This is a genomic window from Aeromonas sp. INTO2 (genome assembly GCF_049860605.1).
GTDB classification, from domain to species: Bacteria; Pseudomonadota; Gammaproteobacteria; order Enterobacterales; family Aeromonadaceae; genus Aeromonas; species Aeromonas caviae.
In genome coordinates this window covers 312,501-427,843 of the sequence record NZ_CP187588.1, presented here as the reverse complement: position 1 = coordinate 427,843, position 115,343 = coordinate 312,501, and the positions used below count along the sequence as shown (strand labels likewise).

97 protein-coding genes, 2 rRNA genes and 2 riboswitches (2 of these 101 cut by a window edge) are annotated in these 115,343 nt (G+C 62.2%); of the genes, 42 read left to right on the top strand and 57 right to left on the bottom strand.

Translation table 11 applies throughout. From position 1 onward, the window contains the following. On the top strand, positions 1-655 hold the 3' portion of the coding sequence (locus ACPW74_RS02095) for a putative RNA methyltransferase (RefSeq protein WP_041211190.1). 146 nt of this gene lie to the left of the window's left edge; the window shows 655 of its 801 coding nt (coding positions 147-801); its start codon lies beyond the left edge, outside the window; its stop codon occupies positions 653-655. 140 nt (positions 656-795) lie between these two features. Here ACPW74_RS02095 and ACPW74_RS02090 read toward each other — a convergent pair whose 3' ends face one another. The 4 genes from ACPW74_RS02090 to ACPW74_RS02075 all read right to left on the bottom strand — a co-directional run bounded on the left by ACPW74_RS02090 (position 796) and on the right by ACPW74_RS02075 (position 10,815). Next, positions 796-3,393 (bottom strand): glycosyl hydrolase family 18 protein, encoded by a 2,598-nt coding sequence (locus ACPW74_RS02090; RefSeq protein ID WP_425858531.1) that lies wholly within the window; start codon positions 3,391-3,393, stop codon positions 796-798. A 111-nt stretch (positions 3,394-3,504) separates the two neighbouring features. Further along, positions 3,505-3,591: riboswitch (cyclic di-GMP riboswitch) on the bottom strand. 201 nt (positions 3,592-3,792) lie between these two features. Beyond that, on the bottom strand, positions 3,793-7,254 hold the full coding sequence (locus tag ACPW74_RS02085; RefSeq protein WP_425858530.1) for a hybrid sensor histidine kinase/response regulator: 3,462 nt from the start codon (positions 7,252-7,254) through the stop codon (positions 3,793-3,795). Between the two features lie 63 nt (positions 7,255-7,317). Further along, a complete protein-coding gene (locus tag ACPW74_RS02080) occupies positions 7,318-8,460 on the bottom strand; it encodes a 3-phenylpropionate MFS transporter (RefSeq protein WP_010673233.1) in 1,143 nt (380 codons plus the stop codon). A gap of 261 nt (positions 8,461-8,721) precedes the next feature. Continuing rightward, a complete protein-coding gene (locus tag ACPW74_RS02075; RefSeq protein WP_279981798.1) occupies positions 8,722-10,815 on the bottom strand; it encodes a TonB-dependent hemoglobin/transferrin/lactoferrin family receptor in 2,094 nt (697 codons plus the stop codon). Between the two features lie 195 nt (positions 10,816-11,010). On the opposite strand from ACPW74_RS02075, the gene ACPW74_RS02070 reads away from it, so the two are divergent. Genes ACPW74_RS02070 through ACPW74_RS02060 form a run of 3 tightly spaced genes read left to right on the top strand, consistent with a single transcriptional unit; the run spans position 11,011 to position 12,992 of the window. Next, positions 11,011-11,979, top strand: coding sequence for a ChaN family lipoprotein (locus tag ACPW74_RS02070; RefSeq protein ID WP_279981799.1), 969 nt, complete (start codon positions 11,011-11,013; stop codon positions 11,977-11,979). 14 nt (positions 11,980-11,993) lie between these two features. Then, positions 11,994-12,527, top strand: coding sequence for a cysteine hydrolase family protein (locus ACPW74_RS02065; protein WP_182957147.1), 534 nt, complete (start codon positions 11,994-11,996; stop codon positions 12,525-12,527). Positions 12,528-12,584: 57 nt separating this feature from the next. Beyond that, the gene (locus ACPW74_RS02060) at positions 12,585-12,992 is read left to right on the top strand and encodes a hypothetical protein (RefSeq protein WP_279981801.1); all 408 of its coding nucleotides are present in this window, start codon (positions 12,585-12,587) and stop codon (positions 12,990-12,992) included. A 64-nt stretch (positions 12,993-13,056) separates the two neighbouring features. Here the strand turns inward: ACPW74_RS02060 and hutZ are convergent, their stop codons facing one another. Beyond that, the gene (hutZ, locus tag ACPW74_RS02055) at positions 13,057-13,614 is read right to left on the bottom strand and encodes a heme utilization protein HutZ (RefSeq protein WP_010673228.1); all 558 of its coding nucleotides are present in this window, start codon (positions 13,612-13,614) and stop codon (positions 13,057-13,059) included. Then, positions 13,611-14,123, bottom strand: a complete 513-nt coding sequence (gene hutX / locus ACPW74_RS02050; protein WP_425858529.1) for a heme utilization cystosolic carrier protein HutX — start codon at positions 14,121-14,123, stop codon at positions 13,611-13,613. Before hutX ends, hutZ begins: the two co-directional genes overlap by 4 nt. 167 nt (positions 14,124-14,290) lie before the next feature. On the opposite strand from hutX, the gene ACPW74_RS02045 reads away from it, so the two are divergent. The 3 genes from ACPW74_RS02045 to ACPW74_RS02035 are packed head-to-tail and all read left to right on the top strand — an operon-like array spanning position 14,291 to position 16,971. After that, positions 14,291-15,136, top strand: coding sequence for a heme/hemin ABC transporter substrate-binding protein (locus ACPW74_RS02045; protein WP_119197366.1), 846 nt, complete (start codon positions 14,291-14,293; stop codon positions 15,134-15,136). Further along, positions 15,133-16,164 (top strand): FecCD family ABC transporter permease, encoded by a 1,032-nt coding sequence (locus tag ACPW74_RS02040; protein ID WP_279982299.1) that lies wholly within the window; start codon positions 15,133-15,135, stop codon positions 16,162-16,164. The genes ACPW74_RS02045 and ACPW74_RS02040 overlap by 4 nt, the downstream gene beginning before the upstream one ends. A gap of 15 nt (positions 16,165-16,179) precedes the next feature. Beyond that, positions 16,180-16,971: a heme ABC transporter ATP-binding protein gene (locus ACPW74_RS02035; protein WP_257711308.1), complete on the top strand. Its 792-nt coding sequence runs from the start codon at positions 16,180-16,182 to the stop codon at positions 16,969-16,971. A 96-nt stretch (positions 16,972-17,067) separates the two neighbouring features. Here the strand turns inward: ACPW74_RS02035 and ACPW74_RS02030 are convergent, their stop codons facing one another. Then, positions 17,068-17,676, bottom strand: a complete 609-nt coding sequence (locus ACPW74_RS02030; RefSeq protein WP_039040037.1) for a YitT family protein — start codon at positions 17,674-17,676, stop codon at positions 17,068-17,070. 292 nt (positions 17,677-17,968) lie between these two features. On the opposite strand from ACPW74_RS02030, the gene ACPW74_RS02025 reads away from it, so the two are divergent. Then, positions 17,969-19,318 carry a UDP-glucose dehydrogenase family protein gene (locus tag ACPW74_RS02025; RefSeq protein WP_279981803.1) on the top strand — a complete coding sequence of 450 codons (1,350 nt, stop codon included), beginning with the start codon at positions 17,969-17,971 and terminating at the stop codon, positions 19,316-19,318. Beyond that, entirely contained in the window at positions 19,315-20,313 is a 999-nt protein-coding gene (locus tag ACPW74_RS02020) for an NAD-dependent epimerase (protein ID WP_279981804.1), read from the top strand. Before ACPW74_RS02025 ends, ACPW74_RS02020 begins: the two co-directional genes overlap by 4 nt. 41 nt (positions 20,314-20,354) lie before the next feature. On the opposite strand, the gene ACPW74_RS02015 is transcribed toward ACPW74_RS02020, so the two are convergent. From ACPW74_RS02015 to ACPW74_RS02005, 3 genes are read right to left on the bottom strand one after another with little or no spacing between them, the layout of a single operon-like run. Next, the gene (locus tag ACPW74_RS02015; protein ID WP_279981805.1) at positions 20,355-22,043 is read right to left on the bottom strand and encodes an ArnT family glycosyltransferase; all 1,689 of its coding nucleotides are present in this window, start codon (positions 22,041-22,043) and stop codon (positions 20,355-20,357) included. After that, positions 22,033-22,392, bottom strand: a complete 360-nt coding sequence (locus ACPW74_RS02010; RefSeq protein ID WP_039040033.1) for a lipid-A-disaccharide synthase N-terminal domain-containing protein — start codon at positions 22,390-22,392, stop codon at positions 22,033-22,035. Before ACPW74_RS02010 ends, ACPW74_RS02015 begins: the two co-directional genes overlap by 11 nt. Further along, the gene (locus ACPW74_RS02005) at positions 22,392-23,132 is read right to left on the bottom strand and encodes a glycosyltransferase family 2 protein (RefSeq protein ID WP_279981807.1); all 741 of its coding nucleotides are present in this window, start codon (positions 23,130-23,132) and stop codon (positions 22,392-22,394) included. The genes ACPW74_RS02010 and ACPW74_RS02005 overlap by 1 nt, the downstream gene beginning before the upstream one ends. A gap of 311 nt (positions 23,133-23,443) precedes the next feature. Between ACPW74_RS02005 and ACPW74_RS02000 the strand changes: the two genes are divergently transcribed. The 4 genes from ACPW74_RS02000 (at position 23,444) to ACPW74_RS01985 (ending at position 28,353) form a co-directional block, all read left to right on the top strand. Continuing rightward, the gene (locus tag ACPW74_RS02000) at positions 23,444-24,286 is read left to right on the top strand and encodes a lytic transglycosylase domain-containing protein (RefSeq protein ID WP_010673217.1); all 843 of its coding nucleotides are present in this window, start codon (positions 23,444-23,446) and stop codon (positions 24,284-24,286) included. A 198-nt stretch (positions 24,287-24,484) separates the two neighbouring features. Further along, positions 24,485-26,152: an energy-dependent translational throttle protein EttA gene (gene ettA, locus ACPW74_RS01995; protein WP_279981808.1), complete on the top strand. Its 1,668-nt coding sequence runs from the start codon at positions 24,485-24,487 to the stop codon at positions 26,150-26,152. Positions 26,153-26,412: 260 nt separating this feature from the next. Next, positions 26,413-26,742: a hypothetical protein gene (locus ACPW74_RS01990; RefSeq protein WP_279981810.1), complete on the top strand. Its 330-nt coding sequence runs from the start codon at positions 26,413-26,415 to the stop codon at positions 26,740-26,742. A 255-nt stretch (positions 26,743-26,997) separates the two neighbouring features. Then, positions 26,998-28,353: an NCS2 family permease gene (locus ACPW74_RS01985; protein WP_010673214.1), complete on the top strand. Its 1,356-nt coding sequence runs from the start codon at positions 26,998-27,000 to the stop codon at positions 28,351-28,353. An 84-nt stretch (positions 28,354-28,437) separates the two neighbouring features. Here ACPW74_RS01985 and djlA read toward each other — a convergent pair whose 3' ends face one another. The 3 genes from djlA to ACPW74_RS01970 are packed head-to-tail and all read right to left on the bottom strand — an operon-like array spanning position 28,438 to position 30,957. Next, entirely contained in the window at positions 28,438-29,262 is an 825-nt protein-coding gene (djlA, locus tag ACPW74_RS01980; RefSeq protein WP_125117508.1) for a co-chaperone DjlA, read from the bottom strand. A 19-nt stretch (positions 29,263-29,281) separates the two neighbouring features. Continuing rightward, positions 29,282-29,950 carry an N-acetylmuramate alpha-1-phosphate uridylyltransferase MurU gene (gene murU, locus ACPW74_RS01975; RefSeq protein ID WP_226043813.1) on the bottom strand — a complete coding sequence of 223 codons (669 nt, stop codon included), beginning with the start codon at positions 29,948-29,950 and terminating at the stop codon, positions 29,282-29,284. Beyond that, a complete protein-coding gene (locus tag ACPW74_RS01970) occupies positions 29,947-30,957 on the bottom strand; it encodes an aminoglycoside phosphotransferase family protein (RefSeq protein ID WP_425858528.1) in 1,011 nt (336 codons plus the stop codon). Before ACPW74_RS01970 ends, murU begins: the two co-directional genes overlap by 4 nt. Before the next feature lie 174 nt (positions 30,958-31,131). On the opposite strand from ACPW74_RS01970, the gene lptD reads away from it, so the two are divergent. Genes lptD through ACPW74_RS01940 form a run of 6 tightly spaced genes read left to right on the top strand, consistent with a single transcriptional unit; the run spans position 31,132 to position 37,930 of the window. Beyond that, entirely contained in the window at positions 31,132-33,564 is a 2,433-nt protein-coding gene (gene lptD, locus ACPW74_RS01965; RefSeq protein WP_128341981.1) for an LPS assembly protein LptD, read from the top strand. 30 nt (positions 33,565-33,594) lie between these two features. After that, entirely contained in the window at positions 33,595-34,887 is a 1,293-nt protein-coding gene (gene surA / locus ACPW74_RS01960; RefSeq protein WP_048208296.1) for a peptidylprolyl isomerase SurA, read from the top strand. 50 nt (positions 34,888-34,937) lie between these two features. Further along, positions 34,938-35,933, top strand: a complete 996-nt coding sequence (gene pdxA / locus ACPW74_RS01955; RefSeq protein ID WP_279982301.1) for a 4-hydroxythreonine-4-phosphate dehydrogenase PdxA — start codon at positions 34,938-34,940, stop codon at positions 35,931-35,933. Beyond that, positions 35,923-36,735, top strand: coding sequence for a 16S rRNA (adenine(1518)-N(6)/adenine(1519)-N(6))-dimethyltransferase RsmA (gene rsmA, locus ACPW74_RS01950; RefSeq protein WP_010673207.1), 813 nt, complete (start codon positions 35,923-35,925; stop codon positions 36,733-36,735). The genes pdxA and rsmA overlap by 11 nt, the downstream gene beginning before the upstream one ends. A 4-nt stretch (positions 36,736-36,739) precedes the next feature. Beyond that, positions 36,740-37,102: a Co2+/Mg2+ efflux protein ApaG gene (apaG, locus tag ACPW74_RS01945; RefSeq protein WP_010673206.1), complete on the top strand. Its 363-nt coding sequence runs from the start codon at positions 36,740-36,742 to the stop codon at positions 37,100-37,102. Positions 37,103-37,108: 6 nt separating this feature from the next. Next, a complete protein-coding gene (locus ACPW74_RS01940) occupies positions 37,109-37,930 on the top strand; it encodes a symmetrical bis(5'-nucleosyl)-tetraphosphatase (RefSeq protein ID WP_039040022.1) in 822 nt (273 codons plus the stop codon). A gap of 126 nt (positions 37,931-38,056) precedes the next feature. On the opposite strand, the gene ACPW74_RS01935 is transcribed toward ACPW74_RS01940, so the two are convergent. Together ACPW74_RS01935 and ACPW74_RS01930 are read right to left on the bottom strand one after the other, a co-directional pair. Then, positions 38,057-38,542 (bottom strand): 2TM domain-containing protein, encoded by a 486-nt coding sequence (locus ACPW74_RS01935; RefSeq protein ID WP_041211140.1) that lies wholly within the window; start codon positions 38,540-38,542, stop codon positions 38,057-38,059. Positions 38,543-38,726: 184 nt separating this feature from the next. After that, on the bottom strand, positions 38,727-39,716 hold the full coding sequence (locus ACPW74_RS01930) for a luciferase-like monooxygenase (protein WP_010673203.1): 990 nt from the start codon (positions 39,714-39,716) through the stop codon (positions 38,727-38,729). 217 nt (positions 39,717-39,933) lie between these two features. Between ACPW74_RS01930 and ACPW74_RS01925 the strand changes: the two genes are divergently transcribed. Further along, complete coding sequence (locus ACPW74_RS01925; RefSeq protein ID WP_425858527.1) at positions 39,934-42,819, top strand: HD domain-containing phosphohydrolase; 2,886 nt, start codon at positions 39,934-39,936, stop codon at positions 42,817-42,819. 71 nt (positions 42,820-42,890) lie between these two features. Here ACPW74_RS01925 and ACPW74_RS01920 read toward each other — a convergent pair whose 3' ends face one another. The 4 genes from ACPW74_RS01920 to rplU form a co-directional block, all read right to left on the bottom strand. Further along, on the bottom strand, positions 42,891-44,261 hold the full coding sequence (locus tag ACPW74_RS01920) for a YjiH family protein (RefSeq protein ID WP_264787378.1): 1,371 nt from the start codon (positions 44,259-44,261) through the stop codon (positions 42,891-42,893). A 366-nt stretch (positions 44,262-44,627) separates the two neighbouring features. Next, positions 44,628-45,830 (bottom strand): Obg family GTPase CgtA, encoded by a 1,203-nt coding sequence (cgtA, locus tag ACPW74_RS01915; RefSeq protein WP_279981817.1) that lies wholly within the window; start codon positions 45,828-45,830, stop codon positions 44,628-44,630. A gap of 189 nt (positions 45,831-46,019) precedes the next feature. Beyond that, positions 46,020-46,277, bottom strand: coding sequence for a 50S ribosomal protein L27 (gene rpmA / locus ACPW74_RS01910; RefSeq protein ID WP_010673199.1), 258 nt, complete (start codon positions 46,275-46,277; stop codon positions 46,020-46,022). A gap of 17 nt (positions 46,278-46,294) precedes the next feature. Next, positions 46,295-46,606, bottom strand: a complete 312-nt coding sequence (gene rplU, locus ACPW74_RS01905; protein ID WP_005304210.1) for a 50S ribosomal protein L21 — start codon at positions 46,604-46,606, stop codon at positions 46,295-46,297. 242 nt (positions 46,607-46,848) lie between these two features. On the opposite strand from rplU, the gene ispB reads away from it, so the two are divergent. Beyond that, entirely contained in the window at positions 46,849-47,820 is a 972-nt protein-coding gene (gene ispB / locus ACPW74_RS01900) for an octaprenyl diphosphate synthase (protein WP_279981818.1), read from the top strand. 88 nt (positions 47,821-47,908) lie between these two features. Here ispB and ACPW74_RS01895 read toward each other — a convergent pair whose 3' ends face one another. The 10 genes from ACPW74_RS01895 to ACPW74_RS01850 all read right to left on the bottom strand — a co-directional run bounded on the left by ACPW74_RS01895 (position 47,909) and on the right by ACPW74_RS01850 (position 58,542). After that, positions 47,909-48,097 (bottom strand): DUF2065 domain-containing protein, encoded by a 189-nt coding sequence (locus ACPW74_RS01895; RefSeq protein WP_010673197.1) that lies wholly within the window; start codon positions 48,095-48,097, stop codon positions 47,909-47,911. Between the two features lie 91 nt (positions 48,098-48,188). Next, the gene (hflC, locus tag ACPW74_RS01890; RefSeq protein ID WP_010673196.1) at positions 48,189-49,073 is read right to left on the bottom strand and encodes a protease modulator HflC; all 885 of its coding nucleotides are present in this window, start codon (positions 49,071-49,073) and stop codon (positions 48,189-48,191) included. A gap of 3 nt (positions 49,074-49,076) precedes the next feature. Continuing rightward, entirely contained in the window at positions 49,077-50,228 is a 1,152-nt protein-coding gene (gene hflK / locus ACPW74_RS01885) for an FtsH protease activity modulator HflK (RefSeq protein WP_279981819.1), read from the bottom strand. Between the two features lie 93 nt (positions 50,229-50,321). Then, on the bottom strand, positions 50,322-51,608 hold the full coding sequence (gene hflX / locus ACPW74_RS01880; RefSeq protein WP_010673194.1) for a ribosome rescue GTPase HflX: 1,287 nt from the start codon (positions 51,606-51,608) through the stop codon (positions 50,322-50,324). A gap of 63 nt (positions 51,609-51,671) precedes the next feature. After that, the gene (gene hfq, locus ACPW74_RS01875; RefSeq protein ID WP_011704864.1) at positions 51,672-51,935 is read right to left on the bottom strand and encodes an RNA chaperone Hfq; all 264 of its coding nucleotides are present in this window, start codon (positions 51,933-51,935) and stop codon (positions 51,672-51,674) included. A 72-nt stretch (positions 51,936-52,007) separates the two neighbouring features. After that, positions 52,008-52,925: a tRNA (adenosine(37)-N6)-dimethylallyltransferase MiaA gene (gene miaA, locus ACPW74_RS01870; RefSeq protein WP_080770083.1), complete on the bottom strand. Its 918-nt coding sequence runs from the start codon at positions 52,923-52,925 to the stop codon at positions 52,008-52,010. A gap of 92 nt (positions 52,926-53,017) precedes the next feature. Beyond that, positions 53,018-54,901, bottom strand: a complete 1,884-nt coding sequence (gene mutL / locus ACPW74_RS01865) for a DNA mismatch repair endonuclease MutL (RefSeq protein WP_134997938.1) — start codon at positions 54,899-54,901, stop codon at positions 53,018-53,020. Positions 54,902-55,007: 106 nt separating this feature from the next. Further along, positions 55,008-56,525, bottom strand: coding sequence for an N-acetylmuramoyl-L-alanine amidase (locus ACPW74_RS01860; protein ID WP_425858526.1), 1,518 nt, complete (start codon positions 56,523-56,525; stop codon positions 55,008-55,010). 23 nt (positions 56,526-56,548) lie between these two features. Continuing rightward, positions 56,549-57,022 carry a tRNA (adenosine(37)-N6)-threonylcarbamoyltransferase complex ATPase subunit type 1 TsaE gene (tsaE, locus tag ACPW74_RS01855; RefSeq protein WP_029313846.1) on the bottom strand — a complete coding sequence of 158 codons (474 nt, stop codon included), beginning with the start codon at positions 57,020-57,022 and terminating at the stop codon, positions 56,549-56,551. A gap of 17 nt (positions 57,023-57,039) precedes the next feature. Continuing rightward, positions 57,040-58,542 (bottom strand): NAD(P)H-hydrate dehydratase, encoded by a 1,503-nt coding sequence (locus tag ACPW74_RS01850; RefSeq protein WP_279981822.1) that lies wholly within the window; start codon positions 58,540-58,542, stop codon positions 57,040-57,042. 99 nt (positions 58,543-58,641) lie between these two features. Here ACPW74_RS01850 and queG point away from each other — a divergent pair, with 99 nt between their 5' ends. Further along, positions 58,642-59,796 (top strand): tRNA epoxyqueuosine(34) reductase QueG, encoded by a 1,155-nt coding sequence (gene queG, locus ACPW74_RS01845; protein WP_201996015.1) that lies wholly within the window; start codon positions 58,642-58,644, stop codon positions 59,794-59,796. 83 nt (positions 59,797-59,879) lie between these two features. Continuing rightward, on the top strand, positions 59,880-60,623 hold the full coding sequence (gene ppgK / locus ACPW74_RS01840; RefSeq protein ID WP_202041142.1) for a polyphosphate--glucose phosphotransferase: 744 nt from the start codon (positions 59,880-59,882) through the stop codon (positions 60,621-60,623). A 52-nt stretch (positions 60,624-60,675) separates the two neighbouring features. On the opposite strand, the gene ACPW74_RS01835 is transcribed toward ppgK, so the two are convergent. Continuing rightward, on the bottom strand, positions 60,676-61,131 hold the full coding sequence (locus ACPW74_RS01835; protein ID WP_010673186.1) for a hypothetical protein: 456 nt from the start codon (positions 61,129-61,131) through the stop codon (positions 60,676-60,678). Between the two features lie 471 nt (positions 61,132-61,602). Here ACPW74_RS01835 and metN point away from each other — a divergent pair, with 471 nt between their 5' ends. From metN to rfaH, 4 genes are all read left to right on the top strand, one after another. Next, positions 61,603-62,646 (top strand): methionine ABC transporter ATP-binding protein MetN, encoded by a 1,044-nt coding sequence (gene metN / locus ACPW74_RS01830; RefSeq protein ID WP_039040957.1) that lies wholly within the window; start codon positions 61,603-61,605, stop codon positions 62,644-62,646. Then, positions 62,627-63,280, top strand: a complete 654-nt coding sequence (locus tag ACPW74_RS01825) for a methionine ABC transporter permease (RefSeq protein WP_134997942.1) — start codon at positions 62,627-62,629, stop codon at positions 63,278-63,280. Before metN ends, ACPW74_RS01825 begins: the two co-directional genes overlap by 20 nt. A gap of 26 nt (positions 63,281-63,306) precedes the next feature. Beyond that, positions 63,307-64,107, top strand: coding sequence for a methionine ABC transporter substrate-binding lipoprotein MetQ (gene metQ / locus ACPW74_RS01820; protein WP_010673183.1), 801 nt, complete (start codon positions 63,307-63,309; stop codon positions 64,105-64,107). A gap of 97 nt (positions 64,108-64,204) precedes the next feature. After that, positions 64,205-64,705 carry a transcription/translation regulatory transformer protein RfaH gene (gene rfaH, locus ACPW74_RS01815; protein ID WP_010673182.1) on the top strand — a complete coding sequence of 167 codons (501 nt, stop codon included), beginning with the start codon at positions 64,205-64,207 and terminating at the stop codon, positions 64,703-64,705. 167 nt (positions 64,706-64,872) lie between these two features. On the opposite strand, the gene ACPW74_RS01810 is transcribed toward rfaH, so the two are convergent. From ACPW74_RS01810 to arcB, 6 genes are all read right to left on the bottom strand, one after another. After that, entirely contained in the window at positions 64,873-66,849 is a 1,977-nt protein-coding gene (locus ACPW74_RS01810; protein ID WP_043152548.1) for a methyl-accepting chemotaxis protein, read from the bottom strand. Positions 66,850-66,886: 37 nt separating this feature from the next. Then, positions 66,887-68,098, bottom strand: coding sequence for an EAL domain-containing response regulator (locus ACPW74_RS01805; RefSeq protein ID WP_029313841.1), 1,212 nt, complete (start codon positions 68,096-68,098; stop codon positions 66,887-66,889). Beyond that, positions 68,091-72,365 (bottom strand): transporter substrate-binding domain-containing protein, encoded by a 4,275-nt coding sequence (locus ACPW74_RS01800; RefSeq protein WP_279981825.1) that lies wholly within the window; start codon positions 72,363-72,365, stop codon positions 68,091-68,093. Before ACPW74_RS01800 ends, ACPW74_RS01805 begins: the two co-directional genes overlap by 8 nt. A 144-nt stretch (positions 72,366-72,509) precedes the next feature. After that, the gene (locus tag ACPW74_RS01795) at positions 72,510-72,713 is read right to left on the bottom strand and encodes a hypothetical protein (protein ID WP_080768051.1); all 204 of its coding nucleotides are present in this window, start codon (positions 72,711-72,713) and stop codon (positions 72,510-72,512) included. Between the two features lie 293 nt (positions 72,714-73,006). Further along, entirely contained in the window at positions 73,007-74,383 is a 1,377-nt protein-coding gene (dgt, locus tag ACPW74_RS01790) for a dGTPase (RefSeq protein ID WP_279981826.1), read from the bottom strand. A 29-nt stretch (positions 74,384-74,412) separates the two neighbouring features. Then, the gene (gene arcB / locus ACPW74_RS01785; protein WP_279981827.1) at positions 74,413-76,725 is read right to left on the bottom strand and encodes an aerobic respiration two-component sensor histidine kinase ArcB; all 2,313 of its coding nucleotides are present in this window, start codon (positions 76,723-76,725) and stop codon (positions 74,413-74,415) included. A 202-nt stretch (positions 76,726-76,927) separates the two neighbouring features. Between arcB and ACPW74_RS01780 the strand changes: the two genes are divergently transcribed. Beyond that, positions 76,928-77,926, top strand: coding sequence for a DUF2860 family protein (locus ACPW74_RS01780; RefSeq protein ID WP_279981828.1), 999 nt, complete (start codon positions 76,928-76,930; stop codon positions 77,924-77,926). 61 nt (positions 77,927-77,987) lie between these two features. Here ACPW74_RS01780 and ACPW74_RS01775 read toward each other — a convergent pair whose 3' ends face one another. The 4 genes from ACPW74_RS01775 to ACPW74_RS01760 form a co-directional block, all read right to left on the bottom strand. After that, positions 77,988-78,680 carry a DUF3334 family protein gene (locus ACPW74_RS01775; protein ID WP_029313837.1) on the bottom strand — a complete coding sequence of 231 codons (693 nt, stop codon included), beginning with the start codon at positions 78,678-78,680 and terminating at the stop codon, positions 77,988-77,990. Positions 78,681-78,798: 118 nt separating this feature from the next. Further along, entirely contained in the window at positions 78,799-79,245 is a 447-nt protein-coding gene (locus ACPW74_RS01770) for an HIT domain-containing protein (protein WP_048208798.1), read from the bottom strand. 52 nt (positions 79,246-79,297) lie between these two features. Beyond that, positions 79,298-79,942 carry a DUF2057 domain-containing protein gene (locus tag ACPW74_RS01765; RefSeq protein WP_279981829.1) on the bottom strand — a complete coding sequence of 215 codons (645 nt, stop codon included), beginning with the start codon at positions 79,940-79,942 and terminating at the stop codon, positions 79,298-79,300. 74 nt (positions 79,943-80,016) lie between these two features. After that, positions 80,017-80,919, bottom strand: a complete 903-nt coding sequence (locus ACPW74_RS01760) for a LysR family transcriptional regulator (RefSeq protein WP_042016837.1) — start codon at positions 80,917-80,919, stop codon at positions 80,017-80,019. A gap of 97 nt (positions 80,920-81,016) precedes the next feature. On the opposite strand from ACPW74_RS01760, the gene ACPW74_RS01755 reads away from it, so the two are divergent. Continuing rightward, complete coding sequence (locus tag ACPW74_RS01755; RefSeq protein ID WP_041211120.1) at positions 81,017-81,619, top strand: short chain dehydrogenase; 603 nt, start codon at positions 81,017-81,019, stop codon at positions 81,617-81,619. 123 nt (positions 81,620-81,742) lie between these two features. On the opposite strand, the gene ACPW74_RS01750 is transcribed toward ACPW74_RS01755, so the two are convergent. The 3 genes from ACPW74_RS01750 to dapA all read right to left on the bottom strand — a co-directional run bounded on the left by ACPW74_RS01750 (position 81,743) and on the right by dapA (position 85,014). Further along, entirely contained in the window at positions 81,743-82,846 is a 1,104-nt protein-coding gene (locus ACPW74_RS01750) for a phosphoribosylaminoimidazolesuccinocarboxamide synthase (protein WP_039040947.1), read from the bottom strand. A gap of 169 nt (positions 82,847-83,015) precedes the next feature. Further along, positions 83,016-84,134 carry an outer membrane protein assembly factor BamC gene (gene bamC / locus ACPW74_RS01745; protein ID WP_029313833.1) on the bottom strand — a complete coding sequence of 373 codons (1,119 nt, stop codon included), beginning with the start codon at positions 84,132-84,134 and terminating at the stop codon, positions 83,016-83,018. Next, complete coding sequence (dapA, locus tag ACPW74_RS01740) at positions 84,127-85,014, bottom strand: 4-hydroxy-tetrahydrodipicolinate synthase (protein WP_201995998.1); 888 nt, start codon at positions 85,012-85,014, stop codon at positions 84,127-84,129. Before dapA ends, bamC begins: the two co-directional genes overlap by 8 nt. 188 nt (positions 85,015-85,202) lie before the next feature. On the opposite strand from dapA, the gene ACPW74_RS01735 reads away from it, so the two are divergent. The 3 genes from ACPW74_RS01735 (at position 85,203) to ACPW74_RS01725 (ending at position 86,920) form a co-directional block, all read left to right on the top strand. Continuing rightward, positions 85,203-85,736: a glycine cleavage system protein R gene (locus tag ACPW74_RS01735; protein WP_010673166.1), complete on the top strand. Its 534-nt coding sequence runs from the start codon at positions 85,203-85,205 to the stop codon at positions 85,734-85,736. A gap of 23 nt (positions 85,737-85,759) precedes the next feature. Further along, positions 85,760-86,224 carry a thioredoxin-dependent thiol peroxidase gene (gene bcp, locus ACPW74_RS01730; protein ID WP_201995996.1) on the top strand — a complete coding sequence of 155 codons (465 nt, stop codon included), beginning with the start codon at positions 85,760-85,762 and terminating at the stop codon, positions 86,222-86,224. A 195-nt stretch (positions 86,225-86,419) separates the two neighbouring features. Then, positions 86,420-86,920, top strand: coding sequence for a YfbU family protein (locus ACPW74_RS01725; RefSeq protein ID WP_039040945.1), 501 nt, complete (start codon positions 86,420-86,422; stop codon positions 86,918-86,920). Positions 86,921-86,972: 52 nt separating this feature from the next. On the opposite strand, the gene yfbV is transcribed toward ACPW74_RS01725, so the two are convergent. After that, positions 86,973-87,413, bottom strand: a complete 441-nt coding sequence (gene yfbV / locus ACPW74_RS01720; RefSeq protein WP_029313829.1) for a terminus macrodomain insulation protein YfbV — start codon at positions 87,411-87,413, stop codon at positions 86,973-86,975. A gap of 301 nt (positions 87,414-87,714) precedes the next feature. Between yfbV and ACPW74_RS01715 the strand changes: the two genes are divergently transcribed. Together ACPW74_RS01715 and pta are read left to right on the top strand one after the other, a co-directional pair. Further along, on the top strand, positions 87,715-88,917 hold the full coding sequence (locus ACPW74_RS01715; protein WP_104451799.1) for an acetate kinase: 1,203 nt from the start codon (positions 87,715-87,717) through the stop codon (positions 88,915-88,917). 70 nt (positions 88,918-88,987) lie between these two features. Next, positions 88,988-91,141 (top strand): phosphate acetyltransferase, encoded by a 2,154-nt coding sequence (pta, locus tag ACPW74_RS01710; RefSeq protein WP_041211116.1) that lies wholly within the window; start codon positions 88,988-88,990, stop codon positions 91,139-91,141. Between the two features lie 478 nt (positions 91,142-91,619). Here the strand turns inward: pta and ilvN are convergent, their stop codons facing one another. The 6 genes from ilvN to ACPW74_RS01680 all read right to left on the bottom strand — a co-directional run bounded on the left by ilvN (position 91,620) and on the right by ACPW74_RS01680 (position 96,769). Further along, positions 91,620-92,114 (bottom strand): acetolactate synthase small subunit, encoded by a 495-nt coding sequence (gene ilvN, locus ACPW74_RS01705; protein ID WP_010673160.1) that lies wholly within the window; start codon positions 92,112-92,114, stop codon positions 91,620-91,622. Continuing rightward, on the bottom strand, positions 92,114-93,832 hold the full coding sequence (locus ACPW74_RS01700) for an acetolactate synthase 3 large subunit (protein ID WP_279981831.1): 1,719 nt from the start codon (positions 93,830-93,832) through the stop codon (positions 92,114-92,116). Before ACPW74_RS01700 ends, ilvN begins: the two co-directional genes overlap by 1 nt. Before the next feature lie 390 nt (positions 93,833-94,222). After that, complete coding sequence (locus ACPW74_RS01695; RefSeq protein WP_010673158.1) at positions 94,223-94,375, bottom strand: hypothetical protein; 153 nt, start codon at positions 94,373-94,375, stop codon at positions 94,223-94,225. Positions 94,376-94,410: 35 nt separating this feature from the next. Continuing rightward, complete coding sequence (locus ACPW74_RS01690; protein ID WP_279981832.1) at positions 94,411-95,520, bottom strand: MJ1255/VC2487 family glycosyltransferase; 1,110 nt, start codon at positions 95,518-95,520, stop codon at positions 94,411-94,413. Next, the gene (locus tag ACPW74_RS01685; protein WP_279981833.1) at positions 95,517-96,020 is read right to left on the bottom strand and encodes a phosphatase PAP2 family protein; all 504 of its coding nucleotides are present in this window, start codon (positions 96,018-96,020) and stop codon (positions 95,517-95,519) included. The genes ACPW74_RS01690 and ACPW74_RS01685 overlap by 4 nt, the downstream gene beginning before the upstream one ends. 125 nt (positions 96,021-96,145) lie before the next feature. Then, entirely contained in the window at positions 96,146-96,769 is a 624-nt protein-coding gene (locus ACPW74_RS01680; protein ID WP_010673155.1) for a TetR/AcrR family transcriptional regulator, read from the bottom strand. 405 nt (positions 96,770-97,174) lie between these two features. On the opposite strand from ACPW74_RS01680, the gene leuA reads away from it, so the two are divergent. From leuA to ACPW74_RS01655, 5 genes are all read left to right on the top strand, one after another. After that, positions 97,175-98,737 carry a 2-isopropylmalate synthase gene (gene leuA, locus ACPW74_RS01675; protein WP_010673154.1) on the top strand — a complete coding sequence of 521 codons (1,563 nt, stop codon included), beginning with the start codon at positions 97,175-97,177 and terminating at the stop codon, positions 98,735-98,737. Positions 98,738-98,848: 111 nt separating this feature from the next. Then, positions 98,849-99,934, top strand: a complete 1,086-nt coding sequence (gene leuB, locus ACPW74_RS01670; protein ID WP_041211114.1) for a 3-isopropylmalate dehydrogenase — start codon at positions 98,849-98,851, stop codon at positions 99,932-99,934. Between the two features lie 32 nt (positions 99,935-99,966). Continuing rightward, entirely contained in the window at positions 99,967-101,364 is a 1,398-nt protein-coding gene (leuC, locus tag ACPW74_RS01665) for a 3-isopropylmalate dehydratase large subunit (protein ID WP_041211113.1), read from the top strand. Positions 101,365-101,380: 16 nt separating this feature from the next. Further along, positions 101,381-101,980, top strand: a complete 600-nt coding sequence (leuD, locus tag ACPW74_RS01660; RefSeq protein ID WP_039041180.1) for a 3-isopropylmalate dehydratase small subunit — start codon at positions 101,381-101,383, stop codon at positions 101,978-101,980. A 112-nt stretch (positions 101,981-102,092) separates the two neighbouring features. Continuing rightward, positions 102,093-103,022 carry a transglutaminase domain-containing protein gene (locus tag ACPW74_RS01655; protein WP_279981835.1) on the top strand — a complete coding sequence of 310 codons (930 nt, stop codon included), beginning with the start codon at positions 102,093-102,095 and terminating at the stop codon, positions 103,020-103,022. Positions 103,023-103,073: 51 nt separating this feature from the next. Here the strand turns inward: ACPW74_RS01655 and ACPW74_RS01650 are convergent, their stop codons facing one another. Beyond that, the gene (locus tag ACPW74_RS01650; protein ID WP_039041182.1) at positions 103,074-103,364 is read right to left on the bottom strand and encodes a PilZ domain-containing protein; all 291 of its coding nucleotides are present in this window, start codon (positions 103,362-103,364) and stop codon (positions 103,074-103,076) included. Between the two features lie 91 nt (positions 103,365-103,455). Then, positions 103,456-103,546, top strand: a riboswitch (TPP riboswitch). An 83-nt stretch (positions 103,547-103,629) separates the two neighbouring features. On the opposite strand from ACPW74_RS01650, the gene thiB reads away from it, so the two are divergent. The 3 genes from thiB to thiQ all read left to right on the top strand — a co-directional run bounded on the left by thiB (position 103,630) and on the right by thiQ (position 107,063). After that, positions 103,630-104,610 (top strand): thiamine ABC transporter substrate binding subunit, encoded by a 981-nt coding sequence (gene thiB, locus ACPW74_RS01645; RefSeq protein WP_210537823.1) that lies wholly within the window; start codon positions 103,630-103,632, stop codon positions 104,608-104,610. Further along, the gene (gene thiP, locus ACPW74_RS01640) at positions 104,586-106,214 is read left to right on the top strand and encodes a thiamine/thiamine pyrophosphate ABC transporter permease (protein ID WP_050485252.1); all 1,629 of its coding nucleotides are present in this window, start codon (positions 104,586-104,588) and stop codon (positions 106,212-106,214) included. The genes thiB and thiP overlap by 25 nt, the downstream gene beginning before the upstream one ends. Before the next feature lie 141 nt (positions 106,215-106,355). Next, the gene (gene thiQ / locus ACPW74_RS01635) at positions 106,356-107,063 is read left to right on the top strand and encodes a thiamine ABC transporter ATP-binding protein (protein ID WP_128344837.1); all 708 of its coding nucleotides are present in this window, start codon (positions 106,356-106,358) and stop codon (positions 107,061-107,063) included. A 67-nt stretch (positions 107,064-107,130) separates the two neighbouring features. Here the strand turns inward: thiQ and ACPW74_RS01630 are convergent, their stop codons facing one another. The 6 genes from ACPW74_RS01630 to ACPW74_RS01605 all read right to left on the bottom strand — a co-directional run. Then, positions 107,131-108,501: a PhoH family protein gene (locus ACPW74_RS01630; RefSeq protein WP_279981836.1), complete on the bottom strand. Its 1,371-nt coding sequence runs from the start codon at positions 108,499-108,501 to the stop codon at positions 107,131-107,133. A 206-nt stretch (positions 108,502-108,707) separates the two neighbouring features. Further along, entirely contained in the window at positions 108,708-109,391 is a 684-nt protein-coding gene (locus tag ACPW74_RS01625) for a hypothetical protein (protein ID WP_010673144.1), read from the bottom strand. A 9-nt stretch (positions 109,392-109,400) separates the two neighbouring features. After that, the gene (locus tag ACPW74_RS01620) at positions 109,401-111,548 is read right to left on the bottom strand and encodes an adenosylcobalamin-dependent ribonucleoside-diphosphate reductase (protein ID WP_201984597.1); all 2,148 of its coding nucleotides are present in this window, start codon (positions 111,546-111,548) and stop codon (positions 109,401-109,403) included. Between the two features lie 204 nt (positions 111,549-111,752). Next, on the bottom strand, positions 111,753-112,205 hold the full coding sequence (locus tag ACPW74_RS01615) for a pullulanase (RefSeq protein WP_029313820.1): 453 nt from the start codon (positions 112,203-112,205) through the stop codon (positions 111,753-111,755). Positions 112,206-112,514: 309 nt separating this feature from the next. Next, positions 112,515-112,629, bottom strand: a 5S ribosomal RNA gene (rrf, locus tag ACPW74_RS01610). Between the two features lie 84 nt (positions 112,630-112,713). Further along, positions 112,714-115,343: ribosomal RNA gene (locus ACPW74_RS01605) — 23S ribosomal RNA — on the bottom strand; it runs 259 nt beyond the window's last position.

Sequence of the window (115,343 nt, the reverse complement as noted above, 5' to 3'; positions counted from 1 at the left end):
CGACAGCCGGGCCCTGCTGCGCGCCAAGCGCCGCTTCCTGGAACAAGGCCACCAGCTGCCTCTGGTGGACGCCATGGCGAACCTGCTCGCTCCTCTTGGCGAGCGCGAGCTTGTCCACCTCGGCTGTGGCGAGGGGTACTACTGCCGTGCCCTGGCTGAGCGGCTGCCCGGCTGGCAGGTCGGCGGTTTCGATCTGGCCAAGAATGCCATCTTCGCTGCCAACAAGGCGCAACCGGAAGGCCAGTTCGTCATCGCCGACCCGGCGCGCGCCCCGCTGCTGCCTGGCACGGCCCAGGTGCTGCTGGTCAACGACCTCAAGGTCAAGACGGAACTCCTGGTCAGCTGGCTGGCGCCGGGCGGCTATCTGCTCCACGTGCAGCCAGGCCCTCGCCATCAGTGGCAATTGCGCGTCAGCCTCAATCCGGTGAGCATGGAACATCCCCTGAGTTGGCCCGCCCTCACCGGGCTTGTCAATGTTGCCCAGCAACGCGCCCAGTTCAGTACGGCGCTGGATCAGGGCCTGCGCGAGCACATTCTGGAGACCAGTCGCCTCGGCTGGCGTGCCAGCGGCGAGCAGCGCCACGCCTTCACCCACCAGGGGCCCGACGCCCTCGAGCAGGATCTGCTGCTCAGCCTGTGGCAAAAACCGCTGTGAACCGGTGATATACCATGAAAAAAGGCCCTGACGGGCCTTTTTGACAAAGCAAGTGCGCCTTTTCCCTGACAGGGAAGAGACACCCAACCACGCAGCAAGACAAAAATGGGGCCCTCGGCCCCATTTCTCATCACGGCAGATCAGTTGCAGCTCGCCGCGCCCTGATCGACCCAGACGGCGGCCTTGCCGGGCTCATCGCCCTTGGTCCAGTACTGGGCCTTCCACTTGCGGCCGTTGTGGCTGGTGACATCACCGCCGTTGTAGACCACTCCGGCATCCCAACCCAGTTGTACCTGGCTCACCAGTTTCCACTGATCGGCGGTGCGGCTCGGCTCGTTGCCCTGGGTCCAATACTTGGCCTGCCACACCAGTTGCTTGTGGCTCACCTTGTCATTGGTGTTGTAGACGGTACCTGCACTCCAGGCCGGGTGGTTGGCCGCATCCGGATCGCTGGCCTCGCAGCCACCACCTGTACTGGCCGGCTTGACGGTCAGGCGGGTAACGGCTGTGGCATCCAGCGCCCCATCGGTGACCACCAGGGTCAGATCGTAGGCCGTGTCACTGGTCACGTTCGAGCCCGTTACTACCAGGGTCGCGCTGTCCAGACCGGTGGCGCTGAGCCCGGCCGGCACTGTCCACTGATAGCTCAAGGCATCACCATTGGGGTCGGAAGCGGTGGCCTTGATGCTCACCTGCTTGCCGGCCTCGACGGTCGCACTGGCCGGTACGCTGACCACGGGGGGCAGGTTCGGCTGCGGCGCCTTGTTGGTGACCACCACCTGATCCTTGGCCGAGAGCCCCTGATCGTCGGTCACGGTCAGCTCGAACACCAGATTGATGTCGCTGCTGACGGCATCCAGTACCACACGGGCCTTGGCCTGGGTGGCATCCAGCAGGCTGGCCTGGGGTCCGGAGACCTGTTTCCAGCTGTAGGTCAGCGCCCCGTTTTCCGGATCATGGGAGGCGCTGCCGTTGAGGGTCACCTCGGCCGGGCCGGTGGCACTCAGATCGCTGCCGGCATTGGCAACCGGCGGCTTGTTGACCGGCGGTAGCGTACCCTCGCCGTGGCCCAGCCCCTCGTGCATGGCGTTGAGGATGTCGCCGTTGTCCGCATCAATTTCCCAGGCGAACAGACCGCCGAGCTGGTTCGCCAGCACGTACTGCCCCTTGGCCTTGACCGAGCGGTCGTTGTCGAAGGTGATGAGGTCGCCACTGCTGGCCTTGAAGACATAGGGGGCCTCGGCCGACTCGTCATAGCCCTGCTCCCAGCCTGCGCCCATGCGGTTGTTGACGATGTCGCGGTAATCCACCACGCCATTTTCCCAGGTACCGCTCACCGGTCCGGTAGCGGTGCCGGTGAAGGGGTTGCCGGCCTGGTAGTTCTTCGCTCCGGTCCAGCCACGGCCATACATGGCCGCCCCTACCACAATCTTGCCCGGTGTCACCCCCTGACCCAGCAGCGCCTTGACGCCCTTGTCGGTGGTGTACTTGGTGGCCGGATCCCAGCTGGAGGCAAAGAGGTTGGTCTGGTGGGCCAGATTCGTCAGGTCGAAGGCGCCGCTGAAGTCGTAGCTCATCAGGAAGATGTGGTCCATGTACTGCTGGGCCGCCTGATAATCCACCTTGGCAATCTTGTCACCGCCGGCGCTGATGGCCGAGGTCAGCTCATACTGGCGGCCGGTCTCGGCTTCCAGTTCATCGAGCATGGCTCGCAACTCCTTCATCAGCACCACATAGGTAGCGCCGTCATTCGGGCCGCCCAGGCTGGGGTTGGCCCCCTGTCCGCCCGGGAACTCCCAGTCGATGTCCACGCCGTCGAAGAATTTCCAGGTCTGCAGGAACTCTTTGACCGAGGCGACGAAGGTATCGCGCTTGGTCTTGTCACCCAGGAAATAGAAGGGATCGGAGAGGGTCCATCCACCGACAGACGGCAGGATTTTGAGGTCTGGATGGGCCTGTTTGAGCGCCATCAGGTTGCCGAAGTTACCCTTGTAGGGCTCATCCCAGGCGCTGAGGTTGTCCTGAGACATCTGGATCGCCGCCCAGGGATCATGGATGGAGACCTTGAAGTCTTCGCGACCCGCACAGGAGCGCTGCAACGCCTCGAAGCTGCCCGAGATCTCTTTGAGGCTGTCGTTGATGCCGTTGCCACCGCAGATGGGGGTGAAGCCGTAGAGGATATGGGTCAGGTTCTGGGCCGGGATCTTGTCCACGGTGAACTTGCGACCATAGACACCCCACTCCACGTAGTAGGCCCCCACCACCTTGCCGGACTTGTTGGCGTAGGGCTTGTTGTTCTCCTTGAGGGGCGCATTGAGCGGCGCCAGGTGGCTGCCGTCGGTATCGGCGACCATCAGCTCCTTCTTGTCGGAGAGGGTGCAGCCGTCGGCGTTGCACAGGGCCACCTGCATCTGGTAACGCCCCCCCTTGGTGACCTTGAAGTTGGCGGTACCCGCGGCGGAGGCCGGGCCTGACCACACCTCCTTGCCGTCGAGCAGTACCTTGGCGGTCTGTCCGACGTCACCGGACCAGAGGTTCCAGGTCACGCTGACGGGAGCGCCATCCTTGTGGACGGTCACCAGCTGGTTGTAGGCCGAAGCGGCCTGATTGACTTCAACGATGGCAAACTTGGTGGGGCCGGAGCCAATGGTGGGTTTGCCCGGGGCAGCGGCGAAGGCGGAGGTAGTGCAAAGCCCCCCGACCAGAAGCGCCAGCAGGGAAAGTTTTGGACTTAACATATTTGAACTTCCTTATTTCGTTATTGGAATTAACAACGAAAAAGGCAACGCAACCTGCCAGGTAACGCAGACAACATCGCAACCATGGCTTGGCCCATGGACGATACAACCTGTGGTGGCCCCGCTATCCTAGGTACGCAGACCCTTAGACCGGAAGCTTTGCGTCCCGGACTTTCATCCGGTTTGCCTTTTTGCACAACTTGATTTGCGACAAAAATAATCGCCGAATGACTATAGAGGAGAGTCGCCCGGGTGCCACCTGCCAAAAGTGACACCCGGCAAGACTCAATTATCACCAAATCCGGAAAATGGCGACGAAATAGGCATCATCATCGTCGATCATGACGTCTGGATGGCATCCAGAAAATGTTCAGTCAATGCTCGATTCTGTGAGGCCAGTCACTGAACCGGCATCAGCAGGCTGTTCATCAGGGCGCGCAGCTTGAGAGGTTTGACCGGTTTGCTCACGTAGCCGAAGCCGTGCTCACGGATCTGTGCCTGCAACTCGCTCTTGCGATCCGCACTGATGATGATGCCGCCGATACCGTTGCCGTGGGCCAGCCTGATCATGTGCAGCGCCTGCAACCCGGTCTTGCCGTCATCCAGGTGATAATCCGACAGCACCAGCGCAGGCAGGAAGCCGCCGCCGATGATCTCTTCCGCCTGCTCCAGGCTCTGGGCACAGCGCACGTCGCAGCCCCAGCGTCCCAGCAGCGAGGCCATGGCGATGAGGATATCCTCCTCGTTGTCGATGCAGAGGATCCTGACCCCTTCCAGCTGACTGTCTCGCAGGGCCGGGGTCGTCACCTGGCTGGGGATGACGGGCCGGGTCGCGAGGTTCAGGGTGATGGCAAAGACGGACCCCGCTCCGGGCCAGCTGCGCAGGGAGAGCTGATGACCCAGCACCAGCGAAATGCCGCGGGCGATGGCGAGCCCGAGGCCAAGCCCCTGCTCCCTGGCGGTGCGGGAGTGATCGAGGCGGGAAAACTCGTCGAAGATCGCCTCCTGCTTGCCCTCCGGGATGCCGGGGCCGTTGTCCCACACCTCGATGCGCACCTTATCACCCATGCGGCGACAGCCGAGCAGCACCCGACCGCCGGGGTTGTAGCGAAATGCGTTGGTGAGGAAGTTCTGCAACACCCGCCGCAGCAAGCGCACATCGCTGTAGACCGCAAGGCGGCTCTCCACCACGGAGAACTGGATCCCACCGGCCTGGGCCAGCACGCCGAATTCCGCCTTGAGATTGTCCAGCACATCGCTCAGGGCGAAATCGAGCTTCTTCGCCTTGAACTTGCCCGCCTCGAGGCGCGAGATGTCCAGCAGATCCGTGATGAGATCCTCGGTCGCCCCCAGGGCGTCGTCGATGTGGCGAGCGATGCGGGCCGGTTCGTCCTCCGGGGGCAGCATCTCCAGCAAGGAGGAGGTAAAGAGCTTGGCCGCGTTCAGCGGCTGGGTCAGGTCGTGGCTCACCGCCGCAAGGAACCGGCTCTTGGACTGGTTGGCCCGCTCCACCTGCTGGTTTACCAGCAGCAGTTGGCGGTTGAGTTCGGAGAGCTCGTGGGTGCGCTCGGCCACCCGCGCCTCCAGGTGCTCGTTCGCTTCCCGCAGCACCCGCTCCGCCGCCCTGAACGGGGTGATATCGGTGAAGGTCATGACAAAGCCCCCCGCAGGCATGGGGTTGCCCTGCATCTCGATGACCCGACCATCGGGACGCTCCCGCGCCGAGACATGGGGGCTGCCACGCTTCATGAAGGCAACCCGCCGCGCCACCTGGGCCTCGATGTCTCCCTGACCGCACAACCCCTGTCCGGCGTTGTAGCGGATGATCTCCTCGATGGAACGGCCCACCTGAATGAGACCGGGGGGATAGGAGAACAGCTCGATGTAGCGTCGGTTCCAGGCCACCAGCCTGAGCTCCCTGTCCACCACGGAGATCCCCTGCCCCATGTGTTCGATTGCCCCCTGCAACAGGCCGCGGTTGAAGCGGAACATGTCGGAGGCCTCGTCCACTATGGTGGCGATCTCCTCGAGCTGCATGTTGCGCCCCTGCAGGGCAGAGGCCAGCACCAGGCGGGCGGACGAGGTACCGAACACCCCGGCCAGCAGTCGCTCCGTGTGGGCGATGAGCTCGGCGGAGGCCTGCATCTGGGGCGCCAGGGTGCCTCCCCGTTCGCCCGCGAAGCGGCCGAAGGCCCGCTTGACGCGGCTGGAACCGACGAAGCGGGCCGCCAGCATCTCCAGCTCCTTCACCGAGACCCGTGCATGATAAAGCGCCGAGGTATCCCGGCTCGTCTTGCCGACGAAGTTGGCTGCCTGCAGCCGCTCACTCACCGCCGCCCGTGACAGCAGGGAGCCCGCCACATAGCCGGCGAGGTTGAGCAGAAGACTCAGGAAGAGGCACCAGGCCCCCAGGCTCAGATCCCGCACCGCCGGCCAGTCTGGGGGCGCCAGCAGGGCTTCGAGAGGGGAGCCAGCCAGCAGTCCGCTCTCCGCCAGCAGGGTCACGAACCAGAGGCTGACCCCGAGGGCGAGCCCGAGATAGACGCCCTTGCGATTGCCATGACGCCAGTACAGGCCGAGCAGCAGGGCCGGTGCGAACTGGGCCACGGCCCCGAACGAGAGATAGCCGATGCGCGACAGACTGGTGAGATCCCCGAGCCAGAGATAGAGCGCCCAGGCCGCCAGCAAAATCAGCAAGATGGCACCCCGACGCACCTGCAGCAGCAACCGCATCAGGCGCTCGTCCCGCCCCTGTTGCCAGACCCGGCGCAGCAGGACCGGCAACACCAGATCGTTGCTCACCATGATGGCCAGGGCGATGGTGCAGACGATCACCATGCCGGTGGCCGCCGAGGTGCCGCCGAGAAATGCCAGCATCGCCATGCCGTCGAATCCGAGGGACATGGGGAGGCTTATCACATAGGTGTCCGAGGCCATATCTGCCCCGACCCACTGCTTGCCTGCCAGCGCCAGCGGCCAGATGAAGAGCCCCATCAGGAAGAGATAGAGGGGGAAGATCCAGCGGGCCCAGTGCAGATCCTGCCCCTGGTTGTTCTCCACCACGGTCACGTGAAACTGGCGCGGCAGGCAGATGACGGCGCACATGGCGATCAGGGTGTAGATGGCGAGCTCCAGCAGACTGCCCGGCGTCACCGCCACCACCGCATCGAGGAAGTCGCCCGCCACCAGAGTACGCGCCTCGCTCGGTCTGGCGATGATGAGCCAGAGCGCAAAGCCCCCCACCGCCATGAAGGCGAGCAGCTTGACCACGGACTCGAAGGCGATGGCCACCACCATGCCCCTGTGGTGCTCGGTGGCATCCAGGTTGCGGGTGCCGAACAGAATGCTGAACAGGGCCAGCAGCAGGGTGACACCCAGCGCCAGCTCCGCCATGTTGCTGGTGGGGCTGACCCCCGTGCTGTTGGCCATCAGCAGATCGAGCCCGGTGACGATCGCCTTGAGCTGCAGCACCAGGTAGGGAAGTATCCCCATGACGGCGATGAGGCTGATCACCATGGCCAGGCGCTGGGACTTGCCATAACGGGCGGCAATGAAATCGGCGATGGAAGTGATGTGCTCACGCTTGGCCACCAGGATGAGGCGGGCCAGCAAGCGCCAGCCAAACAGGAACACCAGCATGGGGCCCAGGTAGATGGGCACTGGCGACCAGGGAGATTCGCTGGCCTGGCCCACGGTGCCGAAGAAGGTCCAGGAGGTGCAATAGACCGCCAGCGACAGGCTGTAGAGCAGAGGCTGCCCCTTGGGGCGACGGCGCTTGTTCTTGTCCGCCACATAGGCGATGAGGAACAGCAAGCCCAGATAGGCGAGCGACAACCCGATCAGCAGCCATCCTTGGTGCATCTCTCTACTTCCCTTGTCCAGATAAGTCGGAGGCCTGCCGCGCCAGAGACCGGCAGACCTGTGTCATCGGCCCTGTTCAGGGCTCTCTTCGCGCAGCCGCAACACGAAGACCGGCAGTACTACCAGCACCATGATAAAGAAGATCCCGCCTCCCAGCGGCTCGAACAGCACGCCGCAGATCGCCATCAGGGCCGCCACCGTCATGCCAAGGCCCAGGGCAGCATAGAGCGCCTGGGTGGGGATCTGCTGCTCTGCGGGCAACTGGCGGGTCATGAAGCGGATGGCGCCGAGGTGACTGACGCAGAAGGTGACCCCGTGCAGCAGCTGGCCGAGCACCAGCACCGCCAGATCGGTAGAACTGCCGAGCAGCACCCAGCGCACCACGCAGCCAAGGGCCCCCACCAGAAACAGGGTCTGGGCGCCAAAGCGCTGGAGGAAGCGCTTGTCCGCGGCGAACATGGCGATCTCCGCCACCACTCCCAGAGCCCAGAGATACCCGATCAGGGTGCCGCTGTAGCCGGCGCTTTTCCAGTAGATGGCGCTGAAACCGTAGTAGGCCGCGTGGCTCCCTTGCAGCAGGGCGGTGATGAGCAGGAAGCGGCGCACCGGGGCCGACCTGAGCGTGACGAGCAGCGAGGCCTTGGCCCGCTCCCCTTGCAGCTCCCGGGGGGCGGGTCGCAGCGGCAGCAGGCTGAGCCCCAGCATGATCAGCAGCCCGGCCACCATGGTGTGCAGCACCCAGTCGCTGCCAAAGTTGCCCACCAGGGCCCCCACCAGGGTGGAGGCGACGATAAAGGCAAAGGAGCCGCACAGCCGCACCTTGCCGTAGTCGAGGTGAGTCTGAACCACCATGCGGGTGGCAAGCGCCTCTCCCATGGGCATCAGGGTCGGGTAGATGAAGTTGGCCGCCAGGGTCAGCACCACCAGCCACCAGAGGCTGTGGCCCAGATAGAAACCGAGGAAGGCCAGCAGACTCAGCAGACAGAGCAGCCGGGTGACGGGCAGCAACTGGCCGGCCCCCTTGACTCGCCCCATCACCATCAGGTTGCCGGCAAAGCGGATGGCCATGCCCACCCCCAGCAACAACCCTATCTGTTCAGTACTCACCCCGATGCCTTCCAGCCAGAGCGACCAGAACGGCAGATAGGCGCCATAAACGAAGTAGAAGGCGCCAAAAAACAGGGCTAACCAGGAGAACGCGGGCATAGAGGCTCGGGTTGCATGACAAGGGGCACAAATGATAACCGATTTCGGGACGGGGATCCCCAGGCGGCATGACAGATAAAAACCATAAATATCAATAAAGTTGAACCTTTGTCACATCCCCCTGTCTATTGGGTAACACCGCTTCCTGATGAGTGTTGCAATCCTTCCACCCGCCCCTGGCGGGTTTCTTTTTTGCAGACGCCGACCTTCATGTCAAAAGGGGCCCGAGGGCCCCTTTTCCTTCATGCTGGTCCACGACCATCAGAACACGTACTTGACCCGTGCACTGAGGTTGCGGCCAGGCTCGGTCTGCTTGCTGGTATCCGCGGTGGCGGCAAGGCCGGTGATGCTCTCGTAGCTCACGTACTCCTTGTCAAACAGGTTGAATACCCCCACGTTGAGCTGCAGGTCCTGCACCGGCTTGAACTGGGCATAGAGATCCACCACGCCCCAGCCTGCGCTCTTGATGTTGTCGTTGCCTCGCGCATCCTTGCCCACCTTGTCCATGTCGTCGGCAAAGCGCAATGCGGTGTTGATGTTCCAGTTCGGCTGCTCCAGACGCACCCCGACGCTGCCGTTCAGGGGGCTCAGGCTGTTGATGTAGTTGCCCTCGCCATCCTTGCCCTCGATGTAGGCCAGGTTGCCCCAGACGTTGACCAGCTCGTTCAACCAGTAGTCCGCCTTGGCCTCGGCCCCCTTGGTGGTCGCCTTGTCCAGGTTCTGGTACTGATAGAGGGCGGTACGGCCTTCGGTGCCCACGGCCGTCAGCTCGATGAAGTCGTCGAACTTGTTGTAGAAGGTGGCCACTTCATAGCTGAACCCGCCACGGCTGCCGCGCACCCCCAGATCGATGCCGTCGCTGCTCTCTGGCTTGAGGTTCGGGTTGGGCTCGATGCGATAGCCATACGCCTGGTGGTTCAGGGTGGAGAAGGCGTTGTCATACATGGGCGCCTTGAAGCCGTGGCTGTACTGGGCGAACAAGTTCGCCGCCTCGTGCGCCTTGAACACCAGCCCCAGCTTGGGAGAGAACTCCCCTTCGGAGATCTTCTTCATGTTCTCGCCGGTGTAGGCGGGATCCTCGTCCGGGGTCATCTTGTAGTAGTCGTAACGCACGCCCGGGGTCAGCACCCAACGCTCGCCGAACTTGATCTCGTCAAAGGCCCAGAGCGCACTGCGCTCGCTGGTGGTGGAGGGGAAGCTCAGCTCGTTGTAGCCAACGAAGTCACCCGGAACGGTCGGCCCCTTGAAGCGGGTGCGCTCGTTGTCGGTGTGCTCGTATTCCAGGCCCCAGGCCAGACGCTGGCTGGCGAGCGCCTTGTTGAACTTCACCTGGGCGCCCAGGCTCTCCTGCTCGAAACCGTTGTGATCCAGGGAGTTCTTGGTCACATAGGGGTTGCCCGGCATGACCGGATACTTGGACGAAGCGTACTGATCCAGGGTCTGCTTGGCGCGGCTGTAGTAGATCTTGCTGTCCACGCGATCCGCCCAGGGGGCGTTCAGGGTGAGGCCATGATCCAGTACCAGGGAGAGGTTGTCGGTCTCCTTGTCGGTAATGGGCTGGTTGAAGACGGAGCCCGCCTTGGTCAGAACGATGGCATCCGGATCCTGCCCCTCGGTGAAGTAATCCACCGTCAGTTTCAGGAACTGATCATCGGAGAGATTCCACTTGCTCTTGAACAGCACGGCCTGGCTGACGATGTCGAACTCGTTCTTGTCGCCGTCATAATTCTGGGTGACACCGCCATCGCGCCATGTGTAGCGCAGCAGGTTCTCGACTTCCCCGGTGCGCAGCGCCCCCGTGATGCCGGCCATTCTCTGGTGGCTGCTGGAGGCATAACCCGTGGTCGCATCCAGATAGCTGTCGCGGCCCTTGAGGAAGTCGCCAGCATCCTTGGTGGTGATGGCAATGACGCCTCCCAGAGCATCGGAACCGTAAGCGGCTGAGGCCGGCCCTTTGGCCACTTCCACCTGCTTGATCATGTCGGTGTCGAAGTAGGTCTGACCCACGCCGCCATTCTTGTAGGCATCGTTCTGGCGCACACCGTCCTGCACCACCTTGACCCGGTTTTCGCTCATGCCGCGAATAGTGAAGGTCTGGGCATCTCCTGCGCCTCCCTGCACGCTCACCCCGGGCTCATAGCGGAACAGATCGGCGACGTTGCTGACGACCTGCTCTTCAATCTGCGCCGAGGTAATGACGGCGATGGGACCGGAAACATCTTCCAGCTTCTGTTCCATCCGGGAGCCGCTGACGACCATGACTTCATCGGCTTTCTTGTCTGCGGCGAAAGCGGGGGAGATCAGCCCGGCCGCCACGGCGAGGGCTATCAGGGAGGGGGGGTTGTTGTGCGCCACTGCAAAGTCCTTATTGAGAATTATTATCAAGCGGAAGGCATATTACCCCGCCAGAGACAAAGATCAATAATAAAGTGAATCATTCTCATTTCGCTTTATCGTCATTCCCCCTTACACTGGCGCCACTTTTTGCTCGCCATGCCGCCATCCCATGGTGCAGCCTTTTCCCATCCCCTGTTTCTTGAGTGAGTAACCATGATCCGACGACTCCCCCTGCTCGCCCTGCCCCTGCTGCTGGCCGCCTGCGCCACCACGCCACAGAACACCCCACCCGAGACCCTCTATCACGCTCGGCTCGATACAGCCCAGGGGCAGGCGCTGACCTTCGAGCAGGCGGTGACGCAGGTGGCGGATGCCGACATCGTGCTGGTGGGGGAGCTTCACACTCACCCGGCCATCCATCTGTTGCAGGCCCGTCTGCTGGCAGGGCTTGACGAGATGTCGCAAGCCGATGGCCAGGCCCTGGTGCTCTCCATGGAGCAGTTCAGCCGCGCCGATCAGCCGGTGCTGGATGCCTACCTGGCCGGACGCATCGGCGAATCGGCCCTCATTCGAGATGGCCATGCCTGGCCCAACTACCAGAGTGATTACCGCCCTCTGGTGGAGTTCGCCAAGGCGCAGCACCTGCCAGTGATTGCCGCCAATGCCCCCAAACCTCTGGTGAGCTGCGTCGGTCAGGAGGGATCGGCCTGGCTCGACAAACTGCCGGCCAATCGCCGCAGCCAGCTTGCCCGCGAGCTGACTCTGGGGGATGACGGCTACCGCCAGAAGTTCATGGCTTCCATGCACCATGGGGATGCGGACGGCAACGCCCGTCGCTTCGCCGCCCAGACCAGCTGGGACGACACCATGGCCGAAAGCATGGTGGATTATCTGGGCAAGCATCCCGGCAGGCGCATCATGCATATCGCAGGCAACTTCCACGTGGAGGGGGGACTCGGGATCGCCAGTCGCATCGCCAGCCGCAATCCGGCACTCAAGGTGGCACTCATCGTGCCGCAAACCGATGACGAGACAGCCCCCGGGAGAGACGCCGATGTCAGGGTCCACATCGCTCCCCTGCCGGAACGCTGGCTAAATGCAAAGGAAATGAAGCAAGATATGGGCGCACTGCATCAATCCCGAAGCCGTGACTGCAGCCAATGGTTGCAACCCTCAAAATAGCCCAAGGATTTCATATGGATGTGTTACTCGTCATCGACATGCAACAGGGGTTGTTCGATAACCCCCGCCATCAGGATGCCCAGGTCATCGCCAACATCAATCGTCTGGCCGATCGCGTGCGGGGCCAACACGGACGGGTCATCTATGTGCAACACGACGAACCGGGTTCCGAACTGGAACCTGGCAGTGCGGGCTGGCAACTGCACGCCGATCTGGCCCCGTCTCCCCACGACAGCCGGGTGCGCAAGACCGCCTGTGACAGCTTTCTCGATACCGAGCTCGGCTTCCTGCTGGCAGAGCAGTCGGTAGACAGACTGCTTATCTGCGGCTGTGCCACCGACTTTTGCGTCGATACCACGTTGCGCAGCGCCGCCGCCAGGGGCTTTGACGCCTTTGCGGTGACCGACGCCCATACCACGGCGGACAGGCCGCACCTGAGTGCGGAGCAGATCATCCAGCACCACCACTTCATGTGGCAGCATCTGAGCCTGCCTCAAGGCAGAAGCGTGACCCTGCTCACGACGGATGAGCTGCTGGCCACCATTTAACCCGAGCGGGCGTGTTAAGCTGCCCGTCCTGATGTGAACACCCGATTGGAGTCTTGTGTGCGTCTACTCTCTGCCGTTGCCCTCACGCTGCTGTTACCGGCGCTCACCGCCTGCTCCGGCTTGCCGGGGGCAGCACCCGATGGCCCGGCCCCCCTGTTCCACACCCATATCAGCGACGACGGGAGCAAGCGCTTCACCTTCGAGGCCGCCCCTCTCGACGTCCTGCCCACCCGGTTGCAGGAGGGAGATGACAACCGACTGAGCCGCCGCGACAAGAGCCTGCTGGAACGCCGGGAAGCCCTGCAGGACGAGCAGCTCACCCAGATGCTGGCCACGCGCAAGTATTGCCGAAGCGGCTATATCGTCCTCAGCCAGACCTCCTGGAAGATCCGCGGAGAATGCAACGAGAGCGCCAGCCAGGTCGATCGCGATGCCTTCCCCAACCAGGCAGGCTGGCAGGAGTAACCCGGGACATAACAACAAAACGGGCAGCCCAGGCTGCCCGTTTCTCATCTCGCTAATTGTTCCCTCAAACGGGTTCATCCGCCGGGCTGGTCAGCTCGGCGCCATTGTCGATGCGTTTGTGCCCTTCCACCAGGTGAACGAAGTCCACCAGCTCGTCGCCGGAGACACGGAACGCCTGACCGAATCCCTTAACGAACAGTCCCTGCTCGGGCTTGAGCCTAAACAGCACGAAGTCCTTGAGGTTGGAGAGCCCTTTGACTATCTCGCCGAAGCGCCCTTCCAGCGCCGCAACGGCCTTCTCCCAGCGTGCGTCGTCGCGGGCCACCACCTCGGCGACCGCATCGAAGGTCAGACGCTTGCGGGCAAACAGCTCGCGGGCACCGGTTTCGTCCTCGATCAGCATCAGCGATACCTTGGGCACCTGTTGCAGGTTGCGGGCGTGGCGAGCTATCTCGGAGATGAGCACATAGTATCCATCTTCCTGCAGCACGAAGGGGGCATAGCTGGCATTGGGGTTGCCTTCGCCATCCACAGTGGCGAGCTGCAGGGTACGGCAACCGTCGCGGAACTCGCGGATCTCCGGTTGCAGGCGGTTTTGCAGGCGCTCCTGACGTTCACTCATGCTTTCACTTCCTCTTGATACTGACGGCGCAGGGCCATGAAACGCTCCACCTGCTCAGGCAGCAGTTGACGCTGCTCGTCCCGGCCCAGGTAGATCTTGAAAATGCAGCGGCCACTGTGGCCAAAGAACTGGAAGGAGTGACCTTCCTTGCCCATGAAGAGCTTGCTGACCAGGGCGATGCCCGCCACGTTGTCGAGCTTGAGGTGGCCGTGCAGTTCGCCGTCCCGCCCCATCAGGTTGTAGTAGCCGCGCGCGTTCTTGCCCTTGGGGAAGGGAGCCTTCACCTCGAAGATGGAGCCATCGGATTCGACGATGGTGGTCACCTGACCCCAGCTGGACAGGTCCGCCAGCAGGGCTTCGGCCTCCACGGCCGGCACTTGCGTCATCAGGGCGGCAGGCAGATGGCGTACCACCTCCCATTCGCTGACGGCCAGCTCGGTGGCGAGGGTGGACGGGTGGGCGCTCGGGTCTTGCTCCAGCAGCGCGTGAATGCGTTGTGCAATGCTCATCGGTTCTCCCTGGATGATCTGGCGATGGTGCTCGGTGTCGCGGCGGATACTGTAATAAAGCGCCCCAAGTAACGCAATTGATAATCGATTTCATTCTCAGTGCATTTTGATGGACGACTTGATATTCTCGGCGGCAACCCTATTTCATTCACCCTTCGGAGGTTCGCATGGGCCGTCGTATTGCCCTCGCATTCAGCCTGCTCGGCTGTGCCCTTTCCCTCTCTTCCCCATCCGTCATGGCGGTGGAGCGTATCGTCAGCATAGGCCCCGCCACCACGGAACTCATCCTGGCGCTGGGGGGCGAGCAGAGCCTGGTCGCCACCGATGTCAGCAGTCCGGAGCCCAGAGGCGTGCCCAAGGTCGGCTATCACCGCGCCCTCGCCGCCGAAGGGATCCTGAGCCTCTCTCCGACCCTGGTGGTCGGCAGCGACGAGATGGGCCCGAACAGCACGCTTGATCAGTTGCGCCGTGCCAACGTCAAGGTCGAGGTCATGGCCACAGCCCCTACGCTGGCCAACCTCAACGAGCGTATCGATACCCTGGCCCATCTCCTGGGTGACCAGGCGGCAGGGAGCAAGCTCAAGGAGGAGATTGCCGCCCAGAGCGACACCCTGGCGGCGCAGGCGAAGCAGAACAAGCCCCTCAAGGTCGCCTTCCTGCTGCTGCACAAGGGTCAGCCCACCAGCATCGCTGGCGGCAACACCACCGCCAGCGCCCTCGTCACCCTGGCGGGCGGCGTCAATCCGGTGGCTGGGCTCCACGACTACAAGCCCGTTTCCACCGAATCCCTCATCGAGCTGCAACCTGATCTGGTGCTGGTGAGCGGCCGCGACTGGCAGCAGTATCAGGATCCCGACGCCGTCCTGAGCCAGGTGCCGGCTCTGTCAGCCACCCCGGCAGGCAAGAACAAGGCCATCCACGCCATCGACGGACATGCCCTGCAAGGGGGCCTCAGCCTTCGTTCCCTGCAACAGGCGAACCAGATCGCCCAGTGGATCAAGCAGGGTTCCTGATGCGCCTGCCTCTGCCCTGGCTGTTCGCCCTGACCGGCTGCGCGCTGGCGTTGCTGCTGGTCGGGTCCCTCGCGACCGGCCCCATGTCCCTCTCCCTTGGTGAGAGCCTGCGCGCCCTGTTTGCCGGACCACAGAGCGGGATTGAGGCTCACAAATTATTGATCGTGCAGGAGATCCGTCTGCCACGAACCCTGCTCTGCATCGCCGTGGGGGGCATTCTCGGCCTCTGCGGCGCCGTCATGCAGGGACTGTTTCGCAACCCCCTGGCAGACCCCGGCATCATAGGGGTGTCGGGCGGGGCGGCACTCGGCGCGGCCCTGGCTATCGTGCTGCTCGCCCCGTTGGGCTCGCACCTGCAGAGCCTGCTCGGCCTGGGGTTGCTGCCCCTGCTCGCCTTTCTCGGCGGAGCCCTCACCACCACCCTCGTCTATCTGCTGGGTACCCGAGAAGGGGGCACCTCGGTCACCGTGATGCTGCTGGCCGGGGTGGCCATCACGGCGCTCTCCGGCGCCGTCATCGGACTGCTCACCTATCTCGCCGACGATCAGATGCTGCGCAACCTGAGCCTGTGGCAGATGGGCTCCCTGGCGGCAGGCAAGCCGGTCGATGTGACGCTGGCGCTGCTGACCCTGGCCGCTTTGCTGCTGTTGTTCATGCGCGATGCCAATCCCCTCAACGCCCTGCTGCTGGGAGAGGGAGAGGCCCGGCATCTGGGGGTGAACGTGCAGACGCTGAAGCGTCGCCTCATCCTGCTCACCGCTGCCGGTGTCGGCGTGGCGGTGGCCGTGGCGGGCATGATCGGCTTTGTCGGCCTGGTGGTTCCCCATCTGGTACGGCTGCTGGCCGGTCCCAACCATGTCCGCCTGTTGCCGCTGTCTGCCCTGCTGGGGGCTGGCCTGCTGCTGGGGGCCGACATGCTGGCACGCACCCTGCTCGCTCCGGCCGAGCTGCCGGTCGGCATCATCACCGCCCTGCTGGGTGCCCCCTTCTTCATCTGGCTCTTGGTCAAGAGCCGCCGAACCCTGTAACAGGAGATCGCCACCTTGCCCGGATCCCCCTCCCCCCTGCTCAGTTGCCGGGGTCTTCGCCTCAGTCGTGGCAACCGGCTTATCCTGGACAGCCTGGATCTCGACCTGCATGCCGGCAGCCTGACCGCCCTGCTCGGCCCCAACGGGGCGGGCAAAAGCTCACTGCTCAAGTGCCTGACCGGCGAGCTGGAACATGAAGGGGAGAGCCACCTGTTCGGCCAGACCCGCAGGGGGTGGGCCGGCAACGCTTTGGCACACCGGGTCGGTGTGCTGCCGCAAAGCTCCTCCTTGAGCTTCCCCTTCCTGTGCGAAGAGGTGGTGGCCATGGGTCGGCTGCCCCACAGCGAGCCTGCCAGCCGGCGTGACGAAATAGTCCGCGCCGCCATGACCCACGCCGGGGTCGACCATCTGGCGAACCGCCTCTATCCCGGCCTCTCCGGCGGGGAGCGTCAACGGGTGCAGTTCGCCCGGGTGCTGGCCCAGATCTGGCAGGCCCCGGAGGAACCGCAGCAAGCGCGGCTGCTGCTGCTGGACGAGCCCACCTCGGCGCTGGATCTCAAATACCAGCACCAGTTGCTCGCCATGGCCCGGGCGCTGGCCGGTCGCAACACCGCCGTGCTGGTGGTGTTGCACGACCTCAATCTGGCAGCCCGCTACGCCGATAGGCTGGTGATGCTGGAGCAGGGCAGGCTGATGGCTGACGGCAACGCAGGCGAGGTGCTGACTCCAGCGCTCATCGCGCGCCTCTACGACTACCCCGCCCAGGTGATCCACCACCCCGAGAGCGGCGTCCCCATGGTGGTGTGACACCCGGGGGCAGATAGCAACAGAGCGCCATCAGGCGCTCTGTCTTTTTGCGGTATCCAGCCCTGGGCTGACCAGCAGGGTAATCCCCTGGACACATCAGGCTATCTGGTAGCGCCCCGGCTTGTGATTGAGTGTCAACACCAGATTACAGATGATGGCTGCCACCACGGAAAGCGCCAGCAGCCAGGGGGAGACCACGAAGAAAGAGGCGACCACGATGGCGCAATCCAGCCCCATTTGCAGCTTGCCTGCCCGCACACCCCATCTGTCCTGAATGAAGAGCGCTAGGATGTTGAAGCCCCCCAGGCTCGCCTTGTGGCGGAACATGATGAGCAGCCCCATGCCGATCAGGGTGCCGCCGATCAGCGCCGCATAGACGGGTTCGATCTTGCCGATTTGCAGCACGGCGTTGAGGTGATCCGTCATGAAGGAGACGGTGGCCACGGCGGCAAAGGTATTGAGGGTGAAGCGCGGCCCCATTCTGAGCCAGGCCAGGGCATAGAAAGGCAGGTTCATGGCGAAGAACAGCAGGCCGAAGCTGATGCCGGTCACCTGTTGCAGCAGCAGCGCCAGGCCGGCGGTGCCACCGGTGAGCAGGCCGACCTGATGGAACAGGAAGATGCCGAGGGAAACGAAGCCTGCTGCGGTCAGCAAGGCGAGCACATCCTCATAGAGCGGGTGCGCAGAGCGTGAAGTGTTGTCCATAACCAGGTATCCAGTCGCGAAGCAAGAGAGTGTTGGCCGCCCGTCGGGCGGAGCGAGCCCCGTTAACCGGGGCTTCGTTATGCCGACAGTCTCCAATTTGAGTGAGATGGATCACAAGTCCCGCCCTTCACGCGCCAAAATGGTGCGCGTCATCCAGGCGTTACAATCCTTGCACCAAAATGTCCCACACTCACCGCCGGCCTGATGCTGAAAAACCTGAAACGGGCCGCTGCCCCCGCGCCCGAATCGTTCTAGAATGAGTCGCTTGTCACTGCCAGCGGAACAACAGCGGATGAGAGTCACCGTATTCGGAATAGGTTATGTCGGGTTGGTTCAGGCCGCCGTACTGGCGGAGATGGGTCACAAGGTGGCCTGCGTGGATGTGGATGCCGACAAGGTCGCGGGCCTGAAAGAGGGGCGCATTCCCCTCTTCGAGCCCGGTCTCGCCCCCCTGGTGCAGCGCAACCATCAGGCCGGTCGCCTGATCTTCACCACAGACCCGGCCCGGGCGGTGGAGTTTGCCGAGCTTATCTTCATCGCGGTCGGAACGCCGCCGGACGAGGACGGGTCTGCCGACCTCCATCAGGTAATGACGGTGGCGGACACCATAGGCCGCCTGATGCAAGGGGGCAAGGTGGTGGTCAACAAGAGCACTGTGCCTGTCGGCACCGCCAGCCGGGTACGGCGACACATTGCGGAGCGCCTCGCCGACCGTGGTCTCGACCTTCCGCTCGACGTGGTCTCCAACCCCGAATTTCTCAAGGAGGGCGCCGCCGTCGCCGACTGCCTGCGGCCGGATCGCATCATCATCGGCACCGACTCCGATCACGCCTTCTCCCTGCTGGAGGAGCTCTACGCCCCCTTCAACCGCAAGCGAGACCGCATCCTGCGGATGGATGCACGCAGCGCCGAACTGACCAAGTACGCCGCCAACGCCATGCTGGCGACCCGCATCTCCTTCATGAACGAGATGGCCACCCTGGCCGAAGCCCTGGGCGCCGATATCGAGGAGGTGCGCAAGAGTATCGGTGCCGATCCGCGCATCGGCCACCACTTCATCTACCCAGGCTGCGGTTATGGCGGATCCTGCTTCCCCAAGGATGTCAGGGCGCTGATCCACACCGCGAAGGAGGCGGGGTGCGAGACCCCCCTGCTGCGCTCGGTGGAGCAGGTCAACGAGGCGCAGAAGCACAGGCTCATGACCCGGCTGCACCACCATTTTGGTGCCAGTCTGTCGGGGCGCACCTTCGCGTTATGGGGACTCGCCTTCAAACCCAATACCGACGACATGCGCGAAGCCCCGAGCAGGGTGCTGATGGAGGCGATCTGGGCGGCAGGAGGCAAGGTGCAGGCGTTCGACCCCGAGGCCATGACCGAGGCCGCCCGCCTCTATGGCCAGCGGGCAGATTTGCTCCTGTGCGACACCCAGGAAGACGCCCTTCAGGGGGCCGATGCCCTGCTCGTCTGCACCGAGTGGCAACAGTTCCGCGCACCGGATTTCGACCTGCTTCGCCAGACCCTGAAGCAGGCCATCATCTTCGACGGCCGCAACCTCTATGATCCGGCCCGTCTGCGCCAGCGCGGTTTCACCTACTATGCCATCGGCCGTGGCGACAGCCTGGCTCATCAGGAGGAGCGATGAAGTACCTCGTCACCGGCGCCGCCGGGTTTATCGGATTTCATGTGGCGCGCAGGCTCTGTGGCGACGGCCATCAGGTGGTGGGGATAGACAACCTCAACGACTACTACGCGGTGAGTCTCAAGGAGGCGCGCCTCGCCCTGCTCACGCCTCTACCCGGCTTTCGCTTCGAACACCTCGATCTCGCGGACCGCGCGGCCATGGCTTCGCTCTTTGCCCACGAGCAGTTTGACCGGGTGATCCATCTGGGGGCCCAGGCCGGGGTGCGCTACTCCCTGGACAACCCCTTCGCCTATGCCGACAGCAACCTCACCGGCCACCTCACCGTGCTGGAAGGGTGTCGCCAGACCCGGGTGCAGCACCTGATCTATGCCTCCTCCAGTTCGGTCTACGGGCTGAACGAACAGATGCCGTTCAAGCCGTCCCATGGGGCGGATCATCCCGTCTCTCTCTATGCGGCGAGCAAGAAGGCGGGAGAGCTGATGGCCCACTCCTACTCCCATCTCTACGGCCTGCCCACAACCGGGCTGCGCTTTTTCACCGTCTACGGCCCCTGGGGTCGGCCCGACATGGCCCTGTTCAAGTTCGTGCACGCCATCCTGAACGGCGACCCCATCGACCTCTACAACCAGGGCCAGCTCTGCCGGGATTTCACCCATGTCGACGACATCGTCGAGGGGATAGTGCGCATCTCAGACATCCCCCCTGCGGGCGATGCCCACTGGCAGGGGGCCCCGGACGCCAGCCCGGCCCCCTATCGCCTCTTCAACATCGGCAACGGCAGCCCGGTCAGGCTGCTGGACTTCGTGGATGCCATCGAGGCGGCCCTCGGCAAACGGGCCATCCGCAACATGCTACCCATGCAGCCCGGCGACGTGCTCGCCACCTGGGCCGACACCCGCTCGTTGTTTGACGCCACGGGCTATCGCCCCCGTGTCGGGCTCAAGGAAGGGGTAGACAGCTTTGTCCGCTGGTATCGGGACTACTACCGGGTCTGAGCCAAACGAGGTGGCAGGGCCCCCTGGCTCAGACCCTGCGCTCAGGATGAAGGGGTATAGCTGAAGGGCACCATGGTGGGGGAGAGCCCACGACAGGCGGGTTTGAGGGCCTGCGGGCCTGCCAGCAGCCAGTCGGTGCGGTGACGGTTGCCGAGGTTTTCCATCTTCGCGGGGTCAAAACACCTCACCATCAGGTCGGCGCTCCCCAGTACCCAGCGCCCGGGGGCAGCCCCTATCCAGGCGGCAGCTTCCCGAGCCTGCTCCCCGTCTCCCATCAGATAAGGGTAATGTTTCACTGGTTGCAGGCTAAACAGCAGATGCTGCTCCTTGAAGCCCGCCAGCAGCAGCTCATCCCCCGCAGGCACCTTCTGCGCCGCCAATGCCATGACTCCCTGAGGGGTGCGCACCTCGTTGAGGCGCACGCTTATCCAGCAGGAGTAGATCAGCCACCCCACTGCCAGGGAGCTGAGAATGGCGGTCAGTGGCGCCCGGCGAAGCCAGGCATTGATCAGCAGCAAGGATCCCCCCAGCACCAGCAGGGGAAGCCAGGGATCCGGCCCCAATTCCCCCAGACGGCTGGCCACTCTGTCGCTAAATGCCAGCACCAGAGCCCCCACCAGCCCTGCCCCCCCCAGCAGCCAGCCGAGCCCGGCCAGCAGTCGCCCCGGCCAGACCCGGACCAGCAGGGTGCCGATGAAGGGTGCGGTCAGGAGCGCCAGGGCGGGCGTACCGGGCGTGATGTAGACGCCCCGCTTGCCCGGCGAGCAGGAGAAAAACAGCACCACCAGCACCAGATAACCCAGCAGCAGCAGGATACGCCTGTCCTGCGCCCGGATGGCGCGCCGCCAGGCCACCACCAGCCAGGGCAACAGCAGGGAGAGCGGCAGCCAGAACGGCGGGATCACCGAGGTGAGGTAGTACCAGAAGGGTTTGACGTGATGCCAGGCGCTGGTATAGCGAGTCACCGTCTGGCGCAGCAGTATGTTATCTCTGTAGGCCAGCAGGAGGGGATCTCCGCTTCGGGTCACGGCCTCCAGCATGGGGACCAGCCAGAGGCCCATCGCCAGGGCCATGGCCAGCGGCCCGAGCAGGGCCTTCAGCCAGGCTGACAAGGGCGCGGCGCGGATTTGCGACCTGTGGGTCCAGAGCGCGGGAAGCAGCACCAGCAGGGCCAGTACTCCCACCCCCTTGGTGATGACGCCAAGCCCCGCGGCAAACCAGCCGAGCCAGTACCAGCGCCACCCGCCACCACAGAGGAGGAAGCGCAGAAAACCATAGAGACCGAGGGTGATGAAGAAGGTGACCAGGCCGTCGATCTGGGCCGTCTTGGCCTGCAGGGTAAACTGGACGGTAAAGAGCAGCAGCAAGCCCGCCAGAAATCCCGTCGCCGGATCCCACAGGCGGCGCCCCAGATCCCACACCAGCAAGATGGTCAGCAAGCCAGACAGCAGGGAGGGCAGCAGAAAGGCCACCTTGATGGAGCCAGTCAACACATAACCGCTCGCGATCCCCCACATAAACAGCGGCGGCTTGTCCGGATAGAGCTCCCCGCCACGCATGGGGAAGAGCCACTGGCCGCTCTCCACCATCTCCCGGGCGATCAGGGCGAAGCGCGGCTCGTCCGCCGGCCAGGGATCCCGCAGACCCAGCCCGGCCCCCAGCACCACCAGCGCGATCAGCAGCAACCAGCCAAGGGACGTCTGATTGAGCAGGGTGCGATCACTCACCATGACGGGCCTCCCCGGTCACTGCCTTGTCCCGCCGCCAGCCCCGATGCTGGATATCGAGATAGAGGCTGTAGAGCGCGGTGAAGGTGGGGAAGAGGTTTTGCAGCACGCCGACGGAGTCCTGCTTGGGAGAGAAGGTGAAGTAGCTGAGCGTCATCAGGCTGCCGATCACGCTCATGTACCAGAACAGGCGCGGGATGACGGGTCGTCCCGCCCGCCTGGACGCCAGAAACTGCACCAGCCAGCGTCCGCCGAACATCAGCGCCCCCGTGTAGCCGATCAGCTTCCAGCCGGTGACGTGCACCCCGGTCCAGTCCAGCCAGTCGATGGGGGCAGACAGCCAGGCGTCCATCACTCCAGTATCTCCCCGATTTCAACCACCTTGGATCGGCGCTGCAACCACCAGACCCCGACCACGTCCACCAGCCCGACCCAGAGCCGGTTCCAGACCCCGTATTTGGAGATGCCCGCCTGGCGTGGCCTGTGGTTGACCGGCCAGGGCGCCATGCGCCCCCCTTGTGCCTGGATCAGCGCGGGGATGTAGCGGTGCATGTGATTGAAGGCGGGCAGTGTCAGATACCAGTCGCGACGCACCACCTTGAGCCCGCAGCCGGTATCCGGAATGCCGTCGCGCAGCAGCAGATCGCGAAAGCCGTTGGCCAGCTTTGAAGAGAGGCGCTTGACCCAGTCGTCACGGCGGTTGACCCGGTGGCCGATGAGGCCCACCTGGTATGGATCGCTCTGGTAACGGCGCATCGCCTCCTCCAGCATGGCGGGAATGTCGGCGGGATCGTTCTGACCATCGCCGTCGAGTACCACCAGCCAGTCGCCACGCCCGTGGCGCACTCCGCTCAGCACCGCCATGCTCTGGCCCACGGCATGGACATGGCGTAGCACCTTCAGCCTGGGGAAACGCGTCTGCAAATCGCGCAGTACCACATGGCTGTCGTCCACACTGCCATCGTCCACATAGATCAGTTCGTACTCGAACCTGCCCCCAAGGGCGGCATCTATTTCGCCGACAAGCGGGGCCAGATTATCCCGCTCATCCTTGGCAGGCACCACGACAGAGATATCGACCAATTCGACCATATGCACATCCTGCCCTCATCAGAGGCGCTATCGATTCACCCGGCAGACCCGACGACATTGCATCGTGGCCTGGCTGACATCATGCAAATACAAGGCGTTAGAAAACAACTGTGTCAGCATATTGAACCTCAATTAACAAATCTGTCAAAGCAGTCACTGACCCGGGAGTCATACCGCCTCTCCCCTGCACCAAAAGTTCCATACCGTTTTCATCTCTGTTGCTCACCCACATAACCAGATGTTCCATCTGCTGGCTGGCGTCCCTCCCCGGATCGGGCCTATATGTTGCGGATACCAAAGACGAGGTTTCCATGAAAAAACGACTCTGGGGCTGGGGACTCCTGATACTGCTCGCCACCACTTCCCACGCAGATCCCTTTCGTCAGGCCCCCAAGGCCATGAGCGCACTGCGCCAGGGTGCCGCCATGGAACAGGGAAACCCGCGGCAGGCCATCGCCCACTACTGCACCGCCGCCAACCTTGGCAACCCGGAAGCCTATTACCGCATCGGCCGCCTGCTTGCCCGCGGCCCCCAGGGGATCCGCAATGCCCGCAGCGCCAACGCCTACCTGGCCATGGCCATGCGCCTTGGCAACCAGCAAGCCGCCCGTTACTACAACGAGCGGGTCGGCAATGCGCCCCTGGGTACCTGCGGCATTGGAGGCGGTGGCGGAGCCCCCTGGGTGCGCCCCAGTACCCCCTTCGATCAGGAGCGCTACCTGGCCAGACAGTCACAGGCCAAGCAAAAGCTGGCCGTCATGATCCGCCAGGCCGCCCAGCGTCACAAAGTGGACCCCCAGCTCGCCCTGGCCATCGCCATCGCCGAATCCAATCTGAACAGCACCGCCGTCTCCCCCAAGCAGGCGCAGGGCGTCATGCAGCTCATTCCCGAAACCCAGGCCCGCTTCGGCGTGACCCGGCCGTTCGATGCCCAGCAGAACATCCGTGGTGCCATGATCTACCTGAAGTGGCTGGAGAAGCAGTTCGGTCCGGACTGGGTGAGGATCAGCGCCGCCTACAACGCCGGGGAGCAGGCAGTGCTGCGCCACGGCGGTGTGCCGCCCTATCAGGAAACCCAGGAGTATGTGCAGCGGGTGCTCTATTACTCGGGGCAGGATCCTGACAAACCTGCCCGTCGCAGCTCACCGCGCTGATCTTGCCCGGTTGCCCCTCTTCCCTCGCGCCTGTCGGCCGTCCCGGCCTGCGGCGCCCGGCTTTGCCGCCCCTCTCCCATTGGTTTACAATCGACGGGTTTTTTGGAACCGGGTTGACGGCCCGTCGACCCGGCCCCACCACGACATCAGTTTGTTAATGCCAAGACATTAAACTGCTGAAAGGAAGAGAATTAGCCAATGGCTCAATTTATTTACACCATGAACAGGGTTGGCAAGGTCGTGCCACCCAAGCGTCATATTCTCAAGAACATCTCCCTCTCCTTCTTCCCGGGGGCCAAGATAGGCGTGCTGGGTCTGAACGGCGCCGGGAAATCGACCCTGCTGCGCATCATGGCGGGCATCGACACCGAGATCGAAGGGGAAGCCCGTCCGCAGCCCGGCATCAAGATCGGCTACCTGCCCCAGGAGCCGAAGCTGGATCCGGAGCAGACCGTACGCGAAGCGGTCGAAGAGGCGGTCGGCGACGTCAAACGCGCCATGGCGCGCCTCGACGAGGTCTATGCAGCCTACGCCGACCCGGATGCGGATTTTGACAAGCTGGCCCGCGAACAGGGCGAGCTGGAAGCCATCATCGCCGCCCAGGGCGGCCACAACATGGAAAACCAGCTGGAGCGCGCAGCCGACGCCCTGCGTCTGCCGGCCTGGGATGCCCAGATCAAGCACCTCTCCGGTGGTGAGCGCCGCCGCGTGGCCCTGTGCCGCCTGCTGCTGGAAAAGCCGGACATGCTGCTGCTGGACGAACCGACCAACCACCTGGATGCGGAATCCGTGGCCTGGCTGGAGCGCTTCCTGCACGACTACGAAGGCACCGTCGTGGCCATCACCCACGACCGCTACTTCCTCGACAACGTGGCGGGCTGGATCCTGGAGCTGGACCGCGGCGAAGGCATCCCCTGGGAGGGCAACTACTCCTCCTGGCTGGAGCAAAAAGATGCCCGTCTGGCCCAGGAAGCGAGTTCCGAGGCCGCCCGTCGCAAGTCCATCGAGAAGGAACTGGAGTGGGTTCGTCAGAACCCGAAAGGCCGTCAGGCCAAATCCAAGGCTCGTATGGCTCGCTTCGAAGAGCTCAACACCAACGACTACCAGAAGCGCAACGAGACCAACGAGCTGTTCATTCCGCCCGGACCGCGCCTGGGCGACAAGGTGGTGGAGGTGGCCAACCTCTGCAAGTCCTATGGCGACCGCCAGCTGATCGACGATCTCTCCTTCTCCATTCCGAAGGGTGCCATCGTCGGCATCATCGGTCCGAACGGTGCCGGTAAATCGACCCTGTTCCGCATGATGTCGGGTCAGGAGCAGCCGGATTCCGGTTCCATCACCCTGGGTGACACCGTGGTGCTGGCTTCCGTGGATCAGTTCCGCGACCAGATGAACGACAAGAAGACGGTGTTCGAGGAAGTCGCCGACGGCCAGGACATCCTGCGCATCGGCAACTACGAGTTCCCGAGCCGCGCCTACATCGGCCGCTTCAACTTCAAGGGTTCCGACCAGCAGAAGCGGGTCGGCGAGCTCTCCGGTGGTGAACGTGGCCGTCTGCACCTGGCCAAGCTGCTGCAGACCGGCGGCAACGTGCTGCTGCTGGATGAACCGACCAACGATCTGGACATCGAAACCCTGCGCGCCCTCGAGAACGCCCTGCTGGAGTTCCCGGGTTGCGCCATGGTCATCTCCCACGACCGCTGGTTCCTCGACCGCATCGCCACCCACATCCTGGACTACCAGGACGAGGGCAAGATCGAGTTCTTCGAGGGCAACTTCACCGAATACGAAGAGTGGAAGAAGAAGACCTATGGCGCCGAGGCCGTCCAGCCGCGCCGCGCCAAGTACAAGCGCATCGCCAAGTAAAGGGAACGATGGGTGCAGCCAGCCGCACCGCGTCCATTGCAACAAGCGCATCGCCAAGTAAAGGGAACGATGGGTGCGGCCAGTCGCACCGCGTCCATTGCAACAAGCGCATCGCCAAGTAAAGGGAACGATTGGTGCGGCCAGCCGCACCGTGTCCATTGCGACAAGCGAGCTGCATGTGCGGACAAGGGGAGCCCGGGCTCCCCTTTTTATCGCCTCCTAGCTTACAATTCCCCTCCCTACCCTGGCAGCATAGAACCATGACCCAACCCACCACGACCAGACTCACCATCCAGATCCGGATCGAACCCGGCTGTCTGGGTCCGGATGGCAAGCAGCACATCGACACCTTCTGCACCGCGGCCAGCCGGGTCTTTGCCGCCATCGAACCCGGGCGGGTCAGCTGGGTGCTGCTCCCCCGCCACGACAAGCAGTTGCCGGAGCAGGAGTTCCTCATCGAGGGGCGCAAGTTGAGCGAGGCGCAAGCCGGCCTGTTGCTGCAACGCATGGGGGTCGCCCTCGCTCCCTTGCTGGAGCAGAGCGATGCCGTGCTGAGCCAGCTTATCGAACGCTACCAGAAAAACCGTTGATCCCGATGTGGAAACGGGGCTCTATTGGTCCCCTTTTTCCGGCCTCCGAGGGAAAACGTTTGAGTTTTTACTCTATTCATTGATCCGCCTCGCACATCCGGGGTTTGTAAACCTGGCCGCCTGTGTGAAAATGTGCGCGCTGTCACGGTATCAGAACGAGTCTGGTCACTTCACCGCCAGAATCAGGGTCCGTCGCCCCGCATGGATGGGCCGGGCCCCCTGCTGCCTATTTCACGTCACCCATTGGAATCCAACATGAATCAACCACATCACGCTACCGGGCAGACCGCCAGCCCGGCTGCCGGGCAGGGATTGCTCGAGCGCCTGTTTGCCCTGCGCGGTCATGGCACCACGGCCCGCACCGAGGTGATCGCCGGCATCACCACCTTCCTGACCATGGTCTACATCGTCTTCGTCAACCCGCAGATCCTCTCTGCGGCAGGCATGGACACCCAGGCCGTGTTCGTTACCACCTGCCTCATCGCCGGTGTCGGCAGCATCCTGATGGGTCTGCTGGCGAACCTGCCCATCGCCCTGGCTCCCGCCATGGGCCTCAACGCCTTCTTCGCCTTCGTGGTGGTGGCTGGCATGGGCTACTCCTGGCAAGTGGGCATGGGCACCATCTTCTGGGGTGCGCTGGGCCTGCTGATCCTGACCCTGCTGCGGGTACGCTACTGGCTCATCGCCAACATTCCCCTGACCCTGCGGGTCGGCATCACCGCCGGCATCGGTCTGCTCATCGCCCTGCTCGGCCTGCACAATGCCGGCATCGTGGTCGCGAGCCCCGCCACCATGGTGACCGTGGGCAACCTCACCTCCCTGCCCTGCCTGCTGGGGCTGCTCGGCTTCTTCCTCATCTGCATCTTCTCCGCCCGCGGCGTCCACTCCGCCGTGTTGATCGCCATCGTGGTGACCACCACCCTGGGCTGGCTGTTCGGCGACGTCACCTTCAAGGGCTTCGTCTCCGTGCCGCCGAGCATTGCACCGGTCTTCGGCCAGCTGGACCTGATGGGATCGCTGGACATCAGCCTCGCCGGGATCATCTTCTCCTTTATGCTGGTCAACCTGTTCGACTCTTCCGGCACCCTGATCGGCGTGACCAACCGCGCCAAGCTGGCGGATGACAAGGGGCACTTCCCGCGCATGAAGCAGGCCCTGGTGGTGGACAGCGTCAGCTCCGTCGGCGGCGCCTTCATGGGGACCTCGTCCGTGACGGCCTACATCGAGAGCAGCTCCGGCGTCGCCGTCGGCGGTCGCACCGGCCTGACCGCCATAGTGGTGGGCATCCTCTTCCTGCTGGCCATCTTCTTCTCTCCGGTCGCCGCCATGGTACCGGCGTATGCCGCAGCGGGGGCTCTCATCTACGTGGGCGTGCTGATGTGCTCCGAGCTGACCCGGGTGAAGTGGGAAGACCTGACCGAAGCGGTGCCGGCCTTCATGACCGCTGTGATGATGCCGTTCAGCTTCTCCATCACCGAGGGGATCGCCGTGGGCTTCATCTCCTACTGCGTGATGAAGGCGGGCACCGGCCGCTGGCGCGAGATCAACCCCTGCGTGCTGGTGGTGGCCCTGCTCTTCGTCCTCAAGTTTGTCTGGGTCGATGCCCACTGATTTTTCTTCCATGAAAAGAAAAACCAGACTCTGAAAACAAAAATGCCCGTCATCGACGGGCATTTTTTATGGCGGGCTCAGGGCTCAGCGAATGCCGCGGGCCTCGCGGATCCACTCCCAGGCCTGCTGGATCTCCTGGGTCTTCTCCTTGGCCATCTCCATCATCTCGGGGGGCAATCCCTTGGCGGCCAGCTTGTCAGGGTGATGCTTGCTCATCTCCTTGCGATAGGCTCGCTTGATCTCCTGATCGCTGTCGCTCTCGTTCACCCCGAGCAACTGATAGGCATCCTTGAGGCGATCCCGGGAGGGGGGCTCCTGACGGTATTGCTGCCCCTGGCCACCGCCCTGCTGTTGCTGGCGGTGGAAGAAGTTCATCTGGGCCTCGGCCATGGCCAGAATGCGGGCCAGCTCGATGCGACTGAACCCCAGCTCGTCGGCGATGGTTTGCAGGATGGCCCGCTCGTTCGCCTCCACCTGACCGTCGGCGAAGGCGGCCTGCAGCTGGACCTCGAGGAAGAAGCGCAGGATGTCACGCTGCCCCAGGCTCGCCTGGCGAAACTCCGCCAGGGTCTCGCGCAGGGGGAAGTCTGCCTCCTTGCCCTGGCGGAATGACTCCTGGGCCCGTACCCGCTGCTCTCCGGCCAGCCGCATCCTGTCCATCAGGTTGGACGCGACCCGTATTTCGTGCTCGGTGACCTGGCCGCTCGCCTTGGCGATGTGGCCCATGACGGCGAAGGTGGCATGGAAGAAGACGGCCTGCTGCTGCTGGCTGGGCGCCCGCTGGAAGGCACCGCGGATCCCCATGCCCCGATCGAAGCGATGGCCGATCCACAGGCCCAGCAGGGCACCGAAGATGTTGCCGAGCAAAAAACCGAAGAAGGTGCCAAGCACCTTGCCCCAAATACGCATGGTTCAAGACCTCGTGATGTTAATGGGTGCCGGCGAGCAGTTGCTCGTCCAGCTCGCGCAGCCGATCCACTGTGCCGATGTCGCGCCACTCGCCTGCCAGCAGGCTGCCACCCACCCGTCCCTGCACCATCCAGTCGCGCAGCAGGGGGGCCAGCTTGCGCGCCCCGCAGGGCAAGCCGGCAAAGGCGGCGGGCTGATAGAGGCCGACGCCGCTGAAGGTGAGGGCCGGGGTGTCCAGCACCCGACCCGCTTGCAGGGAGAAGTCCCCTTGCGGATGCTGGGGAGGGTTGGGCACCAACCAGAGGTGGGCGAGATCGTCCCCAAGCGGCTGGTTCACCAGAGCGCGATAATCCAGGTCGAGCCAGGTATCGCCGTTGATCACCAGAAAGGGTTCGCAGCCCAGCAGGGGCAGCGCCTGCACGATGCCGCCGGCGGTCTCGAGCGCGCTCTCTTCGGCCGACCAGTGGATGGATACCCCGAGTGCACTGCCATCGCCGAGGGCCGCCACCAGCTTGTGTCCGAGCCAGGCGTGGTTGATGACAAGTGTGGTCACGCCGGCTGCCTTGAGTTTTTCGATATGGTGCACGATGAGCGGCTTGCCCCCCGCCGCCAGCAGCGGCTTGGGCAGCAGATCGGTGAGCGGGCGCATCCGCTCCCCCCGCCCGGCGGCCAGGATCATCGCCTTCATGATGTCACCCCGGTGCGCGCCAATCCGGGCAGCACCACCTGCTCCAGCCACTGGCCGAAGCGGGCCAGCGCCGGGTAGGTAGCGCCATGGCTGCGACAGACATCAACGACGTAGCCCAGGGTACGGGGAATGTCCTTGAGGTAGCCGGCCTTGCCATCGCGGTGATAGAGGCGGGTGAAGATGCCCGCCGCCTTGAGATGACGCTGCATGCCGGTTAGATCGGCTGCGCGACGAAACGCGGCATAGTCCAGATTGCCGAGCAGGCCGGCCTCTTGCAGGGTGTCGAAGCCAAGTCGCATGCCCTGCTCGATCACCGCGTCCGGCCAGCGCACGTAGCAATCTTTGAGCAGGGAAACCAGGTCATAGCTCAGCGGCCCGATGACCATGTCCTGGAAGTCGATAAGGGCGAGGTCGCTCTCCTTCGGGTTCATCCCGCCGCACACCATCAGGTTGCGGCTGTGGAAGTCCCGGTGCATTACTCCTTGTGGCTGGGCCAGGTTGCTCGCCGTGAGGCAGGCGAAGGTCTCCGCCAGCAACTGCTGCTCTTCATCGCTCAGGGTCAGTTGCAGGTGATGCCCCAGCAACCACTCGGGGAAGATGGCATTTTCACGGGCCATGAAGGCCTCATCGAAGGGCTCGAGCTCGAGCGCCACGGCGCCGAGCCCTGGCAGCAGGGCGATGGCCTTGCCATACCAGGCCAGTACGCTCTCTTCGTTCAGGCAGCCGATAAGCTGGGTATCCCCCAGATCCGTCACCGCCAGCAATCCCTGCTCGTAGTCGACCCCCTTTACCTCGGGGGCCAGCAGCCCCGCATCGTGCAGGGCGGCCGCATTGCGAACGAATTCATGATTTTTTTCGGTTTTCGGATTAGCATCCACCCACACCAGACCGCCGCCCCGGAAGTAGCGGCGGAAACTGGCGTCACCGGAAATAAGCGTCAACGAGAGGTTGGCGTCACCGGAAATCCGGCGAGCCCATTGCAAAAGCAGGGAAGCGCGATCGTGCATGAGTCGGGAACCAAATTGGAAAGCAGCACTTGGCTGTTAGCCCTGGCCGCAATAATGCTTTATCATTGCCGGCTAACATAAAGCAATGACATGCAATGTCAACTCGATGGATCCTGACATAAAATGCATGCCCTGAATCCACCGTTTTTACTACGGATTGCGCGAGCCTTTCACATGACAAAATGGACACTGGGATACTCCTGTCCCATCGCCCTGACCATCAGCCTTGTTCCTGCCCTGAGCCCGCTCATGGCCCAGGCAGCGCCACTCAATGCGCCACCCGCTACCGGGATCCTCGACAGCCTCTGCTATGATTATGTTCCCAAGATAGAGAAGCCCAGTGCGGACCAGGACGCCAATGCCCAGCCCGTCGAGGTGGATGCCGATCGCCTGGAGGCCAAGCAGGGCGGTACCGCCGTCTACGAGGGTGACGTCAAGGTGCGCCAGGGCGTGCGCAAGTTCGACTCCGACTATGCCCAGCTCGACCAGAAGAGCCGGGATGTCATCGCCATCGGCAACATCTATTACAACGATGGCCAGATCACGGTCACCAGCGACAAGACCCTGAAATCCAACCTGGACACCAAGAACTCCGAGCTGGAAGAGGGCAAATATCAGGTCCATGGCTCACCGGTGCGCGGCTTCGCCGAAAAGGTGACCATGACCAACAACAACCAGAACATCACTCTGGAAGGGGCCCAGTACACCACCTGCCCACCGGGCCAGGAGGCCTGGACCCTGAAGGCCGGCAGCATCGACATCGATCAGTCCGAGGTATTCGGGGAGGCCTGGAACGCCAGCCTCTGGCTCTATGACTATCCGGTCTTCTACTTCCCCTATATCAACTTCCCCATCAAGGATGAGCGCAAGACCGGTCTGCTCTACCCGGGCTATACCCAAAGCTCCAAGAACGGCATGGACATCACCCAGCCGTTCTACTGGAACATCGCCCCCAACTACGATGCCACCATCACCTCCCGCTTCATGGACAGACGGGGCCTGATGGAACAGGTCGAGTTCCGCTACATGCCGGACCCGGCCCACGTGGGGAACCTCTACTTCGAGAACTTGGCAGACGACAAGCAGTACGACGAGACGGCCAGCCTCAATCAGCATCTCTCTGATGGTCACCGTTACCTGCTCAGTGCCCGCCACACCTCCATGTTCATGGACAACGCCATGCGGGTGTCGGTGGACTACACCAAGGTACGGGACCAGGACTACAACTACTTCAACGACTTCACCCCCAAGGTGGGGACCCAGGTCGACAACCAGTTGCAGCAATCCCTGAAGGCGGGTTACTACCAGCAGAACTGGAACCTCGATGCCGAGGTACGGACCTACCAGATCCTGCTGGCCAGCGCCCAGCAGCCCCACGAGCTGATGCCGCGCATCAACCACAACTACTACCAGCAGGGAAGCTGGTACGATCTGGCCTGGAATACCGAACTGACCAACTTCGGCTACAACAACGATCAGGCCATCGAGCAGAACAAGGGTGAAGCCTACACCGGCACCCGGGTCTACACGGCCCCCACCCTGACCATCCCCCTCGTTGACGAGGCGGGTTACTTCCTCGACAGCCAGTACAAGCTGATGTACACCCGTTACGACCAGACGGTGCCTGACCAGATGAGCAGCACCTTCACCAATCGTTTCACCCCGAGAGAGGGCGGCGACGTCACCCTGGAAGAGGGGACCATCACCCGGGTACTGCCCTCGTTCCGTCTCAAGGGTGGCATGACCTTCGAGCGGGATCAGCAGTGGTTTGGCGAGGGAGCCAACCAGACCCTGGAACCTGAGTTCCAGTACCTCTATGTGCCCTATAAAGATCAGGACAACATCGGCGTCTATGACTCCACCACCATGCGCCAGGACTACTACAGCCTGTTCAGCGATCGCCGCTTCGCCGGTCTGGACCGCATCAGCGACTCCAACCGGCTCTCCTTGGGGGTCACCACCCGCATTTATGATCCGGCCGGGGATGAACGAATCCGGTTGGCCGTTGCCCAAGCCTTCGACTTCGTGGCGCCCAGGGTCAAGCTTTACAGCAGCGATGAGTTGAGCACCAATACCCGCTCCCCGCTGTCGTTCGAGGGTGACGCCAAGATCAACGAGCAGTGGTATGCCCATGCGGGAGCACAATATGATATGGAACAGCGCCAGATAAGCTCTGCCAACAGCGCCCTGGAGTACCGTCACGAGAAGTTGATCAGCCAGTTGAACCACCGCTTCGTGCGAGATGCCAACTACGACCTCGACCACAAGGGCCAGGTGACGGATCTCAACCAGATCGGCCTGCTGCTGACCACCCCGCTGGACGATCGCTGGCACCTTTATGGCGGCTACTATCAGGAGCTCAATCAGAACGTCAAAGTGGACCGCAAGGTGGGTCTGAAATACGACTCCTGCTGCTGGAGCATCAACTTCAACCTGGAATGGGTCAACACGCCAGACAACGTGAACCTGACCCCGACCTCCGAGCGCAGCCTCGGCATTCAATTTGAAATGAAAGGATTGGGTAGCGTGGGTACCGGCTCCAAGGGCACTTCCCTGGACACCGAAGCACTGCCTTACATTCGTCCGTTTAACCTGCGAGACCAGTAACCGGTCTGGCAAACGCCTTGAGAGATGGATATGAAGAAGACGTTGATTTCCCTGCTGACCGCAGGCCTGTTCGGAGTCATGAGCCAGGGTGCCCTCGCCGCCCCCGAGCTGATGGACAAGGTGCTTGCCGTGGTCAACAAGGATGTGGTGCTGGCCAGTCAGCAGGAGGCCCTGGTGCAAAAGGTCAAGGCTTCCGCCCAGGAGAGCGGCCAGTCCCTGCCCGATGACGTCACCCTGCGCAAGCAGGCGCTGGATCGGCTGATCCAGGAGAGCCTGCAACTGCAGCTGGCGGAGCGCCAGGGGCTCAAGATCAGTGACACCCAGCTGGAACAGGCCATTCAGAGCATCGCCGCCGACAACAAGATGAACCTGGAGCAACTGCGCGCCCAACTGGAGCGGGAAGGCCTGACCTACGCCCAGTACCGTGAGGAGGTGCGCCGCGAGATCCTGATGAACGAGGTGCGCCGCAGCCAGGTCCGCCGTCGCATCAACATCTCCGATCAGGAGGTCAAGCAGGTGGTCGAGGCCCTGAGCAAACAGGGCCAGCAGCAGACGTCATATCATATCGGCCATATCCAGGTCGCGCTGCCGGACAACCCGAATGCCGAGCAGCTCAACGCTGCCAAGGCCAAGATCGAGCGCATTCTGGCGTCCCTGAAAGAGGGTGCCGACTTCCGCAAGCTGGCTATTGCCGAGAGTAACGGTCCCAAGGCGCTGGAAGGGGGTGACTGGGGCTGGTTGAGCCCGCAGGAGATGCCCACCCTGATGGCGGAAGCCGTGCAAGGGGCCGGCAAGGGTGACATCGTCGGCCCGCTGCGCTCCGGCGCCGGTCTGCACATCATCAAGATCTTCGACACCAAGGGTCAGCAACAGGTCATGCAGACCGAGGTCAAGGCGCGCCACATCCTGATCAAGCCCTCCATCATCCTGAGCGAGGAGAAGGCCAAGGGCACCCTGGACGGCATCCTGCACGACATCAAGAGCGGCAAGGCCAGCTTTGCCAGCATGGCAGAGAAATACTCCGAGGATCCGGGCTCTGCGGTGCAGGGTGGCGAGCTGGGCTGGTCTGATCCCAACGTCTATGTGCCGGAATTCCGCGACATGCTGGGTCGCCTGCAACCGGGCCAGATCAGCGAACCCTTCCGCACCAGCCACGGCTGGCACATCGTGCAGCTCGAGGAGCGCCGCAGCCAGGACGCCACCGGCAAGGCCCAGGAGCAACGCGCCTACCAGCTCATCTTCAACCGCCGCTTCGCCGAAGAGTCCCAGGCTTGGCTGGATGAGCTGCGCGACGAAGCCTACATCCAGATCGAACCCAATTGATGGGCGACACTCAGATGAACAAGGTGCATCCAGGGCACGCCGAGGCACAACTGAGCTGCCACCGGCTTGCCATCACCCCGGGTGAACCGGCTGGCATAGGCCCGGATCTGGTCCTGCAGATTGCCCAGCGGGCCTGGCCCCATCAGCTGGTGGTGATCGCCGATCCCGCCCTGTTGCGCGAACGGGCCGCCCTGCTGGGGCTGTCCGTCGAGCTTGAACCCTATGACGAAAGCGCCCCCACCCGTCCGCAGCGGGCGGGGACTCTGACCGTCTGCCCCGTGCCGCTCGGCGCCCCCGTGGTGCCAGGCCAGCTGGATGAGGGCAACGGCGCCTATGTGCTGGCTACCTTGCAGCGCGCCTGCGACGGCAACCTGAACGGCGAATTTGCCGCCGTGGTGACCGGGCCGGTGCACAAGGGGATCATCAACCAGGCTGGCGTCTCGTTCAGCGGTCACACCGAGTTCTTCGCCCAGCAGTCCGACACCGCCGATGTGGTGATGCTGCTGGCCACCGAAGGGCTGAGAGTGGCCCTCGCGACCACCCATATTCCCCTTGCCTATGTGGCCAAGGCCATCACCGAGGATCGCCTTGGCAAGGTGATCCGCATCCTGGATGCGGATCTCAAGCGCAAATTCGGCATCGAACAGCCCCGGATCTATGTCTGCGGCCTCAATCCCCATGCCGGGGAAGGGGGTCATCTGGGCCGTGAAGAGATCGATGTCATCGAACCCGCCCTGGCCGCCCTGCGCCAGGAAGGGATCGATCTGGTCGGCCCGCTGCCGGCCGATACCCTGTTCCAGGACAAATACCTCAAGGATGCGGATGCGGTACTCGCCATGTACCACGATCAGGGGCTGCCCGTGCTCAAGTACAAGGGCTTTGGCAACTCGGTCAACATCACCCTCGGACTTCCCTTCATCCGTACCTCGGTGGACCACGGCACCGCGCTGGATCTGGCAGGCAAGAACCTGGCAGACCCCGGCAGCCTCACCACCGCGATCAACCACGCCATCCAGATGGTAGAGAAAAAAAGATATGAGCAGTAAGGTGCACATGGGCCACACGGCCCGTAAGCGTTTCGGTCAGAACTTCTTGCACGACCGGTATGTGATCGACCAGATAGTGGCCGCCATCAACCCGCAACCGGGTCAGAATCTGGTGGAGATTGGCCCGGGTCTGGCCGCGCTCACCGAGCCGGTCGCTGCCCAGATGGACAAGATGACCGTGGTCGAGCTGGACCGTGATCTGGCGGCACGTCTGCGCGAACACCCCACCCTGAAAGAGAAGCTGACCGTCATCGAAGCCGATGCCATGCGCTTTGACTTCAGCACCCTGATGGGGGAAGGCAAGGGGCCACTGCGCATCTTCGGCAACCTGCCCTACAACATCTCCACCCCGCTCATCTTCCACCTGTGCGAATTTGCCGACCGGGTGGAGGACATGCACTTCATGCTGCAAAAGGAAGTGGTGCTGCGTCTGGCCGCCGGCCCGGGCAGCAAGGCCTATGGCCGTCTGAGCGTGATGACCCAGTACTACTGTCAGGTAGTGCCGGTGCTGGAAGTGGGCCCGGGCGCCTTCAAGCCGGCGCCGAAGGTGGATTCCGCCGTGGTGCGTCTGATCCCGCACAAGAACCCGACTATCGTCGCGAAAGACATTCGTTGCCTGAACCGGGTCTGCACCGAAGGCTTCGGCCAGCGTCGCAAGACCATTCGCAACAGCTTCTCCAACTTCATCACCGACGCCCAGCTGACCGAGCTTGGCATCGATGGCAACCTGCGCCCGGAGAATCTCTCCCTCGAGCAGTTCGTCACGATCGCCAACTGGCTGGCCGACCAGCAACAGGCCTGATCCCATGACCCAAGCCCGGATAGTGGTCCGCCCCCACCCCAGCTATGTGGCGGGAACCGCAGATCCCTACCATTTTCTCTATCGCATCGAGATTGAGAACCTGGGTCCGGGCACGGTGCAACTGCTGCATCGACGCTGGCTCATTACGGATGCCAATGGCAAGATGCTGGAAGTGGAAGGTCCCGGCGTGGTCGGTGAACAACCCCTGATCGCCCCCGGCGAGACCTTTTCCTACCAGAGTGGCGTTCCCCTAGCCACACCGCTTGGCGTGATGGAAGGCAGCTACATCCTGCAGGATGAATCGGGGCAACAATTCGAAGCCCCCATCGCCCCCTTCACGCTGGCCGTCCCCAACATAATCAACTGAGGTTTCATGGCGAACTGTTTCGTCGGTGATATCCAGGGCTGCTACGACGATTTGCGCCGTCTGCTGGATCTTGCCGAGTTCGACTTCGATAACGACACGCTCTGGCTGTGCGGCGATCTCGTCGCCCGGGGGCCGGACTCCCTCAACACCCTGCGTTTCGTCAAATCACTGGGGCAGCAGGCCGTCACCGTGCTCGGCAACCACGACCTGCATCTGCTGGCGGTAGCCCACGGGGTCGCCCCGCTCAAGAAGAAAGACAAGCTGCAGGCGCTGATGGAGGCCCCGGATCGGGACGAGCTGCTGGAGTGGCTGCGTCACCGTCCCCTGCTGGCAGAACACCCCGACCTGCCCATCATGATGGTGCATGCGGGCCTCTCCCCCGCATGGGACGCCCACACCGCCCGCAGTTGTGCCCGGGAGGTGGAGAGCCTGCTGCGCGGGGATCAGTACAGCTGGCTGCTGCACAACATGTATGGCGATCAGCCCGACAGCTGGAACGACAACCTGCTAGGCATAGAGCGTTACCGCTACATCATCAACAGCTTCACCCGGATGCGCTTTTGCTACTTCGACGGGCGCCTCGACTTCAAATGCAAGAAGGGCCCCACCGAATCGACCCCGGGCCTGCGCCCCTGGTTCGAGCAGCGCGAGCACCATGTGGATGACCCCATTCTGGTCTTCGGCCACTGGGCGGCCCTGATGGGCAACACCGGCAAATCCGATATCAAGGGACTCGACACCGGGTGTGTCTGGGGCAACAGCCTCACCCTGTGGCGCTACGAGGACGACGCCCTGATCGCCACCCCCTGCCCGGCCTATGCCAAGTAGAGCGGCTCTCTGCGGAACATGGGAATGATCCGCCGTTGAGAGGAGAGCAATGCCCTCTCCTGCGAAATGGAGCTGAAAACAGAACGGGCCCGGCAATGCCGGGCCCGTTTTTTCATGATGAGCGGATCAGAGCCTGCGCCCCAGCCGTTTCTCGACCTGGCGCCGCTCCCATTCCGGGCCAAACAGCTTGAAGGGCTGGAACAGGTTGATGGCGTGAGAAGCCAATCCCAACCCCCAGCCCAGCATGGGCCACCAGGCCCAGATATAGTCCGGGTTGCTCAGGTAGTTGATGACAAACAGCCCCCCTATCACCAGCACATAGCTCATGAGGTGGCCGTAGAAGCCCCTGAGCCCCTCCACGAACTTCATCGCCTCCCGCTCATCCCGCGCCACCTGCACGCGTCCCCGATCTTCGCCCTCATTCCCTTTCATCTCGCTCTCCTGCAGTTGGGTCACATCGAGCTCGAAGACGGCGGCCAGGGCCTTGAGGGATTCCAGTCCGGGTTGCTGGCCCTGCTCTATTCGCTGAATGGTGCGAACGCTCAGGCCAGTGAGGGTCGCCAGCTGTTCCTGGGACCATCCCCGTTGCAATCTCAACTTCCTGACGATCATCTTGCGCTCCTTGTGGTGATTGACAGGGCCAGCATAGGGGAAGGGGATGAGAGGCGACACGACAGATGGCCGACACTCACCTGACTTCCTTTAAAAATCATAAAGTTACTACCACGCAATCGTGGCTTTTACGCCCCGAGCAGCCAGGCTTGGCGTGCCGCTGGCGACCAGACGTCACGGGGGGTTACAACCCCTGCATCAGCTCGGCACCAATCTCGAAGGAGCGCAGGCGCGCCTGATGATCGACGATGGGGCCGTTGAACATCAGCTCGTCCGCTCCGGTCTCTGCCAGCAGAGCCTTGAGGCCGTGGCGTACCCGATCCGGCTCCCCCACCAGGGAGCGAGCCAGGGTCTGCTCCATCGCCATCAATTCGCGGGGAGACCACTCATCCCCCAGCGTCTGCACCGGCAGTGGCAGCTTGCCGGCATCCCCCCGGTAAAGACGCAGGAACTGCTGCTGCAGGGTGGTGAACAGGAAGCGGGCCTCACGGTCGGTGTCGGCGGCGATCAGATTCACGCACACCACCGCATGGGGTTTGGGCCAGCGGGCAGAGGGGCGGTATTGGGTACGGTAGATCTCCAGCGCCTGCAGCAACATGGCGGGAGCGAAGTGGGAGGCAAAGCCGAACGGTAACCCCATGGCCGCAGCCAGTTGGGCACTGTAGAGGCTGGAGCCCAGCAGCCAGATGGGCACATGGAGTCCCTGGCCCGGCACCGCCTGCACGGCACCGACCTCGTCGCCAAAATAACTCATCAGTTCGCGTACATCCGCCGGGAAATCATCCACCTCGCCGCTGCGCTGGCGGCGCAGCGCCTGCATGGTGCGCTGATCGCTGCCAGGGGCGCGGCCCAGGCCGAGATCGATGCGATCCGGATAGAGGGAACTCAGCGTACCGAACTGCTCCGCAATGACCAGGGGGGAGTGGTTCGGCAACATGATGCCGCCAGCCCCGAGCCGCAACGTCGTGGTGCCCCCGGCCAGGTGGCCAATCAGCACCGCTGTGGCGGCGCTGGCAATGCCCGGCATGTTGTGGTGCTCCGCCAGCCAGTAGCGATGGTAACCCCAGCGCTCCGCATGGCGAGCCAGATCCAGCGAGTGGCGAAACGACTCGGCCGGCAGACCACCTTCGGGAACGGGCACCAGATCCAGCACGGAATAGGGGACGACAGACATGGGACACTCCATTGGTTCACAGGGCGTTTATCAGGGGAGCAATGTAGCACGAGATATCTGAACGAATCATCTCACCACAGGGGCAAGGACGCAGCGCGAAGGCCGGCTGTTGATTTGGGGCTGAAGAGCGCAAGATCGAGTCCTAGGCTTTTTGTCATCCAGCAAGCACACTGTTAGGTGACCAATACGGCGATCGCCAGGGGACAAGGATCCGTCCATGACAAACGCAAGTCTCAGTCGCAGACCCTTTTACGTATACATTGCCACCCTTTTCATCCTGCTCTTCTCCTTGCTGGGGGGCGCCCTCATCGTGCTGCAGTTCCAGCAGGGCATGCAGCAGGGGCTGGAGCACGAACGTCAGAGCTTCCAGCAATACCGGGAGCAGCTTGCCCTCGCCATCAAGCTGAACCAGCGACCGGCCCGCATGTCCCTGAATCTGCTGCGCAGCGGCCAGCTGTCCGCCATGACAGGGCTGGAGACGCGGCTAGCCTTCCTGCCCCAGCTGGCAGAAGTACTGGCCAACAGTACCAGTTACGGCGCCATCTATGCCGGTTACGAGGACGGCGATTTCTTTCTGGTACGCAAGCTGACCGAACGGGCGAGAGGGGCGTTGGAGGCGCCTCCGCCCGAGAGCCGCCTGCTGGTCCAGAGCCTGCATCAGGGACAGGGAGAGTTCCTCTATTTCGACCAGCGGCTGCGGCTGCTGGAGCGGCGCCCCATGCCGGATTACCGTTTCGATCCGCGAGATCGGGGCTGGTACAAGGAGGCGCGCTGGAACACCGGCATCATAGTGACCCACCCCTACCTCTTCTTCACTACCCGGGAGCCAGGCATGACACTGGCGGTGGAGAGCGACGATCGCCGGGCGGTGATCGGACTCGATGCGGGCATGGAGGGGCTCTCTTCCCTCATCGGCGAGTTGCCCCTGCCCGGTCACAGCCAGTTGGTGCTGTTTGACGAGGTCGGGACCCTGCTGGCCACGGATCCCGAGCGCCTCCCAAGCTTCGAGCAACTGAGCCGCCTGCCCATGCTGTCGGCCCTCAATCACCCCATTCTCACCAGGCTGCAACAGGAGATGGCTGCGCGGCCTACCCTGCTGCATCACCCCGCCGAGCTGACCCTGGCAACGGTTCAGAGTCAGGAGTGGCTGGTCAACCTCTCCTCCCTCGGGGAAGAGTCCCCGTTTTATCTCGCCCTCCTGGTGCCCACCGAGGTGCTCACCGCCCCGGCGCGCCAGGATGCGCTGCACAATCTCGCCTGGGCCCTTGCCGGTCTGCTGCTCCTGCTGCCCGTCATCTGGCTGGCTGCCCGGCGCACTGCCGCCCCCTTGCTGGTATTGACCGGGGAGGCTGAGCGGATCCAGCACTTCGACTTTGGCGAAAGCCCGGGGCCGGATTCGGCAATCCGCGAAATTGACGACCTCGCCCGCGCCATGTCCAGCATGCGCCTGACCCTCGGCAATTTCATGAACATGGGCCGGGCGCTGGCGGCAGAGCATCGCTTCGATTCATTGCTCAGCCGCATCCTGCACGAGACGGTGGCGGCTGCCCAGGCCGAGGGCGGCTGCCTCTTCCTGACCCAGGAGAGCGAGATGCAGGCCGTTCACGCTATCTGGCAGGGGCAGCCGCTGGCGTGCGAACAGGTACAGTGGCAGGCGGCGCTGCTCGGTGGCCTCTACCACACGGAGCGCCTCTGCCTGCCCCTCGACGAGGCACAGTGGGCCCGCTACCTCAGCGACTGGGGCCCCTTCCCCGGTGCCTGCCAACTGCTGGTCGAACCCCTTCACAACCACCGTCAGGAGCTGATCGGCTGCCTGCTGCTGATCCTGCCAGACTGCTCGGCCCGCGAACTGGCCTCGCGCATCAGCCTCATCGAAGCGCTGGCGGGCACCTCCTCCTCCGCCATCGAAAACCAGCGCCTGCTGGAGGAGCAGAAGCAGCTGCTGGAAGCCTTCATCGAGCTCATCGCCGGTGCCATCGATGCCAAGAGCCCCTACACCGGCGGCCACTGCCAGCGGGTGCCGGAACTGGCCAGGATGCTGACCCAGGCTGCCTGCTCACAGCAGACGGGGCCCTTTGCCGATTTCCGGCTCAACGAAGAGGAGTGGGAGGCCATCCATATCGCGAGCTGGCTGCACGACTGCGGCAAGGTCACCACCCCGGAGTTCGTGGTGGACAAGGCGACCAAACTCGAGACCATTTACGACAGGATCCACGAGATCCGCACCCGCTTCGAGGTGCTCAAGCGGGATGCTCACATTGAGGCGCTCTGCGCCCTGCTGCCTCCATCCGGGCAGCAGGCCGCTCTCAAGGCTGTAACCCCCCTCTGGCACACCCTGGATCAGGAGTTCGCCTTCGTGGCCGAGTGCAATCTGGGGGGCGAGTGGATGGCGCCGGAGAAGCTCGCCAGGCTGGATACCATTGCCAGCCGCACCTGGTTGCGCACTCTGGACGATCGGCTCGGCATCAGTCAGGAGGAGCGCAAGCGCCACCAGGAGGCCCCCTCTCCCCTCCCCTGCCGAGAGTCGCTGCTCGCCGACAAGGCGGTCCATCTCATCCCTCGCCCCGAGCACGACAATCTCGCCCGACACAACCCATGGGGCTTCAAGGTGCGGGTGCCCACCCACCTCTACAACAGGGGGGAGCGCTACAACCTCGCCATCGGCCGCGGCACCCTCACCGAAGAGGAGCGCTACAAGATCAACGATCACATCATCCAGACCATCCGCATGCTGGAGAAGCTTCCTTTCCCCCGCCATTTGCGCAAGGTGCCGGAGATTGCGGGGGGCCATCACGAACGGATGGACGGCACGGGCTATCCGCGCCAGTTGCAAGGGGGACAGATGAGCATTCCAGCCCGCATCATGGCCATTGCAGACATCTTCGAGGCGCTGACGGCGAGCGATCGCCCCTACAAGTCAGGCAAGACGGTCTCCCAGTCCCTGGCCATCATGGTGAAGATGGTGCAGGAACAGCACATAGACCCGGCCCTGTTTGCCCTCTTCATCGAGAGCGGCATCTGGCGGGACTACGCCAGACGCTTCCTCGCCCCCGAGCAGCTGGACGAGGTAGAATGCCAGGCCCTGCTGGCAGGATCACACTGACCTTCCGCTGGCACTCGCCCATAAAAAAAACGGTCAACCTGGGTTGACCGTTTTTCGTTCCACTGCGCCCCTTAGAACAGCAGGTGCGCCACACCGGCAATCACCGGCAGGGTGACCAGGGTGCGCAGCAGGAAGATGACGAACAGCTCCCACAACTTGACCGGGATCTTGCTGCCCAGCAACAGAGCGCCCACTTCCGACATGTAGATGAGCTGAGTGACCGACATGGCGGCGATCACGAAGCGGGTGATGTCGCTCTCGATGGTGGAGGCCAGCACCGCCGGGATGAACATGTCGGCGAAGCCCACCATGATGGTCTTGGAAGCGGCTTCCGCCTCCGGCAGTTGCAGCAGCTCGAGCAAAGGCACGAAGGGCGCCCCCAGCCAGTTGAACACTGGGGTGTACTCCGCCAGCATCAGGGCACAGGTCCCGACGGCCATCACCACCGGCAGCACGCCAAATACCATGTCCAGGGCGTTTTTCACCCCTTCACGCGCCACGGCGCCGAGATCCGTCATGCTGTCGGCCTTGGTCAGGGCACGATGGTAGCCGTAGCTCAGCACGCTGTGCTGATGGGGGATGGCCTCCTGCTTGCGGCACAGGGGAGTACCGTCGCTGTAGACATCCTTCTTCCAGGAGAGCGGCGGCAGGCGCGGTACCACGATGGCGGCCACCACACCGGCCAGGCAGACGGTCAGGTAGAAGGGGACGAACATGTGCTCCAGCTTCACCTGGGAGATCACCACCAGACAGAAGGTGATGGAGACGGCGGAGAAGGTGGTACCGATGACGGCCGCTTCCCGCTGGGTGTAAAACTTGCCTTCATACTGCTTGCTGGTCAGCAGGATCCCGACGCTGCCATCACCGAGCCAGGAGGCGAAACAGTCCACCGCAGAACGACCCGGCAGACGGAACACCGGACGCATGATGCGGGTCATCATGGTACCGACAAACTCCAGCAGACCAAAATCCAGCAGCAAGGGCAGCAGCAGGCCCGCAAAGATGAAGACGGAGAACAGTACCGGCAACAGATCATGCAGCACCAGGCCGCCGGTCGCCCCTGAGCGCAGCACCTCGGGACCGGCTTCAAAGAAGGTCAACAGCACGAAGACCCCGCCCAGCACCCGCACGCACGCCCAGAAGGGGGAGACGTTGAACAGGCTGTTGAGGAAGGGGCGTTTTACCAGGATCGCCGGTTTGAACAGCCAGGCGATCAGGGTCATCAGCATGGTGGTGGTGATGATGGCGCTGACCATGGCCACCAGATGATCGGCAAACACCGTTTGAACCAGCTTCGCCAGCACGGCGACGGGAATGGTGACATTGCCGTCATAGATGACCGGGGTCATGAACAGCAGGATCCCGATCAGTGACGGGATCAAAAACATCAGCACGTTGCGGCGAGTACGGATTGCCGGTGCTTCCAGGGTCTTTTCCAACATATAAACAGCCTTAAATGTGACTTTTCCTTCAGCCGGGCCGCCTGCATACTCATGCCCTCGCCCGGAAAACGGGCGCAAGAATAACCCAAAAAACTGCACAAACAAGCTGTTAATTGATCATTTCAAGCATAAATATTTTATCAGGCGAACCATCCATAAGAACAAACCAAAACAGTCATGCATATCGATTCAACTTGAATGGTTAGCATAATGTTTCATACAGGTTACATTCAGGTGCGCAGTATAATCCGCAGCCATTGTCAGGCAATAAGAGACATGAAAAATATATCTATAGGGTGATCCCGTCGATCCTCCCATAAAAAAACCGGAGCCTGTCTGGCTCCGGTCTTGTCACGAGAGAGAGGCTCAGTCGCGGACGTAGATCACTTCGACCCCGTCGTCGTCCTCATCGTCCCAGTCATCGTCATCCAGGCTGTCATCAAAGGCCTTTGAAGCCGCCAGGGCGTCGGCTTCCGCCTTGGCAAGCTGGTTCTTGTGGTAGTCGTCCCACTTGAACTCCACCTTCTCGATGGCGTCTCTGGCATCCTCCGCCAGCTGACGGGGCATGGTGTCCAGCAGATCCAGGATGTCGTAGCACACCTTCTTGGTGCCTTCCTTGCTGATGGCGGTGATGGCGTAGACCGGACCTTCGTGGTTGAGGGCTGCCTTGACTCTGTCCATCACTTCCTGAGCCTCTTCTTCCAGGATCAGGTCCATCTTGTTGAAGACCAGCCAGCGCGGCTTGCCCGCCAGCTCGGGGCTGTATTTTTCCAGCTCCCGGACGATGGTCACGGCGTTCTCGGCAGGATCGGAGCCATCCACCGGGCAGATGTCCACCAGGTGGATCAGGACGCGGCAACGCTCCAGGTGCTTGAGGAAGCGGATCCCCAGGCCTGCACCCTCGGCAGCCCCTTCGATGAGGCCGGGAATGTCTGCAATGACGAAGGAGCGGGAGTTCTCGCCACGTACCACACCCAGGTTCGGTACCAGGGTGGTGAAGGGGTAGTCTGCCACTTTCGGACGGGCCGCAGAAACGGCGCGAATGAAGGTGGACTTGCCTGCGTTGGGCAGACCCAGCATGCCGACATCCGCCAGCAGCAGCAGCTCCAGCCTCAGGGTACGCACTTCACCCGGGGTGCCGTTGCTCTTCTGGCGCGGCGCCCGGTTGACCGAGCTCTTGAAGCGGGTGTTGCCAAGGCCGTGGAAGCCGCCCTTGGCAACCAGCAGCTTCTGATCGTGACTGGTCAAATCCCCCAGCAGTTCGCCGGTGTCTTCATCGGTGGCGCGGGTGCCGACCGGTACTCGCAGGATCTTGTCCTTGCCGCGACGACCGGTACAGTTGGCACTCTGGCCGTTCTCGCCACGCTCGGCGGCGTGGAAGCGCTCGAAACGGTAGTCGATCAGGGTGTTCAGGTTTTCATCGGCCACCAGATACACGTCGCCACCATCACCGCCGTCACCGCCGTCCGGGCCGCCGTTCGGGATGTACTTCTCGCGGCGGAAGCTCACACAACCGTTACCACCGTCACCGGCATCGACTCGAATCTGGACTTCATCAACAAACTTCATAGGTAACCGTCACCTTAATTCGAAAAACCGATACGCAATTATAGTGATACGGGCCCCTTCGGGCGAGGCGCATCTGGCCGATGAGGGCTGTCAGCGCCGGCTCATCCGCGTGCCGTTTTTTCGTCAAACTCATCAGAAAAACAAAAGCCCCGCCAGGTTGGCGGGGCTTCGGATCCTTGCGGTCCGTAATTACTCAGCAACGATGCTGACGTACTTACGATTCTGCGGACCTTTAACTTCGAACTGCACTTTACCGTTCGCGGTAGCGAACAGAGTGTGGTCCTTGCCCAGACCAACGTTCTCACCAGCGTGGAACTTGGTGCCGCGCTGACGAACGATGATGCTGCCAGCCAGAACTGTTTCGCCGCCGAAACGCTTCACGCCCAGGCGTTTAGCTTCAGAATCGCGACCGTTGCGGGATGAACCGCCAGCTTTTTTGTGTGCCATCTATCGGACTCCTCTAATTAAGCGCTGATGCCAGTGATTTTGACTTCAGTGAACCACTGACGGTGGCCCGCTTGCTTACGGTGGTGCTTACGACGACGGAACTTGACGATAGTCACTTTCTCGCCACGGCCGTGAGCCACAACTTCAGCCACAACCTTGCCACCTTCAACGAAAGGAGCACCTACTTTGAAAGTGTCGCCTGCAGCAACCATCAGCACTTCGTTGAAGTCGATGGTAGCGCCAGTCTCAACGTTCAGCTTTTCCAGACGAACGATTTGACCTTCGGCCACACGGTGTTGTTTTCCGCCGCTTTGGAATACCGCGTACATTTGATTAACTCCGTAAAGGCGTGTCTTTTGCTCAAGGCCAGACACGCACAAAAACCTATAACAATGGGCGGGCATTCTACGCAGAACGATTTGCCGAGGCAAGGCCAATTTAGCAAAAAGTTTATTTTGTGCGCATATCTGCCCCCGTGAATAAACGCCTAACTGTAACCCATTGTGAAATCGTGTAGAATCCCCGCCATTGCTAAAAACGCAGTAAATGCTGCCGTCACGTTACGAGACTTATGGACCAACAGACTATCCGTGCGCTCTGTGCCGCCGACATGACGGCGGTCAATGAACTGATCCTGGCGAGACTCCAGTCCGATGTCAGCCTGATCAACCAGCTGGGTTTCTATATTGTCAGTGCAGGCGGAAAACGGATGCGCCCCATGCTGACCGTGATGGCCGCACGCGCACTGGGCTATGAGGGTGAAGATCACCTGAAACTGGCCGCCATCATCGAGTTCATTCACACCTCCACCCTGCTGCACGACGACGTGGTCGACGAATCCGACCTGCGCCGCGGCCGGGAAACCGCCAACGCCCTGTTTGGCAACGCCGCCAGCGTCTTGGTGGGTGACTACCTCTACAGCCGCTCCTTCCAGATGATGAGCGAACTCTCCAACCTGAAGGTGATGGAGATCCTCTCCGATGCCACCAACACCATCGCCGAAGGGGAAGTGTTGCAGCTGATGAACTGCAACGATCCGGATACCACGGAAGAGAGCTACATGACGGTCATCTACTGCAAGACCGCCAAGCTGTTTGAAGCCGCGACCCGACTCGCCGCCGTGCTGACCCATCAGCCCGAGCCCGTCGAGCAGGCCATGACCGACTACGGCAAGTACCTGGGTACCGCGTTCCAGATCATCGACGACGTGATGGACTACTGCTCCCAGAGCGAGGAGATGGGCAAGAACGTGGGTGACGATCTGGCCGAAGGCAAGCCGACCATGCCGCTGTTGCGCGCCATGGAAGTGGGTACCCCGGAAGAGCGTCAACTGGTGCGCGATGCCATCGAGCACCGCAACGGTATGGATCACCTGGAGCGTATTCTGGGCATCCTGGATCGCACCGGAGCTCTCGAATACTCCCGCCAGCGAGCTCGGGAAGAGGCTGACAAGGCCATCGCCGCCCTCGCCATCCTGCCGGACTCCCGGCACAAGCAAGCGCTGGAGACCCTGGCCCACATGGCGGTGCAGCGCAGCGCCTGATGCCAGCCGGCGGACAATAAAAATGAGGCCCTCTGGCCTCTTTTTTATTGTCCGAATTCCCCGTGCCACTGTCGTATCAACACAGGCTCTAACGGGCCAACGCCCACAAGATGACGCCACCTGCCACCACCAGACAGCCGCCGATGCGGCGCAGCTGTTCCGGCGGCAACTCCCCGAGCAGGCGCAGCATCTGCTGCCATGCCCTGGGAGCGAGCAAGGGCCCCAATCCTTCGAAGAGCAGCAGCAACCCCAGCCCCATCAACATGGATGTCAGCATCACCTCTCCCTATCCCTGTTCCCCTGCCGGTCTGTGGCCGGCAAACAAAAGGGCCTGAATCATCAGGCCCTTGGGTCATATCAACACATGTTTACTGCTTGTTGCCGTGCGGCGACTTGAGGTAGCGGAAGAACTCGCTGTCCGGTTTCAGGACCATGAGGTCGTTGCCACCGGCGAAGCTCTTGCGATAGGCCTCCATGCTGCGCACGAAACTGAAGAACTCCGGGTCCTTCTTGTAGCTGTCGGCATAGATCCTGGCGGCTTCGGCATCCCCTTCACCACGCAGTTGACGGGCATTACTCTCGGCGTCGGCGATCATCACGGTCACCTTGCGGTCGATGTCGGCACGCAGGATCTCGGCCTGCTCGCGACCCTGTGAACGGTGTTCACGGGCAACCGCAGTCCGCTCGGCACGCATCCGCTGATAGATGGAGCTGGAAACTTCCACCGGCAGGTTGATCTGCTTGATGCGCACATCCACCACCTTGATGCCGAGCTCGGAGGAGCGCGCCATCTTCATCAGGGCATCTTCCATCACGGTACTGCGCTCGCCGGAGACGATGTCCTTGATGGTGCGGTTACCGATCTCGGAACGCAGGCCGTTGTTGATCTTGCGCTTGAGCAGGTCTTCAGCCTGGATCTTGTTGCCACCACCGGTCGCCAGGTAGTACTTGGAGAAGTCCTCGATCTTCCACTTCACGTAGGAGTCGATGATGAGATCCTTCTTCTCGGACGTAACGAAGCGATCCGCCTGGCCTTCCAGGGTCTGGATGCGGGCATCCATCTTGCGTACCTGGTCGATGAGCGGCACCTTGAAGTGCAGGCCCGGCTCGTACAGGCGCGGTTCACCAGAGTCGACCCGTTTCACCTTGCCAAACTGCACCACGATCCCCTTCTGTCCTTCATCGACGATGAAGATGGAAGAGAAGCAGACCATGGCGGCCACAGCGATGACACCAATAGCTAGCTTTTTCATCTATCAGTTTCTCCCTGTGCTGAAACGATCACCGCCACGCAGCGGGGTCGGAGTGGAGTTGGCCCCTTCGTTGGACGGCTGGGCCGCCTCGACTGCTGGGGTGCCCGCAGGACGTGCCGGTTGCACGGCATTCGCCTTGCCAGAGAGCTTGTCGAGCGGCAGGTAGATCATGCTGTTGTTGCCAGCCGGCATGTCGACCACCATCTTGTTGGCCTGCTGATAGAGCTCTTCCATGGTTTCCAGGTAGATACGATCACGGGTCAGCTCGGGCGCGGCCTGATACTGGGGCAGCAGCTCGTTGAAGCGAGCGACTTCACCCTTGGCCTTCAACACGATCTGGGACTTGTAGGCTTCGGCCTCCTGCTCCAGACGTTTGACCTGGCCACGAGCCTTGGGCTCCACTTCACGGGCATAGGCTTCCGCTTCACGGATGAAACGCTGCTCATCTTCCTGGGCGGAAATGGCGTCATCAAACGCATCCTTCACCTCTTCCGGCGGACGCGCCGGCAGGAAGTTGACGTCCACGATCTGCAGACCCATCTGATAGGGCTCGATGATGCTGTCGATCACCTGCCAGGTTTCCTGACGCACCTTCTCACGACCCGTGGTCAGCACATCATCCATCCGGGTGTGACCCACCACGTAGCGCAGGGCGCTGTCGGTGGCCTGGCTCAGGCTCTCGTCGGCGTTGGTCACGCTGAACAGGTACTGCTCGGGATCGACCACGCGATACTGCACGTCCATCTCGACCCGCACCACGTTTTCATCCTGGGTCAGCATGAAACCGGACGCCGGCAGGGAACGGACAGACTCCACGTCCACCGGGATCACCCGGTCGATGAAGGTCGGTTTCCAGCGCAGGCCGGGATCCACGTTGTGGGAGTATTCGCCAAAGCGCAGCACCACGCCTCGCTCGGCTTCGCGAATGGTGTAGAAGCCGCTGACGACCCACACCACCACGGCCACCACCAAGGCGATGGAGAGGCCGAACTTGCCGACGTCACCACCACCGGATTTGCCACCACCGAGCAGACCGCCAAAACGACGGCTCACCTTGCGAAGCATCTCGTCCAGATCAGGGGGGCCCTGATTCTTGCCGTTGTTCCCCCAGGGGTCACGGTCTTTGCCATTGTTACCAGGCTCATTCCAAGCCATCAGCGTCTCCATTAATACATGCGGATGGATATCATCTCTATCGGGCCACAGAGGGGCGATGAAGTCAGCAAACCATTTATGTTCATCGACCCATCAATGCCTGATAAAGCGTTGTAAACTCTCACCTTCTTGTTTCATGAGGCGGTTCCAGTCAGCCAGTTGCAGGCGTACTTCCAGCACAAAGTCCCCCTCCTCGCTGAAACCTTCCTGCTCGATACCTTTCAGCCGATAGAGCGCACTGCGCAGTCTGGCGGCGGAAGGGGGCAGTTGCAGGGTGTGATGCACCATGGAGCCGGCCAGCAGTTCGGTCAGTGCCTGGAACAGGTATTCACTACCCTCGCCAGTCTGGGCCGACAACCAGACTCGCACCGGTCGTCCAGCCTCATCCCGTTCAAGACCAGCCGGACGATCCCCCAGCTTGTCGATCTTGTTGCAGATCATCAGTTGGGGACGGTCATCCGCCTCGATCTCGGCCAGCACACGCTGGACCGACTCGATATTCTCCTGCATCTGTTCATCGGCACAGTCCACCACGTGCAGCAGCAGGTCCGCTTCGCGAGTCTCCTGCAGGGTCGCCTTGAAGGCCGCGACCAGATCATGGGGCAAGTGCCGAATAAATCCAACTGTATCCGCCAGGATCACATCACCCACATCCTGAATCACCAATTTACGCAGGGTGGGGTCCAGGGTTGCGAACAATTGGTCGGCAGCATACACGCTGGCATCTGTAAGTTGGTTGAACAAAGTGGATTTTCCGGCGTTGGTATACCCCACCAGAGAAACGGTCGGCACTTCGTTGCGGTTGCGGGCACGGCGCCCCTGCTCCCGCTGCTTGGCCACCTTGTCGAGGCGGCGCAAAATGGCCTTGATGCGCTCACGCAGCAGGCGTCGGTCGGTTTCAAGCTGGGTTTCACCCGGGCCGCGCAGACCGATCCCCCCCTTTTGTCGCTCAAGGTGGGTCCAGCCTCGCACCAGACGAGTGGAAAGATGGCGCAACTGGGCCAGTTCGACCTGCAACTTGCCTTCGTGAGTGCGGGCGCGCTGGGCGAAGATATCGAGGATAAGGCCAGTCCTGTCCACGACCCGGCACTGGAACAGACGCTCCAGGTTGCGCTCCTGGGCAGGGGTCAGGGCATGGTTGAAGATGACCACGTCGGCGTCCAGCATCTGGACCTGGGACGCGATCTCTTCCGCCTTGCCGCTGCCGACAAAAAATTTGGCGCTGGGTGCGCTGCGACTGGTGGTGATCACCCCCAGTGCATTGACCCCGGCCGAGCTCACCAGCATCTTGAGCTCGTCCAGATCCTCCCGCTCGCCCTCATCGCTGAAGTTGACATGTACCAGAACGGCCTGTTCACCAGCTTCGTAACGGTCAAACAAGCGCTTGCTCCTTGACAGGTATCATGATGGATCTGAGTTGGCGAGTGAACTCGCCGCAGGATATCACGCCTCGGCTTCACCCTGCTCTTCACCGGCGGCGCCCGGGGCGTGCTGGTGATGGTTGACGGCACGGGCCGGCACCACGGTGGAAATGGCGTGCTTGTAGACCATCTGGCTCACGGTGTTCTTCAGCAGAATGACAAACTGGTCAAACGATTCGATCTGACCCTGCAGTTTGATGCCGTTCACCAAATAGATAGAAACAGGAATACGCTCACGGCGCAGCGCATTCAAAAACGGGTCTTGGAGAGATTGCCCCTTAGCCATCTTTCTTTTCCTTATAGTTTGTTGTTTTTAAACACCGGATATTCAATATAACAACCTGATTATACAGGAGTGTCAAGCCGGACCAGCTTGGGCGACGACCCTGGCCAGATTGCCAGACTCACCAGATTCCAACCAGGTCACATCAGGCCAACCGCGCAACCAGGTCATCTGACGCTTGGCCAACTGGCGGGTGGCAACAATGCCGCGATAACGCATCTCATCATACTCCACTTCCCCCGCCAGGTAGTCCCACATTTGGCGGTATCCCACGCAGCGAATGGAGGGAAGATCCGGGGTGAGATCCCCCCGCTCGTAAAGCGCCCTCACCTCCTGCTCGAAGCCGCTGCCCAGCATCTTGTCAAACCGCTGCTCGATGCGCTGGTGCAGCACGGCCCGATCCCTCGGCGCGATGGCAAACTGCAGCGCCCGGTAGGGCAGCCCCTCTCCCTGTACCTGGGTCAGCTCGGTGAGGGTCTTGCCGCTGATGCGGTAAACCTCGAGCGCCCGGCACAGGCGCTGGGGATCGTTGGGGTGGATGCGGGCACCGGCCACCGGGTCGATGCGCACCAGCTCGTCGTGCAGCGCCTGCCAGCCGAGGCGGGCAGCCTCTTCCTCGATGCCGGCCCGAATGGCGGGATCGGCGGAAGGCAGTGGAGAGAGCCCCTCCAGCAGCGCCTTGAAATAGAGCATGGTGCCACCCACCAGCAGCGGAATGCGGCCACGGTCGGCGATCTCTTTCATCTCCCGCAGGGCATCCTTGCAAAAATCCGCCGCCGAATAGCTCATGGCGGGATCCAGGATGTCGATGAGCCGGTGCGGGGCCTGCGCCAGCTCGGCTGGCGTCGGCTTGGCGGTGCCTATGTCCATGCCGCGATAGATGAGCGCGGAGTCCACGCTGATGATGTCGCAGGGCAGGGCCTGGCACAGTTCAATGGCGAGATCCGTCTTGCCGGAGGCCGTCGGCCCCATCAGAAAAATTGCAGTCGGCAAGTCAGCCACGTTAAACACTCCCTTCGGCCGCCCCTTCACGGGCGAGCCAGCATAAAACTGGTCATATGGATGCAACAGACGACGAGACGCCGTCAGTTGCCATCGGCAAACTCGGCCAGCACGTTCGCCAGCGGCAACGGGCGCACCATGCGAACGTCTGCCAGTTGGTCACTGAAATCGGCAACAAGTTCCGTCAACAACCGGGTGGCAGTGGCAAAATCGTATATTTTTTCGGCACTTATGCCTTGTTCCACCAACCACTGGCATAGTACCCCAGCCTGTGCGTCGGCATCACTGTCAGATCCACTCTCGACCAGCTGCAACAATTCGGGTAAGAGACGGGCCAGATCGGTCTGGCGCAGCAGGGCAGGCACCCGAGTCAGGATCATGGTGTCGCGTCCCCCGCTTTTCAACTCCAGCCCCATGCGTTTGAGCAGGCGTTCCCGCTCCTCCACCAGGGCGACCAGGTTTTTCGGCAGCTTGAAGGAGACCGGCAGCAACAGAGGCTGGGCCGCCAGCCCCTGGCCCCAGGCATCCAGCAGCCAGTGGCGCAACAACAGACGCTCGGCACGCACCAGGGAGAGCAGCGCCAGCTGCCCCTGACGCTCCATCAGCAGATAGGCTTGCTCGACCAGGCTCAGGGCACGCCAATCCCCCGTTCGGGCTGGCGTCTCGACGGCACCGCTCTCGGCTCCGGGCCGGGATGCCGGCGTCGCCACCTCGGGCAGGGTGGTGAGCAAGGCCCCCATGCCTCGCATCGCGGCCCGGCTCGGGGGCTCGGGAGGCTGGTAGTGTCCTCCCCTGCCACCACCGCCTTCCCGCACGCCGTCGCCATCTCGCGCAGGGGCAGGAGCCCGATAGCCGTGTTCGGCACCGTACCACTCGGTGCGCGGCGCCTGACCCGGATAGGTGATCTCCGGGCTGCCCGGCAGCTCGACCTGGGTCTCGGCCAGGGGGGCATCGGTGGCGCTCCCTGCCCCGTCCTGGCGCAGGGCGGTAAACAGCGCCTGGAAGATGAAATCGTGGATGAGACGCGCCTGATGGAAACGCACTTCGTGCTTGGCCGGATGGACGTTGACGTCCACCTGGCGGGGATCCAGCTCGATATAAAGCACATAGGCCGCGAAGCGATCGGCGGGCAGCAGCTCGTCATAGGCCTGGCGAATGGCGTGATTGATGAGCTTGTCCCGCATCATGCGGCCATTGACATAGGTGTATTGCAGGTCGTTCTGCGGCCTGGCTCCTGCCGGGGTGGCCAGCCAGCCCCACAACCGCACGTCGCTGTGTTCGCTCGATACCGCCAGGGCATGGTGCATGAAGGGGGAGCCGCAGACGGCGGCGAGGCGGCGCTCCTGCTCCGCCACCGTGTTGGCCGCCTTGTACTGGCGCACCACCTTGCCGTTGTGACGCAGGATCAGGGTGGCGTCGAAGCGGGAGAGCGCGATGCGGCGCACCAGTTCGTCGATGTGGGCAAATTCGGTCTTTTCGCTGCGCATGAACTTGCGCCGCGCCGGGGTGTTGAAGAAGAGATCCACCACCTCCACCGTGGTGCCCACCGGGTGGGCTGCCGGCTTGACGGTGACGCTCATCTCACGCCCTTCCGCCTGGGCCTGCCAGGCCTCGCTCTGCTCTGCCGTGCGGGAGGTGAAGGTGAGGCGGGAGACGGAGCTGATGGAGGCGAGCGCCTCCCCGCGAAAGCCCAGGCTGTTGATCCCTTCCAGATCGTCCAGGGTCGCCACCTTGGAGGTGGCGTGGCGCGACAGCGCCAGCACCAGCTCATCCCTGGCGACACCGCAGCCGTTGTCACGAATGCGGATAAGCTTGGCGCCTCCCTTGTCGATGTCGATCTCGACCCGGTCGGCGCCCGCATCCAGGCTGTTTTCCACCAGTTCCTTCACCACGGAGGAGGGCCGCTCCACGACCTCACCGGCAGCAATCTGGTTGGCCAGAATCGGCGGCAATATACGGATTGGCATCGCTTGCTCCTGCAGATGAAAAAGGGGAAGAGGTGGACCTGGCGCCATCAACGCTCACCGCCCCTCCCTGCCATCGGCAGAGAAGGGCAGCGTTCTTCAGCCCGCGCTATTTTCGCGGAATATAGAGCACCTGCCCTATCTGGATGTCCCGTGACTTGAGCTTGTTGATCTCCACCAGTCGCGCCTGACTCACCCCATGTTTCTCAGCGAGACGGGAGAGACTCTGGCCGCGGGTGACCACGTGGCGGATCATGTTGGACTTGTCGTTGCTCTGCACGCTGGCTACCGGCGCACTCGGCTCCTGGGCTGCGACCTTGTAAGGTTTGATCACGCCGGCACCGGAGGCGCTGCCGACGCTGCTGACCGGGGCGCCGCCCTCACCAACGCGATAGGGCTCGCTCGCCGGCATCCGGTTGGTCACGACCTGCTGCGTTGGCTGGGCAACCGGCTTGCTGACGGCGACCGGCTTGCTGGCAGGCGCCTGACGCGGCGGGGCGGCAACCTGGCCCTTGCCGGTGAGCATGGGCCCCTTGGTCGGATGGCTGCGGTAATAGTTGCGGATCCCCTCGAAGATGGCCCGGGCCAGCTGATCCTGATAGCTGGCGGTGGCCAGCAGCTTCTCCTCGGCGTGGTTCGAGATAAAGCCCGTCTCCACCAGTACCGAGGGGATGTCCGGCGCCTTCAGCACCGCCAGACTCGCATGTTCCGGCGCCTTCTTGTGCAATCTGGCCACCCGGCCGAGCGAGCGCAGGATCTGGCGGCTGACGTCATAGCCTTCGGCCCTGGACTTGTCCATGGAGAGATCCAGGAAGGTCTGCGCCAGATAGGGGTTGGGATCAGACTCGGCCAATACCTTGCCAACGCCCCCCAGCAGCTCCCCCTGCTTCTCCTGCTTCTCGAGCCAGCTACCCATCTCGCGGTTGGCGCGGTTGGTCGACAGCACCCAGACGGAGGCGCCGCGAGGAGTCGAGTTGTGGAAGCTGTCGGCATGCACCGACACCAGCAGGTCAGCCTTGGCCTTGCGGGCAATCTCGGAGCGTTTGTTGAGATCGACGAAGTAGTCGCCACGGCGGGTCAGCACGGCTCGCATGCCGGGTTCCCGGTCGATGAGGGCCGCCAGCTTCTGGGAGACCGCCAGGGTCACCCGCTTCTCGTAGGTGCGGAGCGGGCCGATGGAGCCCGGGTCTTCCCCACCGTGACCAGGATCGATGGCGATGACGATGGCCTTGCCCTGTCCCCCGACGGGAGCGGGCTGCGCCGCAGCGCTCCCCTTCTCTTCATAGGGAAGATCGATCACCAGACGATGGCCATAGGGACCTGCCGGCGCCAGCGGGAAGACCACCGGCTTGATGGCAGAGCCGAGATCCAGCACCAGTCGCAGGCCCCCCTTCTCCAGCGGCGTGCTCTCGCGGATCTTGCGCACCAGCTCGCTCTTGTTCTCGATGCGGGCCAGGTTGGTGGCGTTGCTCGCCCCTTTCAGGTCGATGACCAGACGGTTCGGACCGGTCAGGGTGAAGTAGTTGAAATTGGGGGCGCTGCTCATGTCGAGCACCACCCGGGTGTTGTCCGGTGATGGCCACACCCGCACACTCTTGAGCTGATTGGCCCAGGTGGGCAATGCCATCAAGGAGAGAACAAAGACAAGGATCACGCGCACTGAGATGACAACCGTTCCAGAATGGCTTCGCCGATAGCAGTGCGGGCATCAATCTGCACCTCGCGCTGCTCGTTTGCATAACTCAGGGTGATCTCGAGATCCGGGGCTGGCAGCCAGCCGTCGCCCTTCTCTGGCCACTCCACCAGGCAGAGGGTATCGGCGGCGAAATAGTCGCGAATGCCCATGAACTCCAGCTCTTCCGGGTCCGCCAGTCGATAGAGATCGAAGTGATAGACCTGCCACTGGGCAAGCTCATAGGGCTCCACCAGGGTATAGGTCGGACTCTTGACCTTGCCCTCATGACCCAGTCCCTGCACCCAGCCTCGGGTCAGGGTGGTTTTGCCGGCCCCGAGGGCACCGTGCAGAAATACCGTGGTGGCCTGCTGGCACGCCTTTGCCAGACGGCCACCCAGCGCCACTGTTGCTGCCTCGTCCGGCAGTGTCATCATCAAGGTTTTTGCCATGTTCTTCTTGTTACTTGTTACTGTGTCGGATTGACCAGACGACGGATCCAGGGCAGCAGATCCGATGCCAGCATGCCCCTCTCACCCTCGGCAGCGGCCAGATCGGCGGCCTCTGCGTGGATCACGGCCCCGAGTCGGGTGGCCATGCCCGCAGACCAGCCCTGAGCCAGAAGGGCGGCGATTATACCAGACAAGAGGTCACCCATGCCGCCACTGGCCATGCCGGGGTTGCCTTCGTCGCACAGGGAAATGCGCCTGCCGTCGCAGATGAGCGACCCCGCCCCCTTGAGCAACACCACACCACCGTAGCGCTGTTGCAGTCGCGAGACGGCCGCAAACCTGTCCCCCTCGACCTCGGCGATGGAGCAACCCAGCAGGCGAGCCGCCTCCCCGGGGTGGGGCGTGAGCACCCAATTATCCTGATGACGGGGGGCCTGCGCCAGCCAATTCAATCCATCGGCGTCCAATACCAGTGGCACGGCGGCTCCGATGCCCTGTTCGAACCGGGCCCGGCCCCACCCATCCTGACCGAGCCCGGGGCCCAGTACCTGCACCGACGCCCACCCTTCATCCATGTCCGCCGGGCATCCCATCAGCTCGGGTTGAACCAGGCTGGCCGCCGGGCAATCCGGGTGCTGGCGCAGGCGTACCAATCCCGCCCCCGCCCGCAGACAGGCCTGACCCGCCAGCAGGATGGCTCCCTGCATGCCGAGGTTCCCCCCCGTCAGCAGTACCTTGCCGCTGTGTCCCTTGTGAGCCGAGCGCCTGCGCGGGGTCAGCAACCCCTTGAGGCTGGGATAATCGATCCGCTCGGCAGCGGGAACCCGTTCCTCCCCCGGCGTCACTCCCAGGGGATCCCGGTCGAGGTGGCCGACTCCGTCTACCCCGTCGGCGGTGAGCATGCCCTGCTTGATGCCGATGAAAGTGAGGGTGCGGGTGGCACGCACCAGTGCGCCCATGGCGCGGCCGGTGTCGGCATTGAGCCCGGAGGGGAGATCCACCGCCAGCACGGGCGCGTTCAAGCCATTGATTGTTGCGACGATCTTTGTCATTGACGAGGAGAGGGGAAGCTGGACGCCGGTACCGAGCAGTGCGTCTATGACCAGATCCGGCGGCGGCAGCGTGGCGGGCAGCAGATCCTCGGCCATGGTCACGCTCCCCCCCGATGCGAGCCACTCTTCGGCAGCCCGCCTGGCATCTCCCCTCAGCAGGCCGGGAGCCCGGGCGGCAATCACCAAAGGCTCGAGGCCGATGCGCCGGGCAAGGCGGGCCAGCACGTAGCCATCCCCACCGTTGTTGCCAGGGCCGACGAAGATCCACCACTGACGGCTGTCGGGCCAGTGGTGACAGGCATAGTTGCACAGCGCACTCCCGGCCCGCTCCATCAGCACATAGAGGGGCAACCCCTCCTGCTCGGCCCAGCGCCGTTCCATGCTGCGGATCTGCTCGGCCCGCCACAGGGGTTGTGCTAGACTCTCCCACTCATTTTTGCGGATAGCGTCCCCGAACACCTCTACCATGACGGCCCCCACGTTTCATCATCCCATGACCCGGCAACTGGCACGCCATATTGCCGCCCTGCGCCTGCCACACTCCTGCAGGCAGAGGGGGGATGCTGCATGACGGCTGCCGAACTTGCGCAACTGGCCCACGATATCAAGCTCTGGGCAAGGGAGCTAGGATTTGACCAGGTCGGCATCGCCGACACCGACCTCACTCTGGAAGAGCCAAGGTTGCAGGCCTGGCTGGATGCCGGTTATCACGGCACCATGGACTACATGGCGCGCCACGGCATGATGAGGGCCCGCCCCCACGAGCTGTTGCCGGGCACCTTGCGGGTCATCTCGGTGCGGATGAACTATCTGCCGTTCGAGGCGGGCTTTGCCGCCACCCTGCGCGATCCCACCCTCGGCTACATCAGCCGCTATGCCCTCGGCCGCGACTACCACAAGGTGCTGCGCAATCGGCTCAAACAGTTGGGGGAGCGCATCGAGCTGCGGTGCGAAACCCTGTTGCAGGCGGCGGGACAAACCCTGGGCGAGTGGCGCCCCTTCGTCGACTCGGCCCCTATTCTGGAAAGGCCGCTAGCGGCCAAGGCCGGCCTTGGCTGGGTGGGCAAGCACTCGCTGCTGCTCAACGAGTCCGCCGGTTCCTTCTTCTTTCTGGGAGAATTGCTCATCGCCCTGCCGCTGCCCGTGGATGCCCCGGTGGAGAAGGAGCTGTGTGGCAAGTGCGTGGCCTGCATCAACATCTGCCCCACCGGTGCCATCATCGCCCCCTATGTGGTGGACGGGCGGCGCTGCATCTCCTATCTCACCATCGAGAATGACGGCCCCATTCCCGAGGAGTTCAGGCCGCTCATGGGCAATCGCATCTATGGCTGTGACGACTGCCAGCTCATCTGCCCCTGGAACCGCTATGCCGATGCCAGCCCGGAGCCCGACTTCAGCCCGCGCCCCAATCTGCACCGCCCGCCCCTCTTGACCTTGTGGGGCTGGAGCGAGGCCGAATTTCTCAAGCACACTGAAGGCAGCCCCATCCGCCGCATCGGCTATCAGCGCTGGCGCCGCAACCTGGCGGTAGCCCTTGGCAACGGACCGGCCAGCAGCGAGGTCCTGGCCGCCCTGCAACAGGCGCTGCCTGAGGCGGCGCCCATGGTGGCCGAGCATATCGAGTGGGCGCTGGCGACCCTGGCCAGGCGTCAGCAGGAAGAGAATAAAAAGACGCGATTGCTGATCCGCTGCATCGAAAAAGGTCTGCCGGATCACGCATAAGTGATCTGGCCCTTGCCGGATCGCAGCCATTTTTTCATGCTCTGCCGACCATTGAACATCGGCACAATAAAAGGAAGATTCTGATGCAGATGCTGGGAGTAGATATTGGGGGGTCCGGGATCAAGGGCTGCCTGGTCGACACCGAAACCGGGGAGCTGATTGGCGAACGCCACCGCATCGCCACACCGCAACCGGCAACCCCGGCCGCCGTGGCACACACCCTCAAGGCGCTGGTCGAGCACTTCGAATGGAAGGGGCCCGTGGGGTGCGGTTTTCCCGCCACCATCCACAACGGCATCGCCAAGAATGCCTCCAACATCGACAAGAGCTGGATTGAGACCGATGCCGCCCACCTGTTTGCCGATGTGACCGGCCTGCCCTGCCATGTCCTGAACGACGCCGATGCGGCCGGTCTGGCGGAGATGCGCTTTGGCACCGGGCAGGATCGCCAGGGCGTTATCATTCTCATCACCGTCGGCACCGGCATCGGTACCGCCGTCTTCGTCAATGGCCAGTTGCTGCCCAATACCGAACTGGGTCACCTGATGCTGGAAGGCATGGTGGCCGAACACTATTGCTCCGATGCGGTGCGCAAGCGCGAGGATCTTTCCTGGGGCCGCTGGGGCAAACGTTTCAACAAATACCTGGCTCGCCTGGAGTTTCTGTTCTCCCCCGACCTCTTCATCCTGGGGGGCGGCAGCGCCGCCAAGCTCGACAAGTTCATCGACAAGATTGAGACCCGGGCTCCCCTGGTGGCGGCCGCGAACCTCAACCAGGCCGGCATCATAGGCGCCGCCCTCTATGGCGCGTCCCGGCAAGGGGGCTGACCGCCAGCAACATCAGAAGACCCGGCCCGTGCCGGGTCTCTCTCATCCGGGCTCAGAGATCGTCGAGGCGATGAGCACCGTGTACCAGACGGGTCAGGCGGGATTGGGCCATGGAGGCCAGGGCTTTCAGCAGCGCCGCCGTGTCGGGCGTGGGGCACTCCCGGGCCAGACGTTCCAGCTCGCCGATGAGCCTCTCCTCCTGGCGTGACACCAGGGCCACTATCTCCGCGGGCTGGGTTGTGGCGGGCAGCGCCAGACGATCCCCCTCGGCCAGCAGATCCTCGCCAAACCCCTGATCCAGCCAGGTCTCCTTCACCGCGCTGCCCATCTGCTCGCGATAATCGTGCAGATGGGCCGCCGCGGCATCCTCCCGCCCTTGCAGATAGGCCAGCAACATCCTGCTGCGCTCAGCATCCACCCGGGGGATCTGGCGCCCGTAAATGTGCCCTTGCCGATGATGAAGCTCTTCGAGATAGAGCATCAGGTCCTTGATCTGTTGGAATCGCATCTCGCCTCCCTCCTGGCATCTACCTGCAGCCAGTATAGGGAGCTGGCATGTCGACACGGCCACGAACTGGTCATTTATTGTTCTGCATCAAGGAGATGGAAAAGAAAGCAGAAAAAGAGATAGCAGGAGGAAGGGGAAACCGGCAGCGATGCTGCCCGGACAACCGGGCACCTTGCCCGAAGGGAGGCATCAAATCGACGACATAAAAGATATTTACCAGCTTATATTCGGACTGGAGTCATCAAATCGGAATCTAATATTGATACTGGTGGTGATACCTCCACACCATAGTCAAATGGCGGGAATCCTTATCCATTTTTTAGACGTCTAGACGTAAAAACATGCGTTGACACAGCCATCCGGACATCTTAGCATCATCCTCCATGATGACAGAGCTACCCAGTGAAACCTCTGCCCAATTTACCCGCCTGTAGCGCCCTGTGCTTTAAGGCTGTTAGCACGGAAAAATCCATGATTAAGTTGATCGGTCTCAACAAAGTCTACGGTAAAGGCAGTGATGCCGTGCACGCCCTGCGTGACGTGAGCCTGCATGTGCCCCAAGGCAAGATCTTCGGGGTGATCGGTGCCTCCGGTGCCGGCAAGAGTACCCTCATCCGCTGCGTCAACCTGCTGGAGCGCCCCACCGAGGGGCAGGTCATCGTCGATGGCCAGGACCTGGTCGCCCTGAGCGAGCGGGATCTGACTCAGGCTCGTCGCCAGATTGGCATGATCTTCCAGCACTTCAACCTGCTGGCCTCTCGCACCGTCTCCGCCAACATCGCCTTCCCGCTGGAGCTGGCGGGCTGGAGCAAAGACAAGATCCAGAGCCGGGTCAGCGAACTGCTGGCCCTGGTCGGGCTGGAAGCCCGTGCCCACGCTTATCCGTCCGAGCTCTCCGGCGGGCAGAAGCAGCGCGTCGCCATCGCCCGTGCCCTGGCACCGGCTCCCAAGGTCCTGCTGTGTGACGAGGCCACCTCGGCCCTCGACCCCCAGACCACCCGCTCGATCCTGACCCTGCTCAAGGAGATCAACGTCAAGCTGGGGCTCACCATACTGCTCATCACCCACGAAATGGACGTGGTGAAGGGGATCTGCGACGAAGTGGCCATCATCAGCGACGGCCGTCTCATCGAGCAGGGGGAAGTGGCCTGGTTCTTCAGCAATGCCAAGACCCAGCTGGCCCGGGATTTCATCCACTCCACCATCCACCTGGAAGTGCCCCAGGAGTATCAGGATCGGATGAGTAGCGACCGGGTGCCCGGCAGCTATCCCCTGGTGAAGCTCGGCTTTACCGGGACCACGGTGGATTCACCGCTGATTTCCGAGGCGAGCCGCCGTTTCAACATCGACATCAGCATCCTGAGCGCAGACATCGAATACGCCGGTGGCGTCAAGTTCGGCTTCCTGCTGGCGGAACTGTTCGGGGACGAGGCCCAGTGCGAGGCCACCCAGCAGTTCCTCATCGACAACCACATTCAGCTGGAGGTAATGGGTTATGTCCGAAGCAATGATTAATCTGCTGATTTCGGCTCTGGGCGACACCCTCATCATGGTGTTTGCCTCCGCCCTGTTCGGCTGCCTGCTCGGCCTGCCGCTCGGCGTGGCGCTGCACGTGACCAAGGCGGGCCAGATCCTGGCCAATCCTCTGCTCAACAAGGTCCTGGGCGTCATCGTCAACGTCGGCCGCTCGGTGCCCTTCATCATTCTGCTGGTCGCCATCATTCCGTTGACCCGCTTCATCGTCGGCACCAGCATCGGCACCATCGCCGCCATCGTGCCGCTGACCGTGGGCTGCATTCCCTTCATCGCCCGCCTGGTGGAAGGGGCCCTGATGGAGGTGCCTGACGGCCTGCTGGAAGCGGCCAAGGCCATGGGGGCCAAGCCCCTGCAAATCATCGCCAAGGTGCTGCTGCCCGAGGCCCTGCCGGGGATCCTCAACAGCATCATCATCACGCTCGTCACCCTGGTGAACTACTCCGCCATGGCAGGTGCCATCGGAGGCGGTGGTCTCGGTGATGTGGGTATTCGCTACGGCTACCAGCGTTTCGATCCCACCGTCATGCTGGTCACCGTGGTCATTCTGGTGGTGCTGGTTCAACTCATCCAGAGCGCGGGTGAGCGCCTGGTCAAACAATGTGATCATCGTTAATCGTCGATTTCTGACAGGAGGTTTTTATGAAATTGGGCATCAAATCCGCAGCCGCTGCGCTGCTGGCAACCCTGGTACTGGTCGGTTGCGGCCAGAAGGAAGAGAACAAGACCCTGAAGGTGGGCGCCATCGCCGGTCCCGAGACCGAGCTGGTTGAGACCGCGGCCAAGGTTGCCAAGGAAAAATACGGCCTGACCGTCGAAGTGGTCACCTTCTCCGACTACGTCACCCCGAACGTGGCCCTGAACGACGGCAGCGTCGACGTCAACGCCTTCCAGCACAAGCCCTACCTGGATGCCCAGATCCGTGATCGCGGCTTCAAGCTGGTGCCGGTCGGCAACACCTTCGTCTACCCGATCGCCGGTTACTCCAAGAAGGTCAAGGCCCTGTCCGAGCTGAAAGACGGTGCCCAGATCGCGGTGCCGAACGATCCGACCAACCTGGGTCGTTCCCTGATCCTGCTGGAGAAGCAGGGCCTGCTGAAGCTGAAAGAGGGTGCCGGTCTGGAAGCGACCGTGCTGGACATCGCCAGCAACCCGCGCAACTTCAAGATCGTCGAGCTGGAAGCCGCACAACTGCCGCGCTCCCTGGAAGACGTGGATCTGGCCATCATCAACAACACCTTCGCCGGTCAGATTGGTCTGACCCCGACCGAGAACGGCCTTTTTGTCGAAGACAAGGAGTCCCCCTACGTCAACCTGATCGTTGCTCGCGAGAACAACAAGGACGACGAGAAGGTCAAGGAGTTCGTCCAGTCCTTCCAGACCGACGAGGTCTTCAAGAAGGGGACCGAACTGTTCAAGGGCGGTCTGGTGAAAGGTTGGTAATCACTCACTCTGGAAAAAAGGCCACGTCAAGCGTGGCCTTTTTTTTTACCCCCGTTATGATAGCCGCAAGCACGGCAACACGAAAAACAGAACAACAATGAAGAAATGGTATCTGGCCTACTGCAAACCCAAGGAAGAGGCCCGCGCCCGCGCCCATCTGGCAGCCCAGGGCGTTGAATCCTATTACCCCATGGTCGAGATTGAAAAACTGCGGCGAGGCAAGCGCGTACCCCAGCGCGAGCCCATGTTCCCCAACTATCTCTTCATCTACGTGGATCTGGAAGAGGTCACCCCGGTCACCCTGAAATCGACCCGGGGCATCAGTCGCATCATCCACTTCGGCAAGGAGTGGACCCCCGTCAGCAGCCAGCTGATCTACCGGCTCATGAGCCGGGACGACAGCGACGAGGCGCGCGCCAGCTATGCCCGTCTGCCGACCCAGGGAGACAAGGTACTTATCGAATCCGGCCCCCTCGCCGGGTTTGAAGCCATCTATCTGGAGCCGGATGGCGAAAAGCGGGCCATCCTGCTGGTCAACCTGCTCAACCAGGAGACCTGCAGCAGCTTCGAAAACCAGGCCTTCCGCCGCCTGGAGTGACCCGTCCTGCCGGCAGAAAGAGCCACAGGGCAGTACACAAGACACCATTCCTCTGCTCCCGATCGGTCAGGACCGCACCTGCGTCGTGCATCCTTCCACCACCAGGTTGTCGGGCCGAAAAAAACGGGGCAGACCCAGAGGTCTGCCCCGTTTTTCTCTCCCTTGCGTCAGGCATCCAGTTCGAAGCGGCTGATGGCCGATGTCAGTCTCCCCGTCTCCCGGGTCAGGCGGGCGGCGATCTGCTCCCCCTGCTGGCCATGCTCGCTGGACTGATGGCTGAGCCCGGCAATCTCCTCCACCGTGCCCGCCACCTCCTGCGCCGCCCTTGACTGCTGCTCGGTGGCGGTGGCGATGGCGGCAAGCTGGCCGCTGAGATCCTGCACCAGCGTCGCCATCGACTCCAGGGTCTCGGTCACCGAGGCCACGGCGCCGCGCCCCTGCTCCACCAGCAGGGTGCCGCTGCCCACGGTATCCGCGGTCTCCCGGGTCTGCTGCTGGATGCTGGCAATGGTCTGGTTGATCTCCATGGTCGATGCGCTGGTGCGGCTGGCCAACTGCCTCACTTCATCGGCCACCACGGCAAATCCCCGTCCCTGCTCACCGGCCCGCGCCGCCTCGATGGCCGCATTGAGTGCCAGCAGATTGGTCTGCTCGGCGATGGTGGCGATCACTTCGGTGACCCTCCCCACCTGCTCGCTCTGGCTGCTGAGCTGCGTCATCGCCTGGTTTGCCTGGGCAATCATGGCACCAATCTGCGCCATGGTGGTCCCCATGCGGGCGAGGGCCTGCTCCCCCTCCCTTGCCTGTTGCTCGGTCTGGCGAGCCGCTCCCGCCGCGTCCGCAATGTTGCCCGCCACATCCCGGGTACTGACCGACATCTGCTCGATGGCGGCTGCCACCGCATCGAGCCGCTGATTCTGGCTTGCCAGATCATCCACGATGGCATTGGTGGTCTGGCCCACCTCGCGGCCAGCCCCCTCCACCTGACCGACCGCCCCCTGGATCTCCCCCACCAGCTCGCGCAACTGTGCCGACATCCGGTTGATGGAGCCCGTGAGCCCTCCCAGCTCATCCTGACGAAGCACGGGCAAGGGGGTGACGGGGAGGCGGCCATCGGCCACCAGGCCCGCCCGTTTCACCAGGCTGGCGATGTCCCGGGTCAGGCGCCGGCTGAACAGCAGGGCCACCAGGGTGCCCAGCAGGATGACACTGGTGGTGGCGAGCAGCAGGGTGCGGTGAATGGTCTGACTGGCGGCCGCCATCTCCCCAGCCATCTTGTCCACCTCGGCACGGGTATGGGTCACCTGGGTCGCCAGCTGATCCGCCAGCCGGGTCAGGGCGGGCTCTATCTCGGTGGCCATCAGGTGGTTGGCCCTGTCCCAGTCCGGGGCCTGGCGCTTCTCGATCACCTGGCCGACCAGCTCGGCAAAGGGGGCTGACATCTCTTCAAAGAGCGTCCAGAGCCCCTTTTGTGCCTCGGTGAAGTTGGCCTCTTGCTGTTTCAGCTCGGCCACCCGCTGCTGGTGAAACTGGTAGTAGTCCCGGTACTTGTCCAGGTACTCCTTCTCCCCCGAGATGAGGAAATCCCGCAGGGCGGAGAGCGCATTGCCCAGGCTGTTGTAGGCATCCCCCACCTGCTTGAGCAGCAGGCGCCTGTCACCGGGCAACGTCGCCTGGGGCGTCGCCACCTCTTCATTGGCAAAAGACTGCAACTGATCGAGGGCCGACTCCGCCAGGGGGCCGGCCTCCAGCAGCATCAGGGTGTGGGCGGGCAGGTTCTCTTCGGTGTGAGCCAGGGCCCACACCTGTGACTGTGCCCCCTTGAAATCCTTGAGTGCCCGGGTCAGGTCGGGGGTGAAACGCTGGCGCTCGATGGCGTGCCAGGCCTCTTCCCACTCCTGCTTGATGCGATCACCCTGTGCCGGATCCTTGCCGAGGATGAGATAGGCCCGCAGGGATGAAACGGTGGCAATCAGGGCTTTCTGGCTCGCCTCGTCCCGCTGCAGGGCGGGCAGGGCCTGGGCCAGCAAGGCATCTTGCGAGCCTTCGATCCGGCCGAGCTGATGATAGACAAGGGCGGAGGAGAGAATGATGAGCAGGTTGATAAAACAGAAGCTCAACAACAACTTGCTTGATATTTTCATGGCCATCCTTGGAATTCGTCGGGCATCCTGCCCGGGATTAGCGTCTGATGAGCGCGGGCAAACGAGCCTGCCAACCCTGATGCCATCCCAGCAGCTCCTCGCGGGGCATGGGACGGGCGGAGAAGAAGCCCTGGCATTGATCGCACCCCAGCTTCGCCAGCAATTGCCAGGTCGCCTCATCTTCGACCCCCTCGGCCACCGATTTCAAGCCCAACTTGCGAGCCAGCTCGATGCTGGACTCGATGATGGCTAGGCGAGAGGGATCTTCATAGCAGCGATCCACGAAGGATCTGTCCAGTTTCAACTCGGTAAAGGGGAGCAGGGCGAGCTGCTGCATGGAGGAGTAGCCGGTCCCGAAATCATCGATGGAGAGACCAAAACCGTGCATCCGCAAGCGGGTCAGCACCTCCAGCGACTTGCCGAGATCCTTGACGAAAGCGCTCTCGGTTACTTCGAGGGTGATGAGCTCGGGGTTGATGCTCCAGCGCTGGCAGTGGCTGAGCAGGGTGTTGCACAGATCCCCCTCAATGAGGGAAGTGGTGGACAGGTTCATCGACAGGTTCAGGGAGAGCCCTGTCTTCTCCCACAGGTGGCCGTCCCGCAGCGCCTTGCCGATGATCACCTCGGTGAGCGGGTCGATGAGCCCGTTGTGCTCCGCCAGCGGGATGAAACGGGCCGGCGAGATGAGGCCATATTCGGGGTGCTGCCAGCGGGCAAGCGCTTCCATGCCGAGCCACTCCCCGTTGTGAAAACCCACCTTGGGTTGATACCAGGGCAGCAACTGGTCCTGATCCAGCGCCCGGCGCAGCTCATCCAGGGTCAGGTGATAACCATCCTCTTCCTGGCTACGCACCTGCTGGGGCCGCCAGGCACCGATGAGCTGCGCGATCTGCTGGGGAGACGCGGGTTTCTCGATGCGCCCCAGCACCTGCAGGCCATAGGCCCGGCTCATGCGCAGCACGGCATCGACCACGTCATCCTCCAGGGCGCTGCACAGCACAATGCCGCCGCGGAACCCGCCAAGGGAGAGGCGGCGCAGCAGCGCCATGCCATCCATGCCGGGCATGCGCAGATCGCAGAACAGGATGTCGACCCTGTGGTGCTGGCACTGTGCCAGCGCCTCCTCCCCGTCCTGCGCCTCCAGCAGGTTGCCGTAGCCCAGTCCACGGATCTGGTGCATCAGGGCCTTGCGCTGGAAGTTGTGATCCTCCACCACCATGATCGCCAACTCATGCCGTGCGCTATTCATCGAGCCATAACCCCGTTTCACCTCTGATAGAGTCCATCAATGCCTGTACCGCCCTGGCCAGGTCATCGAGCTTGTCCAGTTGTTTCAATCTGGCCGCCGCCTCCAGCCGGGCCGCCTCCTCTGCCAATGCCTGCTGTCCTACCATGCGCGCGGCCCCCTTGATGCGATGTGCCGTCTCCACCAGCGCCTGGGTATCCTGGCTGGCCAGCGCCAGCCTCATGTCCTCGCCATCCTGCTCGTTGGCGTCCAGATATTCGCTGGCCATGCTGCGTGCCACCGCCTCATCCCCGAACAGGGTCAACCAGCTTATGCCTGGCAGCTGAACCCTGGCTTGCCGGGGCGCCTCCGAGGCGAGCTGCTCTTCCTGAGTCGGCAACCAGCGTCCCAGGGTCTGGCTCAGGGCATCCAGGCTGTAGGGCTTGAACAGCATGTCGTTCATGCCGGCATCACGCATCTGTTGGCTCGCCTCCTCAGAGGTATCGGCCGTCACCCCGATAATGGGAGCACTGTCCCCGGCATCCCGCAAGGCTCGCGTGAGGGCATAGCCATCCATCACCGGCATGTGGCAGTCGGTCAGCAGCAGGGCGAAGTCCTGCCCCTGCCAGGCGCGCAGCGCCTCCTCGCCATCTTCCACCACCTCGGACTCGAGCCCCAGGATAGCGAGCTGTCTCGTCAGCAATGCCCGGTTGACGGGGTGATCATCGGCCACCAGCACCCGCCCCTTGAGCTTCTCCCCCTCCATCCCCTTCGACTGGCTCGCCTGCTGGTTGAACAGTGACTGGCAGGTTTCCAGCAACAGATCGGGGTAGAGGGGCGATTGTCCCAGTCGCCACCAGGCGTCGCCCCCCATGCGCCCTCGCAGGGCCTCATGGGGAGAGAGTACTATGCCCTTGAGGTTCGAACGCTGCAAACAGGCCAGCCAGTCACTGCCAAGGGCCTGTTCCAGGTGATTCTCCTGCGCCAGCAGATGCCCCTCGAGGGGCTGCTGCCAATGGTGTGCCTCCATGCGTACCAGTCTGGCGCCCAGCCTGGCCATCACCGATTCCAGCCCCTCATCCTCCCCAAACCACCACCATACCTGACCGGTCAGGGGGGGCGCTTCCCACTGGCACTCGGCCAGGGGCAGCGTGAAGGTCACGCAGGTGCCCATTCCGGGGGTACTTTCCAGGGTCAGGCTCCCCCCCATTTTCTGGGTGAGTTGATGACAGATGGCAAGCCCAAGCCCGGTGCCGCCAAACCGGCGGTTGGTGTCGGACTCCACCTGCTTGAACGGGATGAAGAGGGTGCGCTGCTGCTCCAGGGCGATGCCTATCCCGGTATCCCGGATCCGGAAGGCCAGCCGGTCGTCTTCATAATCCACCTGGATGGCGATCGCCCCTGCCTCGGTGAACTTCACCGCGTTGTTCAACAGATTGGAGATCACCTGCCCCACCCTGATCCCGTCGATGCAGGCCAGATCCGGCACCGTATTCCCCCACCGCAGCGTCACAATGAGTCCCTTGCCATAGGCCAGGGCCGCATGTCCCCGGATGACATCGCAAATCACCGAGGTCAGGCGGCAGTGATGGGGATGCAGTTGCAACTGCCCGGCTTCCATCTTGGAGAAGTCCAGGATGTCGTTCACCAGATAGAGCAGGTGGTTGGTGGAGGTCGAGATATTGCGCAACATGTAGCGCTGATCGTCATCCAGCGGGCTCATTTGCAGCAGCTCCAGCATGCCGTGCATGCCGGAGATGGGAGTGCGAAGCTCATGACTCATGGTGGCGAGGAAGCGGCTGCGCGCCTGGGTCGCCTCCTCCGCCACCCGCCTGGCCTGGCGCAGCTCCAGCTCCTGGCGCTTGAGCTTGGTGATGTCCTGCACCACGCCGTTCAATATGACCCCTTCAAGCCCCTCCTGGTGAACGAAGTGACCACGGATCTGCAAATAGCCCGCCTCCCCCTGGCGCCGGATCTCCACCTCGAGATCCAGCGGCTGCATGCTCAGGGCATGACGATCCACCGTGGCCACGAAGTCCTGGTGCACCTTGCCTGTCAGCCCCAGGATGGAGGCACCGGTGACCGCCATGCCGACCAGGTCCTCTTCCACCCCCACCATCTCCCTGACCCCTTGCGAGGTGTAGAGGAAGTGCCCCTTGCCCGGCCCAAGCCAGTGATACTGATAGACCAGACCCGGCATGCTGTCGGTGATCTGGGTCAGCCGGGTCTGCGCCTCCTGGGCCGCAAACCGCGCCTGCTCCAGCTCGGTCACGTCGGTCAGCACTGTCAGGATCCCGAGCCGCTTGTCATCGGGCCCCGCAAAGAGCCGCTTGGTGTAGATCATCTGGTGCAGGCGGTCGTCATCAAACCGGATCTCGCCCCGGCCATGAAGCTCCTCTCCGCTCTCCCAGACGCTGGCATCCTCCTCCATCACCCTGGCGCGGATCGACTCGGGCAATCGATCCTGGAGCAACCGCTCATAGGAGCCCGTCAGGTTCTCCCCGCCGAGAAACATCTGCCGGTACGCCCGGTTCGTCATTGCCACTTCATAGCGCTCGTTGGTCAGCACCACCTGGTTGGGCAGGGCATCCAGCATCATCTGGACAAACACCAGCTGCTCCTCGAGCCGCCGCTCGGCCTCCCGCCGCTGGCTGATCTGGCGGCGCAACGTCCGGTTCCAGCCCATGAACAGCAAGAGGCAGAGCAGGAAAATGCCGCCGCCAAGGGAGGACCAGAGCAGCACCGTCTTCGGATCCAGTCCCGTCTGTATGGTCAGGGAGAGCCACTTTTTCTCCAGGGCGGAGAGCTCGTCGGGGGGAATGGCGATCAGTACCTTGGTGAGGATCTGCTGCAGCATGGGGTCCTGCAACTGGGTCGCCATGGCGATGGGTACCCGCAGGTCGCTGCCGGAGAAGACCACCTGGTAGCGGTCGCTGAATCCCTTTTGCAGCGACTGCTCCAGGGTGGTGGTGCTCATCAGCACATAGTCGACCTTCTGCTGGTCCAGCAGGGGCAGCAATTCGGCATCGCTGGCCACCGGCACGGCGATGGCCCCCACCTCGCTCAGCAAGACCTGCTCCACCGAGCCCCCCACCATGCCCACCCTGTGCCCTTTCAGTGCCCTGGCGGCGGTGAGCTCGGCCATCCCCTGCCTCGCCACGACCACCCGGTTGATCGACGCGTAGTTGGGGGTAAACCGGGCAAACTGCTGACGCTCCGCGGTGGGAGTCATGGCCGGGATGAGATCCAGCTTGCGATCCTGGAAGAGCGCTATGCTTTGGGCCCAGCTCCGGGTCGGCACCAGGGTGAACTGGAGCCCGGCACGCTGGCTCATCAGTGTCAGCAGATCGGCAATGAGCCCCTTGAGCCGCCCCCTGTCGTCCACCTCGCTCATCCCGGGCCAATCCGGGGCAACCCCGTAGCGGATGACCGGATGTGCTTGCAACCACGCCTGCTCCTGCGGATTGAAGACGATCTCCCTGCTCCTTTTCACCAGGGCATAGTCGAGGATGTCCCCCGCCTCCAGAATGGCGCGACGCTCCAAGGGAGAGATATCCTCGAGGGCCCGCTCCAGCAGTCCCTGCAAGACATCATTCCCGGGCGCCACGGCCATGGCGAGGGAGGTATCCCTCATCCAGTCGATCCTGGCCAGCGCCATGCCCGCCATGGCTTGCAGCCTGTTCAGCATGGGCAGCTCGGCCAGATAGGCATCCGCCTTGCCCTCCTTGAGCATGAAGATCGCCTCGTCACGGCTGTCGGCCGTGATCAGATTCGAGATCCCCAGGCGCAGCAGCTCATCGCAGGCGCTGACACCGAAGACGCAGACCCAGCGCACCCCATAGGCTTCCTCCAGGGAGAGGCTCTCGCGTCCCCCCGTCAACAGCACGGCCCGGGGCAGTGCCATCAGCTCGGAGGTAAATTGCATCTGCAGGGTGCGAGTCGGGCTCGGAGCCACCCCGATCAACATGTCGACCTTGCCATCCAGCAAGGCCTGCTGGACCGCCGCATTGTTGGCATAGGCACGGTAGCGAAGGCTCACTCCCAGCCTGGCTGCAATCTGGGAGGCGAACTCATCCAGGGGGCCGGTGAAATTGCCGCGCCCATCGGTATAGACATAGGGTGGCCAGGCCGCCGAAGGCATGCCGACAACCAGTTCATCATGGGTGGCAAGCCAGTGCAGTTCGTCCAGGGTGAAGTTGCTCTGGTCCAGTTGCGCCGGCGCAGCCGCAACCATCAGGCTCCAGAAAGCCAGACCACATAGCAGGATGAGACGACAGCAGCGGCGGAACATTATCAACTCCCATACGAAACGGAGGGGGATCATAGAGTGTTTGGCGCAATGTGCGACAACTAAATTGAGACAATGCTCATCAGGAAAGAAAAATGGCAGGCCCAGGCCTGCCATCCACCAGGTCGGGGGCCGGGCCCCTTCCCATCAGGTTATTCGATTCCCGAGCCGGAAACCGGTTTGAAACTCCCGCTCACGGATGTGGGCGATCTGCACATTTTGCCCTTCCAGCCCGATGTCTTTGAGCAGGGCTGGCGAAAGGTGCAGGTAGCTGACGCGACGCTCCAGCCGGGTGATCCTTTTTTGAACCAGGGTCTCTACGTGGCGCAGCAGGGCGAGTTCGATAGACATAATATTCTCCAGTTGAACGTGCGGTTCCCCCGGAGAGAGGTGATCACCCTGCGGGACAACCGCGGGTGATGAAAAAAGCAGGTGTTACCTGTCCCCTCCACGCGGCAAATAAAGAGCACGAGTCTTCGCGCTGCCAGAGCAGCGATCGAACGCAACGTTGAACATGGAATGTTGCATGGTCGTCTCCTTACCGTGTGAAAGTTGAACAAGTTGCCGCAGTGTAAAAAAACACCGAATTTTACGCAATATCTCTCCCACCCATATGGGTGGAATACGGCCAAAAAGAGGTTCAGTCAAATCCCTGACAACAGCCGGAACTCCTCCAGCGCATAGGTATCCGTCATGCCGCTCACATAATCGAGCAGCAGCCGCACCCGGTAGTACCACTCCTGCTCGCTCTCCTTTTCGAAACGGGGATCCCGGCTCGCCACCGCCAGCCGGTACGCCTTGAGGTGGCGGGCAGAGAGGCGGTGGAACAGCCGCCGGGCAAAGAAGAGCTCGCTCCCGCCGTTACCTGCGAGCAGCCGCTCGAACTGGCTGGCGGGCAGGGCCAGCAGGCAGGCGTAGGTGGAGAGCACCCCGCGCAGGGCGGCATAGCCTTCCAGCTCCAGCGCCTCCACCTCCGGGCGCATGAACACCAGCTCGCGAGCCACCCGCTTGAGGGTATCGAGTACCCGGGCTGCCGGAGCCTGACCGTGCAGCAGCGCCTGAGGATAGGCCCCGCTCAGGATCTGATCGTGCTCGGCCACATAGGTATGGGCGGCCAGCGCCACCAGATCCCGGGTCAGATGCTGGCGAAAATGGGGGAAGAACCCCCGACCGGAGGCAAGCGCCTCATCGAGCAGGTCGGTCATGTAACCGCCCTCGTCCGCCTCGCGCAGGGCTGCCAGCAGCTCGCTCTGGGTGAGGATGCGCCTGTCCACCGCATCCTCGAGATCGGCGATGCAGTAAGAGATGTCGTCCGCCGCCTCCATGATGTAGACCAGCGGATGACGGCACCCCTCGGCCAGCCCCAGGCTCTGGCCGAGGGCACGATAGAGGGGTTGTTCGCTGAAGAAGATGCCGCGCTTGCTGGTCCAGCCGTGGTGCTGACCATAGCCCTGTGGATGGTGCAGGCCCGGCAGGGGCTGCTGCGGGTATTTGCACAGCGCCGCCAGCTGCCCCAGGGTGAGGTTCAGCTCATGGAGGCTGTGCACCAGTCGCAGGCTCTGGGCATTGCCGTCAAACACCAGCAGATCCTGGCGAAGGGGTGCCCACTGGGGGCTCGGCAACTGGTCGTGGGCACGGGCGAAGAGGCCGTCCAGCTCCTGGGCAAGCCACTGACTCATCACCTGCTCGCCGAAATGGCCAAACGGCGGGTTGCCGACATCGTGCAACAGGCAGGACATCTCCACCAGATTGATGAAGGCCCCCTCGCACACCACTCCGGCCGGCAGCGCCGCCAGGATGCGGCGACTGATCTGGCGACCGGTCTCCTGCACCTCCAGCGAATGGGTGAGACGGCTGCGCACCGAGGCTTTCACATCGAGCGGGAAGACCTGGGTCTTCTGCTGCAACCGACGCACCGGCGCCGCCTGCACGATGCGGGTGCGGTCCTGCTCCGTCGCCTCCAGCAGGTCTTCGTCTCCCCAGGGGTGAATGCGCTCGGGGGGGATCAAACGGTCATACATGTCGTGGCTCCTTGCCTGAGGCGTCGTGTCTACGAGAGCAGCCAGCGCCGCAGGCGGGCGATGTCACCCGGGTATTCCCGACGCAGGGTTTCAATCCAGTCTTCCACGTTCTCCCACCAGGCGGGGTGATCCGGGCTCTGGATAAGCTGGGCCGTCTGCTGCAACCGGCGCAGGCCGATGGAGCCCGCCGCCCCCTTGATCTTGTGGGCCTCCTCCACCACACCGGCCTGATCCCTGGCAATCATGTTGGAGTCGAGCACCGCCATGTAGTCCGGCATCATCTTCTCGAACAGCTCGACGCTGGAGAGCAGCACCGGCTTGCCGACCGTGCTGGCGTAATCGGTGAGGAAGGGCAGATCCAGCAGGGCATCCTGATGGTGGACATCGTCCTGCTCGTCCGCCTCGTCCCCGGCGAGATCCGCAAACAGGTGGCCTATCACCTCCCGCACCGCCTTGGAGCCCAGCGGCTTGTTGATCACATCCTGCATGCCGTGATCCCGGTAGTACTGGCGATCGCCGGTGGCGTTGGCGGTGAGCGCCACCATGGGGGGCAGGCTGTCGCCGTAGCGCGCGAGCAGTTGCTCCGCCACATCGAACCCCGTCATGTCCGGCAGCTGGATGTCGAGCAGGATCAAGTCGAAATCATCCGGGTTGGCCATGGCCAGCGCCTCTGCACCATCCCGCGCCACCTTGACCTGATGGCCGAGCTTGTTCAGCAGGGCGCAGGCCACAGTCACGTTGAGCTCCACATCCTCCACCAGCAGGATGTCGAGGGAGGGCATCTCGGGCTCCGGGGCCGCGGCCCTGGGCTCGACGCAGTCCACCTCCAGCTCGGCGGTGAAGCAGGCGCCTTCGCCCAGGTCGCTGTCCACATAGAGTTGACCGCCCATGGCCTGCACCAGCTGGCGGGAGACCGCAAGACCGATGCCGGTACCGGTGGCGTGCTTCTTGCCCTGCACCTGATAGTACATGGCGAAGATCTTCTCCTGCTGGGCACGGGGAATGCCCACCCCGGTGTCTTCCACCTCGAAGTGCAGCGCCAGCTTGCCCGGTTCATCAGCGGCGTGGGCGAGACAGCGTATGGTGACGCCCCCTTCATCGGTGAACTTGACCGCATTGCCCACCAGGTTCCACAGCACCTGACGCAGCCGGGTGCCGTCCGCCATCACGAACTGGGGCATGTCGCCGTCCCGGTCGAAGTGCAGATAGAGCCCCTTCTGCTCCGCCTGAATGCGCGACAGCGTCTCCAGCTCGTCGAGGAAGGCGGGCAAATCCAGCGGAGCCGGCGCAATCTCCAGCCGACGACGGTCGAGCTTGTCCAGATCGATGATGTCGTTGAAGATGTTGCCGAGCGTCACCGCGCTCAGGTGGATGGTCTTGAGCTGCTGCTGCTGTCTGGCATCGAGGGGCGTATCCATCAGCATCCGGCTCAGGCCCACGATGCCATTGAGCGGGGTACGCAGCTCGTGGCTGATGGTGGAGATGAAGGTGGTCTTGTCCCGACTCGCCTTCTCCAGCTTGTCCTGGTACTGCTTGCGCTCGGTGATGTCGCGACCAAAGCCGAGCAGGCCGAGTCGCTTGCCGAAGCGGTCGAAGAAGGGCACCTTGCGCAGCTCGAAGTAGGCCTTGCGGCCATCGGGATACTCCAGCCACTGCTCATAGGTGAGCGGCTCGTTCTGGGCGAAGACCTGCTTGTCGGTCTCCACCACCTTGCTGGCGATGTCGTGCTTGTAGACATCGAACGGGGTCAGGCCGATGAGTTCCGCTTCCACCTTGCCGGTGAGCTCCTCCATGGCGCGGTTGCAACCGGAGAACTGCTCGTCCTCGTTGCGGTAATAGACCAGATCGGGGGAACAGTCGATGAAGGAGCGCAAGAGGGCGGTACGCTCCCCCAGATGCAACTGGGCCTTCTCCCGCTGGAATACTTCGTTTTCGAGATCCTCGATGGCTTGCTGGCGCAGGGTCTCGGCCCGGTTGGTCTCGGCGATCTGGGCATTGAGGCGGCTGATGTTCTCCTGCAACTGGCTGTTGAGCTCGAGATCCCGCTCGCGCATGTCTTGCAACTTGCGCACCATCCGGGTCAGCCGCTGGCGGGAGTCCTCCAGCTGATCCACCACGATGGAGAGAAAATAGACGGCCCAGGGGGTCACCAGCAGGCCGAAGAAGACAGAGCGCACCAGGTCGACAATGTCCACGGTGCCGCGCAAAAACAGGGTCACCCCCATCTGGATCGAAACGGCCAGCACTATGATGGCGGTGGCCAGGAACATGCTGAAGCGCACCAGTCCCAGCTTGGTCATCAGGTCGACGTAATATTGCGCCCAGGATTTGATCTGCTTCATCTCGTTGTTTTCTCCCCTTTTCTTGCGCAAACAGGATACCAGTACGGCGCCATGAACTCTTGTCCGTCGCGTATTCAATTATTGATTAACGTCACACTCCGGCTGGGGTAGCATGCCTGCCATGCCTCAGTCAGCACCGGTTCCACCGGAATACCGGGGCACACTGTCACCCTTCTCATTCGTTATGTCAGGAGCATACCCGATGCGAAATCATGTTCTGTTGAGCCTTGGCCTGCTGGTCGCCACCACCGCCCACGCCGATCTGGGGGAGATCCCCCGCCAGACCGGCTGGTCCGGTTTTCTGCTGGGCGGGGTCAATGCCGGCAGCCACAAGTCCAACTTCTATGCCGGTGACGACAGCAACAGCCGTATCGATGATCTGGGCTCCCCCGGCCGCGAAAGCGGTCTGAGCCCGCTGCTCAATGCCGATATCCGCTACACCTTCGCCGATACCCGCACCCAGGTCTTCCTCGGCAACCTCATCCAGGACGCGGTGCGCTTCGACTTTACCCAGCAACTCGGTCTGCGCCAGGAGATGGGTGACAAGGGTATCGTCGCCACCTCCCTGGTGTTCAACCTCATGCCGGTGGAAGTGTGGAGCGATCCCTTCGCCACCGGCGTGGACCGCAGCGCCACCGATCTCACCTCGAAAGGGGTGCGCTTTGCCTGGGACAGGATCTGGGGCAGCAACGTCTACGCCACCCTGACCAGCCGGGAAGTGGAGCTCGACGAGGAGCGCAGCGGCCAGCAATATGACCTGACCCACGGCACCCACTACGCCTCCATGCTGAGCCGCAACGGCAAGGTCCACGACCTGGCTGTCTCCTACCAGTACCACTTCGGCGGCGACCAGCTGCTGGAGCCCGCCTTCCTCTACAAGGAGGCCCGCCTGGACGGGAGTGCGGAGAGCTTCAAGAACACCGGTCTGCAGCTGACCTATGCCAAGCACGCCTCCCAGTGGTCCATCGTGAGCAACCTCTACGCCGGCAAGCGCAAGTATGACGAGGCGAATCCCCTGTTCGGCCAGCGCGCCGATGCCAGCGAGTTCGCCCTCAATGGCACCTTCTTCTGGCACAACCTGTTCGGCATCAAACCCCTTGCCGCCACCTTCACCGCTGCCTACTCCAGCGCCGACTCCGACATCGACTTCTACGATGCCGAGGCGCTTCGCTTCAGTACCGGGCTGCTTTACAACTTCTGACCCGTACCAAGCAAGGAGGCCACCCCCGGGGTGGCCTCTTCATTTGCACAACCCTCGACCATCAGATGCCGAGGGAATCCAGCAGATCGTCGTGCTCGTTGCTCGCCGGCGCGGCCGCCGGTGCCGGTTTGGCTGACTGCTTGGCCTGAGCGATCAGCTCGTCGGGATCCACCTCCTCCTGCACGCCGCCATCATGGATCCGGATAAACTCCGTCTTGTCCATGGCCAGCTCCAGATAGAAGATGTTGTTGCTGGCGGTGAAGAAGGTCACCCGGCGGGTCTCGGGATTGTCGAGGTTGGTGTCGACGCTCAGCATCACCTGCTTGTTGAGCGCCAGCATCTTGGGCTGGTTCTGGGTGATGTGGGTCTGCAGCTCACGCCCCACCTTGGTGGTGAAGCTGCCGACGATCTGGTTCATCAGCTCGCCCATGACGTTGCTCACCTCGTCCGAGGTGTGGGAGATGGCGAGATCCTCCTTGGAGAGCCCCATGCTCAGCATGTAGCTCTGGTAGAGCTCCATGGCCGCAGCGGCGGAGAAGTTGATCACCACCAGCCCGGAGAAGCCGCCGTCAAACAGCACGAAACAGCCGATGTCAGGCTTGAGGCAGGTCTTGCTGATCCGCTGCACCATGCCGGAGAAGCGCACCTGGGTCTGGGTCGCCGCACTCAATACGCTCGTCACCGAATTGCACAGGCTCAGCAGTACGTCCTCTGTGGTCAATACGGCATCATCCTCGGATCTTGTCACTATCATGGAACCTTCCTGCTGATCGAAATAATGGGGCTGTCACTCGTGTCGCCCATGTCACCATGCACCGGCGCGATACGCTAACAGATTGCGTGATCCCGGTGCCCAAAGCGCGAGCCACCTCTCACTTGACTGGATTATCAGTCAGAAATGGCTGAAATCCATCCAGGGTAGCCAGACGGCTTTGCCAACTGGCAGCCGCCCCTTGCAAGGCCTGCTCCTCATAGGGAATGGCGGGACAGGCACCCCAGATGGGACCGGGCCAGGCCGCATCCGAGCTGAAGCGGGCCACGTGGTGCAGGTGCAGCTGAGGCACCAGATTGCCGAGGGCCGCCACGTTGATCTTGTCCGGGCCGAGTGCCCGCTCCATCAGGGTGGCGACGGCGCAGGACTCCTGCATCAACTGCTGTTGCTGCTCGGGGGCCAGATGATGGATCTCCCGCAGGTTGGCGACCCGGGGCACCAGAATCAGCCAGGGATACTGGCTGTCTTTGGCCAGCAGGACGCGGCACAGGGGCAGATCCCCGAGTATCCGGGTATCCGCCTGAAGGCGGGGGTGCAATTCAAACATGGGGGCCTCGCTGATCAACATGGGCACATCGGGAATCAAAGATGTGCCCACGTTACTGCAACGGGGAGCAAACTGAAAGGCGCGGCACGGCCCAACCGATGAAGCGCTTTCGAAGCGCGGGGTCCGCCTGCAGGAAAAGCTGTTGCAACTGCCCTTCCAGGGCGCTGGCCGGCACGGAGGAGGCCCGGGGCGTCGCCACGGCGGCCGCAGTCACATCCGCCGCACCGGCGAGCACGGCAGGCCCCTCGCCACGGTTGTACTCCATCAGCCTGGCATGCCAGTCCATGCCGATCTGCATCCCCTGCACCATCAGCGTATCCTGGCGCACCTCGAGGGGCTGCCCCCCCGCCACCAGGCCCAGGACAGGGGCCCTGGCGTAGCGTTCCATCCCGGCCTCGTCCGCAGGCACGGGAGCCTGCAGGCGCACCGACTGCCCGCGGGCCTCATAGCGAAGCACCTGAGGCTCGGAGCGAACCTGGCGATCGTTGTCGCTGCTGTTGCGACTCGGGATCACCCCCTCGTAGCGCACCAGCAGTTGCTGCTCCCCGTCGGCCAGCACGGCATGCTGCTCGTCCTGCACCTTGCCGGCGCTCACCGCCAGGATCTGGAAATCCCGGGGCACCTCGACCCTGACCTCGGCCTGCACACCGCCGCAGCACAGCAGCGCAACCCCTGCCCAACCCTGATGACGCTTCATTCCCTGACTCTCCTTTCGCGATGAAGGGCGCAGGGTAGCAGCCCCAGATGACAGAAAAATAACGGGATGCAGGCTCACCCCAGCAGATAATGGGGCCGCTCGGCAAACCACTGGGCCAGCACCTGCTTGAACAGCCGGATCTTGCGCGGCACCCGGCGCTGCTGGGCGTGCAGCACATGGATCGGGTGCAGGCCGGTCTGCCACTCCGTCAGCACGGCCACCAGCTCCCCTCGGGCCAGGCTGGCCTCCACCAGCATCAACGGACACTTGGCAAAGCCCATGCCCGCCCGGGCCAGTTGCAGCAGGGTGCTGTAGTGGTTGGCCCGCACTCGCCCCTGCACCAGGATGTGCGCCTCCTCCTCCCCCTGGCGAAAGTGCCACTGCTCCCAGTCCGGGTTATGGCCCTGCAGCAGGCAGGAGCGCCCTCCCAGCTCATAGGGAGTGGCGGGGATCCCCTCCCGCGCCAGCAGGGCGGGGCTTGCCACCACCACATCCTTGAGCCTGCCGAGCGGCAGGGCCACCAGGTTGTCGGGGATCAGCTCCATGGCCCGCAGGGCGATGTCATTCTCCCCCTGGCTCATGTCGATCATGGCATTGGTGAAGTTGAGCTCGACCTGGACGCCGGGGCAGAGCTCGGCAAAACGGGCGAGCAGCTCGCTCACCATGCGGTCCCCCGTGCTGACCGGGCAGGTGAAGCGCAGGCGGCCGCTGTCCTCCTCGGTCAGGGCGCGGATCCCCTCCTCCGCCTCCCGGGCCAGGGCGAAGATCTCACCGGCCTGCTGGTGAAGCACCCGCCCCGCCTCGGTCAGGCTGAGTCTGCGGGTCGTGCGCTGGAGCAGCTGGGCATTGAGGGCGGACTCCAGGGCGCTGACATGGCGACTCAGCATCCCCTTGCTCACCCCCAGGGCATCGGCAGCGGCGGAGAAACTGCCCCGCTGCACCACTTCATAGAAACTGGCCAGGTGAGTGATATCCATCATTAGCTCCAATATGGAAACAATGGGTTCATCATAAGCGCTTTTTATCCCTTTTTATCCCGCTATCATCAACTCATCTCAACCAGGAGCGATAGATATGAAGATTGTGATTGTGGGTGCCTCCGGCACCATTGGCGCCGCCGTCAGCGAACTGCTTGCCCAGGATCACCAGGTGATCCGGGTCGGTCACAGCCAGGGGGATGCCAGAGTGGACATGCGCGACCCCGCCTCCATCCGGGCGCTCTTCGAGCAGGTCGGATCCTTCGATGCCCTAGTGGTCGCCAGCGGCAGCGTCGCCTTCAATGCCCTGACCGAGATGACGGACGAGCAGTGGCAGGTGGGGCTTCAGAGCAAGCTGATGGGCCAGATCAACCTGACCCGGGCCGCCATTGCCCACCTGAGTGACCGTGGCTCCATCACCCTCATCAGCGGCATTCTGAGTGAGGAGCCCATCCACTGGGGGGTGAGCGCCACCACCATCAACGGTGCCATCGAGCACTTCGTGAAAGGGGCCGCCTGCGAGCTGCCAAGGGGCATTCGCATTAACGTGGTCAGCCCCACCGTGCTGGAAGAGTCCATGGGAAAGTATGCCGACTTCTTCCCGGGCTTCGTGCCGGTACCCGCCGCCCGGGTGGCCCAGGCCTACAAGAAATCGGTACTGGGGGTACAGACCGGTCAGATCTTCCGGGTCAATGGCTGAGCGCTCCGGACAACCCAATGAAAACGGGCCCCGCCATGGGGCCCGTTTTGTCATCTGCGTTGCAAACGCCTCCCCTGCCACCGGCAAACGTTTGTTCGCCTGCGGCAAAAAAAGCGGTCGGCCTCAGTCGATCAGGCCGTACTGCTCCCGCAGTACCTCGATGATCTCCTGCTTCGGATTGGCACTGCGTACCAGCGGCTGACCGATGATCTTCTCGGCGATCCCCACATAGGTGCGGGAGATATCCATCATCACCTCGGTGGGCAGCTTGTTGTCACGGGCCAGGGCGAAGCGCTCGGGCATGCGGTTCTTGTTGAGCAGGATGTCCGGATCCGGGAAGTGGTTCAGCAGCCACTGGCGGAAGCCCTCTTTGGACTTCTCGATGATCTCGCCGCCGCGAAGGGCTGCGCCGTCCCAGATGCGGGAGCTGTCGGGGGTGCCCACTTCATCCATGTAGATGAGCTTTTCGCGACCGGCGGCATCGGTCACGTAACCGAACTCGAACTTGGTGTCGACGAAGACCTGATCCAGGGCAGCCAGCGCCTCGCTGATGACGTTGAAGCCCTCTTTGAGCAGCGCCTCGTAGCGGTCGATGTCCGCCGGGGAGCGGAAGCCGAAGGCCTGATGGTGGCGCTCGATGTCGCCGCGGGAGACGTTGACGTCGTCCGCTTCCGGCACGCCATCCAGCCCCTTGAGGATCCCCTTGGTGGACGGGGTGATGAGGATCTCGGGCAGCTTCTGATCCTTCTTGAGCCCTTCCGGCAGGGTGATGCCGCAGAATTCCCGCTCACCATCCTTGTAGGCACGCCACATGGAGCCGGTGATGTACTGGCGGGCAATGGCCTCGATCATCACGGGACGGGCTTTTTGCACGATCCAGACGAAGGGGTGCGGGATGTCCAGGATGTGGCTGTCCGCCAGCCCCTGCTCCTTGAACAGCTTGAACCAGTGGCTGGAGATGGCATTGAGCGCCGCGCCCTTGCCCGGCACGCCGTTCAGACCGTCCACCCCTTGCCAGATGCAGTCGAAAGCCGAGATGCGATCACTGATCACCATGAGGGCCAGGGGCGTATCGGCCGGCACATCATAGCCTTTCTCCCGAATGAGCCGGGCACTGTCTGCCGGGGTCAACCAGTAGACGCTGCGCACTTTGCCGGAATGGACAGGTTTATCGGTACGGATCGGCAAATCGTCGTTCACCGCCAATACTTGATCTGCAAGACTCATGGCTAATAACACTTCCTGTTGTGGGACTAGTTAGGCAGGGGCACCAGACCCCTGTCTGTGGGGGATTCACATCATCAGGTACTCAGGCCCGGGGCAACCGGCTCGGCACGCTGGCCCTGCGGCAACCCGGACATAACAAAACAGGGGCGCGAGGCCCCTGTTTTCATGCTTACTTCGCCCCCTGATCGGCCAAGCCCTTGGCAAAGGCCTCGGACAGGCTGATGTACATCTGGGAGATGACACCGGATGCGACAGGCTTCTTGTCCTTGTCGAACAGGGTGATGGAGGTCTTGCCGCCCGTCATCTCGCCGAGCTGGAAGCGATACTTGTCTTCCTCGAGCTTGAAGGGCTCCGCTCCCTTGGCCTTCCAGAACTCGCTGTCCGGCTCATCGTACTCCACGTCGATCCAGCCCAGGGACTGCTGGGTATCCTTGATGGTGAAACCATAGGCAGGCAGCACCTGATTGAGGCGGCGCCATACCTGGTCAAACGACCCTTCGGCAATCCAGGCGCTCAGCTCGTTGTTGTCCAGACCGAGCTCCAGCCCCATGCCATCGCTGGACTTGTGCTGTTCACGGGCCTTGAGCTGCTTGTCGTAATAGAGGGAGAACTGGTTCAGGGCGCGGGTAGCATAACGCTGGGCGTCCGCCGGCGTCAGCACAGTGCTGGTCTCGCCGTCGATGGTCTCTTCGTGATCCAGCACCCGTACCGACATCTTGATGGCGTGGCGCTGCACATCGTTGCGCAGGGTGAACTGGTAACGCTGACGGATCTTGAAGTCATCGTCATCTTCCGCCCAGCCATCGAGCACCGCTGAGTTGTCAAACCAGCCGGTCTGCAAGACGCCGTCCTGTTGATCCAGCTTCTCGGTAGTGACCTTGTGTTCGGCCAGGAAGTTCATCAGGAAGGCCCAGGTATCGCGCTCCACGCTCTGGGAAGTGCTGAGGGCATAGAAGGCAACGGTTGGCTCGCTGGCATTGGCCACCACCTGGCTGCCGGGCACCACGGTGAGCAACTGGGCGGGTGGACGCACGTCCACCTTGGCCCCGAGGGCGCCCTCACGGCTGCTCTCGGGCAGGGCCGGAATGTCGAAATTGCTGTTAAAGGCGGGGGTACTCAACCCGGCGGGCACAAGGAAGGCGCGGCCTTCGAGGCGGCTCTCTTCATACTCGAAGCCACGGTTGGCCATTTTGCGTTCCTGGGGTGAGCTGCAGGCAGCCAGCACGGCCACCGTCGCGACACTCAGTACCAGGCGCACTGCATTTCCCTTTCCATTTGCTTTAAACACTCGCCATCAACTCCGCAGTCGTCAGTGCTCGCGCCATCGCCGCTTCCCCCTCGGGGGTGAGATCGGTCAGGGGCAGACGCAAGGTCGCCGTCGCCATCAATCCCAGCCGGGCACAGGCCCATTTCACCGGAATGGGACTCGGTTCACAGAACAGAGTCTGATGCAACGGCATCAATCGATTGTTGATGTCATGAGCCTGCCCGGCATCACCGGCCAGGGCAGCACGACACATGTCGGCCATCTGGGGCGCCGCAATATTGGTGGTGACCGAAATGACACCATCGCCCCCTTGCAGCATAAAATCACATCCGCTGGCGTCATCGCCACTATAAAGCGCAAAATCCGGCCCGCACAATTCGCGCAGCAGCGGGGTACGGCCAAGATCGCCAGTCGCTTCTTTCAAACCTATGATGCCGGGCACCTTGGCCAGACGGGCCACCGTCTCCGGTTTGAGGTCACAGCAGGTGCGACCGGGCACATTATAGAGAATTTGAGGCAGACCACTAGCCTCGGCGATCGCACAATAGTGACGATAGAGGCCTTCCTGGGTGGGTTTGTTGTAATAGGGGGTAACCGAGAGACCCGCCACCACGCCCATGGTGGCGAAACGCTGGGAGAGGGCGATGGCGTGAGCAGTATTGTTGGATCCGCAGCCCGCGATGACGGGAATGCGTCCGGCGGCGTATTCCACCGTCTTCTCAACCACGGCGATATGTTCCTGCTCGCTCAGGGTGACCGACTCTCCCGTGGTTCCCACGGCGACGATGGCGCTGGTCCCGGCATCCACATGATATTCCACCAGCGCTGCCAGACTGACCCAATCGATGTCGCCCGAAGGCAGCATGGGGGTAACGAGCGCAACAATACTACCGCGTAACATGGATAATTCTCCCGATTTTCAGGGGCGTAATGGTAAAGCTGCCCCTTTTGAAAAACAAGGGAGGCACGGGACAAGCCGTGTTACCATCCGGCACAAAACGTATGAATGCACGAGCGCACAAGAGGCCTCCCGGCAGGGTGCCGGCACCCGCGGTCAACGCATTCTCAATAATGGACGAGAGACGATTTATGACTCACTACCTGGTCGTAACGGCCATCGGCACGGACAGGCCTGGCATCGTCAATGAGGTGACCCGTCACGTCAGTGGCTGCGGTTGCAACATTGTCGACAGCCGTCTTGGCATCTTCGGCAACGAATTCACCTTCATCATGCTCCTGTCCGGTGACTGGAACAGCCTGATGCAACTGGAAATCAGCCTCCCACTGCGCAGCCAGGAGTGGGATCTCATCACCATGATGAAACGCACCGAGCGCCACCACTCCCTGCAATATGACATCAGCGCCAGCGCAGAGGTGCTGATCCGGGATCAGCCGGGCATCGTAAGTCAGTGCACCCAGTTCTTCAGCGATCACGGCTGGGACATCCAGGCCATGCAGACCATCACCCTGGAACAGCAGCCCTTCAACCTGCTCAAGGCGAACTTTCAGTTGAATCTCTCCAAGCAGGGAGAAGAGCCTGGCTCGAAGACAGCCTTCGCCGATTTCTGTCGTGGACTGGGCGCCGAGTCGTTCGAATTCATCGTCAATCACAAGTACGCCTGACGGCGTTTATCCGAGGAGACCCCATGTCACCACTAGAAGCTGGTACCCAGGCCCCCGATTTCACCCTCTCCGATCAGGACGGCAATCAGGTTCGCCTCGCCGACCTGCGCGGCAAGAAGGTGCTGATCTATTTCTACCCCAAGGCGATGACCCCGGGTTGCACCACCCAGGCCTGCGGTCTGCGCGACGTCAATAGCGAGCTGGCTGCCCTCAATGTGGTGGTGCTCGGCATCAGCCCGGACAGCGCCAAGCGCCTGAAAAAGTTCGAGGCGCGCGACAACCTCAACTTCCGCCTGCTGGCCGATGAGGATCACGCGGTGGCCGATGCCTTTGGCGTCTGGGGCCCGAAGAAGTTCATGGGCAAGGAGTATGACGGCATCCATCGCCTGAGTTTCCTCATCGACGAAGAGGGCAAGGTTGCCCATCGCTTCGACAAGTTCAAGACCAGCGATCACCATCAGGTGGTGCTCGACCTCGTCAAGGGCTAAGCCGCCAGCGGCATTGTTGCAGGGCTCGCCATGGCGGGCCCTGCTCGTTTCACCACGGCATCAGCCCCACTCTCTGGCGGCTCACCAGGGCGCCTCTTCCCCCCCTTTTCTCGCCAACCTCCCCTCTCAGATCAAAAAATTCATCCTGGATATGGGTTAACGTGACCCCAGATTCATTTTCCAGCGAGACAGCCCATGAACATGAGCCACACCGAACGCCTGATCCTGAGCAACCAGTACGAGATCCTGGCCAAACTCAATCCGGAAAAGGCGGCGTTTTACCAGCGTGCCAGCACCATAGTCGAGCGCGGCTACTGCCTGCAGATCCTCGAGCTGGAGAAGAGCTTCGGCCATCTGGATCTCGCCACCTGCCAGGAGGTGCTGGACACTCTGGAGCTGCACCATGCACTGGCCATCTCCTGGGGTAACCTGGATGCCAGCGCCCGGGCCGATGTCAACGAGAGCCGCCTTGCCTTCAACGGCTACAGCCGCAGCCAGGAGCGGGAACTGGCGGATTACGTCTGCTTCCTGCTGGAAGTGGACAAGCGCTTCCCCGAACTGCCCTGCCCCTGCGATGAGCTCTCCAGCGACATCGCCATGCGGGACAAGTACCAGCGCATGCTGGCGGTCTGGCGTCAGTGCCCCCGTCAGTACAAGCTCTCCATCCAGGAGATCAGCAAGGTGCTGGCCGCCTGAATGTGAAAAAGGCGCCTGAGGGCGCCTTTGTCGTCAGTCTGACTTCGGAAAGTCATTCGTAGAGGAAGGATTTGTCCAGCTGCTTGAAGGCGGCGTTGAGGGTATCGGCCAGCTCTTCGTAGCGGGGACGGGCCACCAGCTGACGTTGACCGCCCTGCTCGTTCATCTTGCCGTTTATCTCCCGATACCAGGTGGCGAGGGAGGGGGGCAGCCGGGTATCGGCGCGCTGGCCGAGCCAGTAGTACCCTTGCAGCGGCAGGCTGAGCAGGAAGAGCACGGACGCCATCACGGAGGGCCAGTAATGAAGCTCGCCAAACTGGAACTGCACCATGACGCTGAGCACCGCCAGTGCCGGGATCACCTTGAGGGCGAATTCGGTGGCCTTGATCACCCGATTCTCCGGGAACATGGAATTAAGCTCGGGACGGCGCGGCCAAAGAGTCATATAATGACGGCCTTGCTGTAATTTAGTTCCAAAAATGTTCATGCTCATGCTACCTCCGAGCTCTTTTCGAACGCATTAACGGCAAAACCTCGACAATATTTGAGAGGCAATAACAAAGGTTGAGGATGACTTTGTTATTTTTCAACAATCAGGTTATCCTTTGTACGCCCATTTTTACGCAGGGGCACGGCCACTGACCAGTCAGGGACGTCTGAATTTCGGGTCTTGTATCACTATACAAGGGGCAAGCAACAGATTGCCAACCCTCATAAGGATAAGTTGATAGTTTTTGGACGCACCGCGTCCGGCGCATCCTCCAACCCAACCCAATCTGCGATAGGATTTATTCATGAGTAAGCTGGTTCTTGTTCTTAACTGTGGCAGCTCGTCCCTGAAGTTTGCTGTCATTGACGCAACCACCGGTGATGACCTGCTGTCCGGCCTGGCCGAATGCTTCAACCTCGACGACGCCCGCATCAAGTGGAAGCTGAACGGCGAGAAAGGCAACGCTGATCTGGGTGCCGGTGCCGCTCACCAGGAAGCGCTGGACTTCATCGTTCACAAGATCCTGCCGCTCAACCCGGAACTGTCCAAGAACCTGATCGCCATCGGCCACCGCGTGGTACACGGCGGCGAGCGTTTCACCTCCTCCGTTCGCATCTGTGATGACGTCATTGCCGGCATCGAAGCCGCCATTCCTTACGCACCGCTGCACAACCCGGCTCACCTGATCGGTATCCGTGCCGCCCTGAAGGTCTTCCCGGAACTGGCCGAGAAGAACATCGCCGTGTTCGATACCGCCTTCCACCAGACCATGCCGGAAGAAGCCTTCCTGTACGCCCTGCCGTACAAGCTCTACAAAGAGAACGGCATCCGTCGCTACGGCGCCCACGGCACCAGCCACTACTACATCAGCCTGGAAGCGGCCAAGCAGCTGAACAAGCCGGTGGAAGAGCTCAACATCATCAACTGCCACCTGGGCAACGGCGGCTCCGTCTGCGCCATCAAGAACGGCCAGTCCGTCGACACCTCCATGGGCCTGACCCCGCTGGAAGGCCTGGTGATGGGTACCCGTTCCGGTGACATCGATCCGGCTATCATCTTCTTCCTGCACGACAAGTTGGGCATGAGCGTTGCCGAGATCAACACCATGCTGACCAAGGAATCCGGCCTGCAGGGTCTGACCGAAGTCACCTCCGACTGCCGTTTCGTTGAAGACAACTACGACAGCAAGGAAGAAGCCAAGCGCGCCATGGACGTGTACTGCTACCGTCTGGCCAAGTACATCGGTGCCTACGCCGCCGCCATGGACGGTCGTCTGGATGCTGTGGTCTTCACCGGCGGCATCGGCGAGAACTCCGCCCCGATCCGTGAGATCACCCTGAACAAGCTGGGCCTGCTGGGCTTTGACGTCGACCACGACGCCAACCTGAAGGCTCGCTTCGGCAAGGGCGGCGAGATCACCAAGGCTGGTTCTACCAAGGCCCTGGTTATCCCGACCAACGAAGAGTGGGTCATCGCCCACGACGCGCTGGAACTGGTCGGCGCATAAATTAGCTGTAGAGCAAGGCCGCCCCAGGGCGGCCTTTTCCTGATCCCAAAAAATGAACAAGGGGTAATAAGTGGCACGCACTATTATGCTCATCCCGGTCGGCACTGGTGTCGGCGTAACCTCCGTGAGTCTTGGCGTCGTTCGCGCCATGGAACGTCACGGTGTCAATGTCAGCTTCTTCAAACCGGTCGCCCAGCCGCGTCCGGGTGAAACCGGTACCGAGCGCTCCACCGCCGTGATCCGCGCCGCTGCCAACATCAACCCGCCCGAGCCGTTCGCCCTCTCCTACGCCGAGAACATGATCACCTCCAGCAACACCGACATCCTGCTGGAAGAGATCGTGGCCCGCTTCGAAGAGCACGTGAAGACCAGCGGTGCCGAAGTGGTGGTGATCGAGGGCCTGGTTCCGACCGACAAGCAACCCTTTGCCAACAAGCTGAACTACGACGTCGCCAAGGCGCTGGACGCCGACATGGTGTTCGTAACCCATCCGGGCAACGACTCCAGCCAGAAGCTCAAAGAGCGCATCGAGCTGGCCTGCTCCAACTTCGGTGGCGTCAACAACCCGCGCATCGTGGGCTGCGTCATCAACAAGGTGGGTGCCCCGGTTGACGAGCACGGCGTGACCCGTCCCGACCTGACCGAGATGTTCGAAGCGCACCACCACGGCGCCGATACCGGCCACAACCTGGAAGTGCTGCAGGTCTTCGGCAAGAGTCCGCTGCGCATCCTCGGCTGCATCCCCTGGAACACCCAGCTGATCGCACCGCGCGCCAAGGATCTCGCCAAGCACCTGGCCGCCAAGATCATCAACAAGGGTGAGCTGGAAAGCCGCCGCCTGCAGACCGTGACCTTCTGCGCCCGCTCAATCCACAACATGATCGAGCACTTCCGTCCGGGCAGCCTGCTGGTGACCTCCGGCGACCGCTCCGACGTCATCGTCTCCGCCTGCCTCTCCGCCATGAACGGCGTCAAGCTGGGTGCCCTGCTGCTGACCGGCAACTACCACCCGGAACCGCAGGTGATGGCACTGTGCCAACAGGCCATGGCCACCGGTCTGCCGATCATGATCACCGGCACCAACACCTGGCAGACCGCCGTCAGCCTGCAGAACTTCAACGTCGACATCCCGGAAGATGACCGCGAGCGTATCGAGCTGGTGCAGGACTACGTTGCTGGTCACATCGACAAGCACTGGATCGAGTCTCTCTCCGCCAAGTCCACCCGTTCCCGTCGCCTGAGCCCGCCGGCTTTCCGCTACCAGCTGACCGAGCTGGCCCGTCAGGCCAACAAGCGCGTCGTGCTGCCGGAAGGGGAAGAACCGCGGACCATCAAGGCGGCCGCCATCTGTGCCGAGCGCGGTATCGCCCGTCCGGTGCTGCTGGGCAACCCGGACGAGATCCGCCGCGTCGCTGAGCAGCAGGGCGTGATCCTGACCGACCGCGTCGAGATCATCGATCCCGTTGCCGTACGCGAGCGTTACGTGGCCCGTCTGGTCGAGCTGCGCAAGAACAAGGGCATGACCGAAGTGGTTGCCCGCGAGCAGCTGGAAGACAACGTGGTACTGGGTACCATGATGCTGGAGCGCAACGAGGTCGACGGTCTGGTATCCGGCGCCGTGCACACCACTGCCAACACCATCCGTCCGCCGATGCAGATCATCAAGACCGCCCCGGGCTCTTCCCTGATCTCCTCCATCTTCTTCATGCTGCTGCCGGATCAGGTGCTGGTCTACGGTGACTGCGCGATCAACCCGGATCCCACTGCCGAGCAGCTGGCCGAGATCGCCATCCAGTCCGCCGACTCCGCTGCCGCCTTCGGCATCGAGCCGCGCGTGGCCATGATCTCCTACTCCACCGGCACCTCCGGCGCCGGCGCGGATGTGGAGAAAGTGCGTGAAGCCACCGAGCTGGCCAAGGCCAAGCGTCCCGACCTCATCATCGACGGCCCGCTGCAGTACGATGCGGCCATCATGGAGAACGTCGCCAAGTCCAAGGCACCGAACTCCCCGGTTGCCGGCAAGGCCACCGTGTTCGTGTTCCCGGATCTCAACACCGGCAACACCACCTACAAGGCGGTACAGCGCTCCGCCGAGCTGGTCTCCATCGGCCCCATGCTGCAAGGCATGCGCAAGCCGGTCAACGACCTCTCCCGCGGCGCCCTGGTGGACGACATCGTCTACACCATCGCCCTGACCGGCATCCAGGCAGCCCAGGCCGAGTAATCGACCCGCAGTCCGATGCAATGAAAAACCCGCCGAAAGGCGGGTTTTTTTATGGCTCGCGCCCAGAAATGTTGATCCGCAAGATCAGGTCGGGATCCCGTCCGGATCCACGGACAGATCCGCGTTCCGCCCTTGGCAAGGCTCGAGGGATAAGCAAACGCTCACCCCCTCGCCTGGGGATTGCACAAATGCGATCCAGCCAGGATCAAATTGAAATATCCCTTTAAGATCATGCGACTAACGCCAGACACACCGCTAATCTACAGAGTTTTCCACAGCTTTTGTGGATAGTTTACCGATCATTTGAAAGAAAATGACAGGTGAAGACCCTCCCTTCCCCCTTCTCTTTCACCCCCTCGATAACCTCCTGATGCTGTGGCCTGCATCCCTACCGGCCCCCCCACTTGCCCGCAACGCTGCCAGACACGAAAAAGGGCTCCGAAGAGCCCTTGAACAGCTATTTTCACATCCGGCCACATCAGGGACGCAGGGATTTGTCCGCCCGGGAGATGCCACAGACACCGGAGCGCACCACTTCGATGATCTCGTTGGTCTGGGCAGCCGTCTTGATGAAGGCGTCCAGCTTTTCGCTGGTCCCGACGAGCTGCACCGTGTAGAGCTCGGGGGTGACGTCGACGATCTGGCCACGGAAGATGTCCGCCAGCCGCTTCAGTTCGTCACGGGCACCACCGGCGGCGCGCGCCTTGACCAGCGCGATCTCCCGCTCGATGTGCTCACCCTCGCTCAGGTCACACACCTTGAGCACGTCCACCAGCTTGTGCAACTGCTTCTGGATCTGCTCCAGCACCCGCTCATCCCCCATGGTGACGATGGTCATGCGGGACAGGGTGGGATCCTCGGTGGGGGCCACCGTCAGGGTCTCGATGTTGTAGCCGCGCTGGGAGAAGAGACCTACCACACGGCTCAGGGCACCGGATTCGTTCTCCAGCAGAACGGAAATTATATGTCTCATCAGGTTCTCTCCGTCTTGCTCAGCCACATCTCGTCCATGGCACCAAATTTGATCTGCATCGGATAGACGTGCTCGTCCGGATCGACCGAGATGTCCATGAACACCAGTCTGTCCTTCATGGCAAAGGCCTTCTCCATGGCGCTCTCCAGCTCCGCCGGATCGCTCACCGCAATGCCGACGTGGCCATAGGCTTCCGCCAGCTTGACGAAGTCAGGCAGGGATTCCATGTAGGAGTGGCTGTGACGGCCACCGTAGAACATCTTCTGCCACTGCTTGACCATGCCCAGCGCACGGTTGTTGATGGAGATGATCTTGATGGGCACCCCGTACTGCATGCAGGTGGAGAGCTCCTGAATGTTCATCTGCACCGAGCCGTCGCCGGTGACGCAGCAGACCACCGCATCCGGGTTGGCAAACTGGGCGCCCATGGCGGCCGGAATGCCAAACCCCATGGTGCCGAGACCACCTGAGTTGATCCACTGGCGCGGTTTGGCAAACGGGTAGTAGAGGGCGGCAAACATCTGATGCTGGCCCACGTCGGAGGCGACGAACGCCTCCCCCTTGGTCACCTTGTAGAGAGTCTCGATGACCTGCTGCGGCTTGATCAGGGTGGGATGGGTTTCGTAGGCCAGGCAGTTGCGGGAGCGCCACTGGCCGATCTGGCTCCACCAGTCCGCCAGTACCTGCTTGTCGTTGTCGAAACCACACTCGCGGATCACTTCCAGCATCTGCTCCAGCACGGTTTCCACCGAGCCGACGATGGGCACATGAGCCTGCACCGTCTTGGAGATGGAGGTGGGATCGATGTCGATGTGGACTATGGTGGCATTCGGGCAGAACTTGGCCACGTTGTTGGTGACGCGGTCATCGAAGCGGGCACCCACGGCGAAGATGAGATCCGCGTTGTGCATGCTCTTGTTCGCTTCGAAGGTGCCGTGCATGCCGAGCATGCCGATGAACTGCGGATGGATGCCGGAGAAAGCGCCCAGCCCCATGAGCGTGGTGGTCACCGGCAGGTTCAGCAGCTCCGCCAGCTTGGTCACCAGGTGATCAGCATTGGCGTTGATGGCGCCGCCACCCACGTACATGACCGGGCGGCTCGCCTCGGTCAGCAGCTTGGCAGCCCGCTTGATCTGGCCCTTGTGTCCCGCCTTGGTCGGATTGTAGGAGCGCAGGGAAACGGACTCGGGATACTGATAGGGGAACTTCTCTTTCGGATTCTGCACGTCTTTGGGCAGATCCACCACCACGGGCCCCGGGCGGCCACTGGCGGCAATGTAATAGGCCTTCTTGATGGCCTCGGGAATGTCGCTGGCTTTCTTGCACAGGAAGCTGTGCTTCACCACCGGGCGGGAGATGCCGATCATGTCGGTCTCCTGGAACGCATCCTCCCCGATCATGCTGGTCGGCACCTGGCCGGACAGGATCACCAGGGGAATGGAATCCATGTAGGCGGTGGCGATCCCCGTGATGCAGTTGGTGGCGCCGGGACCCGAGGTCACCAGCACAGTGCCCACCTTGCCGGTGGAGCGGGCGTAACCGTCCGCCATGTGCACTGCGGCCTGCTCGTGCCGCACCAGGACATGCTCCATCTTGCCGTTTTCGAAGAGAGCGTCATAGATGTCGAGCACTGAGCCACCAGGGTAGCCGAAAACGTGTTCCACTCCCTGATCTTCCAGCGCTCTAACCACCATCTGGGCGCCTGATAACATCTCCATGATAAAGCCCTCCAGGCTTTGCTCCGTTAAGCGAAAGCTATCGACAGTCCGCTGCTTCCCGGCAGCGCCGATCCGAGTCTTGTTGTTGTCTGCAGGCAGATCAGGCGAGTCCGGAGCCGTCGATAGTAGAAAAATAGGGGTTTTCCATCATTCACCCGAAAAGCGGGTGAAAAACCAACTTAACCCGCCCGTGAACGCTTGTCCACGGCTTTGTCTGGCCATAACAGTCATAAATTTCAAACAGCTATTAACATTCAGTGACTTGGCCACCAGACGGGCAACAAAGAGGGGCCCTGGGGGGAACAACCAGCGGATCATGCTGCCCGCGTCGGTCAGGAACAAAATAAACGGCCCACCCCGAGGGGGTGGGCCGTCAAAAACTGGCTGGTTTCACTGCTCGTCTTCGGGTTCTGCCAGCCAGATCTGCTGATCCGGATCCGTCTCTTCGCAGACCGAAATGCTGACACCCATGTCGAGCAGCTCATGCAGGGTGAGATTGTCTGCCAGAGTCATGGTGTCGCCGTTTTCATTGGTAAAGCGCATGGTGTCCGTCCTCTCCGTGGTGGGATCGACTCAGTTTAGTCAAAGGCGCTGAGTTGGGATAACCAGGGACGCTCCTGGCCGGTGCGGCTGGCAAGCTCCCCCAGGCTGTCACACACCTCCTCCGGAAAGAGGGTCCTGCCCCAGAGGCGGCGGGAGAGCGCCCCCACCTCCTCCCCGGCACCGGCCAGCAACCAGTCGGCCAGCTCTCCTGCCACATCGGGATAGCGTACTCTGCCAGGAGAAGGGGCCTCCAGCCAGCTTCGCACCGCATTGGCATCCAGGCTGTCCATCAACTGGGCCAGCCCCATCAGCTCCAGGGTCCTGCCGTTGGTCAACTGCTCGAACTGGCCACCCAGGGGTTTGACCAGCAGCTTCTTGCCAAGGGAGAGCGCCTCGGAGGCAAGCTCGAATCCCGCATTGCTGATGACCCCGCGACAACCTGCCAGCGCCAGCTTGAACCCCTCTCTGGCCTGAGGTTCAAAGCGGATGTTGCGCCACTCGCTACGCTTGCGCACCTCGGGATGGAAGCAGATGAACGACTGCTGGCTGAAACGCGACAACAGGGCCGCGATCGTCTCTGTCTGCTCGAATGGCAGATAGACCAGGATCTGCTGGTTGTCCGGCACCGGCTCGAGGGGATCGACGATGGGAGGCAGCAGGGGCTGGCCGAAATGGAACCAGTGCAGCCCCAGGGACTGGCGTACCGGCGCAAAATGGCGCATCAGCTGGCGGTTGAAGCCGCTCTCCCCCCAGCGCGGGATCGGCCAGTCGAAGCTCGCCTGATGGCTGATGGTGAGGCTGGGTTTGCCCCAGCGGCGAGCAGCATGGGCACTGAGCGGCTCGAAGTCGCTGATGACCAGATCGTACTCGCGACAATCGAGGGCACGCAGATCTTGCCAGAAACGCAGGGGAGAGAGTCCCTTGAGGGTGCGCCAGCCCGAGATGCGCCCCTGATGGCTGGCGAAAGTGATACCGGGGAAGGTGCGATAATCCCCGAACTCCCCCATCTCGAAGTAGCCGTCGGCGGCGCGCCCGCTGAACAGATAGTCCACCGCCACGCCCCTGCCCTTCAATGCGCGCGCCAGGGTCCGGCTACGACTGATGTGGCCGTTGCCGGTCCCCTGAACGCCGAACAGTATCCTCATCCCTGGCTCCAACCCAGCGCCCAGAGGGCGCAACCACCGCCAAGCAGCGCCCCGGCCACCAGATCACTCAGATAATGCACCCCGAGCAGCAGGCGGGACGCCCCCACCAGCGCGGCCCAGACAAACAGCAGCGGTGCCCAGAGCGGGAAACTGGCGGCCAGTACGGTCGCCATCAGAAAGGCGGCCGCGGTATGGCCCGAGGGCAGGCTGTAACGATCCGACGGGGTGATGAAGACAGGCAGCCCTGCCGGGCGCTGGCGTTTGAGGGCATTCTTGAGCAGCAGGTAGAGTGGCAACTCGAGGGCAAACGCCCAGAGCGCCACCCTGACCGCCTCCTGCCCGGCGCTCCCCTGCCACCAGAGCAGGCAGGCCGCCACGGCATAGAGGGGGCCATCACCGGTACGGGAGACAAGCCGGCTTATCCTGGCCTGCGGCTGATTGTAGGGGTGGAGCAGGCAGGCACGGCACACCCGCAGGTCCCATTGCTGGATCTTGTTCATCACGGCCCTCCCTTGCATCCTGAGTGCAGACTAGGAGGGCGGCATGACACTTCGTTGACGCCCAGATAACAGATTGATGAAAAAAAGGGCCCAGGGGCCCTTTTTCATCCGTCATCCCGAAAAAGTCAGTTCAGGGCACCGCGCAGGCCGTTTTCCATCAGGCGGCAGTTGTGGGCCGCGAGGCGGCTCATGAAGTGCTCGTCCACCGTCAGACCAAACACCTGTTCGTAGAGATCCTTCATCACGAAAGGCTGCCACATCATGCTGAGGAAGGAGATCTTCAGCATCTCGGGGTCCAGGTTGTCCGCCAGCTGGCCGTTGGAGCGCATGGATTCGAGCAGGGCATCGAACTGGGGAAGTTGGCGATCCAGCAGGCGGCTCAGCACAAAATCACGCCCCGGGCTCTTTTCAGTGGACAATGCGCTGGAGATGGCGGAGGTCAGCTCGCTGTTGGGCGCCATCACCTGATAGTAGGTATTGAGCAGATCGGTCAGGCTGCGGTTGCTGCTCTCGTCGTGCCAGGCTTGCTCGAGGGGCTCGGCCACATCCCCCAGCACCGCCTTGTAGAGGCCTTCCTTGCTGCCGAAGTAGTAGTGGATCATCGCCAGATTGGAGCCTGCCAGCTCGGCAATCTCGCGGGTCGTCACCTTGCTGTAGGGGGTGTTGAGAAAACGTTCGCGTGCGGCGGCAAGCAGCTTGTCACGAATGTCGGAACGTCCGACTGGACGGCCAGGTCTGCGTTTTTCCATGGAATACCTCAGATAATTCAGCAAGGGCTGATAAGTCGATCTGATTGTGCGGGTGATCGAGTACAGCAGGAATGACCAGATAATCAGGCATGAACCGAATATGGGACAAGAGAATTTGCACTCCTTTACAATCCGATTAAATAAACCAGTGGATTGAACCTGTCCATTCCGGTTGACACAGCATAAAAATCTCGTTATTGGTAGTAGCGTTATCGACTGGAAGGATTGAGACATCATGCGTATTGCCGCTCCGCTACTACTGCTATCCCTAATCGCGACTCCTCGCGCGGGATCCTTGTAGCCGGGCTAAGGCATAGCCGGAATTTACAGAAACCCGTGCACCCCGCACGGGTTTTTTTATGCCATGCAGGATGCACGCAGCGAACTTAGGAAGAGGGAAGTCACATGTCAGATCGGGTCATCATATTCGACACCACCTTGCGTGATGGTGAGCAGGCGCTGTCGGCCAGCTTGACGGTCAAGGAGAAGCTGCAGATCGCCCAGGCGCTGGAGCGGCTCGGTGTCGATATCATGGAAGTGGGTTTCCCCGTCTCCTCCCCCGGCGATTTTCAATCGGTTCAGACCATCGCCCGCCACATCAAGAACAGCCGGGTCTGTGCCCTGGCTCGCGCCCTGCAAAAAGACATCGATGCCGCCGGCGAAGCCTTGAAAGTGGCAGAGGCGTTTCGCATCCATACCTTCATCTCCACCTCCTCCATCCACGTGGAGAGCAAGCTGAAAAAGAGCTTCGAAGACGTGCTGGAGATGGGGGTCGGCGCCATCAAGCACGCCTTGCGCTACACCGATGACGTGGAGTTCTCCTGCGAAGATGCGGGCCGCACCCCGATAGACAACCTGTGCCGCATGGTGGAAGCCGCCATCAAGGCCGGCGCCCGCACCATCAACATTCCTGACACCGTGGGCTACACAGTGCCGACCGAATTCTCCGGCATCATCCACACCCTGTTCAACCGGGTACCCAACATCGACAAGGCCATCATCTCGGTGCACTGCCACGACGATCTGGGCCTCTCGGTGGCCAACTCCATCAGTGCCGTGCAGATGGGGGCCCGCCAGATCGAGTGCACCATCAACGGCATCGGCGAGCGTGCTGGCAACTGCTCTCTGGAAGAGGTCGCGATGATCCTGAAGACCCGCGCCGACCTGCTCGGGGTACACACCAACATCCGCCACAGCGAGATCCACCGCACCAGCACCCTCGTCAGTCAAATCTGCAACATGCCGGTGCAGCCCAACAAGGCCATCGTCGGCGCCAACGCCTTCTCCCACAGCTCAGGCATCCATCAGGACGGGGTGCTCAAGGCGAAGAACACCTATGAAATCATCACCCCCGAGAGCATCGGTCTCACCCAGAACAACCTCAACATGACCTCCCGCTCCGGCCGCCACGTCATCAAGCACCGGATGGAGTCCATGGGCTACGCCGAGAGCAGCTACGACCTCGACGATCTCTACGCCAAGTTCCTCACCCTGGCCGACAAGAAGGGCCAGGTGTTCGACTACGACCTGGAGGCCCTCGCCTTCTTCAGCCAGATCCATGAGGAACCCGAGCACTTCAAGCTGGAGTACCTTGGCGTGCAGAGCGGCAGCTCGGTGCTCGCCACCGCCTCAGTCAAGCTCAAGGTAGGCCAGGATCTGGTGTGCGAAGCCGCCACCGGCAACGGCCCGGTGGATGCGGTCTACCAGTGCATCAACCGCATCACCGGCTACGAGATCCGCATCGACAAATACGAACTCAAGGGCAAGGGCGAGGGCAAGAACGCCCTCGGCCAGGTGGACATCGTCGCCGAGTACAAGGGGCGCAAGTTCCACGGCATGGGGCTGGCCACCGACATCATCGAATCCTCGGCCCAGGCCCTGGTCCACGTGATCAACAGCATCTGGCGCGCGGACCAGGTGGCCGAGCAGATGGAGCGCAACCACACCATCAAATCGGAAACCGTCTGAGCCCGCCGCCGGACAAGATGACAGCATGACATGGGGAGGACCGGGGCCAGGGCAGTGGCCCGGACCGGCCTCCCGGATGAAACGGAATCACACTATCAAGACGGAGAGAGTATGAGCAGTTATCGGATCGCAGTATTGCCGGGTGACGGCATTGGCCCGGAAGTGATGGCTGAGGCCATCAAGGTACTGGAAAAGGTGCAGACCAAATTCGGCTTCTCCCTCGACTATGACCGTCACGACGTCGGCGGCATCGCCATCGACAACCACGGCACACCGCTGCCCCAGAGCACGATCAAAGGCTGCGAAGCGGCCGATGCGGTGCTGTTCGGATCGGTGGGTGGCCCCAAGTGGGAGCACCTGCCGCCCAACGATCAGCCGGAGCGCGGTGCCCTGCTGCCCCTGCGTGCCCACTTCAAACTGTTCTGCAACCTGCGCCCGGCCCGCATCTACACCGGTCTGGAGCAGTTCTCCCCGCTGCGTGCCGACATCTCCGATCGCGGCTTCGACATCGCCTGCGTGCGCGAGCTGACCGGCGGCATCTATTTCGGCCAGCCCAAGGGGCGTGAAGGGGAAGGCGCCACCGAGAAGGCCTTCGACACCGAGGTGTACCACCGCTTCGAGATCGAGCGCATCGCCAAGATAGCGTTTGAATCGGCCCGGGTGCGCAAGGCCAGGGTCACCTCCATCGACAAGGCCAACGTGCTCGCCTCCTCCATCCTGTGGCGCGAGGTGGTGACCGAGGTCGCCAAGTCCTACCCGGACGTGGCCCTGAACCACATGTACATCGACAACGCCACCATGCAGCTCATCAAGGATCCGTCCCAGTTCGACGTGCTGCTCTGCTCCAACCTGTTCGGTGACATCCTCTCCGACGAGTGCGCCATGATCACTGGCTCCATGGGCCTGCTCCCCTCCGCCAGCCTTAACGAATCCGGCTTCGGCCTGTTCGAGCCGGCCGGTGGCTCGGCCCCAGATATCGCCGGCAAGGGGATTGCGAATCCCATCGCCCAGATCCTCTCCGCCGCCCTGATGCTGCGTTACAGTCTCGGCCAGGAAGCCGCCGCCCAGGCCATCGAGCAGGCCGTGGCCCAGACCCTGGCAGAAGGCTATTTCACCGCCGACCTGCATCAGGCCAGCGCCACGCACCCGGTGCAGAGCACGGCCGACATGGGCAGCCAGATCGCCGCGCGCATCTGATCCCACGGCATCGATAACAAGGAAACCGAGCAATGTCCAAGACCCTCTATCAGAAAGTGTTCGACGCCCACGTGGTGCGGGAAGTGGAAGGGGAAACCCCTCTCATCTACATCGACCGTCATCTGGTGCATGAAGTGACCAGCCCCCAGGCATTCGACGGCCTGCGCGCCATGAACCGCCAGCTGCGTCGCCCGGATCTGACCTGGGCCACCATGGATCACAACGTCTCCACCACCACCAAGGACATCGCCGCCTCCGGCGAGATGGCCCGCATCCAGATGGAGACGCTCGCCGCCAACTGCAAGGCGTTCGGGGTTCGTCTCTATGACTTGAACCACAAGTACCAGGGCATCGTCCACGTGATGGGCCCCGAGCTCGGCATCACATTGCCCGGCACCACCATCGTCTGCGGTGACTCACACACCGCCACCCACGGTGCCTTCGGGTCGCTCGCATTCGGTATCGGCACCTCCGAAGTGGAACACGTAATGGCCACCCAGACCCTGAAACAGGGCCGCGCCAGGACCATGCGTATCTCTGTCAACGGCAAGCTGGCCGCAGGCATCAGCGCCAAAGACGTGGTGCTCGCCATCATCGGCAAGGTAGGTCACGCAGGCGGGACCGGCTACGTGGTGGAGTTCGCCGGTGAAGCCATCGAGGGGCTCACCATGGAAGGGCGCATGACGGTGTGCAACATGGCCATCGAGCTCGGCGCCAAAGCGGGCATGATTGCCCCCGACCAGACCACCATCGACTACATCCGTGGCAAGGAGTTCGCTCCCAAGGGGGAGGCGCTGGAACAGGCCATCGCCTACTGGCTGACCCTCAAGAGCGACGAAGGTGCCCACTTCGACGCCGAAGTGGTGCTCGACGCCGCCGACATCGCCCCGCAAGTGACCTGGGGAACCAACCCGGGCCAGGTGATTGCCGTCAATGAGCCCATCCCTGCACCGGAATCCTTCGCCGATCCGGTGGAGCAGCAGTCCGCCCGCAAGGCCCTCGCCTACATGGACCTGCAACCGGGTCAGAAGCTCTCCGACGTCGCCATCGACAAGGTGTTCATCGGTTCGTGCACCAACAGCCGCATCGAGGATCTGCGCGCTGCCGCCGCCATCGCCCGCGGTCGCAAGGTGGCCGCAGGGGTACAGGCCCTGGTGGTGCCGGGCTCCGAGCAGGTGAAGGCCCAGGCCGAGGCCGAGGGGCTGGACAAGATCTTCATCGAGGCAGGCTTTGAGTGGCGCTTGCCCGGCTGCTCCATGTGTCTGGCCATGAACAACGACCGGCTGCAACCGGGGGAGCGCTGCGCCTCCACCAGCAACCGCAACTTCGAGGGGCGTCAGGGTCGTGCCGGTCGCACCCACCTGGTGAGCCCGGCCATGGCCGCCGCCGCCGCCGTCACCGGCCGCTTCGCCGACATTCGTGCGCTGTAACGACAAGGAGAACATGATGACAGGTTTCAAACAGCATAAAGGGATCGTCGTTCCCCTCGACAGCGCCAACGTCGACACCGACGCCATCATTCCCAAGCAGTTCCTGCAGAAAGTGAACCGCATCGGCTTTGGCAAGCACCTGTTCCACGACTGGCGCTTCCTGGACGATGCAGGGGAGCAGCCCAACCCGGAGTTCGTGCTGAACAAACCGCAATTCGCCGGTGCCAGCATCCTGCTGGCCCGCGAGAACTTCGGCTGCGGCTCGAGTCGCGAGCACGCCCCCTGGGCGCTGGCGGACTACGGCTTCAAGACCATGATCGCCCCGAGCTTTGCCGACATCTTCTACGGCAACGCCATCAACAACGGCATGGTGCCGGTTCGTCTGAAGGAGGAGGAGGTCGACGCCCTGTTCCAGCTGGTCGCCGCCCAGCCGGGCATCGAGATCGAAGTGGATCTGGAGGCCAACCAGGTGCGTGCAGGCAGCCTCACGTTCGGCTTCGAAATCGACGAGTTCCGTCGCTACTGTCTGCTCAACGGGCTGGATGCCATCGGTCTGACCCTGCAGCACGAGGCCGCCATCAGCGCCTTCGAGGCGAAGCAGCCAAGCTGGATTTGACGAGCCTGCGACAAGAAAGCGAGTAGAATCAACAGGGAGCCGAGGCTCCCTGTTTTATTGTCGGGTCGCTGTACAAAGCCCGCCACCTCTGCATGTCCGACAGGAGACACCTATGTCCGCAAGGGGCGCCCTTTCATTGCTCTGCCTGCTGATCAGCCTCCCGGCCCTGGGCGGGCAGACCTCTTTCACCAACAGTGGCGGTCAGCTCAATGTCGGCTGGCAGGACAGAGAGGGCAAGGCGCAGCAGCTCAGCTATCGGCTGGAGGCGGGCAAGCTGCCCCCTCTCATCGCTTACCGTCCAGCTAGGATGCAGGAAGACGTACTGCAAAGCCTGCTGCAGCAGGCACCCCTGGCGTTCCCCGAGGTGCAGTTCTCCCTCGTTCGCCCCGCCATGAGCCTCAGCATCAAGAGCCGCAACGCCGACAAGGCGCGGGAAGCCTCCCAATGGGTCAAGCCCGAGCAGGCCAAACTGGAGGCCGCCTGGCTCACGCAGCACTACTTCCAGCCCTTCACTGCCCCCGACGGCGCTCCCGCCATCAAGCAGGATCATGTGCGCATCGCCCTGGAGAGTCGGGACGAGCTGGCCCCGTTGATGGAGCAGCTCAAGCAGGAAGGGGCCACCGAGACCGAGGCGCGCCAGAAGACGGTGGCCTACATGCTCGACTTCATCCAGGCCATCCCCTATCAACTGCTCGACAGCCAGTCGGGCCGCTCTGGCAAGGGGTTTCTGAGCCCGCGCCAGGTGCTGGAGCAGAACCGGGGGGATTGCGACAGCAAGGTGACCCTGATGGCCGCCCTGCTGGCCCAGGGGTATCCCGATCTCAAGCAGGCCATGGTGTTCGTGCCGGGACATGCCCTGCTGGGGGTGGCCTTGCCAGCCAAACCGGGGGACGCCACCTTGAGCCGGGCGGGGGAGACCTACCTCCTGATGGAGCCGACCGGCCCGGCCCAGCTGCCCATGGGCCAGCTCGCACCCACCAGCAAGACGCTGGTCGACAGCGGCCAGTTGAGCGTGCAGCAGGTGCAGGATGAGGGGAAATGAGACAGGCCAGCCCATGGCTGGCCTGTCTCGAGGAGGACGGGCGCCCGGGTCTCAGGTGAGGGAGAGAAACTCCAGCGCCAGCAGGAGACCGTCTTCTTCCTCCAGCACCCGCACGATGCGGGCCTGGGCCTCGAAGGGAGGCAGAAGATTGCTGCTGGTCGCCAGGCTCACCCGGATGGGCTGGGCCAGATCGAACGCGTGCTTGTTCACCTCAACGCCCATGCCGTTGGCGCTGAGATCCCGGCAGACCCCCTCCAGCACCTGCTGATGCTGGAACAGGGTGACGGGGGCATTGATGACCATGCGCTGGAAGGCACGTCTTTCCTTGGTGCTGGTGATCACTGGGGACTTCCTCCTTGGTGGTGGCTCGCACGATGCGGCCCGTGAAACATAGTGCTGGCCTCCCCCCAGGAACGCCAATACAATGCGATGCGTTGCTCAAACGGGGTGCGGTTTACCGCTGAGATTATACCCGTGAACCTGATCCAGATAATGCTGGCGGAGGAATTTGAGGCATGGCGCGCGTTTTTTGTGCCCTCATCCGCCGGCGCTCACCACACGCGAGGTGCCATTGATGAGCACCCCGACATCCACAGGAGTGCCATTGATGAAGACCCTGCTGCTGATCGCCACCAGCCTGCTCTCTGCCCAGGCGTTTGCCGCCGACACCCTCACCGTCTACACCTACGGCTCCTTCGCCGCCGAATGGGGGCCGGGCCCCAAGATCAAGCAGGCCTTCGAGAAGGAGTGCGGCTGCACCCTCAATCTGGTACCCCTCGAGGATGGCGTCGCTATCCTCAACCGGCTGCGGCTGGAAGGCCAGCACAGCAAGGCCGACATGGTGCTGGGGCTGGACGATGCCCTCATCAGCGAGGCCAAGCAGAGCGGCCTGTTCGCCCCCCATTCCACCAGGCTCGATGGCCTCAAGGTGCCGGGTGGCTGGCAGGACGACACCTTTGTCCCCTATGACTACGGCTACTTCGCCTTCGTCTATGACAGCAACAAGCTCAAGCAGCCCCCCAAGAGCCTGAAGGAGCTGGTGGCACGTCCCGATATCAAGGTGATCTATCAGGATCCCCGCACCTCCACCCCGGGTCAGGGCCTGATGCTCTGGATGAAGTCGGTCTACGGGGATGAGGCACCGACCGCCTGGGCGCAACTGGCCAAAAAGACGGTCACCGTCACCAAGGGGTGGTCAGAGGCCTACGGCATGTTCCTCGACGGCGAGGCGGACATGGTGCTCTCCTACACCACCTCCCCCGCCTATCACCTGATTGCCGAAAACAAGCCCCAGTACCGGGCGGCCGCGTTCGAGGAGGGTCACTACCGCCAGGTGGAAGTGGCGGCCAAGCTCAAGGGCGCCACACAGGGCAAACTGGCTGACCAGTTCCTGCAATTCATGGTGAGCCCCGCCTTCCAGAACGAGATCCCCGGCGGCAACTGGATGTATCCGGTGACAGACGTGGTGCTGCCCAAGGGGTTCGAACAGATGATCACCGTAGCTAAGCCTCTCACCTTCAGCTCTGACGAGGTGGCCGCCAACCGCAAGGGGTGGATCCGCGAATGGCTGCAAGCCGTCACCCAGTGAGTTCAGGTCGTCGTTCCCTCTGGTGGCTGCCCGGCAGTGCAGCCACCCTGGTCATCCTGCTGCTCTCCATTGGGCCGCTGGTCGCCCTGTTGTGGCAGGCGGGGGCCCTCTCCCCCCGCGCCCTGCTAGGCGATCCCTACCTGCGCCACGTGCTGGGTTTCAGCCTCTGGCAGGCACTGCTCTCCACCCTGCTGAGCCTGGGGCTTGCCATCCCGGTGGCCAGAGCCCTGGCGCGACGCCGTTTCACCGGACGCCGCCTGCTGCTCAAGCTGTTCGGCCTCTCCCTGGTGTTGCCGGTCATCATCGCCATCTTCGGCATGGTGGCGGTGCACGGTCGTCAGGGCTGGCTGCCGCAACTGCTGCACGGCCTGGGCCTGGATCCCGGCAACTATCTCTATGGCCTGTTCGGCATCCTGCTGGCCCATGTCTTCTTCAACATGCCGCTGGCCGCCCGCCTCATCCTGCAGAGCATAGAGAGCATCCCCGAATCCTCCTGGCGCCTCGCCAGCCAGCTCGGCATGCGCTCCTCCCACATCTTCCGGCTGCTGGAGTGGCCGCTCATCCGCGGCATCTTGCCGGGGCTCGCCAGCCTCATCTTCATGCTCTGCTTCACCAGCTTCACCACAGTGCTGGCGCTCGGGGGCGGCCCCAAGTCCACCACACTGGAGGTAGCTGTCTACCAGGCGCTGCGCTTTGACTTCGATCTCGCCACCGCTGGCGGGCTCGCCCTGGTGCAACTGCTGCTGACCCTGGCCCTGCTCCTGCTGCAACACAAGCTGCAGACCACCCCGGCCAGTCGCCTCACCAGCCGTCGCCCCTGCCTGCGTCCCGACAGACACCAGAAGGGCAGCGCTCTGGTGGATGGCCTGGCCCTGACCATGGGGCTCGCCATCTTCCTGCCGCCCCTGCTGGCCATCGTGGTCGCCGGGTTCAACCCCGGTCTGCTGGCGGCGCTCGGCTCACCCCGGCTGTGGCAGGCAGGGGGGCAGTCCCTGGGCATAGCCCTGGCGGCAGGCTCCCTGGCCACTTTGCTCGGTGCCGGGCTGCTGCTCACCAGCCGGCATCTGAGGGTGCGGGATCGCAAACGGCGGGCCGCCGCCCTGTGGGAGGCCAGCGGCTCCATGATCCTGATGATCCCGGCGGTGGTGCTCTCCACCGGCCTCTTCATCTTGTTCATGCCTTTCACCGACGTCTTTGCCCTGGGCCCCTGGCTGGTGGTGCTGGTCAACGCCCTGATGGCGCTGCCCTATGTGCTGCGCACCCTCTCGGCCCCCATGCAACTGGTGGTGCGCCAGTACGATCGGCTGGCGGACAGCCTGGGGGTGCGCGGCCTGCATCGCCTGCGCCTGGTGGAGTGGCCCCTGCTGCGCCGTCCGCTGGCCCTGGCCATGGCGCTCTCGATGATATTGTCCCTCGGGGATCTCGGGGCCATCGCCATGTTCGGCAGCCAGACCCTCACTACCCTGCCCTGGCTGCTCTATCAGCAGCTCGGCAGCTACCGGCTGACCGAGGCGGCCGCCACCGCCCTGCTGCTGCTCACCCTCTGCTTCTCCCTGTTCTGGCTGGTGGAGCGGGGACTGGGAGGCAGGCATGTGGATCACTGATCCCCGGCGGTATTGCCGCCTCCCCGCCCCCAGGATCCGGCCGGGCACGTCCCTGGGGCGCCCCTTGGGGCAGTCACTCACGCTGCCTTTCATCAATTTTTCTTACTTGTTGTTCTATAAAACGACATTCAGGAGCCAAACATGCTGGTAATTGAGGAACTGGTCACCAGTTATCCCGACTGGCAGGTGACCTTCAGTGCGACCTTGCCCAAAGGGGAGATCACCGCCCTCATCGGTCCGAGCGGCGCCGGCAAGTCCACCCTGCTCGGCATGATCGCGGGCTTCGTGCCGGTGGAGTCGGGCACCCTCACCTTCGACGGCCAGGATCTGCTGTCACTGGGCCCCGCCGAGCGCCCGGTCACCACCCTGTTCCAGGATCACAACCTCTTCCTGCACCTGTCGGTGTTCGACAACATCGCCATCGGCCTGCATCCCGGCCTGCGCTTGAATCCGGCCCAGAAAAGGCAGGTGCAGGAGGCCGCTGACAAGGTGGGCCTGGGGGAGATGCTGACGCGCCTGCCGGAGCAGCTCTCCGGCGGCCAGCAGCAGCGGGTGGGGCTGGCCCGCGCACTGGTGCGGGGCAGGCCGCTGCTGCTGCTGGACGAGCCCTTCTCGGCCCTCGATCCGGCCCTGCGGCGGGAGATGCTGGCGGAGGTCGCCCGCCTCGCCTGCGAGCAGGGCATCACCGTACTGATGGTCTCTCACAACCCCGAGGATGCCCAGCTCATCGCCGATCAGGTGCTCTTCATCGACGCGGGGCGCATCGCCTTGCAGGGCAAGCCGGATATTCTGCAAAGCAGCGATCACCCGGGGCTGCTGCGCTACCTGGGCCGACCGAGAGAGACATGAGATAGAAGGGATCAAAAAAGGGAAGCCACCTGGCTTCCCTTTTCATGAGTGGCCAGTTGGCCGGGGATCAGAGGTTTTCCTCGGCAAACGAAGCCAGCCGGCTGCGCACCACCCCGTTCAGGAAGATATTGGCACTGCCGTCGAAGTCCTTGAACCGCTCGACGATGTAGGTCAGACCCGAGGTCACCGGGCTCAGGTAGTTGGAGTCTATTTGAGCCAGGTTGCCGGAGCAGACGATCTTGGTCCCCTCCCCGCAGCGGGTGATGATGGTCTTGATCTGGGACGCGGTCAGGTTCTGGCACTCGTCCAGCAGCACGAAGGTGTTCTGGATGCTGCGCCCGCGCATGAAGTTGACCGATTTGAACTGGATATTGGCCTTCTCCATGATGTAGCTGAGGGACCCGCTCATGTTCTCGTCCTGCTTATGCAGCACCTCCAGAGTGTCGGTGACCGCCGCCAGCCAGGGCATCATCTTCTCTTCTTCGGTGCCGGGCAGGAAGCCGATGCTCTCGGCGATTTCCGGGGTATTTCGAGTGACGATCACCTTCTCGTAGATCCCCTTCTCGATCACCAGCTCCAGCGCCGCCGCCATGGCGAGCAGGGTCTTGCCGCAGCCCGCCGGGCCGGTCAGGATCACCAGGTCGATGTGCGGATCCAGCAGGGCATCCAGCGCCATGCCCTGATAGACGTTCTTGGGATGCACCCCCCAGGCCTTGCGGGACATCAGCCGCTCGCGGCCGAGATCTTTCAGGCGGATCTTGTTGCCGTCGTGGCTCAGCACCCGCGCGGCAAAGAAGTTCTCCTCGTCCAGCAGGTACTGGTTGACGTGGACTCCCTCCAGCAGGTTGGCATCGATGACGTGGACCGTATCGCGGCCATGGGTTTCGCTGTCGCACTCACCGACCCGCTCCCAGAAGCTGCCGGGCACCACCTGGAAGCCCTTGGCGAGCAGGCGGATGTCGTCGATGAGCTGGTCGCTGCGGTAATCCTCCACATGGGCAAGACCTGCTCCCTTGGCCTTGAGGCGCATGTTGATGTCTTTGGTGACCAGCACCACCTGACGCTTCATCTCGTGCTTTTGCAGATAGAGGGCGGCGTTGATGATGCGGTTGTCCGCCTCCTTGTCGGTGAACACCTCGGCATCCTGGGGCAGATGATGATCGCTGAAGATGGAGATACGGCCGCTCGCCTCGCCGGCCAGTGCCACTCCTTGCACTATCTGCTCCGGAGTCGCATCGCGGAAGACATCTTCCAGGGCACGGATGGCGATGCGGGCATCACGGCTGACGTCCTTCTGGCGATCCTTGATGTTGTCGAGCTCTTCGAGCACCGTCATGGGGATGAGCACGTCGTGCTCTTGGAAGGAGTAGATGGCGAGGGGTTCGTGAAGCAGAACGTTGGTATCCAGGATAAACAGCTTTCGGTCCGTGTTGTCCATAAGCATCCTCCTTGGCACTGAAGGTGCCACGTGTGTGAATCTCAGATGTCATTGAAACCACACGGCCGTGACAGTTTTATTACCCCCAACGCTACGCCCGAATTTACCGGTGCGCAACAAATCGCTGCCATCATGGGCGTCGTTCGAACATAAAATCAGCAACGAAAAGGCCGGCATGTTGCCGGCCTTTGGTGGCAATCAGCACCTCAACCGCACTTGGAATCCCCGCAGTTGAGACAGGTCATGCAGCCATCCTTTTGCACCAGCGCCTTGGTGTGGCACTTGTAGCAGAGCGCGGCACTGGGTGGGAAACCGCTGCCCGCCGGCTGCTCTTCTGCCTGTTGCTGTGCCTGCAATTGCGCCTGCTTCTCGGCCAGGAACGCCTGCTGGTGCTCGTCCAGCCCGGGCACCTTGAGCATGCCGATCTCGGTGAGATGGGTTTCGATCACGTTGCCAATTTCGGCGATGAGCGAAGGCACGTACTTGCCCTTGTTCCAGTAGCCCCCCTTGGGATCGAACACGGAGCGCAACTCCTCCACCAGAAAGGTGACGTCCCCTCCCTTGCGAAACACCGCCGAGATGATGCGGGTCAGCGCCACTATCCACTGATAGTGCTCCAGGCTCTTGGAGTTGATGAAGATCTCGAACGGGCGCCGGGTCTCGTGCACCGTGCCCTCGTTAAGAATGATGTCGTTGATGGTGATGAACAGCGAGTGCTCGGAGACGTGCTCCGGCGTCTTCAGCTTGTAGGTGGTGCCCATCAACCGTTCCGGGCGCAGCACGGTTTCATGCATGTGCACCACGTCATCCTGGGGCGTCGGCGCATCTTGCGGCTCATCCCGGGTTTTTACCTTGTAGGCGACGATTTTTCTGTCGATCTTCTTGACCATGTCTCGTCCTCAGAACTTGCCGTAATAGCCTTCTTTCAAGGCGTCATAGAGGTTGGCGGCGGTGTGCAGCTCGCCATCGTATTCGATCTCCTCGTTCCCCTTCGCCGTGATGACGGTGCCATCTTCCAGGGTAAACTCGTAACTGGTGTTCTCCAGATCCTTCTCCTTCACCAGCACGCCCTGGAAGGCGGCCGGGTTGAAGCGGAAGGTGGTACAGCCCTTTAGGCCGGAGTCCGAGGCATAGAGGTAGATATCCTTGAACTGCTCGAACGGAAAATCGGTCGGCACGTTGGCGGTCTTGGAGATAGAGGAGTCGATCCAGCGCTGGGCCGCCGCCTGGATATCCACGTGCCCGGTCGGCGTGATGTCGTCCGCGGTGATGAAGTAATCCGGCAGGCGGCTACCCTCCTCCTCGGCATAGGGCATGGCGGCCGGGTTCACCAGCTCGCGATAAGCCAGCAGCTCGAAGGAGTAGACATCCACGCTCTCCTTGCTCTTCTTGCCCGGTTTGATGACATTGCGGCTGTAGTGGTGGGCAAAGCTCGGCTCGATGCCGTTGCTGGCGTTGTTGGCGAGCGACAGGGAGATGGTACCGGTCGGTGCTATGCTGCTGTGGTGGGTGAAGCGTCCACCCACCTCGGCCAGCTCGGCTACCAGAGCGGGATCCACCTCGGCCACCTGCTGCATATAGCGGCTGTAGCGGGCATGCAACACCTTGCCCTTCACCTTGTCGCCGAGCTTGATGCCATCTGCCGCCATTTCGGGGCGCAGACGCAGCATCTTGCCGGTGACTTCGAACTCCTGCTCCATGATGGGGGCCGGCCCCTTCTCCTTCGCCAGACGCAGAGACTCCTGCCAGCCGGTCATCGCCAGCTCCTGGGAGACCTGTTCGGTGAAGGCGACGGAGGCCGCAGAGCCGTACTTGATGCGCAGCATGGTGAGGGTCGAGCCCAGCCCCAGGAAGCCCATGCCGTGGCGACGCTTGGCGGTGATCTCCTCGCGCTGCTTGGCCAGCGGCAGCTGGTTTATCTCCACCACGTTGTCGAGCATGCGGGTGAAGATGGCCACCACCTTGCGAAACGCGGGCCAGTCGAAGGCGGCCTGCTCGGTGAAGGGATCGCGCACGAAGGTGGTCAGGTTGACCGAGCCCAGCAGGCAGGCCCCATAGGGCGGCAGAGGCTGTTCACCGCAAGGGTTGGTGGCACGGATCTCTTCGCAGAACCAGTTGTTGTTCATCTGGTTCACCTTGTCGATCAGGATGAAACCGGGCTCCGCATAGTCGTAGGTAGAGGTCATGATGACGTTCCACAGCTTGCGCGCGGGCAGGGTCTTGTAGACCTTGCAGGCCACCTGGCCCAGCTCGTTGATCACCACACCCTCCTTGTTGGGCCAGTCCGCCCAGACCACCCTCACAGGGTCATCCAGCGCGATGCCATCCTGCTCCACCTCCTTGGCGGTGTAGGGGAAGATCAGTTGCCAGGGGGCATCCTCCTTCACCGCACTGACGAACTCTTCGGTGATGAGCAGGGAGAGGTTGAATTGACGCAGGCGACCATCCTCCCGCTTGGCCTGGATGAACTCGACGACATCGGGGTGACGGATATCCATGGTGCCCATCTGGGCGCCACGACGGCCACCGGCAGAGGAGACGGTAAAGCACATCTTGTCGTAGATATCCATGAAGGAGAGCGGCCCCGAGGTATAGGCCCCCGCTCCCGAAACGAAGGCTCCGCGCGGTCGCAGGGTCGAGAAGTCGTAACCGATGCCGCAACCCGCCTTCAGGGTCAGCCCCGCCTCGTGCACCTTGCCGAGGATATCGTCCATCGAATCCTCAATGGTGCCGGAGACGGTGCAGTTGATGGTGGAGGTCGCCGGCTTGTGCTCAAACGCCCCGGCGTTGGAGGTGATACGGCCCGCTGGAATGGCACCATTGCGCAGGGCCCACAGGAAGGGTTCATACCAGGTGTCGGGTTCGCGCTCCTGCGCAGCCAGCGCGCGAGCGACACGCTGGTAGGTCTCGTCGATGGAGCCGTCGATGGGGGCGCCATCCTTGCTCTTGAGACGATACTTGCTGTCCCAGATCTCGAGAGACGTCTCCTGCAGAGGGATCTGGCGGCTGGCGGTGACGCCCTCCAGTACCGGAATGGATTTAGCCATGGTCAATCAACCTCCTGTGAATGGGGCAATATCGTGACAAAAATACTACCAGTAGTGAATTTAAGAACTCAAAGCACAATATATTGTGATTCATCCGTCATAAGGGCGCCGATTCTATCCTAAAAAAATGCCCCGGCCAGCAGATTTCTGGGCCAGGGCATTTAACCGGTTCAATTTCCGAGAGATTTAAAGCGAGAGACTATCTCAGGGTTTCTTGACGTATACGCTCGGAGTCTCACCCGCCATATTCAGATAGAACTCATAGACGCCATCCGCCTCGGGCGAGAACTTCATGTCCTCATACTTGGAGCACGGATTGACCGGTACAGGCTCCCCGCCGAGCACGGCAACGCCATCGCTCGGGCTCTTGTAGCCGAAGTTGGTGCCACAACTCCAGCCGGAGTCGGCAAACTTGAACTTGTAAGGAGCCCACTCTTTCTTGAGCGTCCCCTTGGCCATGTAGAGCTTGTCGGCAACCTTGACGACCTTGCTTTCGTCGGTGGCCATCCAGTCGTTCATCTCACCACGCAGGTAGATGGACTTGCCGCCGAAGTCGCTGTTGTCCGCCGCCGCCTGCTCTGCACCACCATTGGATGCGCAACCGCCTAATACCAGGGTTCCCGCCGCCAGCATCATCGTTACTGTTCTTTTGAACATGTGTCCATTCCTCAAATTATTGTGATTCCTTGGTCCATCGATGTGGACCCGGGAATTAAACCAGAGCAGGCATGACAAGAAAGGTAGAAGCATCACATTCTGTGCTTTTTATATCCAGAATGCAGGCTTTCGAACAGATATTGAACAGAAACAGGCCACAAACAAGTCGATATTAGCTGGGATGATGAATGCGAGTATCAGAAAACACGGCGGGAAACAGCACCATAGTGCCCGCTTGCCCTCCAGTGAGGGCTGAATTTCAGGCAATAAAAAACCCCGCTCGAGTAAGCGGGGTTTCTTGTATTGGGTGCCTGGCAGTGTCCTACTCTCGCATGGCGAATGCCACACTACCATCGGCGCTACAGCGTTTCACTTCTGAGTTCGGCATGGGGTCAGGTGGTTCCACTGCGCTATTGCCGCCAGGCAAAAATCTTCAATCTGAAAAAGCTGATTTAGTTATTCGTTCTCGGTATCTGCTACAAGTCTCTGAACACTTCTTGGGTGTTGTATGGTTAAGCCTCACGGGTAATTAGTATGGGTTAGCTCAACGTATCGCTACGCTTACACACCCCACCTATCAACGTTGTGGTCTCCAACGGCCCTTTAGGACCCTCAAGGGGTCAGGGATGACTCATCTCAGGGCTCGCTTCCCGCTTAGATGCTTTCAGCGGTTATCGATTCCGAACTTAGCTACCGGGCAGTGCCACTGGCGTGACAACCCGAACACCAGAGGTTCGTTCACTCCGGTCCTCTCGTACTAGGAGCAACTCCCTTCAATCATCCAACGCCCACGGCAGATAGGGACCGAACTGTCTCACGACGTTCTGAACCCAGCTCGCGTACCACTTTAAATGGCGAACAGCCATACCCTTGGGACCGACTTCAGCCCCAGGATGTGATGAGCCGACATCGAGGTGCCAAACACCGCCGTCGATATGAACTCTTGGGCGGTATCAGCCTGTTATCCCCGGAGTACCTTTTATCCGTTGAGCGATGGCCCTTCCATTCAGAACCACCGGATCACTATGACCTACTTTCGTACCTGCTCGACCTGTCCGTCTCGCAGTTAAGCTGGCTTATGCCATTGCACTAACCTCCTGATGTCCGACCAGGATTAGCCAACCTTCGTGCTCCTCCGTTACTCTTTGGGAGGAGACCGCCCCAGTCAAACTACCCACCAGGCACTGTCCGCGGCCCAGATTCATGGGCCTGCGTTAGAACATCAAACATACAAGGGTGGTATTTCAAGGACGGCTCCAGCGCAACTGGCGTCACGCCTTCAAAGCCTCCCACCTATCCTACACATGTAGGTTCAATGTTCAGTGCCAAGCTGTAGTAAAGGTTCACGGGGTCTTTCCGTCTAGCCGCGGGTACACCGCATCTTCACGGCGAATTCGATTTCACTGAGTCTCGGGTGGAGACAGCATGGCCATGGTTACACCATTCGTGCAGGTCGGAACTTACCCGACAAGGAATTTCGCTACCTTAGGACCGTTATAGTTACGGCCGCCGTTTACCGGGGCTTCGATCAAGAGCTTCGCTTGCGCTAACCCCATCAATTAACCTTCCGGCACCGGGCAGGTGTCACACCCTATACGTCCACTTTCGTGTTTGCAGAGTGCTGTGTTTTTGATAAACAGTCCCAGCCATCTGGTCACTGCGACTCCCGACAGCTCCATCCGCAAGGGACTTCACCATCAAGAGCGAACCTTCTCCCGAAGTTACGGTTCTATTTTGCCTAGTTCCTTCACCCGAGTTCTCTCAAGCGCCTTGGTATTCTCTACCCGACCACCTGTGTCGGTTTGGGGTACGATGACTTGTAATCTGAAGCTTAGAGGCTTTTCCTGGAAGCAGGGCATCAATGGCTTCCGCACCGTGGTGCGTTCGTCTCGTGTCTCAGTGTTGTGTCTCCGGATTTGCCTAGAAACACCACCTACGCACTTTCACCAGGACAACCGTCGCCTGGCCCACCTAGCCTTCTCCGTCCCCCCATCGCAATTACAAGTCGTGCAGGAATATTAACCTGCTTCCCATCGATTACGCCTTTCGGCCTCACCTTAGGGGTCGACTCACCCTGCCCCGATTAACGTTGGACAGGAACCCTTGGTCTTCCGGCGAGGAGGCTTTTCACCCCCTTTATCGTTACTTACGTCAGCATTCGCACTTCTGATATCTCCAGCATGCCTCTCGACACACCTTCGCAGACTTACAGAACGCTCCCCTACCACTCACGCTTAGCGTGAATCCGCGGCTTCGGTGCCTGGTTTGAGCCCCGTTACATCTTCCGCGCAGGCCGACTCGACTAGTGAGCTATTACGCTTTCTTTAAATGATGGCTGCTTCTAAGCCAACATCCTAGCTGTCTGAGCCTTCCCACATCGTTTCCCACTTAACCAGAACTTTGGGACCTTAGCCGGCGGTCTGGGTTGTTTCCCTCTTCACGACGGACGTTAGCACCCGCCGTGTGTCTCCCGGATAGTACTTACTGGTATTCGGAGTTTGCATGGGGTTGGTAAGTCGGGATGACCCCCTAGCCCAAACAGTGCTCTACCCCCAGTAGTATTCGTCCGAGGCGCTACCTAAATAGCTTTCGGGGAGAACCAGCTATCTCCGAGTTTGATTGGCCTTTCACCCCCAGCCACAGGTCATCCCCTAACTTTGCAACGTTAGTGGGTTCGGTCCTCCAGTTGATGTTACTCAACCTTCAACCTGCCCATGGCTAGATCACCCGGTTTCGGGTCTACACCTTGCAACTAGACGCCCAGTTAAGACTCGGTTTCCCTACGGCTCCCCTATACGGTTAACCTCGCTACAAAATGTAAGTCGCTGACCCATTATACAAAAGGTACGCAGTCACCCCGAAGGGCTCCCACTGCTTGTACGTACACGGTTTCAGGTTCTATTTCACTCCCCTCACAGGGGTTCTTTTCGCCTTTCCCTCACGGTACTGGTTCACTATCGGTCAGTCAGGAGTATTTAGCCTTGGAGGATGGTCCCCCCATATTCAGACAGGATGTCACGTGTCCCGCCCTACTCGATTTCACATCAAGGTTGTTTTCGTGTACGGGGCTATCACCCTGTATCGCCGGCCTTTCCAGGACCGTTCCACTAACTTCCAAGATGCTTAAGGGCTAATCCC

Excerpts from the sequence above, each read along its gene's own strand:
- ACPW74_RS02070 (WP_279981799.1), top strand. The coding sequence starts at position 11,011 with ATGATCCGACGACTCCCCCTGCTCGCCCTGCCCCTGCTGCTGGCCGCC.
- ACPW74_RS01825 (WP_134997942.1), top strand. The coding sequence starts at position 62,627 with ATGTCCGAAGCAATGATTAATCTGCTGATTTCGGCTCTGGGCGACACC.
- rsmA (WP_010673207.1), top strand. The coding sequence starts at position 35,923 with ATGAGCAGTAAGGTGCACATGGGCCACACGGCCCGTAAGCGTTTCGGT.
- ACPW74_RS01935 (WP_041211140.1), bottom strand. The coding sequence starts at position 38,542 with ATGATCGTCAGGAAGTTGAGATTGCAACGGGGATGGTCCCAGGAACAG.
- rplU (WP_005304210.1), bottom strand. The coding sequence starts at position 46,606 with ATGTACGCGGTATTCCAAAGCGGCGGAAAACAACACCGTGTGGCCGAA.
- ACPW74_RS01930 (WP_010673203.1), bottom strand. The coding sequence starts at position 39,716 with ATGTCTGTCGTCCCCTATTCCGTGCTGGATCTGGTGCCCGTTCCCGAA.
- ACPW74_RS01970 (WP_425858528.1), bottom strand. The coding sequence starts at position 30,957 with ATGCACGATCGCGCTTCCCTGCTTTTGCAATGGGCTCGCCGGATTTCC.
- ACPW74_RS01895 (WP_010673197.1), bottom strand. The coding sequence starts at position 48,097 with ATGCTGACATCCATGTTGATGGGGCTGGGGTTGCTGCTGCTCTTCGAA.
- ACPW74_RS01940 (WP_039040022.1), top strand. The coding sequence starts at position 37,109 with ATGGCGAACTGTTTCGTCGGTGATATCCAGGGCTGCTACGACGATTTG.
- ACPW74_RS01655 (WP_279981835.1), top strand. The coding sequence starts at position 102,093 with ATGTCCGCAAGGGGCGCCCTTTCATTGCTCTGCCTGCTGATCAGCCTC.
- ACPW74_RS02025 (WP_279981803.1), top strand. The coding sequence starts at position 17,969 with ATGAGAGTCACCGTATTCGGAATAGGTTATGTCGGGTTGGTTCAGGCC.
- ACPW74_RS01695 (WP_010673158.1), bottom strand. The coding sequence starts at position 94,375 with ATGCGCTTTACCAATGAAAACGGCGACACCATGACTCTGGCAGACAAT.
- metN (WP_039040957.1), top strand. The coding sequence starts at position 61,603 with ATGATTAAGTTGATCGGTCTCAACAAAGTCTACGGTAAAGGCAGTGAT.
- ACPW74_RS01770 (WP_048208798.1), bottom strand. The coding sequence starts at position 79,245 with ATGTTTGAATTGCACCCCCGCCTTCAGGCGGATACCCGGATACTCGGG.
- ACPW74_RS01850 (WP_279981822.1), bottom strand. The coding sequence starts at position 58,542 with ATGGTAGAGGTGTTCGGGGACGCTATCCGCAAAAATGAGTGGGAGAGT.
- ettA (WP_279981808.1), top strand. The coding sequence starts at position 24,485 with ATGGCTCAATTTATTTACACCATGAACAGGGTTGGCAAGGTCGTGCCA.
- ACPW74_RS01630 (WP_279981836.1), bottom strand. The coding sequence starts at position 108,501 with ATGGACAACACGGACCGAAAGCTGTTTATCCTGGATACCAACGTTCTG.
- ACPW74_RS02080 (WP_010673233.1), bottom strand. The coding sequence starts at position 8,460 with ATGCCCGCGTTCTCCTGGTTAGCCCTGTTTTTTGGCGCCTTCTACTTC.
- ACPW74_RS02090 (WP_425858531.1), bottom strand. The coding sequence starts at position 3,393 with ATGTTAAGTCCAAAACTTTCCCTGCTGGCGCTTCTGGTCGGGGGGCTT.
- ACPW74_RS01725 (WP_039040945.1), top strand. The coding sequence starts at position 86,420 with ATGAACATGAGCCACACCGAACGCCTGATCCTGAGCAACCAGTACGAG.
- ACPW74_RS01700 (WP_279981831.1), bottom strand. The coding sequence starts at position 93,832 with ATGGAGATGTTATCAGGCGCCCAGATGGTGGTTAGAGCGCTGGAAGAT.
- ppgK (WP_202041142.1), top strand. The coding sequence starts at position 59,880 with ATGCAGATGCTGGGAGTAGATATTGGGGGGTCCGGGATCAAGGGCTGC.
- ACPW74_RS02030 (WP_039040037.1), bottom strand. The coding sequence starts at position 17,676 with ATGGACAACACTTCACGCTCTGCGCACCCGCTCTATGAGGATGTGCTC.
- djlA (WP_125117508.1), bottom strand. The coding sequence starts at position 29,262 with ATGCGTATTTGGGGCAAGGTGCTTGGCACCTTCTTCGGTTTTTTGCTC.
- queG (WP_201996015.1), top strand. The coding sequence starts at position 58,642 with ATGACGGCTGCCGAACTTGCGCAACTGGCCCACGATATCAAGCTCTGG.
- mutL (WP_134997938.1), bottom strand. The coding sequence starts at position 54,901 with ATGCCAATCCGTATATTGCCGCCGATTCTGGCCAACCAGATTGCTGCC.
- ACPW74_RS01765 (WP_279981829.1), bottom strand. The coding sequence starts at position 79,942 with ATGAAGCGTCATCAGGGTTGGGCAGGGGTTGCGCTGCTGTGCTGCGGC.
- ACPW74_RS01625 (WP_010673144.1), bottom strand. The coding sequence starts at position 109,391 with ATGGTCAAGAAGATCGACAGAAAAATCGTCGCCTACAAGGTAAAAACC.
- ACPW74_RS01800 (WP_279981825.1), bottom strand. The coding sequence starts at position 72,365 with ATGTTCCGCCGCTGCTGTCGTCTCATCCTGCTATGTGGTCTGGCTTTC.
- ACPW74_RS02020 (WP_279981804.1), top strand. The coding sequence starts at position 19,315 with ATGAAGTACCTCGTCACCGGCGCCGCCGGGTTTATCGGATTTCATGTG.
- ACPW74_RS01750 (WP_039040947.1), bottom strand. The coding sequence starts at position 82,846 with ATGAGTCTTGCAGATCAAGTATTGGCGGTGAACGACGATTTGCCGATC.
- dapA (WP_201995998.1), bottom strand. The coding sequence starts at position 85,014 with ATGTTACGCGGTAGTATTGTTGCGCTCGTTACCCCCATGCTGCCTTCG.
- thiB (WP_210537823.1), top strand. The coding sequence starts at position 103,630 with ATGAAGACCCTGCTGCTGATCGCCACCAGCCTGCTCTCTGCCCAGGCG.
- ACPW74_RS01620 (WP_201984597.1), bottom strand. The coding sequence starts at position 111,548 with ATGGCTAAATCCATTCCGGTACTGGAGGGCGTCACCGCCAGCCGCCAG.
- ACPW74_RS02005 (WP_279981807.1), bottom strand. The coding sequence starts at position 23,132 with ATGGTCGAATTGGTCGATATCTCTGTCGTGGTGCCTGCCAAGGATGAG.
- dgt (WP_279981826.1), bottom strand. The coding sequence starts at position 74,383 with ATGTATGACCGTTTGATCCCCCCCGAGCGCATTCACCCCTGGGGAGAC.
- lptD (WP_128341981.1), top strand. The coding sequence starts at position 31,132 with ATGACAAAATGGACACTGGGATACTCCTGTCCCATCGCCCTGACCATC.
- ilvN (WP_010673160.1), bottom strand. The coding sequence starts at position 92,114 with ATGAGACATATAATTTCCGTTCTGCTGGAGAACGAATCCGGTGCCCTG.
- ACPW74_RS01810 (WP_043152548.1), bottom strand. The coding sequence starts at position 66,849 with ATGAAAATATCAAGCAAGTTGTTGTTGAGCTTCTGTTTTATCAACCTG.
- leuC (WP_041211113.1), top strand. The coding sequence starts at position 99,967 with ATGTCCAAGACCCTCTATCAGAAAGTGTTCGACGCCCACGTGGTGCGG.
- arcB (WP_279981827.1), bottom strand. The coding sequence starts at position 76,725 with ATGAAGCAGATCAAATCCTGGGCGCAATATTACGTCGACCTGATGACC.
- ACPW74_RS01760 (WP_042016837.1), bottom strand. The coding sequence starts at position 80,919 with ATGGATATCACTCACCTGGCCAGTTTCTATGAAGTGGTGCAGCGGGGC.
- tsaE (WP_029313846.1), bottom strand. The coding sequence starts at position 57,022 with ATGGCAAAAACCTTGATGATGACACTGCCGGACGAGGCAGCAACAGTG.
- ACPW74_RS01835 (WP_010673186.1), bottom strand. The coding sequence starts at position 61,131 with ATGCGATTCCAACAGATCAAGGACCTGATGCTCTATCTCGAAGAGCTT.
- ACPW74_RS01775 (WP_029313837.1), bottom strand. The coding sequence starts at position 78,680 with ATGATAGTGACAAGATCCGAGGATGATGCCGTATTGACCACAGAGGAC.
- hutZ (WP_010673228.1), bottom strand. The coding sequence starts at position 13,614 with ATGAGTGAACGTCAGGAGCGCCTGCAAAACCGCCTGCAACCGGAGATC.
- ACPW74_RS01920 (WP_264787378.1), bottom strand. The coding sequence starts at position 44,261 with ATGTTGGAAAAGACCCTGGAAGCACCGGCAATCCGTACTCGCCGCAAC.
- ACPW74_RS01985 (WP_010673214.1), top strand. The coding sequence starts at position 26,998 with ATGAATCAACCACATCACGCTACCGGGCAGACCGCCAGCCCGGCTGCC.
- surA (WP_048208296.1), top strand. The coding sequence starts at position 33,595 with ATGAAGAAGACGTTGATTTCCCTGCTGACCGCAGGCCTGTTCGGAGTC.
- rfaH (WP_010673182.1), top strand. The coding sequence starts at position 64,205 with ATGAAGAAATGGTATCTGGCCTACTGCAAACCCAAGGAAGAGGCCCGC.
- ACPW74_RS01990 (WP_279981810.1), top strand. The coding sequence starts at position 26,413 with ATGACCCAACCCACCACGACCAGACTCACCATCCAGATCCGGATCGAA.
- ACPW74_RS02010 (WP_039040033.1), bottom strand. The coding sequence starts at position 22,392 with ATGGACGCCTGGCTGTCTGCCCCCATCGACTGGCTGGACTGGACCGGG.
- apaG (WP_010673206.1), top strand. The coding sequence starts at position 36,740 with ATGACCCAAGCCCGGATAGTGGTCCGCCCCCACCCCAGCTATGTGGCG.
- bcp (WP_201995996.1), top strand. The coding sequence starts at position 85,760 with ATGTCACCACTAGAAGCTGGTACCCAGGCCCCCGATTTCACCCTCTCC.
- ACPW74_RS01925 (WP_425858527.1), top strand. The coding sequence starts at position 39,934 with ATGACAAACGCAAGTCTCAGTCGCAGACCCTTTTACGTATACATTGCC.
- murU (WP_226043813.1), bottom strand. The coding sequence starts at position 29,950 with ATGAAGGCGATGATCCTGGCCGCCGGGCGGGGGGAGCGGATGCGCCCG.
- ACPW74_RS01755 (WP_041211120.1), top strand. The coding sequence starts at position 81,017 with ATGAAGATTGTGATTGTGGGTGCCTCCGGCACCATTGGCGCCGCCGTC.
- ACPW74_RS01685 (WP_279981833.1), bottom strand. The coding sequence starts at position 96,020 with ATGAACAAGATCCAGCAATGGGACCTGCGGGTGTGCCGTGCCTGCCTG.
- ACPW74_RS01715 (WP_104451799.1), top strand. The coding sequence starts at position 87,715 with ATGAGTAAGCTGGTTCTTGTTCTTAACTGTGGCAGCTCGTCCCTGAAG.
- yfbV (WP_029313829.1), bottom strand. The coding sequence starts at position 87,413 with ATGAGCATGAACATTTTTGGAACTAAATTACAGCAAGGCCGTCATTAT.
- ACPW74_RS01615 (WP_029313820.1), bottom strand. The coding sequence starts at position 112,205 with ATGTTCAAAAGAACAGTAACGATGATGCTGGCGGCGGGAACCCTGGTA.
- ACPW74_RS01690 (WP_279981832.1), bottom strand. The coding sequence starts at position 95,520 with ATGAGGATACTGTTCGGCGTTCAGGGGACCGGCAACGGCCACATCAGT.
- ACPW74_RS01680 (WP_010673155.1), bottom strand. The coding sequence starts at position 96,769 with ATGGAAAAACGCAGACCTGGCCGTCCAGTCGGACGTTCCGACATTCGT.
- leuD (WP_039041180.1), top strand. The coding sequence starts at position 101,381 with ATGACAGGTTTCAAACAGCATAAAGGGATCGTCGTTCCCCTCGACAGC.
- thiQ (WP_128344837.1), top strand. The coding sequence starts at position 106,356 with ATGCTGGTAATTGAGGAACTGGTCACCAGTTATCCCGACTGGCAGGTG.
- hflC (WP_010673196.1), bottom strand. The coding sequence starts at position 49,073 with ATGAAAAAGCTAGCTATTGGTGTCATCGCTGTGGCCGCCATGGTCTGC.
- ACPW74_RS01805 (WP_029313841.1), bottom strand. The coding sequence starts at position 68,098 with ATGAATAGCGCACGGCATGAGTTGGCGATCATGGTGGTGGAGGATCAC.
- ACPW74_RS02045 (WP_119197366.1), top strand. The coding sequence starts at position 14,291 with ATGGGCCGTCGTATTGCCCTCGCATTCAGCCTGCTCGGCTGTGCCCTT.
- cgtA (WP_279981817.1), bottom strand. The coding sequence starts at position 45,830 with ATGAAGTTTGTTGATGAAGTCCAGATTCGAGTCGATGCCGGTGACGGT.
- ACPW74_RS02000 (WP_010673217.1), top strand. The coding sequence starts at position 23,444 with ATGAAAAAACGACTCTGGGGCTGGGGACTCCTGATACTGCTCGCCACC.
- ACPW74_RS02015 (WP_279981805.1), bottom strand. The coding sequence starts at position 22,043 with ATGGTGAGTGATCGCACCCTGCTCAATCAGACGTCCCTTGGCTGGTTG.
- ACPW74_RS01735 (WP_010673166.1), top strand. The coding sequence starts at position 85,203 with ATGACTCACTACCTGGTCGTAACGGCCATCGGCACGGACAGGCCTGGC.
- ispB (WP_279981818.1), top strand. The coding sequence starts at position 46,849 with ATGGACCAACAGACTATCCGTGCGCTCTGTGCCGCCGACATGACGGCG.
- ACPW74_RS01780 (WP_279981828.1), top strand. The coding sequence starts at position 76,928 with ATGCGAAATCATGTTCTGTTGAGCCTTGGCCTGCTGGTCGCCACCACC.
- ACPW74_RS02065 (WP_182957147.1), top strand. The coding sequence starts at position 11,994 with ATGGATGTGTTACTCGTCATCGACATGCAACAGGGGTTGTTCGATAAC.
- leuA (WP_010673154.1), top strand. The coding sequence starts at position 97,175 with ATGTCAGATCGGGTCATCATATTCGACACCACCTTGCGTGATGGTGAG.
- ACPW74_RS02085 (WP_425858530.1), bottom strand. The coding sequence starts at position 7,254 with ATGCACCAAGGATGGCTGCTGATCGGGTTGTCGCTCGCCTATCTGGGC.
- metQ (WP_010673183.1), top strand. The coding sequence starts at position 63,307 with ATGAAATTGGGCATCAAATCCGCAGCCGCTGCGCTGCTGGCAACCCTG.
- ACPW74_RS01860 (WP_425858526.1), bottom strand. The coding sequence starts at position 56,525 with ATGGCATTGCCCACCTGGGCCAATCAGCTCAAGAGTGTGCGGGTGTGG.
- rpmA (WP_010673199.1), bottom strand. The coding sequence starts at position 46,277 with ATGGCACACAAAAAAGCTGGCGGTTCATCCCGCAACGGTCGCGATTCT.
- leuB (WP_041211114.1), top strand. The coding sequence starts at position 98,849 with ATGAGCAGTTATCGGATCGCAGTATTGCCGGGTGACGGCATTGGCCCG.
- thiP (WP_050485252.1), top strand. The coding sequence starts at position 104,586 with ATGGCTGCAAGCCGTCACCCAGTGAGTTCAGGTCGTCGTTCCCTCTGG.
- ACPW74_RS01795 (WP_080768051.1), bottom strand. The coding sequence starts at position 72,713 with ATGTCTATCGAACTCGCCCTGCTGCGCCACGTAGAGACCCTGGTTCAA.
- hfq (WP_011704864.1), bottom strand. The coding sequence starts at position 51,935 with ATGGCTAAGGGGCAATCTCTCCAAGACCCGTTTTTGAATGCGCTGCGC.
- hutX (WP_425858529.1), bottom strand. The coding sequence starts at position 14,123 with ATGAGCATTGCACAACGCATTCACGCGCTGCTGGAGCAAGACCCGAGC.
- hflK (WP_279981819.1), bottom strand. The coding sequence starts at position 50,228 with ATGGCTTGGAATGAGCCTGGTAACAATGGCAAAGACCGTGACCCCTGG.